Here is a 115,343-nt window from a genome sequence, read left to right as displayed (position 1 = left end):
AGGTGTCTTCAAATCGATCGAATGGATTGCCTACTTTGTGGTCGGTATACACAGTGCCATCTTCTTTGGTTACTTTCGGCATGTGGCAATCGACACAAACAACGCCATTCTTACCATGAATACCATCACGCCACGTTTCATAACCTGGGTGCTGAGCTTTTAGCATTGGTGCTTTTGACACGGCATGTTGCCAATCTTTAAACTCAATACCATCATAGTAGTCTTCCATTTCACCTACGGTTGTACCGAGATCCCAAGGGAATTTAACACTCTTATTTGGGCCAGTGAAATAGTATTCAACATGACATTGCGCACAAACTGAGGCTTGTTTGTCGAGGCGCGATTGCTCTTCAAACTTTTTACCAATAGCGTCAAATGCACGCTCTACGTATGGACGAGTCAGAGCAAGCTCAGGCTCGCCATTTTTGAATTTTTCACTACGAGTGTCGTGACAATCGGCGCAACCAATAGGGTTGGATATTTCACCACCTAAGCGTGCCCATTTTCCTTCGAAGTAGCCGTCTTCGCCTCGCTCTTCAATCACACGAGCGACGTCTGGGCTTTTACAACTCCAACATGCCATCGGCATTGGGCCAGATTTAGGGTCCGTTGGACCGCCTGTGCGCAGGGTTTGTCTGACGTCGTCCAACGCAAAGAAGTGACCGCGTGCCTTGTTATAGTCTTTCGCAAAGCCGTATCCAGCCCATAGAATAACCATATTAGGGTCTTGCTCAAGAGCATCCTCTATTTCGGCGCTTTCACTGGTTTCCTTCCACGTTTTATATTGATCAGGGTGATTGTCTTCATAGGTTTGGTTTCTAGGATCAGCCAACCCATCTTCTGTTGTCGCAAAAGCGGGCGCACTAGCAGCTGCTAGTATTGCCAGCGATGCAACGGAACTAATAATCCAATGCTTTTTCACAGTGTAATCTCCGTATTCTAATTTTTGAAATGCGTTGTGGGGCTTTTCCGTTAATAAGAATTGGAGATGTCCGTTGTGGGAGATAACGAATTATAAACCACAATGGACGGTGTAATAATACGCCACAAATTGACATAATTTATTACATGTCGTGGGCTTTCCTGTCCTAGATCAATTTAGGGGAGTGATCTCGGTCATATCAAATAAAATCTAACCCTAAAGGGTTAGTTGTGATAAATTTGTTGATATTAATTATCATTATAAAACAGCATCTTATGTATAATTACACACATAAATAATGGTGACTTTGCTCACTAATTAGCCCTAAAGAAGTAGGAAAAAAAAAGCGTGCGTCATAAGATCAAATGGTGAAGCGTTGTGGCTCTCCTAAATAAGAATTGATTGCATTTTCTCATCTTGAGTTGAGGAAAAGTATTAATTATTGACCGAACTCCCAGTCATTCTCTGGTAGAGAAGGTTTAAGGAAAGGATACGATGGGCAATGTTAAATTGACCATAACGATAATGCTTCAGGCCCTTCTAGCATTTTCTATTTATGGTTTTTCACTCAATGCCTTTGCCGATGACGCAGCGCTCCCAACGAAAGGGGCAGCAGAAGAACGGTATAAGGTAGAGTTAATTCGTGATAAAGACTACAAATGTATTCAATGTCACAAAGACTCAAAACAGACACTTTCTGGCTCCCATGGAGAGGACGCTATCTCTATCATAGGAAAAGAAGTGAACTGTACTCAATGTCACAGTGATATTGGACCTGATCACCGTGATGGCGCTTCTACCGTTGTTCAGTATCACGACGCTCAGTCACAACCAGGCACTGATAAAGTGTGGCTCTCGCCAGAGGCGATACTAAAGGCAAACCAATTATGCACGGATTGCCACCAACCTCAGTACTTAAGTGAAGACAGTTGGACACATGATGTTCATGCTAAAAACTTAACCTGCAGCAACTGCCACTCCGTTCATGCTGAAAAAGCCAAAGTCTTGTCTTTTGATCATAAAGCCAAAATCAAAATGTGTGTCGATTGCCATAAAGACTTCAACGAATTGCGTGAAGAGGAGGGCAGGTAATATGAGTTGTTCTAGACGAAATTTTCTCGCCGGATCAGGTGCGGTCATATTTACAACAGGCGTCGCGACTACATCAGTATTGACCAGTACGAATTCGGACGCGTCAGCAGATAATACGGAAGCTGCAAAGCGTTACGGCATGCTGCATGACGAAAATGCCTGTATTGGCTGTACTGCGTGTACAGAAGCCTGTCGCGAAGTCAATAAGGTTCCTGAAGGGGTGTCTCGATTAGAGATTAACCGTTCAGAACCAATGGGTGAGTACCCAGATGTTGAATACCGTTTTACCCGAACTTCTTGTCAGCATTGTGAAAACCCACCTTGTGTTTACGTTTGTCCTACCGGCGCGGCTTATAAAGATGAAGAAACTGGCATTGTAGATGTACACAAAGAAAAATGTGTCGGTTGTGGATATTGCTTAGCTGCTTGTCCGTACCAAGTCCGTTTCTTTCATCCAGAAGATCACTCTGCAGATAAGTGTAACTTCTGCCGCGATACGAACCTTGCGGCTGGAAAACAGCCTGCTTGTGTAGAGAGTTGCCCAACAAAAGCGTTGGTGTTTGGTGACTTGAATGACCCGCAGAGTACGATTAGCAAAGCAATCACGGTCAACGCGGTCTATCGAGATAAAGTGCATTTAGGCACCAAGCCTAAGCTTTATAAAGTACCGTTCCATAAGGGGGAGGTGTAGCATGAGTATTTGGGAAACTGCCTTTCATTTTGACTCTTTGGTATGGGACTGGATCATTGCTATTTATTTGTTTCTAGCAGGTATGTCGGCGGGTGCAGTTATGATTGCGCTGTATTTGAAGCGTAACGTGATTGAAGGTAATCCAGCTGATAACGGCATAATGAAAGCGATGGCATGGTTAGCGCCATTTGGCATTATTGTCGGGTTGCTGATTCTGGTATTCCATCTAACGAAACCGTTAGAGTTTTGGAAGATTATGATCTACTTCAATCCGACGTCAGTGATGTCGATGGGTGTGATTTTATTCCAAGTCTATATGGCGGTCTTGTTCGTGTGGATTGGACTCATATTCCGCAAGCCAATAATGGACGTTTTAGGTGGGAAATTTGATTTTGTTGAAACTATCCTAATTAAATTAGAAAAATTCGAAAATGGTATTGAGTTATTTTTGGGTGTGTTGGCGATTGCCCTTGCGGCTTATACGGGCTTCTTATTGTCCGCGTTGAAAACTTACCCAATGCTCAATAACCCCGTTTTACCGATTCTGTTCTTGTTTTCTAGTTTATCTTCTGGCGCAGCCGCGAGTTTGTTGTTTGGTATCTTAGTGTTTAAAGAAGATGCGCACAGCGCTAGTGTAAAGTGGGTGCATAGTTTTGAACGTCCAGTGGTATTGTTTGAACTGTTTGTGATCGTCACTTTCTTTACTGGTCTCATCTTTAGTGGTGGGCAGAACGAAGCGGCGGCTTGGAATGCGATTGGCGGTGGCTTTTGGTCGAGTTGGTTCTGGTATGGTGTGATTGGTTTAGGGATGTTATTGCCATTGGCGATGAATTTCTTTAGCTCTGATAGAGTGAAACATAATCATGGTTTTATTTTGGTTGTGACATCGCTCAGTTTACTCGGTGTATTGATGCTAAGAACATTCGTATTGTACGCAGGACAAATGACGGTTGTTTAGTCTTATGCGTGCTCGCTAGTCGATGAATGTCGTCGTTCTTGTTGGAATGACGACTTCTTTTTCTAAGCGGATATATTTTAGAGCATATAGGTTTAATTCCATGTGTTTTAAAATGTGTAGGCTTACGCTGTTATTATTGATTGAGGTTTTATGATTGGTCATATTGGATTATTCGCACTGATTTGTGCCGCTATGATCAGTACCTTTGGGGCGGTGGGCGGCTGCATCTGCACTGCTAGAGTGTCTCAATCAAGCTGGATGGCGGGTCTGGTGCGAATCGTTCGCTTAAGCAGTTTTTTTGCCTTATTTTTCTCAGTGTTGTCGATGATGATATTGGCGTATGGATTTGCTATTGACGATTTTTCGTTGAGTTATGTCTCGCAGAACTCAAACAGCCAGCTTCCGCTGCCATTTAAGCTTGCCGCAACCTGGGGTGGGCATCAGGGCTCAATGTTGTTCTGGGTAGTGACGTTGTCACTATGGTCTGTATGTTTGTCCAAAGCGCATGCCGAGACGGGATATCGCTTTCATGCCACTTGGATCATGCTTTCCTTTATTGCCATTTTTGCCTGGTTCACCCTATTCGCGTCCAATCCCTTTGAATTCAACCCGACGCTATTGATGGAAGGGCGAGATTTGAATCCAATGCTGCAAGATATTGGCCTAATCATTCATCCACCTTTGTTATACATCGGCTATGTCGGTTGTGCTTCCGTGCTTGCACTCGCTGTGGGTGCGCTTTTGGAAAATAAAAGTACGTCTACGTGGTTAAATGATGCGAAAACCTACACGCTAAATGCGTGGATCTTTTTATCGGTGGGTATTGCTGTGGGTTCGTGGTGGGCGTATTACGAGCTAGGTTGGGGAGGCTGGTGGTTTTGGGATCCAGTGGAAAATGCCTCATTGTTGCCTTGGCTTACGGCGACGGCTTTAATGCATACGTTACTAGCGTCTAGAGTACGGAGCCAACTATTAATTTGGAGTTACTCACTGGCTTTTGTGACATTTTGTCTGAGTATTTTAGGCACCTTTATTGTGCGTTCTGGCGTGCTAACCTCGGTTCATGCATTTGCGGTCGATCCTAGCAAGGGCTTTACCTTGCTAGGAATACTGTCGTTTGTTTTCATACTATCGTTCTTAATACTGATTAAGCGTATTGACTCTATTCAGTCACGAACATTACGAGGCGTCTTAAATAAAAATTTCTTACTGCTGGCGTGTGCGAATCTATTTACCTTAGCCACGATCATTGTCGTGTTTGGCACATTCTACCCAATGGTATACGAGCTGGCAGGGCTGGGGAATATTTCGGTTGGTGCACCCTATTTCAATCTTCTCATTGCGCCATTGGCAATTATGGCGTTGTTTGTTGTTGGATTTTCAGCGTTGCTAAAGTGGGATTCGGCAACGCCTTATCGATTGCGCTCAACATGTGTCGGGTTGGCCGTGATTACTTTTGGGCTTGCTGGCGGTATTCTTCGTTACTACGTCTATCACAATGAACCTGTTGGCGCAGAATGGTCAATGTGGGCACTGTTTAGCTGCTGGGGTGCACTTTGGGTTGTGGCAACTCATGGCTACGTTCTTTACCGCAGTCGAGCGACTGCTCGTGTTAAACGACTGGCTTATGTGTCGGTCGCGCATATTGGGCTTGCAGTCGTCGCGTTTGGTGCTGCAATGAACAGTGAATATTCGTATGAAATAACGCGGAAATTAGGGCCAACGAGCCAAGTTGAGTTCGGCGACTATCAACTTCACTATGTTGATACGCAACTTTATGTGGCACCGTCTTTCAGTGCAGAGCGAGCAGTGATTGAAATACGACGATTAGATGACAAGAAAAGTCCCTTAGAGCAAGTGTGGCTTGCTTATCCGGAAAAGCGCCATTATCCGATACGTGTTATGAATATGACTGAGCCATCTATGACGGCATTTTGGGATGGCGATATATACATCTCTCTAGGCGAAAAAATTGACAGCAGGCATTACGCGGTGCGGATTCAATTTAAGGCATTTATACGTTGGATTTGGTTGGGGGCACTACTTATGGTTACGGGCGTTGCTGGAGTGCTATTAAGCCAACGAGGTAAGGATAATATTCGGATATCGTGTGAGAATCGTCATTCAATAATAACTGGAGGGCAGGGTGCGAAGCAGTCAGGTTCACGCTATATATAGGTCGCATTTTTGGGTGTCTGCGTTTGCGGTATTACTGCTAGCGATGCTTTGTTTGAGCATCACATCAGCATCAGCCAGTTCGCAATCGGTTGAGTTATTCGAATTTGAGTCGATTAAACAACAGAAGGATGCCATAGCATTAGCCAAAACATTACGCTGTCCTATGTGTCAGAATCAGAACTTAATTGAATCTAATTCACCAGTCGCGAAAGATATTCGACTGAGAGTCTTCGAGCTGATAAAGCAAGGTAAAACAGAACAAGAAGTGAAGGATTATATGGTTGCTCGGTATGGGCAGCATGTTCTTTATCAACCGTCCCTGACCCAGCAGAATGCATTGTTGTGGGGAGTGCCGATTATCATTGCGCTGACACTTCTCGTGCTAATGTTTCGTCGAGGCATTCATTCTAACGGGCGTGAAAATAGCCGTGAGGAGGGTTCGCAGTAGACAGGAGTTCCCAGTAGACAAGAGTTCGCTGTAATTTAACGCGCTACAGTAGACGTAAATCACCAATTCCCACTAGTCAGCTTAGTTCAACTCATTGTAATATCTATGTAAAGGATGTTTATTTTGAGTAAGGTGTGTTTATTTTGAGTAAGGGACTATGACGCCAAAGCAAAGCGAATTTTTAGAACAGTACTTATCCACACTCTCTCAAGCTGAACGAGCGGCGGTCCCTGCGGTTATTGCAGAGCATTTTTGCGCCGATGAATACCATGCAAATGAATGCGCACGTTTAATTGATCAAGGCATCAAAACGGCAACTTGTAGTCTTAAAGAAGGGTATGTGGTTGATGATGAGCCGCTTCCACAGATCGGGCGACTATCCGTTGTGCTTAACTGGAATCAAGAGCCAGTGTGTATTGTTAAAGTGACTAGTGTTGCGATTTGTGCGTTTGATAAAGTGACGCCTGAGTTCGCTTTTATGGAGGGAGAGGGCGATCGCAGTTACCCATCTTGGCGTACGTCCCATATCAATTTCTTCCAGCGCTACGCCTCGCAGTTAGGTCTAACCTTTACCACTGACGATGATCTTGTTTTGGAAACGTTCGAAAAAGTCTATCCCGTCGGCGTATAGGGCCCTTTTCGATGAGACTGTCTCCCCGGCTATTACCGTGAATCTCTTACCATGAGGCTATCATCATGAAAATACGTATTGAAAGTCGTCGCCTTAGCATGCGTCAACTTAACAATAGTGATGCGAGTTTTTTTAAAGCACTTCACCGCAATAAGCGGGTGACTCACTTATGTTTTGATACGCCAACGGATGCGGAAATTCATCAGCGATTTTTGCACCGCTTACCTGCCTGGCATATTACGGCATCTCACTGGTTATGTTTAACCATAGTTGAAAAAGAAACGGGCAAGAAGGTTGGTATTACTGGCTTTATCATTGATGGTAATAAGGCTGAAGTCGGCTATTTGCTGACACCTGAATGTCATGGCTATGGCTTTGCAACAGAATCATTACAGGCGCTGTTAAATTGGGCGAAATTGCACCTTTCTTACGTCGCTTTTGAGGCGACCGTGACAGATGGGAATACCCAGTCTGAACGGGTGCTGAGTAAGTGTGGCTTTACTCAGGTAAAGCGAGTACCTGATGCCTACATGATAGATGGTCAAAGGTATGATGATGTAATCTATGCCCTGTAGATGTTCGTTACCATGGGATGACGTTACTATCGTTTGCAATCATTGTGAAGCATATAAAAGGATACCGTTGGTATCACGTTGAGGTAATTGAGTTTAAAAGGAGTGACTCAGTGAATGTGACTTATAGAGAAATGCAATCAACCGATTATGATTCGGTGATTGGGCTTTGGCATGATACGGAAAACATGCAGTTGCGCGAGGCCGATAGCCGAGAAAGTATTACGGAATACTTAGATCAGAACCCAAATTTGAGCTATGTCGCCATGGTCACAGATCGTATTGTTGGTGCCGTGTTAGTGGGGACGGATGGGCGTCGAGGTTATATTCAGCATCTTGCGGTAGCGGATAAGCACCGTGGAAAACGAATTGGTCGGGGCTTAATTGAAAAAGCGACACAAGCGTTAGGGCTGATTGGCATAAACAAAACGCATCTTTTTGTCACTACGGAAAATGAAAATGCGCAGCAGTTTTATCGTTCGTTAGGGTGGGAGGATCGTAAAGAAATCAAAATGTATTCGTTTAACGCCTCGGCGAATCTGAACATTTAGCGGCAGTCAGTGCGCTTTAGCGCTAACCTTTGCGATATTGGCTGGTCGACTCTAACTCAATGCCAAGAGCGAAAGGGAAGGGCGAGTTCAATAACTGAAACGCCCTCTTTGCTCATTCTCTAGGCTTAATTTTCAAGTTAGTTTTTAATAAAACGGTTGTAGACGAAAAGAAGGATGAAAGCACCGAGCGTAGCGGTAATAATACTGCCGATATTAATACCGTTAGCACCACCGAAGCCAAGCAATCCACCGATAAACCCACCGACAAATGCGCCAGCAATACCAAGCCCCATCGTCGCGAGCCAACCCCCACCATCATTACCCGGCATTAACCATTTTGCCAGTGCTCCCGCAATTAAACCTAAAATAATCCATGAAATGATGCCCATATTTCGCTCCTTACACTAATTAAGCGCTGTAGATGACGTTACCATCGGTAAGCATAGTTCAAATAGTAGGCCGTCAATTCCTTTAATTGCCATAAGCGAACAGAGTCCTAAATGATTTATGACTAACAATGTGAATTGAACCAGTAATCTTTTCGTTAGCGAGGTCATCCTCGAATAAAATTCATCTATTATTGATATAGCTATCTGAGTCGATGGCAAAGGTATTAATCGATAGCGAGGTACCTCGGCATACGTTCGAGGGGAGCACGCCCATCAAGGAGTCGGGAATGAAGATGTCACGGTTGGTAAAGATACAATCAATCTTATTATTATTTATCATTGGTTTGAACAGTGTTTTGTTCTCATATGCGCACGCACAAACAGAAAACGAATCGGTGCGCTCAACAAAAGAGCAACGGGAGTTTGACCGTGTTAATCGTGAGATAAAAGACCTAGCAGAGTCGTTAAAGCTATCAACAGGGGATCAAAAAGACGCGATTCAATTTAGGCTGTTTAATAAAAATAATGAATTAAGAGATATCATCGCAACCGGTATCGACAACGATGCACTACCAAAAGCGGTATTAAGTGCGCAAGTTGCATTGCAGCAAGAATATACCGAAGGTGCAAAAGCGTATCTTGAAGATAAAATCAAAAACATCACCGAAAAGTTCAACGCGGCAAAAGATGAAGAAAAGCTTTCTATTCTCAATACCTATCGAGAGTTGTTGGAGTATTTAGATTCAACTTATGAAAGCAGTTGGCAGAATCTGACATGGTTACAAAAACTTGGTGAACCTAATGTTGAATTGGAACAAGCCCTATCTCTGTTTATCACTAAACGAATGAGATTGGTTTCCGCTTCGATAGAATACTTTGATCAACAAGTTAAAACAGTGGCGACTCAAATTGCTGCAGCGCCCGAATCAGAAAAAGCAGCGCTTCAGATGACGCAGCTAATCACGACACAACGATTGTCGATTGAAACCGACAGTATGAAAAAGCTGATTGTGCTTGGTGATGATATGGATCTGGAAACCTCGGAATATAAGCGCCAAATCTTCCAAGTGACAGGAAACATCACGCAAGATATTTTAAATGTAAAAGTGATGCTCTCTCTCGCCAACGAATGGTGGAGTGCTGGTCTAACATGGTTAGCAGACAATGCACCTCAACAACTATTCCAAGTATTTATTTTTATATTGATCTTGATGGCGACTCGGATGATCGTCAAGTTGGTACGTAAGGTGGTGAGCAAAGCCGTAGTCACGAAAAACTTTAAATTGTCGCATTTGATGCAAAACTTCTTTGTTTCTATTTCAGGGAATATCGTTTGGATTATCGGTATTATGGTCGGTTTGTCTCAAATTGGCCTTAACCTTGCCCCTGTGTTAACGGGTTTTGGTATTGCTGGTGTCATCATTGGCTTTGCTCTTCAAGATACCTTGTCCAATTTTGCTGCAGGCATGATGTTACTTATTTATCGTCCATTCGATGTTGGGGACTTTGTATTTGCTGGGGGGGTTGATGGTAAAGTGAGCCACATGAGCTTAGTGAGCACCACGATTCGTACTTTTGACAATCAAATTATTATAGTGCCGAATGGAAAAATTTGGGGCGATGTGATTAAAAATGTCACCCATGAGCGGATTCGTCGTGTCGATATGATATTTGGGATTGGTTATAGCGATGATTTATTAAAAGCAGAATCCGTGCTGACAGACATCGTGACGAGCCACCCTTCAGTACTGAACTCGCCAGAGCCGATGATTAAAGTGCACACATTAAATACGTCTTCCGTCGACTTTATCGTTCGCCCTTGGGTGAAGACGGATGATTATTGGGATGTGTATTGGGATGTGACAAAAGAAGTGAAGCTACGTTTTGATAGGGAAGGCATTTCTATCCCATTCCCACAGCAAGACGTCCACTTGCACATGATAGATAAGAAAGAAGCGTAGCTAAGCGTCGCTGACTACGTGGTAGCATAGATTAACATCGAGTGTTAGGCATAATGGTGGCTTAAGTAACATAGCCTTTTTAGGTCACTCAAACACAAAACACGACCAGTTTATCTAGTCGTGTTTTTTTATTGGTACTCGGGTGCTTTATAAAATGTTTGTTACTAGTTGTAAATTTGTGCAATTTTCGCTTTTTATATAAGAATTATAATATCCTGGGTCGATACATTGTTGGGGCTCGCAAACTGCTCGTATCTGTTGTTCTAAAATGGGGGTGTTTATTAATTTACGCAATTAAAACAACACTTTTCTTCAAAGGAGAAACGATATGGAAAAAATAATTAATACTTTAGGCTTGTGTATTTTAGCCAGTAAGTATATGGCAGTTTTATTGGTAGCGGCAATAACGGTGAGTACCGGCGCTTTTGCAGCTGAGTTCCTTTATACTGGGCTAGAGAGTACCGATTAGATGACATCAGAATATTGAGCAATCGTACATTTTATCTTTCTTTTGTTGCTTAGTATTTAAAGGGGGTGGAATTGAGCGTTACCCCCCCCCCTTTTGTTTACATTGCTTTCTGCTAGAGTATGAACAGGCGACTTACGCCTACTAGGGTCGGCGACGCGTTGGGGAACGGCAAAGCCTTTTTTAGAAACAACTATGTACGAGTTCGAGACCACGTTGTCTATGTCAGATGACGTATAAGCGAAGCGACACTCTAGTCAAAAAACCTGCCTAAACTCATTAGTTTTGATCCTATTTCGAATTCATAATAAGCTTGAACAATCTTAAGCGTGTTTTGCCAGTTCCTGGCTATAAAATAGTAGGTTTGGTTGAGTTTTAACCATTATCACCATCTCTAACTTAGACTGACGCTTTTCTCTACAAAATTTAATCAGGACTCTTATTTATGAGCCACCAACAAAACAACCCATTGCACGGGCTTACATTAGAAAAAATTCTTACTCGCTTAGTTGAGCATTACGGTTGGGATGAATTGTACTATCACATTAATGTGAATTGCTTTAGTAATGATCCGTCTATCAAGTCGTCGCTCAAGTTCTTAAGAAAGACCCAGTGGGCGCGCGATAAAGTTGAAGCGCTCTATGTGTCTACGTTTAGTTAGCAAGAGCGTAAAACGACGACCATGCTTGCCAATGTTGATGCAACTCTCTTTACGAGGCAATAAATGGTCGTCAGAAGGTTCCACATGTCAATACTTTTACAGACTAGAGCGGCACTATGCTGAAAATTTCGAATAGCGTTGAATTAGCCGAGTGGGAAATAGAGCTTACAGCCATAAGATCTATGGGAGCCGGTGGGCAGAAAGTAAATAAGACAAGCTCAGCAATACACCTACGCTTTGATATAAAACGTTCCACTTTGCCTGATTTTTACAAGGAAAGGCTGCTAGCGTTATCTGACACGAGAATCACGAAAGAAGGTGTCATCATCATTAAGGCGCAGGCTTATCGAACTCAAGAGCAGAATAGAGAAGATGCCTTGATGCGGCTCAAGCAGCTTATTGTTTCAGCTGCTGTTGTCCAGAAAGCGAGGAGGGCGACGAGACCAACGCGCAACTCACAGACGCGCAGGATGGATGCGAAGAAGCGCAAAGGAAATACTAAGGCGCTTAGAGGCAGAGTCTCGGATTAAGTATTAATACGCGTCTATAAGTAGTGATATCACCTCGGCAACATGAACATGGAAATCAAAAATCAACGTATAAGGATATACGCATGGAAATAATTAGGGACGATTTACAAGGGCCTGAAATCCAAGGTCTATTACAAGAGCATCTCGATGACATGTATGCTACTTCTCCAGCGGATAGTGTTCATGCATTGGATTTAACCGGATTACAGAAACCAGACATCACTTTTTGGTCCGCTTGGATTGAAGGTGAGCTTGCAGGTTGTGTTGCTCTCAAAGTACTCGATGGCCAGCATGGTGAAATAAAGTCAATGCGCACAGCGATTTCCGCACGTGGTAAAGGTATCGCGAAGCAACTCGTTGTTCATTTATGCGAAGCCGCCAAACAAGAAGGCTTTAATCGGCTCAGCCTCGAAACAGGAACCGAAGCATTTTTTCATCCAGCACGGACGTTATATCAAGGCTTTGGTTTTGTTGAATGCCCACCCTTTGCAGATTACACGCTTGACCCCAACAGTGTTTTCATGACGAAACAGCTATAGTAGGTTTATTGAACCAGATCACCGCACAACAAATTAAATAGGGTGAAAGGATATGGATGCCATTCGATTTCATTATGTAGAGTGCCCGTACTGTGGCGAGCAATTTGAAACCTCCATTGATTGCACGAGTGGCGAACAGCAGTATATTGAAGACTGCTATGTCTGTTGTCGTCCTATTTTGTTCTCGATTACGTTTGTTGACGATGGTCTTGTTGTTTCTACGCGTCATGAAAACGACGCGTAATTGATGCTGACGACGGCATAATGCCCTTCTTTGAGGACTCCTTGTTGCGTGGAGGTTTATTGCTACGCGAAAGTTAATTGGTACGCGAAAGTTTATTGTTAAGCAGCGCGGATCAACGTGTTTAAAGGATTTAAATGCTCCCTATCAATCTTGATGTATTTGTCACTGGTTTTTCGTTAAGTATTTCGCTAATTCTTGCCATTGGCGCGCAAAATGCCTTTGTTCTGAAGCAAGGGCTTAAGAAGCACCACGTTTTTTTCGTATGCTTGGTGTGCGCGGTATCGGACGCTTTGCTAATTTCTGCCGGGGTAGGCGGCTTTGGTGTGCTTATTCACGCATACCCATCGGTGGAGGTTATCGCTCGGTATGCCGGTGCTTTATTTTTGTTTGTTTATAGTTTTCAGAGTTTTCGCTCTGCGTTTACCGTGCAGCATAAACTTGATCCCGAAGGCGAATCTAAAGGTTCGCTCTTGAAAACGATAGGGATTTGTTTGGCGTTAACTTGGCTAAATCCACATGTTTATTTGGACACAGTAGTACTACTCGGCTCTATATCAACCCAATACGCACCGCAGCAGTGGTCATTTGGTATTGGAGCGGTTTCGGCATCATTTGTATTCTTTTTTTCATTGGGATACGGAGCTCGTTTGCTCATACCACTCTTTAGTAAGCCAATGTCTTGGAAAGTTCTGGAAGGGTTAGTTGGTGCGCTTATGTTCTTTATCGCGGTGACATTAGTTATCGGTTAGGCGGTTAACAAGTCACTACCCATTTCGTTATGTCACGTTGAGCTGGGTCGATATCGATTCGCCTTAGCCTACGTATATCGATTTAGACGTAGGCGACAGCGGTAGGAAAAACTACGAAGACTGAATGGTCGAAATAAGTTTTTCGGCTTCGTCTAAGTGCTGGCCCCCAAATAAATTGCAGTGATTGAGCACATGGTAAAGGTTATAAATGTGTTTACGATATTCGTACATGGGTTCAATAGCGAGGATGCTTTCATAGCCTTGATAAAATTCTGGACGAAATCCGCCAAATAGCTCTGTCATGGCTAAATCACACTCTCTATCCCCCCAGTAGCTTGCGGGATCATAGCAAAGCGGGCCGAATGCCGAATTCGCGACGTTGCCATTCCATAAGTCGCCATGAAGTAGCGATGGTTTCGGGTTGTGTCCGGAGAGTTGGTGGTTAACCAAATCTACAAATTCACTGATTGGGGTAAAGGTAATGTGCTTTTCTTTGAGCAATTGTAGCTGCCAGCCGATGCGTTGTTCGGAGAAAAAGCGTGACCACTTTTTATGCCACTGGTTCGGCTGTAAGGTTTCACCTAGGTAATTATCTTGATCAAAACCGAACTCGGCTTGCTCACCCCATTTATGTAGCTTTGCCAGCTGCACACCGAAGCGATGACTGTTCTCCGCGACATCTAAGGGTTTAACTGGGATGTAGTTGAGGACCAAAAAAGCACACTCTTTTGTTTTGCCAATGAGCACGACTTCTGGCAGTTGAACCGTATTGGTTTCACGCAGTGCGTGGAGGTTTTCCGCTTCTATTTCAAACTTAGGCAGAAAGTCTTTGTGATTGGTTTTGATAAAATAGCGTTGTTCACCATCGCTGATCATGTAGCATTGATTGATGTCGCCACCATCCATTTTAACTCGTTCTTTTATATTGAACTTAAACATCAATGTGTCTGATAGTTGGTCTGAAATCGCTTGCCACATACGCTACTCCCATTAATCAATACTATTAGTATTCTAGAACAACCTCGCTAGGTATACAGTGATAATCGGCACAGCTTGGAAATTCAACGCTTGTCGTGCTTCAAAAGGGGGCAGTTTTGTTGATTCTTATGTAAAGAATAACCTTGAAGCGGGATGAAAGGAGGTCATTCGTTGCACGATCAGCGTTGCCACTTGGATGAATCGTGCAACGCTATTTGGGGTTTAAATGATGTAAAGAGCATCGGGTTGGCTAGCGGGGGCTCTTTCTCGTGGCTCAGTACATCATCAGCCTGGCAATTAAGCGTTAAGCGCTTGCTCTAAATCTGCAATGATGTCATCGATGTGCTCAATACCCACAGAAAGACGAATCATTTCAGGTGACACTCCGGCTTGCTTTTGCTCTTGCTCCGTTAGTTGTCTATGCGTGGTGGAGGCCGGATGGCAAGCCAGAGACTTAGCGTCGCCGATATTAACCAGTCGTTTGAAAATATTGAGGGCGTCATAGAAGCGTACGCCGGCATCATACCCTTCCTTTAGTCCAAACGAGAGGATTGCTGACGGTTTTCCTTTCATGTATTTCTCTGCCAATGCATGATGTGGCGAGTCAGATAGCCCTGCATATTTAACCCAAGCGACGCTGTCGTGGCCTGCTAGGTATTGGGCAACAGCCAATGCATTTTCGGTGTGCCTTTCCATTCTTAGAGATAAAGTTTCCAACCCCTGCATCAACATAAATGCATTCATTGGTGAAAGCGCTGCACCCGTGTTACGAAGTGGTACGGTGCGAGCTCGCCCAATGAATGCGGCTTCGCCAAAGGCGTCTGAATAAACAACATTATGATAAGAGGCCTCGGGTTGGCTAAATACAGGGAAGCGCTCTTTATGCTCGGTCCAGGGGAATTTGCCAGAGTCGATAATCATACCTCCAAGCGTTGTACCATGCCCGCCTACATACTTGGTGAGAGAGTGAACGACAATGTCGGCGCCAAATTCAATGGGTTTACATAGTGCTGGAGTGGCGACGGTATTATCCACAACGACGGGTACACCTTGTGCGTGTGCTAATTCGGCAACCCGTGCCAAATCAATAATATTTCCCGCCGGGTTACCGATACTTTCGCAAAAAACGGCTTTTGTTTTGTCATCGATGAGCTCCGCTAAACTTTCGGGTTTGTCATCTTTAGCAAAGCGTACTTCAATGCCTTGGCTCGGCAGCATATGCGCAAATAAGGTGTACGTGCCACCATAAAGCTGTGGCGTGGCCACGATGTTGTCGCCAATCTGCGCTAGAGTCAATATAGCGTAATTGATGGCCGCGCTGCCAGCACTCACGGCCAACCCCGCAATGCCGCCTTCCAGTGCCGCCATGCGCTTTTCTAGAACATCGTTGGTGGGGTTCATTATACGGGTGTAGATGTTGCCCGGAACCTCTAGGTTAAAAAGATCGGCACCATGTTGAGCGTTATCAAATTCGTAAGCGACAGTTTGATAGATGGGCGTCGCGACAGATTTGGTTGTAGGGTCAGTCTCGTAACCAAAATGAATAGAGAGGGTTTCGTCTTTCATTGTTCTTCCTTGTATCGTAGGTAATCCTGAAAAAGTATGAATGCGACGTATTCATCGTCATAAACAGCGCTAAGCGTATCGGCGTGGTAATAGTCGTGATGGAATTTTGTCCAGTGCTTATTATTAAATCGACTCGGTGAATGAGTCAATCGCAACGCATAGTAATTGTGCGTGAGCGTAGAAAGCAGGTCGTGGTGCTTAGTCAAACACTCTGCTACTCTGCAGGTTGATGGCAATAGTTAGTTAGATGTAGATAGTATGAAATCATTAACCATATTGGATGGTGGCATGGGGCGTGAGCTTCAAGACATTGGCGCACCATTTTCACAACCGTTGTGGAGTGCACAAGCGCTGATTGAATCACCAGAGCATGTCCGTCAGGCACATCAAAATTTTATCGATGCGGGTGCCGAAATTATTATTGCTAATAGCTATGCGTGTGTGCCGTTTCATCTTGGAGTAGAGCGTTATGAGCAAGAGGGGGCGCAGCTCGCACAAAAAGCGGCTCAAATTGCGGCGTCGGTAGTGCACGCTTCTCACGGCCTATTAGGATCCGCTGGCCGTATAAATTCAGGCAGTCCCGTACAATCGGATTGTCCCGTAACATCAGATAGTCCCTTAACATCAGATAGTAAGCAAGAAGGTGAACGACATACCGTGCGAGTGGCTGGTGCGATCCCGCCTCCCTTAGGTAGCTATCGACCGGATTTATTTCAAGCTGACCAAGCGGCGCCCGTTATTGAAACGCTCTATCAAGCACAAGATCCTTACGTAGACCTCTGGATTGTTGAAACTATCTCAAGTTTTGCTGAATTTGAAGTGACGCACCGTATTCTAAAGGCGTCCAGTAAGCCGATCTATTATGCCTTTAGCGTAAGCGATTCTGCTACCGGTAATGCGACGCTGCGTTCGGGAGAGTCGCTGAACCAGGCGATAGAACGAGCGTGTAGCTTGGGTGTTGATGGGGTGATGTTCAATTGTTCCGTTCCAGAAGCCATGGCACAGGCGATTAAAGAGACGAGGGAAGTGAGTGAGCAATGCGGCTATGACATAATTATCGGTGTTTACGCCAATAACTTTATGCCAATTAATACCGATCATGAAGCCAATGGTACATTGCAAGCGATGCGTTCATTGTCGCCAAACGAATATTTATGTTATGCCAAGCAATGGCATCAACTCGGCGCGTCTATAATCGGTGGGTGTTGTGGGATAGGCCCTGCTCATATTCGTTCACTGTCTACATGGAAACGAGAGCAACACTTGTGATGTGAGCGATGCCGACTCCACATGCAAAAAGGAGCAAAGACACACTGTGTCATTGCTCCTTGTTCAGTTCAAATGTTCGGTTTTACGTTTACATATCAGTCGTCGCTTAGCGACTAACTGATTGCGAGCATTTTCTTTTGGTGCGCAAGGTACTCGTTGTAGGTGCCTTGGAACTGTACTAATTGCTTGTCTTTAACATCGATGATTGATGTTGCAAGAGAAGAGACAAACTCACGGTCATGACTGACAAAAATCAATGTACCTTCGTATTTCTTCAGGGCATTGTTTAATGCTTCAATGGCTTCCATATCCATGTGGTTGGTCGGCTCATCCATGACTAATACGTTGATGTCTTGCATCATTAGCTTACCAAACAATAGGCGGTTCTTTTCACCACCTGAACAGTTCTTAGCCTTTTTATTAGCATCATCTGCAGTAAACAATAAACGACCCAAAATGCCACGGACCATTAAATCATCGTGTTTAACGGTGCGCCATTGAGAGATCCAATCAAAAATACTCAGGTCATTGTCGAAATCAGCAGTGCTGTCTTGTGGGCAATAACCGATTGATGCGTTCTCAGACCACTTTACTACGCCATGGTTTTGTTCTAATTCGTTCACAAGGCAACGTAATAGCGTCGTTTTGCCTACACCATTTTCGCCGATAACGGCTAAACGAGTGCCAGCTTCTAAGAGTAAGTTGCCTTTTTCAAACAGTACTTCACCGTCAAAACCATGCCCAAGATCTTGAAGCTCTAATGCTTGGCGGTGCAACTTTTTACCTTCGCCGAAATCAATCGATGGGCTAATGCGACTTGTTGATTTTACTTCATCAAGCTTGATTTTATCCATCTTTTTAGCGCGAGAGCTGGCTTGCTTTGCTTTAGAGGCATTGGCACCAAAACGGTTAACGAAATCTTGTAGTTCACTAATTTCAGCAGCTTTTTTCGCATTACTTGCCAGTAATTGATCGCGAATCAATCCCGATGCTTCAAGGAAGTATTCGTAGTTACCTGGGTAGATACGAAGCTCACCATAGTCGATATCTGCCATGTGTGTGCATACAGAGTTTAGGAAGTGACGGTCGTGCGAAATGATGATCATTGTACACTTACGTTGGTTAAGCTCTTCTGCTAGCCAGTTAATGGTGTGAATGTCCAAGTTGTTGGTCGGTTCGTCGAGCAACAAGATATCTGGGTTCGCGAACAGCGCTTGGGCAAGGAGAACACGTAGCTTCCAACCAGGTGCGACTTGCTGCATCAAACCAAAATGCAACTCTTCTTCAATACCGGCTTGGATTAAGATATCGCCAGCACGGCTTTCTGCGGTGTAGCCGTCCATCTCTGCGAATTCACTTTCGAGCTCGGCGACTTTCATGCCGTCTTCTTCACTCATTTCTGGTAATGAGTAAATGCGATCGCGCTCTTGCTTGATTTCCCATAGCTTACGGTCACCCATTATCACAACATCAATCACGTTGTATTGCTCAAATGCAAACTGATCTTGACTCAAAACACCCAGTTTTAATCCTGGTGTCATTGATACGTTGCCAGAGCTTGGGGTCAAGGCACCACTAAGAATCTTCATGAACGTTGACTTGCCACATCCATTGGCACCGATCAAGCCGTAACGGTTACCGTTACCGAACTTAGCTGAAATGTTTTCAAATAACGGCTCAGCGCCGAATTGCATGGTGATGTTAGCGGTAGATATCAAAGAAGTATTCCTAGGTATGAGAGTGACGATTGGCGTAAATCACAGCGCAAATCGACAGAAATGAAAGTACAGATTGTTACGCGGCGGATTATACAGACTTATTCGACAAATAATAGACATGAGAGGTAAGTCACAGAACAGTTTGTCTTTTCCATATTCTATGAAAATGGATGACACCACGATATTGACAGCAATACAGATGGGATTGGACGATAGTAAAAAGAAGCGATAACTCAATGGATGGAGTAGAGTGATAGTAATGAAACACCGAAATAGATGAATAAGAGTAACGGATATGGTGAAAAATATGGGTTTAAAGTGGTTATTAGTCGGTACAGCTTTAGCCATCTCAGGCTGCGCAAGTTACAGCATCACCGAACAAGATATGACGAATTATCTGCATGATAACGTTAACTTCGAGCAGTCGGTAGGCATTGAGAATGTGATGTATGCACAGGTGTCAGTTGACGATCTACAAGTAAAAATAGGTCGTACCGATGCCGAGAGAGTTTCTGTGTTTGCCAATACCAACGCGGAAGTACAGATGCTTAATGCAGATAAGATTGGTCTCGATCTAGCGTTAGAGTTCAGTGCGATACCGACTTATCAGGCAGAAAGCGGCGAAATATTCTTAAAATCTTTGCGTCTGGAACAGTTTGATGAGAGCAAGCAAAGGCTGACACCTGAAATTAAAGCGTTGATTAAACCTGCGGTGTCTATGATTGGCTACGCGTTATCGGAGTATCCGGTGTATAAACTCGACAGCTCTAAAGTACAGGAGGCGCTACTTAAATCCGCAGAGCCAAAGTTAGTTGTCAAAGATAATAAGCTGGTGATCGAGTTGTTTAATTAGAAGGCCGTCTTATATCGTTTAGGTGAAGGAGCTTGTTGGATGGTAGCAGAAATGGAGTCGGAGGAAGTAGACTTCAATCGCCAGAGAGAATGTTGGCGATTGAAGCAGCACAGGACTAAAATCGATAGCCTAGAGAAAGTAGAACTTGATTATTGTCTTGTGTGAGACCCAAGCTATCTGTTTTGAAATGGGTGTATTCAATACTTGAATAGGCGCCAGTCTTCAACGCATATCTCAGGCCTATTCCGTAGATAAAATCATTGCCGCTGTCTGAATCAGATAGCCCATCTACTTTGTATTTTGTGTTCCAAAAACCTAGCCCTGCTTTGGCATAAGCATCAAAATTGTTCATGAGGTTTAGTGCCACCTCGGGAGCAATGGTAAAGATTCGGTTGTCAGCGGTTCCTCCGGTGTGAGAGACGCTAGAAATATCTGCGGTAGTGTGGAGACCAAGTTTGACACTTCCAGAATCGTTAATCGTTTTTAATGCAACGTATTCAAAACCCCAAGCAACATCTTGCCCATCTGATTTACTTCCTAGCGCAGAAAGCTCTTGATTCCAGAGTCCAGCACGAACACCCACGTGATGAGAAAAGTCTTCTGCTCCACATGTTGCTGATAACCCAATCATAGAGAGAACGGAAGCGAGTTGTAACGATGTTTTCATAGTGATACCTATTTATAAGCTGGCGTTTTTTTATTCGTTTAAATGCGTATTATGCATAGCTGGGCGTATACTATGATGTTATGTGAGGTTTTTCTTTAACTTTATGATTTTAATAGTAAAAATGTCTGTTAGTTAATAAAAATCACCGTTTTCTATCGATTAAGGCGATACAACGTATAGAAATGATAGATGTGAGGTGAAGCATACCTCGAAAATATAGCGTAGGTTTTCTAAATCAAAAGCTTACATACATTAATTATCTTTGGTATGTTTACCTTATATTTTTACCGTTGCTAGGAGAGCAGTCGTGGTGGTAAATACTGACGGCTATCAAGCATTGATAGAACATTTAGCCATGAATTTGGATGTGTTTACTTCGAAAGCAGGAGACACAGGGGCGGAAACCATTGAAGATGTGGCGACTGACATGGTGGCGTCGAATATCATGGTTTTGTTTGAACAAAATCCAGAACTTCATTCCAGTGTACGATTTAAATTACTGAAAGAAGTTGATTTGGTGATTCAAGATCTTGAAGAGGTGTTGGCTGGTGTTTGGAATAGAAACGCAACGAATGAGCAAGTCTCATTTCTTGAAGAGTATATCGCATTAGTTAAAAATCTATTTGATACCGCAGTCGCAAAGTACGATTAGCGATTAAACGTAGGTTTATCCCGATTTAAGAATAAAAAAGAGGCGCTTAGCCTCTTTTTTTGTACCAAAATATTGAGTCGAATCATTAATTGACGGAACGAAAGTGCCAGAATTTAGCCGCCCAGTAAGGGTTGTCTAATCGCGATAAAATGACCCCTTTGGATGTGGAGGCGTGCATGAACGTATTTCCACCTAAATAAATACCCACATGCCTTGTTTTATAACCCGTCTTGAAGAAAACCAAATCGCCGCTTTGCGCATTGTTATAATTCACTTTATTGCCGATGTTAACTTGTTGAGCGGTGGTTCTTGGCAGTTTGACGGAATAGGCATCGTTATAAACCGCTTGCACAAAAGCAGAGCAGTCCACACCGCTGAAATTCGTGCCGCCAAGACGATAAGGGACACCCTGCCATTTTTTATATTCGTTTAAAAATGGGGCATTATCCGCTGTGTTGTAGGGTTGCTGAGTATGAGCGGCACGGTCAGGTGAAGACGAACACGCTGCCAAAACGGTCACCATACTGAAAACTATCAATAACTTACGAATCTTCATGTGTCATCTTCATTCAATAAAAGTGTAATAAATCTGTCATTGAGAATAACTACTATTCCTAGTAATTCTATACTAATTCAACTAGTTGTCTAATGTTCATCCAAGATGAAAAGACACTCGTTGTGTGACCTAATGTAACGGACTTAGCATGACATCCTCGACAGCAAGGAAAGGTTCTACCTCACTGATTCGCTCACTCAGCATTATATTCTTTCTTATAGTAATGCTCTTTGTCGGACTAAGTTGGTTGAGTGCGAATGGCCTTACCCAGGTTAACCGCCAATTTGACTCACTTTCCAACCGCGCGTTACCGTTAGCAATGAACAACGCAGGCTTAACACAAGATGTGTTGGAGCAAGTTAAGTTACTCAGTTACGGGACACAAACTAGTTCGGGTGAGGAGCTGGCTGCAATACAAGATCGTATTACGGAACTTGTTGATGCGAGCACAATCAAGTCTGAACAGCTGTTTGAAATCGCCGACCTATACAATCAAGCGGTGACAATTGAGCAACAGGAATTACTGAGTAGCAAGATTGTTGAGCTTCAGTCACTGACGCAGTCAATACTTGAATTGCAGGCTCGTATCGTCGCAATGAAAGCGCAGATCGACCAAGAGGTAGGAGGTTTTCGCTATGGTCTGAGTTCCATCGGACCTGAAATGAACCGTATTAGTCTCATTTTATCTGACGATAATCCAGCCGCTGCAGATGCCGCGAGTCGTTTTATTGCCAGTGCAAGTTCGATGGAAAGTACGTTCTTAGTCCTTATGATGCAAGACAGGCTCTCCGAAGCAAAGAAGCAATACCGTGAAATGCGAAACCGTATTGCAGGTATTGATTTAGCCTTTGACGATTTTGCCCAGTGGCACCCAGAAGTAAAAGAATTTGCCAGTTTGACTGCGCCGTTTGGCATGGTTCAAGAAGGGTTTCAATCCAATGGTGTCTTGCGTCAGATTTTAGCTCGACTGGAGCTGGTGGAGCAGCAGCAATTACAGTTATCACGAGCGACTGCTTTGGCAGATGAAACGACTCAATTGCTGTCGGAGGTATCCAATACCGCATCATCGCTGATTGATGCCAGCAAAGCGGTGGTAAGCAATACGATCCTATTTAACATCTACAGCCTATTTGTCGCGACTGGCATTTTGATTGTTGTCATTGTTTTAATATTTTTCATGCTGCGTCGTTGGGTTAACCGTTCTCTTAAAAACATTGCCAATCAGCTGAAGTTATTGACGGAACATGATCTTACCAACACGGTGGCACTGACGGGGCCGAGCGAGATTCAAAATATTGCGCTCAAACTCAATAACGTCACAGGGTCAACTCACGATTCGATTGAAATGGTGACAAGAAATTGTGAAACCTTGTATCAAACTGCGGAAATCAGTCATGGTGCAGCAGAAGAAACCCGCAATAGTATGCGTGAACAAAACACATCGCTAGATGGCATGGTGACAACCGTGACGCAACTAGAAGCCTCAATCAATGAAATTTCTTCTGTCACCAATGCTTCGTTAAGCGACTCGCAGCAGGCCGAGAGCTTTGCAACGTTGGGGCTGGAAGCCGTGGAATCAAATCGAGAGCGTTTACACTCATTGGAAACCACGTTAACCAGTAATGCAGAGTCAATGGATGAGCTCGATACGAAAGTGAAGCAAATTCAAGAAATGGTGGATCTTATTAGTGGCATTGCAGATAACACGAATTTATTGGCGTTAAACGCGGCGATTGAAGCGGCGCGCGCTGGGGATATGGGGCGTGGATTTGCGGTTGTGGCGGATGAAGTGAGAAAGCTAGCCAGTGATACATCCAGCCAAACGACAAACATCCGGCAAATGATGACAGAGCTGAAAGAAGCCGCCCAAGAATCGCGCCAGTCTGTCATTGAGTCGCGTGATGAAATGAATCAGGCGCTGGTATCAAGTGAGCGTGTTAAAACCTCGTTTGAGGACATTGAAAATGCCATTGCTCAGATCCGCCAACGTGTTGAACAAGTCTCTGTTGCCACAGAAGAGCAAGAGCGGGCCACGGCGGAAGTTGGGCGCTCTATTACTCACGTGAGTGCGCAAGCTGAAAACGCTAACTTGCAGTTAGAGTCGATGGTTGAGAGTGCAGAGCAAGTTGCCGATATTGCTGGGCATCAGCAGGCGATGCTACATAAATACCAACTGGCTCAGAATACGCATTAAGTGATAAAGGATGAGTTTTTATCAGCCAAGGTCTCTACGAGTCGGGCTCTCTAAAAGGCTGGGTGAGCATCTTGTCTAGCCTTTGTTCCCTAGGGTCGGAAAATTGCGGAATCCCGATGATAACATCGTGATGGCCTTTTTCGGGTTGCGCTCGGTAGGTACCAAAAAGCTGATCCCAAATAGACAGGAAGAAGCCAAAGTTGGAATGCGTTTCCTTGGTGATAATAGAGTGGTGTACACGGTGAAAATCGGGCGTCACTATCCATTTACGAAGGGGTCGGTCAACGGATAACGGCAGAAAGCCATTACTGTGATTAAACATTGCGCTAGCATTGAGAATGATTTCAAACAGCAACACGGCGAGTGGAGGGACACCCAGTAACAGGATCAGTGCGATTTTGATGATCATCGACAATATAATTTCGATGGGATGAAACCGAGCGCCAGTCGTGACGTCAATATCACGATCCGAGTGATGCATACGATGTAAGCGCCATAAAATAGGCACACGGTGAAAAATGAGATGCTGGAAATAGATTGCACCATCGAGCAGCACGACACAGAGTGGGATAAGCATCCACTGGGCAAATTCAGAATGGCTGATGGTGTCAAATTGGTTGAATAAACCGATGTTGTTTTGCTGAGCCAGATAAGCCGCGTCAATGGCTAGTAAGGGCATGATCGCCGCTAACAGAATAGAATTGAACCCAACCAAGCCAAGGTTATTGGTCCAACGAAGTTGACGGGTTCGAGTCCGGTCTTTTCTTGGTGATTGGTATTCCCAAACCGCACAAGCAACAAGCACTGTGATAAAAATGAGTAGACGGATCGCGTCGCTATTTTCCATCAATTTACGGTTTCCTTTGTCTAAATGGGATAAGCAGGGTTAGAATTCCGGCATCTGCCCTAAGATTACCATGAAAATGAGATTTCACGCTTTCCACCGTCTTTATAATGATCGATTGGCTATTGCCACCAAACCGTTTAATGCGCGCGGCGCGAAGGTTAAACGTTGTCCTCAGTGTCAAATTGCGCAGCAGTATTGTATTTGCCAATACCAACCAGATGTTGAGTCCAACATTGCAGTGTTACTGCTAGTCTCTGACGCGGAGATATTAAAACCCAGTAATACCGGGCGTCTAATTCTAGATACAGTAAAAGAAGGGTATGCCTATGCTTGGAGTCGTACAGAACCCGACTCCCGCTTACTTGCATTGCTTAGCGATGAAAGATATCAACCAATTGTCGTGTTTCCCGAAGATTACGTTGATGACAAGTCGCGCTTGTTGACGCTTGAGAAAAAGCATGGAGCAATCGATACAGCTAAAAAACCATTGTTTATCTTCTTAGATGGCAGCTGGCGCGAAGCCCGCCGTATTTTTCGAAAATCGCCTTATCTAGATGAGTTTCCAGTGTGCTCAATTAAGCCTGAAGCAATATCGAACTACGTAATGAGAAAATCAAGTATTGAGGAGCACTTAGCAACGGCAGAAGTGGCGAGTTTGGTCTTTGAACAGTTTGGTGAAGCAAAGGCATCTAAGGTCCTTGACCATTGGTTTGCGGCGTTTAGAGAAAGCTACATGATGAGCAAGACCCGTTATTCAATCGATCACACCAGACCAGATCTGCATAAGTATATTGCCATGATCGGAAACGAGACATCCCTCTAAAGTCCTGGAGATTGTGCTGACTTGTTGAGCAACTAGGTTAGACAAGAAGATAACTTAGCGCTGAGTCACGGTTTGAGGGGGTAGGGATATGGATAATGCCCGAAGATATTTATTTTTCACCCGAATTTTGGGTTAGCAAGGAGAGTTTTGTATGTATTACGGCTTTGATGTCGGTGGCACAAAAATTGAGTTTGGTGCATTCAACGAAAACCTAGAACGAGTGGCAACTGAACGTGTCCCAACACCAAGTGACAATTACCAAGTTTTACTTGATACGCTTGCAGGTCTAGTCGCGAAATATGACAGCGAGTTTGGTGTTGAAGGTAAAGTCGGGCTTGGTCTGCCTGGGATGGAAGATGCAGACGACGAAACGGTATTAACGGTGAATATTGCCTGTGCGAAAGGGCAGCCACTTCGACGTGATCTTGAAGCTCTGATCGGAAGAGAAGTGAAGCTTGAAAATGACGCGAACTGCTTTGCATTATCAGAAGCGTGGGATGACGAATTAAAAGACTCTCCCTCTGTTATGGGTCTTATCTTAGGGACGGGTTTTGGCGGCGGTCTTATCTATAAAGGTAAAGTGTTTTCTGGCCGTAATAACGTTGCCGGTGAGCTTGGTCACATGCGTCTTCCTATTGATGCGTGGTTCCATCTGGGTGAAAACGCCCCTTTATTGGAATGTGGCTGTGGAAACAAAGGCTGCCTAGACAACTACCTTTCTGGTCGTGGTTTTGAGCTTCTATACGCGCATTATTATGGTGAGCAGAAGAAAGCGATTGATATCATTAAAGCGCGTGAAACGGGTGATGCCTCAGCAACCGAATTTGTTGATATGTTCATGGAGCTACTCGCGATCTGTTTAGCAAATATCTTCACAGGTAATGATCCGCACGTAGTGACGCTAGGCGGTGGCTTATCGAACTATGATCTCATTTACGAAGAGATGCCTAAGCGTATTCCTAAGCATCTGATGTCGGTGGCGAAGTGCCCTAAGATCGTTAAAGCGAAACATGGCGATTCTGGTGGTGTTCGTGGCGCAGCGTTCTTGAATATTAAGTAAGGACTAGATTCACGTACTCTAGAGTACGTGGACAGATTGACTTAAGCCAATGGTTTACGCCGTTGGCTTTTTTATTGATTGAGTCATTGTTTAAGTCCATAGATTGCGCTGTAGGCGGAGAGACGTCTAGCGGAACGCCTCGTAGCGACGTTGCTTGTCGATGACTTTTTTGACGTAATGTCTGGTTTCACTTATGGGAAATTCCGAAGTAAGGTAGTTAAAAATGGCCGCCTCACTCATTTGATTAACGGTATGAGTGAACGTTTCTACTGAGTTATTCCGTTTAAAATATTTGTGTAAGTTGGCCGGTCCGCAGTTATATGCGGCAATGGAGAGCCACTCTCTAGAGCGAGGTGACGCAATACCGTTGAGATAATGGCTTTGAAGCACTCTTAAATAAGCGGTCCCTATATTAATATTGATGTCTGGACGGTAAAGATCCTCACTGGTAAATGCGGTATTGCCAAAGTAACGTTGAGAAATTTCGGCAACCGCTCCGGTTCTCATTATTTGCATTAAACCGAAAGCAGGTGCGTGAGAACGAGCTCGTGGCTCAAAGTAGCTTTCAACATGTATGACTGCGAGTATCAGGCTAACGTCAATTCCCCACTTGCGTGAAGCTTTTTGTATGATGGGTAGATAAGTCGTGATTTTGGAATGTTGTCTATTGGTTTTGATTGGTTCTAAAATAGTGGGCGATGAAGACACGCTACCTCGTAGCTCCGTGACAACATGATGTGAGTCGTACTTGGTATTTCTGTTACTCTGTATCTGTGTTGAATCGGTTTTTAACGTGAGTTGTTTAGTTGAGTTTTCTTTAATGCCTGGTAGCATTTTTTCGTAATGAACACGGCGATCATTACCTAGTACATTGCCGCTACAAATAAGGAATAAACAACAGAGTACGCTTACTACACTATGTTGACAGCGTGTATTGAATTCAATGCCCAATGCCTTCCTCCTCACTTACTCTCCAATACTGTAATAGTAGCTTGTATACGAGTAGTGATCTGTCTTGGTTTTGATAAGCGGTTATTGGGGCTAACTGATTATATGAATAAAACGACTTTGGTTTGTAGTCATTGCTACTGTGTTTGACGACCTTTACGAAGTTTGTTGTGGATCCATTGATGCTGCCGAGTAAAGTCGGAATGCGTGGGCCAAAATAACGACGCGTAGATCTGTTTACCAAATAGATTCATCTCATCGGAAAACGTCATTAGCTCAAAACGCCTACTGTGATTGTCGATAAGATGATGAGGTAAAAATGCGATGCCTTTTTTGGCTAAGCAAAGATCAAGAATGGTACTCGTATCATCGAGAATCCAAATGTTATGCTTTGCAATGCTAGAAAAATCAACAAAGCTTTCGCTACCATCGATTAGCAATAACCTCATGGAGGATAAGTCGTAATCTGTCGATACGTCTTTGTGAATGACCCAACTGCAATTAACCATAAACAGTTCATCGATATTAAAGGACAATTCCGTTTTATGATAAGGGTTACCAATGGCGATGTCGACTTTATGACAATTGACATATTGGCCAAGTATGTGGCTTGGTTTAGTGAAAACAGTCAGCTCCGTGTCAGGAAAGGTTTCGGAGAATTCTATTAGCACTTGTTTTACTTCTTCATTAAATATCAAAGGGTCAATGCCAATATTGATTTTCTTTGTATCGCTATTGTGAAGTGACTCTGCAATTTGTAATAATTCAAAATACTTGGAAATGATTGGTGCCGAGAGGTGGTAAATTTTCTTACCTTTATCTGTCAGTGTTAAGGTACTTTTACTGCGATCGATTAACGCGTAATCCAATTCATTTTCTAAATTCTTAATTGCGCCTGAAACGGTTGATTGTGATTTACCGAGTTTTCTCGCCCCGTTGCTAAATGAACCAAAACTAACAACAGCGTGAAACGATATTAAATTGTCAAATGGCAATTTCATGTTTCGTATACCCGTCTTGTTAATGACATACACACAAAGCGTAACAGTCTTATCTTAGATTAGAACGTTATTATGTAAAAATGTGATCCACATCACGCATTAGGGATTGGTTTGTAGATATTAATCTCCAATGGAAAATTAGTTTTTTTATCGTATGCCATTGATTATATTAACTTAATTGTTTTATCTAAATCATAAGGCTTAATTATAAATGTGCCTTTCCTGATGGTGATATCGGTCTAACCGATAGTGTCCACTTTTGAGACAGTGATCTGCCACCTACAGTTATCAATGCTAAGTGCAAACAGTTGATAGAGGGAATATTACCATGATGACTGAATTATACGTAAGAGCGACAAATTTTCTAAATGGGTTAAAGCAAGATACCCGTGGGGTAACGGCTATTGAGTATGGCTTAATTGCGGTTGCAATGGCTGTGTTGTTAGCAGTGGTTTTAGGTAGTACAGGGTTTGTAGGATCGCTAGAGACCGCTTTTGGTACCGTGAGCAGTAATATTGATACGGCGAACGGCAGTTAGACATTATTAGTGATAGTCAGTTGGATTACTTAATATTTGTAGTCATGCACATCACTTGCGCTGCAATTTGCGCAAGTGATGTGGCGTTAAGAACCATTAGTAACTCACTGACTTTATTAATATCTGCTTGCTCTGTCTATTTGTTAATGTTATCTGAATATACGGTGTGGCTTCATTTAGCTAATACTGCAACGGTTATAATCATTATGTTGTTAATCTATATAAGAGGATATGCTGGAGGGGGAGATATAAAGTTGATGATTGCTTTTTCTCTGGCGATTCCAATTGGTTTACTTGGAGATGCATTTTTTAATGTTGCGATTTGTGGTGGTGTACTATCTACCATTTATTTGATGAAGTATAGATTGCTAAAAATGGTACCCAATAATGAAGAAGAACCGGGACTACCTTATGGTGTCGCTATAAGCTTTGGCTTTTTAATTACCATTTACAAATTTTATATTAATAGGTGACAATATGAGATCACGAATAATTTTTTTCGTAGCTCTCATAGCTATATTGGTTGGTGGCTATGGAATCTATGATAGCGTATTAAAAAATAAAGACAAATCATCGGTTGTTGTTAATGAAATCGCCCCTCAGCCTAAAAAAGACTCAGTTGAATACATAACAGTATGGCGAACCCTCAATAATATAGACCGTGGTGAGTCGATAGCTAATGACGCTTTAAAGCGCGAGCAAATGCTGTTAACCGACGCTCTGGATGAAGGTTTACGTTCTGATGTTGAACTTGACTTTAGTCCATCGACTTTGTTTAACAGAGACCTACCCCAAGGTGCGCTCATCCTTCCGGAGTACATTACCCGTGAAAACGATCCCGGCTATATTGACCTTCTTGTGACTGAAGGGATGACATTGTATCCGCTTGTTGTCAGTAATAAAAATTTGATTAGTGACTTTATCCGTCCTGGTGAGCGTATTGATATTCTCACCGTAAGCTCACCAAGCTCTAACCTGTCTGGTGCCATTGAAAAACCGATTCGATTTAAAGGCGTAACCGCCACATTATTCTTACAAAATATCAAAGTATTGAATATGGGGGGAGAGGACAGCGAGCAAAAATTAAAGCCAGTGGCAGGCAAGAGCGAAGATGGCTTTACCACTATTATAATTGAAATCCCGCCGACTGAAGTGGCAAGACTAGCGCTAGCTCAACGGACAATGCACCTCGAAGTCTATCGCAGTCGTGAATATGAAGAACCGGTATACGCAGACGTTCGAAATGTAATGAGTAATTACATAGGCATTGAAGAAATGCGTGGTTCAAAAAATAAGAACGGACGTGAGGGTGAATTGTAATGGACGACAATTATCAAGTGCATTGGATGCACACACTGGCAGTAATGTTGTTATTGCTCTGTACTGTTAACGTTTATGCGGGTCAGCAATATATTACCGTTAACGACGCGAAGCATATCGAATTGGATGAGCGTATTACTAAGGTGTTTATCAGTGATCCTGATGTGGTTGATTACAACGTGATTAACGAAACGACCATTGTTGTGTTTGCCAAGGCAGTAGGACAGGCTCGTTTAATGGTTTACGGTGAATCTGAGAAGCTTCTTATGTCAGATAGAATCATAGCCGATATTGACTTAAGCCAAGTACGTCGTCAGATAAAGCTCCATTTCTCGGATGTTGATGTCAAAATTGAATCTGTCGGCAATCAAGTTGCCGTTAGTGGCATTGTTCACTCAGAACAGCAACGAGATGATATTTACAGAATGGTAGCGACTTTATTGGGCCGAGAAAAAACGGATCGTTGGGAGGAGACTCAAAAGCTCGAATTTAGAAAAGACTATGTCACATTAGAAGAACCGCAAAGCATGATTTTTGCGCGAAATATGACATGGGATGGCATTCTCGAACAGCTAGAAGTCGCAACGGTTCAACAAGTCAATGTAAAAATATCTGTCGCTCAGGTAACCGAGCGTTTCGCTGAAACCGTAGGGGTCGACTGGTCTTCCTTAGGGGCTAACGTTGGGCAGTTCTTATTTCAACAATTTGAGGCAGCCGACCTCACCACGCTCATTACTGCGTTAGGTAATGAAAATGTTGCCCAGGTTCTAGCTGAGCCTAATCTCACGGTTATATCGGGCGAGTCTGCCAGCTTTCTAGTGGGTGGTGAAATCCCCGTTATTGTCTCTACTAATAATAATGTCAACATTACGTTTAAAGAATTCGGCATTAAATTGGATTTGACCGCAAAAGTTCTGTCAGAAGAAAAAATTCGCATGCAATTATTTCCTGAAGTGAGCGAAGTCGAACGATATGTTCGTGCCGCGGGTATTGAAGTGCCACAACTTGCCACACGAAGAGCGATGACGACCATTGAGCTGGGAGACGGCGATAGTTTTGTTCTTGGAGGGCTAATGAGTAGTACCGATTTGGAAGAGATTCAAAAAACACCGCTACTCGGTGATATTCCAGTGCTTGGGGCGGCTTTTAGAAAGTCGTCAACAGATAGACGAAGAACTGAATTGCTTATTGTTGCCACGGTTAACCTGGTTAAACCAATGAAGAAAAGGGACATTCAACTCCCATACATCAGTAAAACCAATACATTACGACGTTGGTTGAATATCTCTGAACCTGAAGCGACAAATAGTGGAGATAACCCAACCATAGAACTGCTATCTAAAGGAGGGTTTATCCAATGAAGCTATGGCAAGGAATGCTAATCATACTAGCGCTTAGCGGTTGTAGTGAACGTTATTACAACGGCAAAGGTGCAGAGCTACTCGTATATCCAGAACAGCATGTCTATGAATTTACAGCAAAGACCCAGCTAGAAGCAACGAATAAGTTATCGAAGATTTTTGATTCAGTCGATGAAATTGATTCGGGGGCGGCTTATAGCATTGAGTACAAAAATGCGAAGTCTAAGAAACTACTCGACGCTTCATTAGCCGATAAGAAGCTATTACCTTATCAAGCAGAAGTGTTCACGATGACACGTAATGCAAGTTTGGCCAGTGACCTTAAAGTCACGATTACATTTCACGCTCTGCTCACGAAGCCATGTCAACCGTCAAGAATTGAATCTACTGAAATAAGCCGAAATTGTTTCTCCGAAGCAGCGCGTAGTCAACAAGTTGCACACAAAGAACGTTTAGTGGAGGGAATCTAATGTTCGATCTTACTAAGAAGCTTCCTGAAGTTGAAGCGTCAAAGCCAGTGCAACCAGCAAGTTCAGGACCTACTGGTTGTGCACTCATCTATCAGACGCAAGAGTGTCGCTCTTTGGTTGAAGAGTTGTTTGAATTTGAAGGTTGGGACGCACCGAATAGTATTGATAACAGCAACGTAGATAGCCAATTTTATGCGAAGCAAGATAGCAATTTAATCATTGTGGAATTAAACGAGTCTCAAAGTGTTGTTGAAGACGCACAAGCCATTGCTGCGACATTACCCACGCATAAAGGGGTTGTCATTATTGGTCAAGAAGATGCTATTTCGACATTACGCTCGCTTAAAGGTATGGGTTTTTACTACGTATTTTGGCCGATCAATAAATACGAATTTGCTGAATTCGTCATGCATGTAAATAATGACTTAAAGTCCTATTCGGGTGTGAGTAAAGAGCGTCGTGCCAAACGGGTCGCTGTGGTGGGCAGTAAAGGAGGTATTGGCACCTCCTATATTGCTACCGAGCTGAGTAGCAAGATGGCAGATGACGGTGTGGATACCATCTTAGTGGATCACCAATATCATGACAGCAATATAGATGTTCTTTTGGGGTTAACAAATCATGCCCCACGGGCGCTAGATGAGTTCTCTGTGCCGCTTCATGAGCTCGATCTTGAAGGGGCAATGAATTACCTACATCCGGTTTCTAGAGATTTACGATTGCTTTCTCTTCAAGGGGACGCCTTGGAGGCTGATCTGCTGGCCTACAACCAAGCACTGTGTGAGCTGTTGAGCAGGAATACGAATTTTATCGTAGAGGACTTTTCTGGCAGTGTTGATTTTCAGGTCGATTGTAAGATGCTCATCGACCATTACGACGTTGTTGCCATTGTTGTGGAGCCTTCTGTTGCCGCAGTTAGGAAGGCGAAAGCGTTGATTTCTAGTTTAGATGCTTTTCGAGAATCCACGCATAAACGTACACGCATTATTACCGTTGTTAACCACCATCGCCCTGACAAGAGTTTTGTTATAGAGCGTGATGAGATAGAAAAATATTTAGGCTCCAGTGTGGACCTTGACTTTGACTATTGCAAAAATTTACCTCATCTTCATGTCGATGGAAAGCGCGCCTATAAGCATGATAGACATGTTAGCCAAGCGATCAACAAGTTGGTTCACTTGGTCAATGGACGATCGGCTAATAAGTCCAAAGGACTGCTACAAAGGTTAGGTATACGATGAGCACGAATAAAGAAATATATGTTGCTTTTCGATCTCAAATCTTTGAGGCGTTAGATCCTGAAGCTATTCAGGCGCTCTCTCAAAAGGAAATTGAGACACAGATTCGTAGTGCAGTTGATGTATTGGCAAACAGTTTTGAACGCCCCATCACGGCGATGATGAAAAGCGGATTAGTCAAAAGTATGATGGATGAACTTTTTGGTCTTGGGCCGATTCAGCCGCTTGTTGAAGACCAAACAATCACCGATATTATGATTAACGGCCCGTCTGACGTGTTCTACGAAAGAGACGGAAAAATTCAGCGGTCTGAAATTTCATTTGTTAACGAAGAACAAGTTCTAGCGATTGCAAAACAAATTGCCGCAAGGGTAGGACGACGAGTTGATGAATTATCTCCAACCGTTGACGCTCGTCTTGAAGATGGTAGTCGGGTTAATATTGTCATTCCACCGATAGCTTTAGATGGCACATCTATTTCTATTCGTAAGTTTAGAGATCAAAACATTGGTGTCGAAGACCTCGTCGATTTTGGTTCTATGAATATCGACATGGCGCGTGTGCTATCGATAGCTTCTCGGTGTCGAATGAATGTACTGATATCGGGAGGAACTGGCTCGGGTAAGACGACGTTATTGAATGCACTGTCTCAGTATATTGAGGAAGATGAGCGAATCGTAACGATAGAAGATGCAGCTGAATTGCGTCTACAACAGCCGAACCTTGTGCGGTTAGAAACTCGAGCTGCGAGCATCGAACACACAGGAGTAGTCAGTCAGCGAGATCTTGTGATTAATGCCCTTCGAATGCGTCCCGACAGAATCATTCTCGGGGAGTGTCGGGGGCCAGAAGCTTTTGAAATGCTTCAGGCAATGAATACAGGTCATGATGGCTCTATGTCCACCCTGCATGCGAATACCCCACGAGATGCGATTAGTCGTGTCGAGTCGATGATTATGATGGCGAATTTGAATCAACCCCTGGACGCCATTCGTCGATCAATAGTAAGCGCCGTCCAAATTATCGTACAAATCTCGCGTTTAAGAGACGGTACGCGAAAAATCACCAGTATTTCTGAAATCGTCGGACTTGAGGGTGAAAGTGTCGTAATGGAAGAGTTGTATCGCTTTGAATACCAAGAGTCTGGATACGGAGAATCCGTGAAAGGGAAGTTTGTCACGCAAGGGATTATGCAGCGTTCAGAATTAGTGAAGAAGGCACAGTTTTTCGGCCTATACGAAGAATTAATGAGTTCATTCCAAGGAGCGAGTTTATGATGATTTGGTTTTCTCTTGTCCTGTTTGGTGTCGTCGCGTTAATGTTGATCACGGGGAAGAAACACAAAATCAGTCACTATTTCCCTGAAACAGAGGTGGGAGAGGAATCTGCTTCTGCAATTAATGTAGGCTCATTGGTGCCCAAAAAGGGTATAAAAAGAGCCCAAGAGTCATATCGATTTTCAGCCCAAAGTCTCGGACCAAGAGCGAATCTCCTTGTCATAACGTATTTAGTCATTTGTGGTTTTATTGCTTGGTATATTGGTTTTCAATTTTTAAAGAATAACGCTCTAATTGTTTCAATATCGGTAATGATAGGTTTAGTATTTATTGGTTATCAATGGCTTCAAGGACGTCGGTACAGACAATTCCAACAAAGCTTTCCGGACGCACTCAATATATTGATGAGTGCAATAACTGCGGGTGAAAGCCTGATGCAAGCGATAGGGTTCGTTGGCCAAAACTTGGACAATGAAATAGGGCGAGAATTCAAGAATATGGGTGATCGTTTAAAGCTTGGTGAAACGCCTGAAAAAGTACTGTTACGAGCCGCTAAACGCTTTCCTTATCCTGAGTTTATTTTCTTTACTATTACCCTTCGAGCCAATATTAGTCGCGGTGGTCAACTACGAGGTGTTCTAGCGCGTTTAATTCGAGTTTTGGTGGACTCAAGAACGATGGAAACTAAGAAAATGGCCATGACGTCTGAGGCCCGCATTTCGGCAAAAGTCGTAGCAGCCATACCGTTAATCTTTGCGATTATCCTATATCAAGTGAATCCAGATAATATTGATTTCATTTTGCATGACCCTGACGGCGTGTACGTATTTTATTATGTGGTGGGAAGTGAACTACTGGGTTTGTTCTTTGTGTGGCTGCTCGTTAAGGCGGTGAAGCTATGATATTGCCGCTCAGTATATTTTTTGTGATTGTTGCTATTGCCTTTATCATAAATGAAGGGTATCGCTCCCGTGCTCGAAGTAAGCGCTTATCTACATTAATGATAAAAAATCAGCCATTAATGCCGATTAAAACGAACCGGATTATTATCGGGTTTGCAAAAGAACAGAGAAAAGATCTAGAGCAAAAATTACTGGATGCGGGATACTATAATAAAAATCTCGCCAAATACTACCTTCCGAGTAAGGTGGTTGTCGCGATATTAGCTAGCGTGTTTGTTTTCTTTATTGATATTCCTCTACTGCACCAGTTGGCTGTGCTTATGATTGTGGCTGTCTCAATAATCATTGTCCCAGATATTTTGTTGGAAGCACGTCGACGTTATATGGTAAGGAAAATATCACGAAGCCTTCCATACTTGTTAGATATGATGTCCGTCTGTGTGCAAACCGGTATGACTATTGAAGCGGCATTAGATTATTTACATGCAGAACTCAAGGCGTTTGATAGAGATTTAAGTTATCAAATAAAGAAAACGTCTGACTCAAGTAAGATACATGGGATTGAAAAAGCGTTAAATGACTTAAATTATCGGTTACCGGCACCTGAAGTACAGAGCTTTGTGTTAACTATTGTGCAGAATTTGCATTATGGTACCTCGGTTGCAAATATATTGAGCGACTTGGCTGAAGATATGCGTCGTATTCAGTTGCTTAGGGTCGAAGAGAAGGTTGGTAAATTGGCGGCTAAAATGAGCGTGCCATTGATTCTACTGATTATGTTTCCCATCGTCATTTTGATTCTTGCACCAGGTGTGATGCAAGTGGACTTAAATTTAGGACAGTAATTATGAACATTACATGGATTGTTACTACGTTCATGGCGCTTTCAGTGGTTGGGTGTACATCAAGTAATGCTCCAACTCAGCAAGAAATGGTGTCCAGCATGGAAAGAGTGGAAAACCACGAAGGGTTGATTAAGCATTATAAAGGTCACTTACAGCAAAATCCGCAAGATCTTTTGGTGACTCAAGAGCTTGCAGAAGTGTATTTTGGGAAGGGAGATATCGAATCTGCTCGGTTTTACTCGGATCATTTACTTGATAAAGGCGTAAAAAATGCGCAGTTATACCAACTAAGCGGACAGATTTATGATAAACAAGGAGAGAGCGACGAAGCTGTAAAGCGTTATGTGCGTTCAACCGAACTAGGGAACAACACCAGTGAAATACATGTGTTACTCGGAATTTCATATAGTAAGTTGGATAGATTTGAACAAGCAGAAAAGGAATTTAACCAAGCAAGGCTGAAAGGGCACGATGATATTACGGTAAAAAATAATTTAGCTGTTGTTTATTTAGCTCAGGGCTATTATTCACGAGTGACTGAATTATTGGCACCGGTGTTCAAAGAAAATCCAAATAATGAGGTGGTCAAGGCGAATTTAGCAATTGCTTTTTTCAAACTTGGTCAATTTGGACAGGCAAGAGAGCTATTAAACGGAGATTATACCGATGCACAAGTATCCTTGATATCCAGTCAGCTCTACAAATTTGATGGTTAATTATTATGTATGCTAATAAGTTACGTCAAACAGGGGTTACGACTATTGAGTTTTCAATTGGCGCAATAGTATTAATTTTAACAACCTTGATGATATTTGAGGCGAGTTATCATATCTATGTCAATAATCTGGTTGATTATGCTTTAAGGGAAACCGTAAGAAATACACAGTTTTTTGCTGGTGAGAGTACCCATACTAATTATCAAAGTCGAATCAATAACCTCGTGACTAACGATGGGCATCTGTGGAGCTTTATGGCACCACACGAGAATTTCACGTTAACGGGAAGATACTTTAATTCATATTCTGAATTTGTCAATAACACTGGTTTGTCTGAAACCCATGACGACTTTACTGGGCAGTATACATTAGCAGAGTTAACACTGTCTTATGAATATACACCGATTATTAATTTGTTTGGCAATGAACCGCATACTATTTCAAGAACAACTGTGTTGAACTTGGAACATGAGGGTTGGGGAGAATAATGATGAAGTATTCAACTCAGACTCAACAAGGGGCGTTTGTCATTGAATTGGTGATTGTATTGATCATTTTTGTCGGTATCTACTTATTCATGACCGATATCAGCCATAAGTTGTTAGTGCGTGCTCAACTGGATCGTACCAGTTTTGCACTTGTGAATATATTAAAAGAACGCACGCGTTTTTATGGCGGTGTAACGTCATTATCGGCGTCTGATCAAAGTGATATGACTGCACTGGCTAACCGAATGCTGAATAAGAACGCATCGAACCTTGCGATTAAAATTGAAGCGTTACATAACAAAGAAACGGTAGAAACCTTTACAAGTGCGCCTTATGACAGTTTAGGGTGTCAAGCGGTAGCAATATCTGAAAAAAGCGCGTTAGCTCCCGTTGAAGACGGTACGATTTACTCCTTGTATCAAGTAAGTTTATGCGACCAAAAGGATTCATGGTTTGCGAATTTTTGGGGAAACTCTGGAACACCTACTTTCACGATCACGTCAAGTTCAGTAGTGGCGGGGAGGTAATATGAAGTACCTAAATGCACTAAAGACAAACAGAATGAAGAGGCAGCAAGGTATCGCTGCAGTATGGATGGCATTCACACTCGTGCCTATACTCGGTGTGACCTTTTGGGCCGTAGAAGGCACACGTTATATTCAGGAAACTAACCGATTAAGGGATGCGGCAAAGGCGGCGTCGATAGCAGAAACTATTGAAGATAAACGTGATAGCTATGGCGTTGATGAACAAAGGATATCAGATGCTTATATCCATGATTATGTAAGGAATATTCAAGTATCGAATGTTGCAGTGGAGTGGGTTCACCAGCCACAAACTGATACTCAAGATGAGTACATAGAGTACTCTGTGAATGCGACGACGACTCATAACTCTTGGTTTGCCAGTAATTTAATTCCTTCTTTTGATACAACCGAAGATTTAAACGGGATTGGCGTGGCAAAAAAATACCCCATTATCTTGGGAGACAAAAATATTGATATCGTTTTTGTCTCTGATTTTTCTGGGTCAATGAGCTGGCAATGGGGGAGTAATTCTTCTTGTACGAGTTCAAACTGCAAGATTGCTGATTTAAAGGTTGCGGTTAAAGCTATTGCTGACAAGTTACTCTGTTCTGATGTTAGCGTTGATGCGGTAACGGGGGAGGACGTTTGTAACGATGATGATCAAGGTGGGTTGTCGAGTAAGTTAGATAATCGTATAGCGATTGTCCCTTTTAATATTCGGACCCGTGAGACGAATAATTCAGGCACTGAGTTTGCTGTCAGTCAGTTACGATATAGAGATGACGTTAGTACCTCTGATTCAGAACGAAGCTATGAACAAGTGAACTGGAATAAATGGAGAAAATACAGTTCAGAGGATATTTATGATTGTGCAGACGATCAGAGTGATTGTCCGAATCAGAGATCTGGAGAAAGAAAACAAGCACAGCGACTAGTGAGTATTTTTGATATCGACGATGATGATGATCGCTCCTATCATGCTGATGTCTATGACTATGTGAATTTTTCGTTAACAGTGAATGAAATGTTTGACAGTACTTTCCCATCCTTAAAAACTAAGTATCGAGTCAGTGAAAACGAGCTTTATCGAGGCTACGGGAGCTCGAGTGACGGGCAGTTTTTTAATATCGATTTGACGAGCAATCGGGACGACATCGACCAAATTGACGATATGTTTGCTAGTGGTAGTACCGCCGCGTTTCAAGGAATGCTCAGAGGATTTCAACATTTAGCTGCAGGTAAACCGGATACGACAGATGAAAATGAACTCGCCACTTATGATGAAAAAATCAAAATGGTTATCGTCTTAAGTGATGGAGTGGAAAGCCCAAATAATGGAATATTGAGTGCGTTAGTAACCGAAGGAATGTGTGATAAGGCACGAGAAGAGATACCGGGTTTGTATATAGCCGTTATAGGCATTGATTTCCAAGCATCTGAGCAAAGTGGTTTCCAAGACTGCGTGATTGATGTGGATGAAGATATTATCGATGTAACGGATACAGATGATTTTATTGAAGTACTGGAAGAGTTAATTAAAAAAGGGTCTCGTGGTACAGGCGTAACGAGACTGTATGGGTGATTAGGAATGTCAAAATTACATGCATTGATTGCAACCAGCGTATTCGTGTCTTCTTTTGCAGTTGCAGAAGACCCTAGTTCTTTCATTAGTGAGTACTGTGGAACCAAACACTATGAGTACTCACATAAGATCACCATTGGTGAGGTGACCGGAATAGGTTCTCATCGAAATGGTTTTCTTCAGGTTACGGAAACGAGTAATGACGATGAATTGAAAATGCTCTTGTTAAAACGCTCGTCTCTATTAACGGATAAGAGCGATTGCTTAACGTATATTTCCAATCTAGGCATTGCCTCGTTTGGAGAGGCGACCGATAAGGGCTACTTGGTCGCTCGAGTTCACTTTGCATTTGATAAGTACAATCTTACCCCACTGGCTAAAGACGTGTTATCAGGCGTTGCACGACAACTCGCCGAGAATAACTATCAAGTCACGGTAGAAGGCCACACGGATTGGATCGGCAGCAAATCTTACAACCAAGCCTTAGGGTTGAATCGAGCGCAAAGCACCGCAAGTGAGTTGTACGGATATGGTATTGAAAAGCAAAATACGACGCTGAAATCTTTTGGTGAGTCCGAGCCTATCGCTTCGAATAAATCTAAAGATGGGCGTTCTCAAAATCGCCGTTCAGATGTGTATATACCTGTGGAAGAGTCTGTAAGTAGCGATTCTAATTAAGCGACATAGTTAAGACTCATATAAGAGCCAGCGATGCTGACTTTTATATGAGGTAGATAGGCGGATGTACTGATACGTCTGCTTACTCAAACCACTTCAATTTATTGTGCAATTGCGTCACGCTCCCAACCACAATTAGTGCCGGGCTTTGCGCTTCGTTCGCCATTTGTGGCAGCGTGTGCAGTTCGCCTTGAAAGACTCGTTGCTCTCTACGAGTTCCGTTTTCAATAATGGCGCAAGGCGTGTTGGCATCAAGTCCATGTTCGATCAGTTGCGTCGTGATGTGTCCGCTTTGTTTAAGGCCCATATAGAAGACAAGGGTGTTGTTCGATTGTGCTAACGCGCTCCACTCAATTTCGCGCCCGTCTTTTTGCACGTGACCAGTAATAAATTGCACACTTTGTGCATGATCTCGGTGGGTTAGGGGAATACCAGCGTAGGCGGTCGCACCAGCCGCCGCAGTTATACCTGGAACCACTTCAAAGTTAATGTTGTTTTCTGCAAGTGTTTCGAGTTCTTCACCGCCGCGACCAAAGATAAATGAGTCGCCGCCTTTTAGCCTGATAACTTTTTTACCCGCTAACGCCTTATCCACTAAGATTTGATTGATTTGATCTTGAGGAACGCAGTGAAAATCGAGTTTTTTCCCGACATAGATAAGCTCAGCATTGGGTTTCGCTAGCGCGAGAATTTCGGTTGAAACGAGTCGATCATAAACCACAACATCTGCGGCTTGAATGACGCGATAGCCTTTTACGGTTAATAAGTCAGGGTCACCGGGACCTGCACCAACCAATGAAACAAAGCCGCGCGTTAATGGGTTAGGAGTGGTGGTCATTATAATGCCTATCCGTCAAATTTGATTATAAAGAGTAACACTCACAATGTGGTATGAAGTCGTTACTTTTTATCGCCAAATCTATCTAAGTGCAGTCTCACATAAGCATGAAACTGCACTTAACCTGTTAATTACTAAGTATGTTAATTAGAACGTATCAATTACTTAGTGCTTAGCACAGGTTCAACGTTAGCAGCGGTGTTGGTCTCTGCGTTGATTGCTGGTGCTGTTTTAGCGTGCGTTAAGTATAGAGGAATACACGTCATCACCAAGCCACCAACAATGTTACCGAGAATAGTTGGGATTAAGTTGAAGTTCAACCAAGTTGCAATGCCAAAGTCCGCACCTAGAATCATGCCCAGTGGGAATAGGAACATGTTAACAACCGTGTGCTCAAATACTAATGCGAAGAAGATGAAGATAGGGAACCACATCATCGCGACGCGTCCTGATACAGAGCGTGCTGTCATGTTACCGATCACGCCTAAGCAAACCATAAGGTTACAAAAGATGCCACGTACAAAACAGGTAATCCAGCCATCCATACCCATGTTCTCAAAACCTAAGCTGCGAGCCGTAGACACGGCGATGAATTTTTTTGCTACCGCGTTAAGTTCAAGAGAGAAGTTACCCGTCAGTGATACCGCAACAAGGTAAGCTACGATTAAAGAACCGATTAGGTTACCTAAGCCCACAATACCCCAGCAACGGAAAATACGATTCCAAGTAATACCCGGGCGATTAGCAAATTTTGCGAGAGGTGCAAGACCAAACACACCGGTTACAAGGTCATAGCCCATTACACTTAAGATAACAAAGCCCACAGGGAAGACGAGTGCGCCAACAACGCCCATACCCGTTTGAACGATAGTGGTGATAGCGACCACAACCGCAAGAGAAAGGATGATACCTGCCATCGTACTGCGGATGAGTAGATCACGCGTGCTGGTGTTTGTTTTTGCTTCGCCAACATTGATCATGGTTTGCACGAACTGTGCAGGTTTAAAATCATCAGACATAAAATTGTCCCTATAAAAGTTTAAGTTAAAAGTTAAGATTGAATAGTGATAGGGGCTGAAACGTGTTCTTAGTTGCTAGAACGGACAACCCCTATAAGCTATTCAGTCTCGAAATTAGGCTGAGATTTCTACTTTGCCTTTCGTCACTCGTGTCTTGTACGCTTTTACGCTAAAACGTTCGTCTTCCAGACATAGACCTGTGCTTAGATTAAAGCGTTGCTTCTTTAGTGGGCTTGCTACCCAAAGTTCCCCTTGGTGTTCACAAGTCAAACCACGAGAAAGCACGTTTGAGCGAGCAAATGGATCCATATTGCTGATAGCAAAGACTTCTTCGTTATCTCTTGGACGGAAAATTGCTACTTGTTGTCCATCTATTAATGCACAAACGCCCGTTCCAGGAATGATGTCTTGGATATCGCATACTTTTTGAAATGCCATGATTATTTCTCCAGCTCTACGTGTAGGATGTCGCCCTTAGCATCAGGGTGCTTCTCTGTGTAAGTGGCTGGACGGTGTTGTTCACGCTCTTGTACGAAAACAACATTGTCATCACGTAAATCACTGTTAATGAAGTGAGCAAAACGATTATGTTGAGATTCGTCTTCAACCGCATTGGTCCATTCACAACTGAAGTTACCGATAAGCTTCGCGACGTCTGCTTCAAGCTGCTCATTAATGCCAAGCTTATTGTCGACAATCACTTCACGAAGGTAGTCAACGCCGCCTTCCATGTTATCCATCCATACAGAGGTGCGTTGTAGTGGTGCAGCGGTACGAATGTAAAACATCATGAAACGGTCGATGTATTGGATCAATGTTGCTTCGTCTAAGTCAGAAGCTAGTAGGTCGGCGTGACGAGGTTTCATACCGCCATTACCACACACGTACATGTTCCAACCTGCATCAGTTGCGATGATACCTAAATCTTTACCTTGCGCTTCCGCACACTCACGAGTACAGCCAGAGACACCAAACTTCATCTTATGAGGAGTACGAATGCCTTTGTAGCGATTCTCAATGCGAGAGCCTAAGCCTACAGAATCCTGCACACCATAACGACACCATGTTGAACCGACACAAGTTTTCGCCATGCGTAACGCTTTCGCGTACGCTTGTCCTGTTTCGTAACCCGCGGCAATTAATTTTTTCCAAATAGTTGGAAGGTCATCTTTTTGCGCACCAAATAGACCAATACGCTGTGCGCCAGTCACTTTGGTATAAAGGTTATATTCAGCAGCCACTTCCGCCAAAACTTTAAGCGCTTGTGGTGTCACTTCACCACCCGCCATACGAGGAATGACCGAGTAGGTACCATCTTTCTGGATGTTACCAAGGAAGTTATCGTTGGTATCATGAAGCTTAACCAGCTCAGGCTTGAGGATATGCTCACCCCAGCAAGATGCCAAAATGGAGCCTGCTAGCGGCTTACATACTTCACAGCCGTAGCCTTTACCGTGTTTTTCTAACAGTTCTTCGAACGTTTTGATTTCTTCGATACGGATCAGGTGGAACAGTTCTTGGCGAGAATAGGCAAAGTGTTCACATACGTCGTTTTTAACTTCAATACCAGATTTTGCAAGTTCTGCATTAAGCACTGAAGTTACAAGCGGAATACAACCGCCACAACCTGTACCGGCACCTGTTACGGCTTTGATATCACCAATGGTGTGGTGACCGTCAGCAACCGCTTGAGCAATTTTGCCTTTTGTTACGTCGAAACAAGAACAAATAACCGCTGTTTCAGGCAGTGAATCTGCACCCAATGATGGTTTTTCTGCACCGGCGTGAGCAGGAAGGATAAGGGTGTCTGGGTGCTCAGGTAGCTCAATGTTGTTCAGTTTCAGTTGTAACAAGTCACCGTAATCAGACGTATCACCGACCATGACCGCGCCAAGAAGTTGCTTACCGTCTTCAGATACAATGATGCGCTTGTACACTTCTTGTTCTTCGTTTTGGTAAACATAGCTTTTACAGCCTGGTGTGCGACCGTTTGCATCACCAATTGAACCAACTTTTACGCCAAGAAGTTTTAACTTCGCGCTCATGTCAGCACCTTCGAACTGACTGTCGTTGCCAACGAGGTGATCGACAGCCACGGTTGCCATCTTATAACCTGGAGCAACGAGGCCGTAGAATGTACGGTTCCAAGAAGCACACTCACCAATTGCGTAGACGTCGGCATCGGTGGTTTGGCAGTGGTTATTGATTTCAATACCACCACGCGGTGCGATACCTAAGCCCATCTGACGAGCAAGTTTGTCTTGTGGACGAATACCCGCCGAAAATACGATGAAATCAACTTCGAGATCGGTGCCGTCCGCAAATACCATGGTGTTACGTGCTGTCTCACCTTCAGGTTTGATTTCTAACGTATTCTTGCTGGTATGGACTTGAACGCCCATGCGTTCAATCTTGTTGCGAAGTTGCATGCCACCTTGAAGATCAAGTTGCTCGGCCATCAGTACTGGTGCAAATTCGATAACGTGAGTGGTAACACCCAGCGCTTTCAATGCGCCAGCCGCTTCTAAGCCCAGTAAACCGCCACCGATAACGACGCCGCTTTTACTTTTCTTAGCTGTTGCTTCTATCGACTTTAGATCTTCGATAGTGCGGTAGACAAAGCAGTCTTTACTTTCATTGCCTTTGATCGGCGGTACAAACGGGTAAGAACCGGTTGCTAGGATGAGCTTGTCGTACTTGATTTCACGACCAGTACTGGAGTAAACGATTTTATTCTCACGGTTAATGTTGATCGCACGTTCGCCGATTAACACATTGATGCCGTGTTTTTCATAAAAGCCTTCTTTAACTAAAGAAAGTTCGTCAGCCGTATGGTGAGAGAAATAAGAGGAGAGGTGGACACGGTCGTAAGCGACGCGCGGTTCTTCGCAAAAAACGGTAATGTCTAAGTTGGTCACATCGGTCTTGTCGACTAAGTCTTCAAGATACCGATGACCTACCATGCCGTTACCGATCACGACAAGCTTCATCTTGCTCATATTAATACCTAAGGGTTATTCTTCAAGTCTACGCGCATTGTTAATTGTGAAAGAAAATTAATATATGATGTAAATCAATTACAGAATTAAACTACTCTAAAGGGGTAGATGAATTGGGTAACTAATCACCATGATGGTGGTATGTGAGGCTATGTATAGTGGTTTCGAATGGCAGACGGTTTAATTCAATGGCTTGTTAATGATGTTGCCGCTATGAGCCGTCATTTTTAGTGATGTATTTACTCATATTGTAACTTACTTACATAAACCTTTCACTTTGTGTGGTTTATAAGGAAAAGCCATAACTATATGGAATTTTATTCTATAAACCTTGGCTCACAGTATCCTAGCTTATTGGTGACAACATTATAAACAAGGTCAGTTGGTCCGGCTCTTAATCGTGACATGAATTACAAGGAGGGAATATGAATATATTTCATATCCAAGCAGTAAATCATTACCTTTATCCTCTCTTTATTGGTTGGCTGTAATGGCAGTGGAGGAGACTCAAGTTCTGACACACAGAATCAAGCGATTCCCACGTCTCAGTTAACGCTGCCTGAACAGCTGGAGGTGGTGACCAATGAAAACGACTAATCTAATTCCTATTTTATTTATGGTTTCGCCACTTTGTCTTTATGGCGCTTATGACGATACGGAGACTGACTATACGTTAGCGGAACAACGAACTCATGTTTGGAATGAAGCGCTAGAGCCGATTGAACTCGTGAACAGCATTTTATGTTTCACTGCTCAGTTTAACAGTGTTGAGTTTGCTAATCAGGGGGCTTATCTCGTGTTGGCTGATGAAGCGCTTTGTTTTGAGGAGGAAAAATCGGCAGCGACGGGTCAGTCATCGGCAGGTGGTAATCAAACCCAATTAATGAAAGCCGTCAGTACTGTTGAGCGTTCTTCAGATGAAGACCCATTGCTTGTGAGTGTTTGGCTGCCTGATATGGGCAAGGGTGACGAAGGCGAACAAGCCATTAAGTTCAAAGCACAAATACGAGATGGAGCAACGGACGCCAACCCATTTGGTGACTTTACTTTCAATTTTGATTTTTATGATAACTTTACTCAGAACAATCAAGCTGGTGGCGGTGAAGTTAAAACGATATCAGATTTAGAAGGGAAGATTGGGTTTACGTTATTTGAGCAAGGCAATCATGGCGGTAGCGAAAGCTATAAACAATGTGCGAGCGTTGTCATGTCTGAAGATAGAACGAATGGCGTGGCGCTAACAGGAAGCTCCAATGGCAGTGGTGGACAAACTTTTGCCTTAGCTTTTAATGAAAATAGGGTGTTAGTACAAAGCACCAATGGTGGGTTTGATGATTTACCCTATAAATCGGGAGATCATGCGACGGCTACCCAATGCCTCAGTCGAACTGAGTTGACAGCGTATGTCCATCGTTATGATTTGTTTGACTCGACTACGGGTGAAATGGTGGAAATCAATAGTGGTTTTCCAATTCGTTATGATTCGACAGGTGGCAGCAACCCCGATAGTTATGGGTTTGTAGGGTATTGGGGGGTTTGGACTGAGAGTGGCCATCAGTTCAGTAACGGTGATGCTGTGATCAGAGAGAGTGATAACCAGCAAGAGTCACTCTCGATTATCACAGCGCCGGGGCGCCTTATCAAAAATAGTGTCAAGTCCTTGGCGCTAACTGAGCTTACGGGCATTGAATTCCAATATTGGGATGATGAGGTATATCAAAATGGTTCATTTGATCAATGGGTCGTGAATTATAGTAATCAACAATTTGTGAAAATAGGTAAGCTATCTTGGCAAGAGAATGGTCCAAGCATTGAGCAACTTGATACACCGATTACTATTTCGTTAAATGCATACGACAGTCTTCATATGTATTCGGAACAACTTGGTGGAGAAGTGAAGTATTTAAGTGGTGAAGACAACATTACTTTTTATGTGCAAACGTTTATCGACGGTTCCCAAAACGGTGATGCGCAAATACCAAACAACGGCACTATCACGCTCACTTGTTATGATAATTGCCCAACGGGTAACATAGATCCGCAACATATTGCCGAGTATTGGGGGGAAAGTAGCCCATTTGAAACAGGTAATGATGCGCCGTACAATTATACCTACTCAATTAGTGGCGATAATGCGTTAACACTGGTTAGTGTCGCAAGTGGCGAGCGAGTTGCGTTTGACTCTGCTGTTACCACAACCATGTTAGAATCGACGCCTCACCATTGGGGGGTAAGAACGGGCCCTATGGTACTTTCAAGTCAATCGGTAACGGACTCGTGGAAAATGTATGACCCCCAAATCGTTCAAGAGTTTTATGTCTGGGAAACCGGAGTCAACGAGTGGAATCATTTGACGACCGTACAAGACAGTAATGGCGATATTGTTAGTTTTGATCGACCCATTCAATTTAGTTATATCCACCGTTCACTCAATGACCGTAGCGGTGATGCTGGCGATTATGCTAGTCAAACTTTTATGATTAATTACGGTGGGAATGGAGACTTATGGGGGATTCCAAGTATCAAAAGTGGTGAGAGTAGCCATTATCGTGCGGCATTCTCTATCAATGATGGTGTGTTAATGGGAGGCGCTCAGCAATATGTGATTAAAGCACGAGAAATCGAAGAATTGATGACGCCACTATCCAGTTCTGAGTGCAGTACACTAACTCTGCAAGATCCAGCTGTTGATGTGCCGACGTCAGTTACGGGTGGCGCTGATATTGGCAGTATGCCTTTGGTAGAGGGGGAGCCAGCGGTGATTGCCGGGGTGACTCAATAAAAGGGTAAGGCTCCTAATATAGGAGCCTTTATTTTAACCTAAGAAGAGCCATATCCCGACGCCACACATTAATGTGCCAGCGATACGATTCATGGTCTGTACGTTGTTTGCGTTCCCAAGTGTACGTTTTAACCCTTTGCCGCCAGTGGCATAGATCGTCATACAGACGAACTCACTTAGAAGGATGATTCCAAGCATGATAGACACTTGTCCAGCCATAGGTTGGGATTGGTCGATAAACGGTGGTAATAGCGAGATCATGAAAGCCCAGCCTTTCGGGTTAGCAATGGCAGTGACAAAACCCTGCATGACTAAGTCCCAGTCGTTGTGTGCTTTTTCATTGGTTGAATCGGTTGAAATAGCAAGCTTGCCTTTTGAGCGCCACATTTGAATGCCAAGATAAAATAGATAACTCGCACCGACGGTTTTAAATACCACAAATATATCTGGGTACCTTAGCATAACAGCAGCGACACCCAGTATGGCTGCCAGTGCGACCAGCGCGACGCCAACAAGCTCGCCAATCATCATCCATAAAGTTCGTCGGTATCCAATACTCATTCCCATCGTCAGTGCAAGCGTCATACACATCCCGGGCGTTATAGAGACAAAGAAAAAAGTCGGAATAAAAATAGTTAGCGTAGACCAAGTCATAAAGCGATATCGTTAAGAAAATAGGAATGGTTCTTTTTAACAGACCTAACGTTTAAACACTATAGCAATAATGATAAAGCCGATAATTAGTATTATATGCAAGGCTTATTGGGGGATAAATAATCATTGGCTGTGCTTTAAATATGAGTGTAGTTCAATAATAAAAGTGTTGAGTATGAGGATTGTTTGCCGTGCTTGTTTAGAGCTTATATTTACGAATAAATCAACTGAGGGTGCCCAATCCCTATGGGCGGGTGCCTAGCCAAAGGTGTATTATGTTGTCTTTTTTAGGTCTATCGTCATCGGGGTCGATAAGTAACACCTAATGTGATCTATAAATGTTATTACTGCCAGCGATAGACATAGATGACTTGGTTAGCATAGAGGTATTTCTTTTTCGCAAATATTCGTTCGATGAAGCTTCTTCGTCGTCTTTCCACAGTTGTTTACCTTGTTTGATGAATTTATCTACCTAATTTAGCGACCTTGTTGAATGGAGCGTGATACAGGCGTCAATTTTTCATATGAAGGTTGCTTAGAAACCGCCATAGGTTCAGATGAGAAAGGTAACGATAAGTGGATTTCTAGTTAATTCCTTTGGAAGTCGATATGTCTATAGGTAAATCCTCCTTCAAGGTGCAACATTTTGGCGTTCCATAACACTTTGACATACATAGCGTTAACAAGCATTGTGGTGTAGCTATTCAATAATGATAAAGGAACATTAGAAATGGAATTCAAAAAAACCATTCGACGAATGAGTGCGCTAGTGGTTGCGGGGTGCGTATCGCTAGGTATCGCATCAGTGCAGGCCGACGACAAAGTGTACCGCTTAAAACTCGCTGAAACTTGGGGACCTAATACTCCTATCCTTGGCGACGCGAGTAAAAACATGGCGAAGCTTGCCAAAGAAATGTCAAATGGTCGCCTGATCATTCGTATTGACTCTGCGAACAAACATAAAGCGCCTCTTGGTGTCTTTGATATGGTCAAATCAGGTCAGTATGATTTAGGGCATTCCAGCTCTTATTATTGGAAAGGTAAGGTTCCCAATACACTGTACTTTTCGTCGATGCCGTTTGGTATGACAACCATGGAGCAATATTCGTGGTTCTATCATGGTGGTGGTATCGAGTTAATGCAGCAGGTGTATGCTCCTCACAATCTATTGTCTTTCCCTGGTGGTAACTCAGACATTCAAATGGGAGGCTGGTTTAAAAAGGAAATAAATTCTATTGAAGATCTGCAAGGTCTGAAAATGCGTATTCCCGGTTTTGCTGGCGAAGTGTTAGCCAAGGTTGGCGCAAAGCCTACCAATATCGCTCCCGGTGAATTATATACTTCTCTCGAGCGTGGCACTATTGATGCTCTTGAATGGGTGGGGCCTGCATTCGATCTAAGAATGGGTTTCCAAAAAATAGCCCCTTACTATTACACCGCATGGCATGAACCTGGGTCAGAAACACAGTTTTTAGTGAATAAAAAGGTGTGGGCTGAACTACCAGAAGATTTAAGAATAATCTTAGAAACGTCATTCCGTGTCGCGGCGTTTGATATGTACACTCAAGCGTTACACGAAAACGCACAAAGTTGGTCGAAGATGAGTACGGAGTATCCCAATATTAAAGTACGCAGCTTTCCACCTGAAGTCATTAATGAGCTTAAACAGGCAAATGGAACGTTGCTTAAAGAACAAGCTGATAATGATGAGCTAGCGAAAGAAATACTGGACTCGCAGGCGAATTATTTAGCCAAAATGCGTGAGTGGACCAATATGTCACTTCAAGCGTATCTAAACGATCAAAATTAGTACGTTTGTGGCGTGAAGTGCTGATTCCGTTTTGAGCCAAGCTGTGAATAGTGATGCTTCCATCGTTACGTATAAATGCGAGCAAACCTCAATAACCTAAGAACTCTGTGGCTATTGAGGTTCTTGGTGTGTTCTTGATGGACGTAGGTGGTGGTTGCGGTATCACCTTATCTTCTTTGGCATGATGTACAGCCTCGGCACGCGGAGCGGGTGTGTTTATCTAAGAGACTACGCTGGACTTTACAGTACGCATTTTTCAACGCTCGTCGTGCAGAGAACCAATCGTCAGGTTTGTCTAGTAATAAATAACCATTAAAGCGTTTGACCAGTTGGAGACGGTTTGCGTTTATAAAACGACTATCAAAGCCAATTTCAAAGTAGTCGAGAGCTTGTTCAATGGATGTGAAATTTTCGATTGTCCGCTGAATCTGTGATTTTTGCATGGTGATTGAAATACCCTCTTAACAAGCAAAAAATATAGCGTGTTTAAGTAAGCCGAGTATTGATGCAGGTGCTAATTTTCATAATTACCGTTGTTACTTTTAATTTGTGCTGAGTCAAGCCTAATGACGATACGCTGGGGTGAGTATAGTAAAAGCGCCGATTCGCTAATGTAGCCAACCGGCACGTCGTCTTCTATTGGATTAGAGGGATCTGATTGACAGCATTGGTCACGTTATCGAATTAATTTTGAGCTCGTGAGGTCGTAATCATTAATGGCTTGCTGGAGTTGAGATAACTCTGAACTACACAAATAGGATCTGAGAGCCGTAAATTTTTCTTCCGACCAGCTGTAGATATTTAGCGATAGCAATGTTGCAACGGTATCGCTATCAAAACGATACTTAACGTGTTTTGCAGGTGAGCCAGCAACAACGCTATACGGTTCAACATCTTTGGTGACCACGCTGTTGGCGGCGACTATGGCACCTTCACCAATAGTGACTCCGGGCATGATCATGCAGCGCATTCCCAACCAAACGGCATCGTGTATTGTTGTTGGCCCTTTACTTTGGTATGACTGCTCTATGTCTTCCATAAATGGGTAGAGGCAAAACCAGTCTGATCTGTGGTTATGATTCCCGCCCATAAGAATGATTGCTTCTGCTGCAATACAGACATAGTCACCGATGTAAAGCTTGTCTATCGCCCAACGCGGATCCCACTTCTTACTGACTGCATCACCGTGTAAGTATCGAATTACGGATTCTTCGAAGCCGTTATCCCAACAATCGCTGTAGTAGCTGTGTTTTCCTTTAATCTGAATGTTTTCGTTTTGCACGACATCATGCAAAAGCTGGAACTTCGACCAATGTTTATTCGTCATCATCTTTCCTATTTTTCTATCTAACTGCGTTAAACAACGAGTGAGTTGCCACGCCCCATTTGATGAGAAAGGACGTCAATGAATACGAGGTTGATTCAGTAATGGGTTAAACAACATAGTGATGGATACCGTTAGGAAATGCCGCGGACTTCATCTACACGAAGATGAGTTACGTATTTATTTAAATGCTTAACTGGCTTAACGCGATGTGTTCACGGTGACCGCACAAGTGGGAAGTATGCCATATTTTTAACCGATCGCAGTATCGTAAATTAAGCTTTTGAAAATGAAAAGGCATATGATGAAGTGACGCTGTCACTCTAGTGGTAATGCGCACCATGGCATTACAAGTGCGGAGAGGTATTCGCGTTATATTTGGAAGAGGCTGCTCGGGTTCGTCGATTACGCAGCATCGGCTCGTGTATTGCGATAAGTTCGTGTAGTTTCTGCTTATCTACCACTACACTCTGCTTGTTCGGGTCATTTTTAGCTTCGTACATCGCGAAATCGGTGTAGATGAGTAATTGTTTGATGCTTAGGCTACTGGTGTCGGGTAGAAATACACCTACAGATGTGGATAAGGGAAGTGTGGTATTCTTGCCACGCAATAAAAAGTCAAAGGACTCTAAGCTTGGTAAAATATCATCAAGTCGTTTACCAGACAGATTGCTGATGATAACAAACTCATCTCCACCAATTCGATAGATATCGCCCTTAATGATCTGATTAAGATGTTTGGTATAGCAACGTAGCACTTGATCGCCTACGTTATGCCCATAGGTGTCGTTAATGTGTTTAAACTTGTTTAGGTCAATATAAATGAGATAGTTCCCTTTGCCTAAAGCTTGCTTTCGAATGCGATTTAGCGCGTGACGGTTTTTAAGTTTGGTCAAGGCATCTCGATTTGCTCGATGATGGGTAACTAACCAGAAAAAGACACACACCAATACCAACAACACAAGTAATGCGATGATCACATCTAAACGCTGTCTTTCTTGTTCTTTTTCGTGAAGTTCTCGCCAGTTAGCAGGTGGTAGGTAGCGTTTGTTGATGCTGTCGGCATCAATGAAGTCAAGTGTACGATTAAATAAACGTGCGAGTGCTTCCCCTCGTTCAGTTTTAGGGAAGCCAAAGCTAAGCTTAGAGCTATAGAAAGGATAAAAATATCGGTCTTCAATGATATTGGATATGTGCTTATCAAATAACATTTTATTTAGCGTCACTCTATTTGTAATCGCATAATTGATTTCGTTATTCGCTAATCCAGCTAACATGGTAGGCGTATCAGGGTAATAAGTGAGGCGCTTATTTGGAAGTAGGCGCTGAGTGACGATTGCAAATATATCATTGTCGACGACGCCTATCTTTTCAGCAAACAGTTCTGAGATGTGCTTGTGGACCTTTTCTTTGTAGCCAATTCGTTTAGCGATGACGCCATCGATTGAGTCAAATGGTCGGCTAAAGTAAGCGAAAGACTGTCGTTCTCTTGACGAGGCAATAGGGGTCGTTACATCTCGCTCACCGAGCTTGAGTTTTTCTATACTCGCCGACCATGGCTCATCAGGAGTATAATCAAATGTGCAGGTAAGAGTATTAAGCGCGCATATTTCTTTTGCAAAGTCTACGGCGATACCTTTCGGTTGTCCTTCCGGCCCAGAAAATACGTAAGGTTGGCGTGGGTTTAGGTATATAGTAATAGGTCTGCTTAGATCTAGGTTAGCGGCTTTAATTTTTTGTTTAAGCTGGTTAATTGCGATGTCACTGATGTAATCTTCAACATATTGCCTTAATTGCTTTTGTACGTGCTCTTGTAAAATAATGTCGCTAAATAGGCTCAGCAACGAATTATTTTCAACTTTGTTGGTGATAATGGACACTGGCGGAATGCTAACTTGATCATTAATTAGCACGGGTTTAAAGCCCGCATTTAAAAAATTTTCTAATTGTAAGAACGTACCTATGTAGCCATCGATATATCCAGCATTCATTGCGTCAAACGCAACGTCGTTATCGTTGAAGTCTAAGACTCTTTTATCTGGGTAGTATTTTTGAATGATATCGGTGAATGCCGTGCCCATTGTAGTGCCAATGGTGTTAAGCGCATCAAAAGATTTGCCGTCAACGCTGAATACGTAAGTCGGCTCTATATTGGTTGGCGGAGAAAATGAAAACCGATTTACTCTACTTTGGGTATACGTAATGTTAGCGACAAAATCTAGTTCTCCGTTCTCTACAGCAGTAAGCCTTTCACTAAAGATGGGGTAGTCTAGGTATTTGAAGGTGGCGTCGCTATGTTGTTCGATTGTGGAAAAAATAAAGCGAGCTAAAAAATCGTGTTCATGGGCGGCGACCAAATAAACCTTCTTGGCTTCACTTGCCTTGACCAATGGGGTTTGAAGTATTATTCCCAAACTGAACATCAGCATCACAAGTACGGTTAATAAATGGCGACGCACCGTGTTCAATTTCAATACCCCCCTTATATGCCGTTAAATGTGATAGGTAAATGATTTTAACTTTAATAATAGATAATGCAATGTTAACTTGCTGAATTGTAATCTAATTCGATATTTTGCGGAGTATCGTTATTTAATCGGCGTATAAATAAAAATAAATGACAATTTTTGCATGGTAAGCACTGATGATGTCATTGGTTGGGCTATAGCGTTAGGCAAGCTAGTGGCTGATGTGGCCACTTTTTGAGAAAAATTAAGCCATTAACGTTATATATTCAATGGCTTAGACTATATTTGATGGCTCTAACTAGAGCCTTGTCCGTTTATTTATTCTGTATTGCCAGCATTTCCTCAAGGCCACCCGCGTTATGAAGCTGTGTAAATCCTTGTGATTGTAAATAACGATAGGCTTGCCCAGAGCGGTTACCACTACGGCAATATAAAACGATCGATGTTGACTTATCAACGTGACTAAAGTGCTTTTCAATCTCAGATAAAGGGTAGTTGACCGACTTGTCTAAATGGCTGTCGGCGAATTCTTGTGGGGTTCTGACGTCCACAAGCATCGCGCCTTGCTCTACGAGCTGCCAGCCTTGTTGGGCACGTTCAGTTGCCGCGCCATTATAACTGACGCTTGCCAAGCAAAGTGCGGTAAGCAGTATAGATAAGGTACGCTTCATAATCGGTTCCTATTGGTACTTTTCTCAATCATAGTCGATTGACTACTCGCTGTTTGTGAGATCATGATGATTGTTGATGATTTCACAAAACATAATCTAAGCCTTCGGCTGCGTGAGTGTCCGTTCGAGCTGCTTCACCGAGTGACTGTAAGTTAACCATGCGCTAAGCCCAGCTAAAATGTTACCAATAAACGCTCCGTAAAAGAGTCCTTGGATGCCGCCGAGTTGAGCGCCTACCCATAAACAAGGTAAGAAGAAGGCAAAAAGTCGCAGTGTCGAGATAGTGAGTGCGGTTTTTGCTTTACCTAGTGCGTTTGAAATTGACACCATTAGCATACAGACGCCAAGCGGACCTAGACTAAAAGGGACAAGCAGTAAGTGATAATGCAGAACTCGATATACATTATCTTCGCTTGTCATTAACTGAGCTAGAGGTTGCGCAAAAACAAAAGTCACGATAGCAACCAGAAATTGAAAGGCCAAAATATAGATAACGGCGATGTTGACAAGCTTTTTGATGTCTTGCAGGTTCTTACTGCCTAATAATTTACCAACCATTGGCGGCATCGACATGGTTAATGCAAGCACAGTGACAATAGCGAAGAACTCGTAACGCGATCCAACCGCCCATGCCGCAACGGCGGCGGTACCAAAGGTCGCCAATAATTTAGTGGCAAGCATGGATGACAGCGGTGGCAGTAGTTGGCTGACCATCGCTGGTGCCATGATGTCCCAAATAGACTTAAGACTGGTGACAATGTTGAGGTCACTCCAATCAAATGTAGCCCATTGCTTTGTCATGACTTTCGGTGCGACGACAAGAATCCCAATACCAAAAGAGACGATAGTTGCGATTGCGGCACCGTTGATGCCCATGTCAAAGGTAAAAATGAACAGTGGGTCAAGCGCCAAATTGATTAGGCTCGTGATCATCATCATCATGCCGGGTAAGACGGTATTACCGTTTGAGCGACAAACGCTGTAATAGAAATACAGTATTGCACCAACCCACGAGCTCAATAGCCAAAATGGCCAGTAGCTGTCTATTACAGGATACACAGATTCAGGGGCACTCAGCATGGCCAAAATAGGGTAGCGTAAAAGCCAGATTAGGACGCCAATAACACTGACGCCAAGGCTACCAAACAGCAAAATAAGCCCACCAAGCTGTTTAGCATAGCGTGGGTTGTTTGCTCCTAAGGCACGAGAAATAATGGCGGTGGTAGCGATGCCTAAACCGACCTGAATACCAATAATAACCATCTGCATGGGTAAGGTAAAACCTTGTGCAGCAAGCGGTAAAACACCGAGTTGACCGATAAAAGCACTATCCACAAGTTGAAAGCTCATTAAGGATAGCACGCCCAGAACCATTGGGAGCGTCATGTTGAAGAGTTGTCGAGCGAGGTTTTTGGTGTCTGTATTCACGTTATCTTCTTTTATTTATGTGAACAATTAAGCGGGCATTGCTGCCCGATTAGTTGTGGAATCAGGTGTCTTCTGAGTCCTTAAAATCATCGGCATAACCTTTTGGAGGGGGAGTCCATCCGCGTTCTCGTGAATGCTTGTCGTTCCGATCAACCTTCATCGCCTCTTTTATTAGGTCTTCTAGCTCCATGAAAAGCTGACGATAGTTGTTGTCATAGCGTTCGCCTTCGGTGACATTTTTCCAACCCGTATATAAGGTGTCTGACTGCTTGTTTTCTATCGTTTTATAGATGGTTTTTTGTTGCTCGACGAAAAACGGGTGAAAACCAAGGCAGCGCATCGCCTTTGAACCGAGTTCAAGCGCCGAGTGGTAGGTTTCTGATTCTATATAATCCGCACCCGCTTGTCTTAACTGATAAATATGACCTCTATCGTAAGCTCGCACGAGAACCTTGACGTGAGGGTACGTATGTTTCACGTACTTTACAAGCTCAACGCTGGCCTCATAGTTATCAATGGCAATCACAAATAGTTTTGCCTCTTCAAGCTTCGCAGTATGCAACATGTCAGGTTTAGTGGCATCGCCAAAGAATGACTTGGTCTCAATTTGGCGCATTAAATCGACTTGTTCGGCGCGAATATCTAACACAACGGTGTTAACATTATTCGCAACCAGTAATCGATTAATAATTTGCCCAAAGCGGCCAATGCCGGCGATAACGACGCTGCCTTTTTCATCTACTGTATCTTCTTCCCGATCATTGGTGTCCTTTTCAAATTTCGGCAAAATAACTTTGTCGAACAAAATAAACAGGGCAGGAGTGAGAAACATAGAAAGAGCGACGACCAGTGAGAGAATTTGAGAAATATCCGTTGGTAGGACATGATTTTGTACAGAGAAGCTTAATAATACAAATCCAAATTCCCCCGCTTGAGCAAGACTAAGAGTGAATAACCAACGGTCACTGCCTTTAATTTTAAAAATGAGTGCCAAACAGTAAAGAACGATTGCTTTGATGACCATGACACCGACGGTCAGCGCGAGTATCAGTGCGATGTCGTCAAACAAAATACCAAAGTTAATCCCAGCGCCAACGGTGATAAAAAATAGCCCTAATAGAAGCCCCTTGAATGGATCAATATTGGATTCAAGCTCGTGTCTGAACTCACTGTTTGCCAATACTACGCCGGCTAGAAAGGTGCCTAATGCTGGTGATAGACCCACTAAACTCATTAACGCGGCGATGCCAATAACTAGCATTAATGCGGTTGCAGTAAAGATTTCACGAAGCCCAGATGAGGCGACAAAGCGAAACAGTGGTCGGCTGAGGTAATGCCCACCAACGACAACAATGGCGATAGATACAGTAATGACCAACCCATACGCCCACCCGGGCAAACCCGATACGAGACTGAACTCTTCGTGGTGTTGAGCCGCGTCTGCGACCGCACTTTGCGCTTGCGCGACAAGCTCAGGTAAGGCGAGCAGCGGTATAAAGGCCAGCATAGGGATAACCGCGATATCTTGAAATAACAACACCGAAAACGCATTCTTGCCGCCTTCTGTTTTTGTCAGCCCTTTCTCGTTGAACGTTTGAAGTACGATGGCGGTGGATGAGAGGGAAAATATCAATCCGATAGTGAGTGAAATTGACCACGATAAACCGGTGAGCAGCGCAATTGCCATGACGATTGCTGTTGACCCACCAACTTGTAAGCCTCCTAACCCTATTAAACGGTGTCGCATTGCCCAAAGCATTTTGGGTTCAAGCTCTAAACCAACAAGAAACAACATCATGACTACGCCAAATTCAGCAAAGTGCTGAATAGTTGTTGTTTCTTCCCCAACCAAGCCAATAATTGGGCCGATAACTACCCCGGCGATTAGGTATCCTAGCACGGAGCCGAGCCCCAGACGTTTAGCAATTGGAACGGCAATGACGGCGGCAAACAGATAGATAAAGGCTTGTAAAAAATATCCGGTCATAAGGGCTGCTCCGAGTCGTTTAACCAATAATGGTTAAGTTTTTCCAACGGTCTTGCGGCTTGAACATCAAATTCGTCATTCACCAATGCACGTAGTAGCGATTGCCATTGTCGGCGATGCTCACCAATTCGGTCTTCTTCCTTTGCGGTTCTAGAGCCAAATAAAACCAGCGGGGGAAGGTAGATGAGACCCGTTAGATTTGCCATTTGTTCAAGGGGCTGCAATAGTTCGCGAATAGTAAAGTGGTTATAACCGTCCGTTTGATAGGCTTCTGCTTTCCCTCCAGCAGAGATGGCGCATAAAAACGGTTTTCCGACTAGTGCTGTGCCTTCCTGGCCATAAGCAAAGCCATATTCTAATACCAAGTCTTGCCATTCTTTTAAAATAGACGGGGTAGAATACCAATACAGTGGAAATTGAAAAATAATGACATCGTGTTCAAGTAGACGTTGTTGTTCAATGTCTATATTAATATGGTAGGTTGGGTATTCAGCATATAGGTCAATGATCGTTACGCCTTCAATATCACACGCATCTTGATACATTGGTGTATTGACTTCTGAACGTCGCGGTGACGGATGAGCATAGAGGACTAAGACTTTATTTTTATGATTAACCATGAATTATCGACTCATTTAGGGTGAAAGGTTAATTGTTAGTGATTTAATATTTAGTACACAATCTACGATATTTCAATTAGTTAAGCTTCCCGCTTGCTTATGATAGAGTAGCGAGATCAATCGAATAATGATTTAAGGGTGCTTGACGATGACCACGGGTATTCAGCACCAATATATGTTGCGGTTTGCATGGTTAGCTGAGACAGAGAAATAGGTGAGAGAATCCATGGGTAAAATGTATACAGAATTTGCGACTCAGTATGACGAAGCCATTCAGAATAATGCGTATAATGCTTTGTACGAGCGTCCAACCACCTTAACACTGGTTGGGGATGTGAATGGTAAAACAGTGCTAGACCTTGGCTGTGGCCCCGGAATTTATGCAAAGATATTTATTGAGCAAGGTGCAAACGTAACCGCAGTTGATGCCTCCGAAGATATGGTTAGCATTACTAAAAATAAACTGCAGGATACCGTTGATGCATATAGGCAAGATTTGTCTCACGGTTTGCCCAAAGAACGTGATGGAACGTTCGATGTCGTTGTTTGTCCGTTGATGATTCATTATCTAGAAGACCTGACGCTTTTATTTTCTGATATCTCACGCGTCTTGAAAAGCAATGGTATTTTTGTATTTTCAACGCATCACCCGATTATCGATTTTGATCCGTCAGATCTAAATAGTAATTACTTTGCTGTTGAGAATATCACTGAAGACTGGGATACAACGGGAGAACCCGTTGAAGTGAGTTTTTTTCGTCGTTCACTGACTTCTATTTTTTCGACGCTGAGTGAATGTGGTTTTACCATGGAGCGTTTTTCTGAAGGTGTTCCAGATATCAAAATGAAATCTGTTGCTCCAGAGACGTATGAAAGGCTATCACGTCGCCCTAATTTTGTGTTTATTCGCGCGAGAAAAGCACAGTAAGTGACATTGGCGATGAAGAAAGTTAACGAAATAAATCGTGATTTGCTATTGAATTAGTAAAAAACGGTCTTTTTTCGCGCAGTAACCCGTTCAAATTACAAATCAATTTGGCTTTGCTGGCGTGTTTGATTACTATGTACAGCTATCAAAAAACACCGTTATGAACACTACCAGTAGGTAGATGAGGATACGATGCAACATCTAGAAGAGATTATTGCTAACGCAACGGCTGCGATTGAAGCTGCCGAGTCGCTAGTCGCACTAGACGAAGTGCGCGTTCAGTATTTAGGTAAGAAGGGTGAACTCACTCTTCAACTACAAAGCCTAGGTAAACTTCCACCTGAAGAGCGTCGCACTGCTGGTCAAGAGATCAACAAAGCGAAAGGTGCGGTTCAGCAAGCGATCGTCGCGCGTAAAGACGAATTACAACGCGCAGAGCTTGAAGCGAAACTTGCTGAAGAAACTATTGATGTGAGCCTACCAGGTCGTCGCATTGAGAACGGTGGTCTTCACCCAGTGACTCGCACTGTTGAGCGTATCGAACAGTTCTTTGGTGAGCTTGGTTTTAATACTGAGTCTGGCCCTGAGATTGAAGATGCATTCCACAACTTTGATGCACTAAACATCGCAGACGATCACCCAGCTCGTACTGATCACGATACTTTCTTCTTCAACCCTGATCTAATGCTACGTACTCACACTTCTGGTGTTCAAATTCGTACGATGGAAAACGGCAAGCCGCCATTCCGCTTCATTGCTCCGGGTCGTGTTTACCGTAACGACTACGATCAAACTCACACGCCAATGTTCCACCAAGTGGAAGGTATGTTAGTGGACGAGAACGTAAACTTCGCACAACTTAAAGGCATTCTTAACGATTTCCTTTGTAACTTCTTTGAAGAAGAAGTTGAAGTGCGTTTCCGTCCTTCATTCTTCCCGTTCACAGAGCCTTCAGCTGAAGTTGACGTGAAACGTAAAGATGGCAAATGGCTAGAAGTTCTAGGTTGTGGCATGGTTCACCCTAACGTACTTCGCTCTGTTGGCATCGACCCTGAGAAATACTCTGGTTTTGCATTCGGTATGGGTGTAGAGCGTCTAACGATGCTTCGTTACGGCGTAAATGACCTTCGTGCGTTCTTTGAGAACGACCTTCGTTTCCTTAAACAATTCAAGTAATCCGGGGCAGTCAAAACTATGAAATTCAGTGAATCTTGGCTACGCGAGTGGGTTAAACCTGCAATTAACAGCGAAGAGCTAGCTCACCAAATCACTATGGCTGGTTTGGAAGTTGACGATGTAGAACCTGTTGCGGGTGTTTTCACCGGCGTTAAAGTAGGTAAAGTGGTTGAGTGCGGTCAGCACCCAGACGCAGACAAACTACAAGTGACAAAAATTGATATCGGCGAAGCCAATCTTGATGGAAATAAACAGCTTTTAGACATCGTTTGTGGTGCCTCTAACTGTCGTCTTGGCCTAACGGTAGCAGTAGCAACCGTTGGCGCAGTACTTCCTGGTGACTTCAAAATCAAGAAAGCAAAACTGCGTGGCGTTCCATCGCACGGCATGCTTTGTTCTTTCTCTGAGCTAGGTATCGACGTAGAGTCTGACGGCATCCTTGAGCTGCCAGAAGGCACAACGCTAGGGTTGGACGTACGTGAGCTTCTAGAGCTTAACGATGTCACTATCGACGTAGACCTAACAGCAAACCGCGCAGACTGCTTCAGTATCCGTGGTCTTGCTCGTGAAGTTGGCGTACTAAACCGCGCAGACGTGACAGAGCCAACAGTTGAAGCTGTTGCAACAAGCATTGAAGACACAGTATCTGTTGAAATCAAAGCAACAGACGCGTGTCCACGTTACCTTGGCCGTGTGGTTAAGAACGTAAACGTGAAAGCGGAATCTCCAATCTGGATGCAAGAAAAACTGCGTCGTTGTGGCATCCGTTCAATCGACCCAGTGGTAGACATCACAAACTACGTGATGCTAGAGCAAGGCCAACCAATGCACGCATTTGATCTTGCTAAGATCGAAGGCGGCATCGTAGTTCGCCGTGCAGAGCAGGGCGAAAAGCTAACACTTCTAGATGGTAACGAAGCTGAACTAAACAGCAACACACTTGTTATCGCTGACCACAACAAAGCACTAGCCATCGCTGGTATCTTTGGCGGTCAAGATTCAGGTGTTACTACTGAAACGACAGACGTACTTCTTGAAGCTGCATTCTTCGCACCGGATCACATCCGTGGTCGCGCACGTGCTTACGGTCTTCACACAGATTCTTCTCTACGTTTCGAACGTGGTGTTGATTCAACGCTACAGCTAGCGGCAATGGAGCGTGCAACACAGCTGCTAGTTGAAATCTGTGGTGGTGAAGTTGCGCCAGTAAACGGCAGCGAATCTGAAGCTGATCTTCCTAAAGCAAACGTAGTCGCTCTACGTCGCGCTAAGCTAGACAGCCTACTAGGTCACGAAATCCCATCTACAGACGTAGTGGAAATTCTGACTCGTCTAGGTTGTAACGTTTCTGTTGTAGAAGATACGGAAACGACAGAAGCTGGTTGGACGGCAACGTCTCCATCTTGGCGTTTTGATATCGCAATCGAGCAAGACCTAATTGAAGAAGTAGGTCGTATCTACGGTTACGATAACATTCCAAACCAAGCGCCTAAAGCGGCACTTAAAATGAATGACCACAAAGAAGCTAACCAACCGCTTAAGCGCGTTCGTGACCTTCTTGTCGACCGTGGCTACCACGAAGCAATCACATACAGCTTCGTAGAACCTGAACAGCAAAAATTGGTTGTACCTGGTGTTGAGCCGCTAATCCTGCCATTCCCAATCTCTGCGGACATGTCAGCAATGCGTCTTGGCCTAATCCAAGGTCTTCTAAATACCGTTGTTCACAACCAGAAGCGTCAACAGTCTCGCGTTCGTCTATTCGAATCAGGCCTACGTTTCATCCCTGAAGCAACGGCTGAAAACGGCATGCGCCAAGAAATGATGCTTGCGGGCGTTATCTCTGGTACGCGTGGCGAAGAGCACTGGGACATGGCAACGAGCACTGTAGATTTCTTCGATCTTAAAGGTGACTTAGAAGCAATTCTTGAGCTTTCAGCAAACGAAAAAGCATACAGCTTTAAAGCCGCTAAGCACCCAGCACTTCACCCAGGTCAAACTGCAGCGATCGTAGTAGACGCCGGCCTCGAAACTGAGAGAGAAGTGGGTATCATTGGTACTGTTCACCCAGAACTAGAGCGTAAGTTTGGTCTTAACGGCCGTACTATCGTATTCGAAATCGAATGGGCAGCTATCAACACTCGCATGCTTCCAGAAGCCGTAGCTGTATCTAAGTTCCCAGCGAACCGTCGTGATATCGCCGTTGTTGTTGATGAAGCTGTGGCTTCTGGCGACATCGTTGATGCGTGTATCGCAGCTGGTGGCGAATTCCTAACAGACGCTAAACTGTTTGACGTTTATGTAGGTAAAGGCGTAGAAGAAGGCAAGAAGAGCCTGGCTATTGCACTTAGCCTACAGTCTGTAGAGCGCACACTTGAAGATGCGGACATAGCTGGTTCAGTAGATGCGATTGTCGCTTCAATCTCAGATAAATTTGGTGCTTCTTTAAGAGATTAATGAGCACTAACTGAAAATAAATCTGAAAAGACGAACCCTTTTGGGTTCGTCTTTTTTATATCAATACAAAAATCAATTTAAAATTCTAGTTGGGTTTAAGACATTTTGCGTAAAATTTAACAGGGGATTAAACGTGTTTCATATTGTGCATTTAGGCGCAACTGACTGTTTTTACTTGTAATTTATCGTAAAAGTGTGCCCTGTCTTAAGGTTTTTATAATTTGTATTGCCAAGTGTTTATTCTGCCGTACTACTTCTTTTTGGTGGTTTATTTTGCGTTAGTATGGGTTTCGTTTTGTTTTTAGTGATATATCCTGAAATCATGCTAACTCATTGGTTGGTGGCAATAAAGTCCTGACATTTCCATGAAATAAAAAAGTTGGCGAAAATCATAAGGTTGGCTTACACTTTTCAAAGTAAGACCGTTATGTTGTTGATTGGTCGAACTAAATATGTGGTGTTGCTATTGTAGCAGCTAAGTATGAAATAGCTTTGAGGGGAGTTTTATGGCGCTCACAAAAGCCGATTTGGCTGAGAACCTTTTTGAGAAACTCGGGTTTAGTAAACGGGATGCCAAGGAAACGGTAGAAGTATTTTTTGAAGAAGTCAGAAAATCACTCGAAAATGGCGAGCAGGTAAAGCTGTCTGGTTTCGGTAATTTTGACCTTCGAGACAAAAATGAACGTCCGGGTCGTAACCCTAAGACCGGAGAGGATATTCCAATCTCTGCGCGACGTGTTGTGACGTTTCGTCCAGGCCAAAAACTGAAGGCTCGTGTTGAAAACATCAAACTAGATTAGTATTTGATTGTTACAAAAAGACCACGCAATGCGTGGTCTTTTTGTTTTAGGGAAGGTGGTAACTTAATAAGATTAAGCAGCTTGAATATGCGTGGTGATATAGGGTTGCCATGCGTTTTGATAGAGTTCCATTGATTGTCGTCGTAGGCTTGTGATTTGAGCGGTTTCAATATCGTTAAGTGAGCGTCCATGTGACGCAGCATTACGCTCAATACCTTGTATAATTTGATATAAATCGTGTTCGGGGCCGCTTTTTACTTCAGCAATCGCTTTTAGGTGTAGCTGAACTTCAGCGATGATACGAGTTTTTGGAAGCTCGACAAGGATATTCAAATCACGATAGCCAGATGGGTTAGGTGATTTAAATCGGTTCTTAACTCGCACTACTTTCGCTTCTCTGCTTAATGTTTCGAATGCACTAACTAATGACGATACATCATTTGCTATGATTGTTGCCCGAGCGAGATCGGTGATTTGATCAACTTGACCGTTTAATTCCGTGTTTATTTTTTTCAAGGCACGGTCAGAGGATTTCACACCGGCGAAGTGTGACTCTGTTTGAGTTAACAGAGCGGTCGTTTTACACAGAGACTCTAGTTCGTGTTGAGCTTGATGAGATTTACTGTATAAGACGTCAAAGTCGTCGTGTGGTTGCGCAACGCGACTGTCAATGGGGTCAATACCATAAAGACCACTGAGACTATGTTTAAAGTTCGACGGGCTTATCTGGTTCTGTTCTTGGTTCCCTTTCGTTTGGTTAGAATTGGATTGATCAAGCGGTGCCGCAAATGCTGGTGCGCGGCTGAGTACCAGCAGCGTTAGTGCTGCGGCACGGAAAAACATGCTCATGCTCTCTCCTGATTACGTTACAAAAACGGTGTAAAAAAGGGTGCTATAACGTGTGGAGCAGTACTACCTATGATATGGGGTTTTAAATGGCATTACCAAGTCCATATTTTGTAGCGTTGAGTAAACTGTGAAGCCTGTCTCATAGAAATATTACCCTAAGGAGACATGACTTTTTGTCCTCAATCTGTAAACTCTACGTTAATCATTATGCAGATCTAAAATGAATATAAAATGAACGATTATGAACTTTGGCACGATAAATGGGCGGCGAACAAAATTGGTTTTCATCTTGATGATGTTAATCCCTTACTTATCGAGCACTGGAACAAGCTAACGCCAACTCGAGAGCAAAGTGTATTTGTCCCTTTGTGTGGTAAATCAGAGGACCTAGTGTGGCTTGCTGCGCGACATGACAATGTGCAGGGTGTAGAGCTAAGCCAAATTGCGGTTCGTTCATTTTTTGCGGAACACTTTTATACCCCTCTAGTGACTACCTTAAATAGCCAGTTTGAGCTGTATCAGTTTGATGAACTAAGCATTTATACCGGAGATTATTTTTCAGCTCCAGTTGAAAGTGTCGATTTGATTTATGACAGAGCAGCGCTAATAGCCATCCCCCATGATCTACGAGCGATGTATGTGGAAAAGCTCAAGCAGGTGCTTAAGCCAGGAGGAAAAATATTGCTGGTAACCTTGGACTATATCCAAGATCAGCTAGCAGGACCTCCTTATAGTGTTCCAGAAGCTGAAGTTGCCGCGTATTTTGATGAAGGCTATCGAATTACTCGTTTAGCGCGAGACGAAGCAGGCAGTGAACATCGTCGTATTAAGCAAGGGCTGACCCGTTTTGCTGAGGAAGTTTGGCTAATTGAGGCTCTGGTTTAGTAAGCTATTAGCCTAGTTATCTTTAGGTATAATGACCTTCAGTTTAACTACCTTTAGTAAAGATAGTCTGAGCCGAAATCATCGTAATTGACGCATAGCCAGTCAGAACTGTACCAGCTGAAGCAGTCAGCAAATCAGCATTCCAATTTAAACGGCGAGAGGGGATTATTCTTCTTTCGCCGCCATTTTGAAGCCGATAAAACACAACGCCAGCATTGTCATCGGTATCAAGGCGAGAGTGATTTCAGTCAAAGGTAAATCAATGAACATTTTGGTGCAGAGCAGGTGTGCACCAATATTGAGTAGCACTAAGGCAGCAGCAATGGTGCACAAAAGTAGTTCTTTCTTAACGCTATTATTAGTCATGCTATTTTCCATCGCAGGCACTTCCTATTGGTGATTGAGAACGGTGATTAAGATCGGTGATTGAGTTGCGGCTAACACCATTGGATTATACGCTCGCGAGCGGCAGCTATAATAGATACAGATTTCTAGTAAATATGTATAACAGTTAGCGTTTAAGGTAGTATGATCGTTACGTTTATCGAAAAAGAGTGTACCTATTGGCCAAGTACGTTGAGCTGGCAAATCAGATTAAAGAGCAAATTCAGAACAATGTCTGGCAAGTAGGGACTAAATTACCATCGTTACGGAAGCAAACAGAGCTGTCTGGGCTGAGTTTAATGACGGCGATGAACGCTTATCAGTTGTTAGAGAGTCAAGGTTGGGTCGTTTCTCACTCTCGATCCGGCTATGTTGTTGCTCCTCCGGTTCAAGATGTTGCTGCGCTGTTTCCTAAACAGCACTTACATGAAACGGAATCAGTTGATATCAACGATTTCGTCTTCGATATTCTGCAAGCGAGTCGTAAAAACACGGTGACAAATTTTGGTTTTGCTTATCCTGAAGCCAATTTATATCCGCAGAATCAAGTGAATAAATCTTTGGTACGGGCAGCGCGTAAAATAACCACGTCTCATGATCTCGACAATTTCCCACCAGGGAATGAAACCTTACGACATATCATAGCCAAGCGATATGCTGCTCAAGGTGTGAATATTCACCCTGATGAAATTGTTATTACAGCGGGTGCGTTGGAAGCGCTTAATTTAAGCCTGCAGTCGGTGACGAAAGCTGGTGATTGGGTGATTGTAGAGTCGCCCTGTTTTTATGGGGCATTACAATCGCTTGAACGTCTAAATTTACGTGCTCTGTCAGTTAACACGCACCCAACGGAGGGGATCGATCTTAAAGATCTAGAGACAGCTCTTCAAACGCATCAAGTAAAAGCGTGCTGGTTAATGACCAATTTCCAAAATCCCCTCGGTTTTAGCCTTTCAGATGACAAGAAGCGTCGCCTTGTTAAGCTACTTCAGCAATATAACGTCTATTTGATCGAAGATGACGTTTATAATGAATTGTATTATGGTGCGACGAAGCCTTTACCTGCGAAAGCGTTTGATGATAGTGGCATCGTGTTGCATTGTGCTTCTTTTTCAAAATCTTTGGTTGCTGGGTTTCGAATTGGTTGGGTCGCCGCTGGTAGTCGAGCTTTACAGATTCAAAAGATCCAATTGATGAGCACACTGTCAACCAGTGCGCCGGTTCAATTAACGCTCGCCGACTATTTGTCGACTCGGCATTATGAACGTCATTTACGGCTATTAAGAAGAAAGCTAGAACAGCGAAAATTTCAGATTTGGCAATTGTTACGCTCACATCTACCTAAAGACGTGCAAGTAAACTACTCATCGGGGGGGTATTTTATTTGGGTCGCTTTGCCTGCTCATGTCAACGCAACAGAGCTCTATAAAATGGCGATTAGCGATGATATTAGTATCGCTCCAGGGGAAATGTTTGCGACGACACAACAGTTTCAGCATTGTTTTAGAATGAATGCTTCTTTGCAAGCAACAGATTCTGTTGTCAGGGCTATTGAGCGTTTGGGGATGCTGATTAGGCAATTATTGTAACGAGCCTTACTCGGATATCTTCCTGATAATGCTTAATAATTAAAGGCTGTCGAGAAACTCGACAGCCTTTATGCTTAGTAAATGACTTTTACTTGCTTTGCGCTATCGATAGCATCGTCAATGGCAGATTCGATAGACTTGCGACGCGTAAGGCTCACACCTAAGCGGCGACGGCCATCGATATCTGGTTTACCAAACAAGCGAACTTGTGTTTGCGGTGCAGATACGGCTTCACTCACGCCTGTGAAACGAAGGTTCTCTGACGTACCTTGCCCCAAGATAACTGCGGATGCAGACGGTCCGTACTGTGCGATAGCATTAATTGGCATGCCGGTAAATGCACGGACGTGAAGAGCAAACTCAGACATTTCTTGGGAAATTAGCGTAACAAGACCCGTATCATGTGGGCGAGGGGAGACTTCGTTAAAGATGACCTTGTCGCCCTTAACGAACAATTCGACACCAAATAGACCATAACCACCGAGTGCGTTGACTACTTGCTCAGCACTATACTCAGCGGCTTTCTTCGCATTTTCTGACATCACTTGAGGCTGCCAAGATTCTCTATAGTCTCCATCTTCCTGACGGTGTCCGATTGGTGCGCAGAAGTGAACGCCATCGACAGCGCGAACAGTCAGTAGTGTTATTTCGTAATCAAAATCTATAAAGCCTTCAACAATGACACGTCCAGCACCTGTGCGACCGCCTTCTTGAGCATACTTCCACGCGTTATCAATATCTTCTTTAGTTTTGATAACACTTTGTCCTTTACCCGATGAACTCATTACAGGTTTTACGACACATGGTATGCCAACAAATTCAACGGCACTGACGAAATCGTCGTAGTTATCTGCAAAGCGATAAGGCGAAGTGTTTAAACCTAGCTCTTCCGCGGCAAGGCGACGGATCCCCTCACGATTCATTGTCAGCTTAGTCGCGTTAGCGGTTGGAACGACGTTTAGGCCTTGTTTTTCTAACTCAACGAGCTTATCTGTCGCAATCGCTTCAATCTCGGGTACGACGTAGTCTGGTTGTTCTTTCTGAATCAGAGCCTCTAGTGCATCACCGTCAAGCATGTCTAGTACGTAGCTACGGTGAGCAACCTGCATGGCTGGCGCATCTGGGTATCGATCGCAAGCGATGACTTCTAAGCCTAAACGTTGGCATTCGATGGCGACTTCTTTACCAAGTTCACCGGAGCCTAGCAATAACACACGGGTAGCACTTTCACGAGTTGCGGTACCAAACATATAAAATCCTTGCACATTCTTCAGGAAAATTTGGGTGAATCATACTGGATTTCACAAGAAAAGCAAACGTTTGCGCTGGTGTTTTTATTGGTGGAAGTAAGGAGGGTTTATTCGTAGAGAAGAAGGGGTGTCCGCGGCTGAAACCATGGACACCTATAGAGGAGCAAATACTAGGTTACTGAATATTTATTGATAAACACAAACTTAAATCGTCGCGTACTCAATTTGAATATCAGGGTTAATAGCCTCTAATGTGGCTTGAGTATCAGCAAGGTGGCTAATTTTACCGTTGGTGAGCTCTACTAACGCAGCGGTTTTAATGTCATTGATTGATTTACCTGCCAACAACAGTTGTCCAAGTGCAACTTGTAGCGGCGGTAGACTAGGGTTGAAAGCTGCATTTTCAGCATAGGCACCTTGAAAAGTGCTGCCATCGTTCAGCTCAACTGAGACACCGCTAAGGTTACTCGTATAAGGGGCGTGGCTACGATTCAGTGCAACCAGCGCTTTTTCCATTAGGGTGCTGACGTTATCAATAGAATTATTGTGTTTAACTGGTGTCATCAATCCTTCGGTGATCCCGAGATCTTTAGGGCCAAACGATTCAGGTAGGTATTCTTGTAATGTCTTTGCGTTACGTTCAGGCAATTGGATAACAAGATCTTGAGCGGTGGTAAGCTCGTTCATAAACTGACGACAGTGACCGCAAGGGCTGAAGTTAATGGTAATGTCTTTTACGCCTGTTTCGCCTTTCATCCATGCGTGGCTGATTGCAGACTGTTCGGCATGAACAGTCTGACCAAGTTGCGCGCCAAGAAACTCCATATTTGCACCAAAATAGAGTTTGCCTGATAATCCTCTCACGATGGCTCCAACATAAAAGTCGGAAATAGGTGCGTATGAGTACGCAGCTGCGAAAGGCAGCAATGCAACGCGTAATTCGTTATCGGCGAGCCCAGACACAGATAATAACGCCTCGAACTGTGCTGGAGTTAATGTAGCGTCGAAATTTTCGTGAGTGACGATAGGCTTTAGGTATCGACTAATAGCTTCTGGTGCTTCGGCTAACACTGAATCGAAACGATCCGTCATGCTTGTTCCTCTAATTTGGCTAATGTGTTTTTATTCATTCTATGTAACTTAGTGAAAAAATAGAGTGATGAAGATCACTCTATTTGATGTAACGATGGTTAACATTTCACAATTAGAGTGATATCACACCATTATTGGACTGAGGTTTACGATTTGAGCAACGGACATCTCGTCGATGAGCTGGCTTCACATTAATTGCCCTAGCCAAAGCGAAAATGCAAAAAATGAAGGTGCGAGCACTGAGGTTATGACACCGCAAATAACCAAAGCGAGAGAGCTGAATGCAGCATCTTTTGAATCTTTCTCTGCGCAAGTTGCGGTTCCTAATGCGTGAGAGACGGTTCCCATTGTTAACCCTTTGGCAATAGGGTGAGTGACACCGAGTAATTGATAGAGTGGGTAAGCTAAGATGGCACCAAATAGTCCAACGAGTAAGACGAGGATAGCAGCAATAGCCGGTTCTCCACCTAAATGGCTGGACACTTCCATCGCGATTGGGGTGGTGACAGATTTACCCAACAAGCTTGCGACTAATGTCATGTCGGCACCTAGCCACACTGCGATTAGCGAGGCGGTGAACATTGACCCAATACTACCCACGCTGCAGGCTAGAAGAATAATGCGCCAATTGGCTCGAATCTGAGGTATTTGTTCATACAGCGGATAGGCAAGGGCGACAACCGCGGGTTGCAGAAGAAAGCTTATCCATTCGTTGTCTTGATAATAAGTGTCAAATGGTACGTTAAAAGCAAGCAGTACCGGAATCAATATGACGATGCTGATAAGTAGCGGGTTGAACAATGGGTTCTTTACTTTCTGAGCGATAAAGCGAGCGAAAAAGAACACAATAATGGTCGCAAAAATCCACATTATTTATTCCCCTTCTTTAGAAAACGGTCAAGGAAGACAGAGAGCCCAATGAGGACGATCATCGTGCCACCAATTGCGCTGGCTAATATAGGCAATGCGTTGTTAATTAAGGTGTCGAAGTGGTTCATCAATCCGACACTGACGGGCACAAAAAGCAAAATCATATAGCGTATAAATGCATGGGCACCAGGCTGTACGACTTTGACTGGAATAACCCCGGCAGCCATCAGTATAAATAGTAACAACATGCCAAAGACGCTACCTGGGATAGACACATTGAGCAGGGTTTGAATGGTGTTTCCCGCGAACAGTGCAGCAAAAATCACAGTGAATGACAAAATATAATGAAGCGCAGTTTTGATCATGGCACCCTCATTTCGGTTTGGAACTAGTGACAGGTCAGTACTAGTTATCAGTAAAGTTAGTGATTGAATGACGTGCAGTCATAGATAATTCACGTATGGATGAGCTATGAAAGCCTCCATACGTGACGGTTGGGCAAGTTCTACGAGACTAGCTTTTCAACATAGCGGTAGACGGATTTCAATACCGTCATTTTTTGCTCGTCAGATTCGTTGTCTAGTACCAGGTTTTCAAGACCAAGCATGTAGTCTTCAATTCTGTTTTCAAATCGCTCTCTACAATGGTTTGCCCACTTCAATTGTTCATGTTCGTCGAGTGTCCAAGGATAGTGGCGAGCACGATATCTGAAAAGTAACGGCTCAATTCTTGAATCACTAAATGAGATGTCTAGCGCCGCCAGATTATTCGGTTCGGTTTCTAGAATAATATCCATTGCCGCGCGATCGGACGGTGAGAAGAACGCACTATAGAGTTGAGTATCTACATCGTTGTCGTTATCAAACTCACGTTCGATGTTGTATAGCCCGATAAGTTTTTCACGAATTTCAGGGTTCTGCTTAAGACGTGAGAGATTGGTAAGACATTGCTGGCGGTCTATTCCAATGATTTCAGCGTTTTCAGCGGTGAGTGTTTTGGCTGGAGCCAAAATTGGGCATTTATTTAAGTGAATCAGCTTCAGTGGCACGGGTAGCTCATTCGGCGCTAAGTCTTCGCGTTTGGTGTAGAGTCGAGCATGTAATTCTTCAACCGATAAATCCAAAATAGGTTGAGGGTCTTTCGCAAGGTCAGCAACAATGACCGCATTTTGGTTGGTAGGATGCCAAGCAATAGGCACTACCCAACTGGTATATTGACATTCTCTTCCAAGCATACCCGATACATGCATAAGGGGCGTCATGTTTACGATGTCGACGAGCTCATTGAGTTTGCGCTTATTCCGCATGGAGTAAAAGTAATCAAACAGCTTGGGTTGCGCGTTCTTAACTTTTTTTGCCAGTTCTATCGTGGCGATGACGTCAGCCATTGCGTCATGAGCGTTACTATGTTCAATGCCATTTGCTACCGATAAATGCTCCAGTTTGAAACTGGTAAAGCCATCTTCATTTTCAGGCCATTCAATGCCTTCTGGGCGCAACGCGTGGCAGGTTCGCATTAAGTCCAATAAATCCCAACGAGAGTTGCCATTCTTCCAACTCCAAGCGTATGGGTCGATAAAGTTACGATAGCAAGTATAACGCGTTACTTCGTCATCAAATCTTATGCTGTTATAGCCCAAGTTAGTGGTGTTTGGCGTCGCCAATTCATGGTGTATTTTTGCAATAAATTCTGGCTCTGGCAGCCCTTTTTCTATACACAACTGTGGGGTGATGCCCGTAATTAGAGCCGCTTCCGGAGAGGGTAAGTAGTCAGAGGGCGGCTGGCAGTAGATGACGAGGGGTTCGCCAATAATATTGAAATCCATATCTGTTCTAACACCAGCAAATTGACAGGGACGATCGTTTGCTGGGCTGATTCCCCAAGTTTCATAATCAAAAAAGAAATAACTGGGTTCTTGTTGCTGGGACATGGTCTTTCCTTAGTTCCTATCAGAGAGTGGCTGATGGAGGTCATAACTGAAGTTCACGCATCCAATCTGAGTGGTGGTTGGGTATTCTCCAATCTGTTGACGATGAGTGTCAGTGCGATGGAGTCTTACTCACGGTTTGCGCTCTCTAGCAGTTTGGTACAGAGATAATATCTATTAGACCACTGAGCTATGTTCATGGCAAACGAGATCACCGTTTATATCTAAGGCAAAAACGAAGATTCGATGGTGACGAATGTTTATTTGCTCGAATGTTGAGCAGTTTCTATTGCGTTGCCAGTTCATGTGGTTTTGCAATACAGCATATAACTCGAGGCGATGTTTATGCTAACGCACATTTATGGTCACTAAAGGTAGGAAAGGTCATAGGGTATGCCTATGACCTTTCGTTAACCATGCCGCTATTCAACAAAGGAAAAACAAAAAATTGTCTTTAGGTGTGCGCTAAGATGTTAACTTGCTTGTCGAGTTTTTCAATTAGTACGTCACGCTTGAATGGTTTGGGCAGGTAGTCATCCATGCCACAGTCAAAGCACTTTTGTATATCATCATCAAGAACCGAAGCGGTGAGCGCGATAATATGTTTTTTGGCAAGATTATGTGATCGCTCATAGGCTCGAATAGCTTCTGTGGCGTCAAAGCCATCCATTACCGGCATCATACAGTCCATGAGAATCAGTCCTATGTGCTGGTGCTGTTGTTGATAAATAGTCAGTGCTTCTTGTCCATCATTAGCAAGCAGGTAACTGATACCCAGTTTGTTTAAATTGATCGTCACAATTTGTTGGTTTACCTTATTGTCTTCAACAATCAGAATCTTAGAACCAGAACTAATGTTAGTTGTAGTTTTGCTTGTTATAGGCTCGGAAGTAGCTTCTTGCTCTAATACAGATTTAATTGTATTACTTAGCCTTGCCCCTAAAAGCGGATAAGTAATAAACGCCGATACCGCGAAGTCATGGTAGTGGTCGTGCGTTTGGTTGTCTTTTAAGAAGATGACACGATGCTGAGCAATTATCTTTTCGTACTGGTGGTAGGTGTCAGCATCGTCAATAATGATCACTGTCTGCTTAGAAATGGCTATGGATGACAGAGAATCAGGCGTTATTTGTTGTGATGGGAAGCCGTAACGATTCAACTCTTCAATTAAAAGTGGCTTTTCTTTCATTGATACATAGACAACCGTTGTTTCCGTTTGTTGGGTTAATTGTTGGTCATCTGTGTCAAACGATAAGATAAATGAGAATTCACTGCCTCGTCCTTTAAGTGAGTTGAGCGCAATTTCGCCACCCATCATAGTGATCATTTTAGATGAGATGGCCAAACCAAGTCCGGTTCCTCCGTATTGTTGAGATGTGGAAGTATCCTCTTGTTGAAATTCTTCAAAAATGTGCGCTTGTTTATTCGTGTCAATGCCAATCCCAGTATCTTTTACCGCTAGAAACACCGTGACGGAGTTTGCCTGTTGTTTAACAAGTGAGGCGATAAATGTGATTGTGCCAGCTTCAGTAAATTTGATGGCATTGGAGGCAAGGTTCATTAATACTTGTCTGACTTTTTGTTCATCGGCTTTAACATAATTGGGCAGAGTAGAATCAATCTCCATCGCCAACTCAATCCCTTTCTGCTGAGCTTTAGGGGCGATGAGTGCCGCTGTATCAAAGAATACTTCTTTAATAGCACAGGTATGTGGGCAAATCTCTAGATGGCCAGACTCTATTTTGGAGAGATCTAATATATCATTGATGAGCATAAGCAAGGTTTGGGAAGAGGAGCTAATGGTCGACAAATAGTCTTTTTGAAGCGCACTCAGCTTTGAGTCAGACAAAATTTCGGTCATGCCCAATATTCCATTGAGTGGGGTTCTTATCTCATGGGACATGTTGGCCAAAAATGCGCTTTTTGCTCTATTCGCTTGCCTTTCATGCTCTCTGGCGGTGATGAGTTCAGTTTCCAATATTGAAGTTTGTCGAATGACATACAGCAAGGTCAGGATAATCGCGACGATTAGCGCGATAGTGGCGAACATTCTGTAATTGTCGTAAATCGAAATCTTATTGGCAATTTGATTGGGGAGTACGTCGAACAAAGCATTGAGCTTAGTTTCTAATTGATGAACTGTTGCCCTAAGAGCGCCGTGGCGGCCTTCATTGTGTGTATAACCAAATTCTTCATACGCAGACTGCAGGCCATAGAAGGCAAACTTGAACTCTAAAAAGGCCCTAAATAGTGCAAAGGATTGAGGCTGTTTAGAAATGTCGCTTTCCATTTGTTTGAGAATGCGTTCAAGCCGAGGTAGGGTCTCAATGTCAAAATCAGAGAAAAACTGATACATCAGGTCCTGCATTGTCAACGCTGTGTAGTCTAATGTTGTGTTATTGGCCTTGATTAATTCATGGCCAAACTTTAACGACTGCTCTCTTAAATTATCAATGAGCCCGTTCTGGTGTTCATTCCCATGAATCATGACAACTAAGTCAGCCAGCGAGAAAAAGGACTGCACATAGTCGTCAATATACGCCAACGCATATTGATTTGAATAATCCGTCTCAATGCCAGATTGAATGATTTTGACATTGACGTCACCGAGTTGCCCAATCATCGCGTTATAGCTCGTTTGCATTTTTTCAATATATTCAGGATCAACTCGCGCGATAAAATCCTTTTCATGACGTCTCATCAATAACATGCCATTTGAAGCAGTAAGGATGTCGGACTTTAGCGTTGTTAACTGACTTTTTGCCTGCTCAACTTTGTATTCTGTATAAAAAAACAGGGTAAGGAAGAATAAAACGATGGCAGACCCTGCAATCAATGTTTTACGAATGTTATGAGCGTGATAATGGTTAGCCATCCACATGAGATCCAGGTCCTTTTGGTCGTACCGAAACGGTGAGTTCATGTACCGTCTGTTAAGAGTAACAAAAATGTCACAATCATGGAAAAGAGTCTGGCGTTACGCGAACATTTTGTGAGTATTTTATAGAATATTGGGATTTGCGTAGGAAAAAGTACCAATAAAACAAGGATATTGAGAACTATGTCGATAAAGATACATTTGGCGTTAAGCAAAGCCGTAGCATGTCGATACAGTACGGATGTTAGTTTATATATTGGAGATATACACAATGTGGTTTAATAATTTAAGCCTCAGAATCAAGGTAATGATACCGGTTATGTTGATGGCAATAATATTTGGTGGTTTGGTGATCTACAACGCGCTGCTTTTTAGCAAGCAGGCGGCGATTAATGACCGTCTCAACGATGAAATACAACCAGTGATGAATTCTCTGGAAGATGCGTACCGAGATTTCTACCAAGTATCGACAGCAGGTTATGCGTTTATTATTGCAACAGCTGATCCCCAAGAGGTAGAAAAGCAGCGTTTTGAATTTGAAGATAACGCTTATAATGCCGTACCACGTGTAAGTAAGGTGCAAGAGTTGATTGACTCTGGTGTATTAGATCGCCGTTTTTACCCGTATTTAAAACAGTTGATCTCTGATACTAAAGTGTTTGTTAATGAGTATGAAAAGCTGTTTGCTTCTCCGAGTAATGCGTATCAGACGTTTACTCAGAACGAAAAAATGATCACTGGTCTCTTTGTGGATATACGCAGTAACTTAAAGGTGATTCTTGACGAGATTGAGCGATTGCAAGAGCAAGCACGATTAGATAGTGATCAGGCAGTCAAAGAAGCTGAAATCGCCATTGAAGTGGGTACGGTTATTGCGATATTACTTGCACTGACAGTTGCAGCCTTTGTATCGAAACTGATTGTTGCTCCGGTGATCGTACTTGAAAAGTCGATGGCAGAAATCGCTTCTGGCGATGGTGATTTGACTCAGAGAGTGCAGGTTGAATCAACGGATGAAATCGGTCATTTAGCCGAATCATTCAACCAGTTTGTTGAACGGATTCAGGGCACCGTTTCTGAAGTCGTTGACTCAACGTCGGAAGTGAGAGAGCACACGTCGGTGTTGATCCAGTTAGCGGGACAAATTACTCATGCTTCCTTGTCCCAACAGCAAGAAAGCGAAATGGTTGCTACGGCCATTAATGAAATGAGAGCGACGAGCGACAACGTTAGTCAAAATGCACATGAAGCGGCTCAGGCGACGGACCGAAGTGCCGATGAAGCTCGTCACGCTAATGAGGGGATTGGTCTTACGGTATCTTCAATAGAAGGCTTGGCGCAAGAGCTGATTACCTCTGAGGAAAGTGTCCATAGATTAACCAGTGACGTGACGAATATCGCTTCTGTACTGGATGTGATACGCGGAATAGCAGAGCAAACCAACTTACTTGCCCTGAATGCCGCTATTGAGGCAGCTAGAGCCGGTGAGCAAGGACGGGGCTTTGCTGTCGTTGCGGATGAAGTTCGCTCTCTAGCGAGTAAGACTCAAGAAAGTACGGGTGATATTCAAACCATGATCGAGCGCTTACAGCAAGGGGCATCGGTTATGGTACAAGCGATGGAATCCAGTCGTGCTACCAGTAACGAAACCATCAGCTTAGTGCAAACAGCTTCAACCTCGCTGGCTGAAATTACTCATTCAATTACCATTATTAATGAAATGAATGCGCACATTGCTACTGCGGCAACGGAACAAACCGCGGTCAGTGAAGAGTTAAATGGCAGTATTCAAAAAATAGCGTCGGACAGCCATAAAATGTCCGATATTATCAAACAGGCAGAGCACGCATGCATCACTCTTGAGGCAAGATGTGAAAATCTTGATAGAGCTGTGGGTCAGTTTAAGGTCTGATCAATTCGTCCAAATTAGCGCTTACAAGACGCATTTAAAAATACGAGGTTAGAATAGAGTCGCATACCCCTTATGGGTTATGTGACTTTGATCGTATTTACGAATGCTCTATTGCACGGCAAAACATCTCCCTAAAACAGTGCAGAAAAATTAAAGAATGTAACAGAGTGCATCCTTTCGTAAACCAAATAAAATGCTTAGTCGTAATTCTCATATTATTCACATACTTACATTGTTAGATCTAATAGATGTAATAATTGAAACCGTTACTGTCAGATGTGCTATTTCTGACATGAAAATAACACTTTCAGTGCGACGTAATAACACATGGGTAAATGTTTATTCTTATCAATGGCTTAGTAGGTGTGTGATTTTGTGATTTAAATTGAAAATATGAGACTTGTCAATTTCATTCTGATGTGTGATGGCTAGCCACTAATTGTCTATCGACCACAATTAATTGCTGTATATATATTAAGTTTTTATTAACATTAAGTTGATTAGAAAAACTGTAATGTTTGCAATGTAAATTAAACGATAAATATAAATGGCATCCTGAATTATAGAGGAACTTAAGTTTAGGTAGCTATTAGGTTAGGTAAATTATTAGTTGGTTGTTAGGAATGGAGTCAGGAATGAAAAAGCTTGCGTTAATTACTGGGTCAAAGGGTGGTATAGGTTCAGCAATATCCTCCCGTCTGGTAGAAAACGATTATCGGTTGATCGCTACATATTATACAGGGAATTATGAGTGTGCTAAGGAATGGTTCGAATCTAAGGGATTTACCGATGACCAAGTACGTTTATTTGAACTGGATGTAACCAATACAAATGAATGTCAAAAAAAGCTTGAAGAAATTCAAGAAGAGGAAGGCACATTTGATTTAGTGGTTAATAATGCTGGCATTACTCGAGACGGACAATTCAAAAAAATGTCTGCTGAGGCGTGGTTTGACGTGATTAACACCAATTTAAATAGCGTCTTCAATGTGACCCAGCCTCTATTTGCTGCAATGTGCGAAAAGGGTGGCGGACGTGTCATCAATATATCCTCAGTAAACGGTCAAAAAGGTCAGTTCGGTCAAGCTAACTATTCTGCCGCAAAAGCAGGCATGATTGGTTTTACCAAAGCGTTAGCAGCAGAAGGTGCTCGCTCAGGTGTGACCGTCAATGTCATTGCTCCGGGTTACACTGGAACGCCAATGGTAGAGGCGATGCGTGAAGACGTACTTGATTCCATTAAAAGTACTATCCCACTTAAACGACTCGCTAAGCCTGAAGAAATAGCGGCAGCTGTTGCGTATTTAGCAAGTGATGAAGCTGCATACATTACTGGTGAAACACTGTCAGTCAATGGCGGCTTGTACATGGCATAAGGGAGAACACCGATAATGAAAAAAGTATACATCGTCGCAGCGAAACGCACACCAATTGGCAGTTTTGGTGGTAGTTTGAAAAATTGCTCGGCAGGTGACTTAGCCGCGCAAGCCATAAAAGGGGCGCTTGCATCTTGCGCTGTTAATGAAACAGACATTGATGAAGTCATTGTTGGAAATGTGATTAGCGCCAACCAAGGAATGGGTGTAGGACGACAGGCTGCAATTTTTGCGAATATCCCTGACTATGTTCCCGCATATTCTATCAATATGGTGTGTGGCAGCGGGATGAAATCAATTATGGACTCCGTCTCGCATATTAGAGCGGGGGAAGCTGATGTCGTCGTTGCTGCGGGCGTTGAAGTCATGTCGCAGATTCCTTTTGCTTTGCCAGCCAACGTTCGTTCCGGCAATAAAATGGGAGACATGTCAGCGAAAGATCTCCTTGTTTCTGATGGTTTAACGGACGTGTTTAATGGCTATCACATGGGAGTGACGGCTGAAAATGTCGCTCGTGAAGTCAACATTTCTCGTGAAGACCAAGATGCCTATGCACTGGAAAGTCAAATGAAGGCGGTTGCCGCGATTGAAGCAGGAAGATTCAGTGATGAAATCGTACCAGTTGATATTAAGATTAAGCGTCAACCTGCTCAGTTTACTACTGATGAGTATCCTAAATCTGATGCAACGCTAGTAGGGTTGGGTAAATTAAGACCTGCGTTTGACAAAGAAGGCACGGTGACGGCCGGCAATGCTTCAGGCATTAATGATGGAGCAAGCGCAGTCGTCATCGCTTCTGAAGATGCCGTTGAGCGCTTAGGATTAACCCCTCTTTGTGAAATAGTTTCAACGGCGCAAACAGGTCTAGATCCTAAAGTTATGGGGTTAGGACCAGTAAAGGCGGTACAAAAAGCGTTAGAGAAAGCGGAGCTTTCTGTAACAGATGTTGATACGTTTGAGTTTAATGAAGCATTTGCAGCCCAAGCGTTAGGCGTGATTAGACGTTTGGCTGATGAGTGTTCAGTATCGTCTGAATCCATTATTGAAAAATCCAACCCAAACGGTGGCGCGATTGCCCTTGGGCATCCGCTAGGTGCTTCAGGAAATCGTATTGTAGTCACATTAATTCATGAAATGATACGCGAACTTCACACTTATGGGGCAGCGACATTATGTGTGGGTGGTGGCATGGGTACAGCAGTTATTCTAAAACGCTGTTAACCTAGTTTATATATTACCAACATATAGTTTTATGACGTTATTAATTAAATGCTTAACTTATATTTTTTAGGAGAACGACTATGTACACGGATATTTTTAAAGTAATCAATGAACAGTCAGAAAAAACATTGGAACCATATGCGAAATTTAGCAAGTTAATGACAAAGAATGTGGAAACACTGACTGAGTTGCAACTTAATGCCATGAAAACTTATAGTGAATTAGGTTTGTCTCAAATGAAAGCGGTCGCGGAAGTAAAAGATATTTCTTCTTTGACGGTATTTAATACTCAGCAAGTGACGTCACTTACTCGCTTGTCTCAACAAATGATGGATGACAGCAACAAACTTCAACAGGTTGCTAAAGAATTTAAAGACGATATTGAAACATTGACTACCGAGACAATGAAAACTAATACGCCAGCTTAATCTGGCAGTAAGTATATGTTAGGGGTTTCGGGGTACATCGTATCTCGTGCCCCTTTTTTAATTTTTAGAAAAGGGTTTGAATTATGTTTCAAAACTTCTTTTCGGACTACCTTGTGACATTGCAGGAAAGTAACCAGCGATGGTGGAAAGATTTCGAGCAGGGCAAGGCAGCCGTTAATAATCCGCTTTCAAAAGCGATGCAAGAACTCAATATAGAGGATTCAGCAGAATTCATGGATAAAGCATCTAAGCAGCCTGCAGCGATGCTAGATGTTCAAATGAAATGGTGGATGCAACAGTTAGAAATTTGGCAGCGTGCTGCCCTTCATAATGATAAAACAGATGTAGTATCGGTGGAGAAAGGTGACCGTCGTTTTGAAGACGCAGCATGGAAAGATGAAGCCTTCTATAGCGTAATTAAGCAGTCTTACGTACTGTTTAGCCAAACTTACCTTGAGACCATAAATGCTGTTGAAGGTGTCGATGAGAAAGCGAAAGAAAGGTTGGCTTTCTTTTCTAGACAAACCTTGAACGCGTTGTCTCCAAGTAACTTCATCGCGACTAACCCTGAGTTACTTCAGTTGACCTTGGAGCAAAAGGGAGAGAATTTACTCGCGGGCATGCAGCAACTTCAAGAAGATATGGAAGCCAGTGCTGACGTGCTTAAGATTAGAATGACCAATACGAAGTCGTTTGATATTGGTAAGCACGTAGCCAATACAAAGGGTGATGTCGTTTTTAAGAACGAGCTCTTTGAGTTGATTCAGTATCGCCCGTTAACTGAAGCGGTTAATTCGACGCCGCTACTCATTGTTCCGCCTTTTATTAACAAATACTACATCCTCGATCTTCGAGAAAAAAATTCGATGGTGAAGTGGCTCTTAGAACAAGGTCATCCTGTTTTTATGATGTCGTGGCGTAACCCTAGCGCAGAGCAAGCAACAACAGAATTTGGTGACTATGTTACTGAAGGCGTTGTAAAAGCCGTGTCAGCCATTGAGGCGATCACAGGGCAAGAGCAAGTGAATGCTGCGGGTTATTGCATTGGCGGCACTGTGCTAGCGTCAACTGTTGCGTATTATGCGGCAAAACGAATGAAAAAACGCATAGCGTCGGCGTCATTTTTCACGACGCTTTTGGATTTTGAACAACCTGGTGAGGTGGGCGCGTACATCAATGACACTATTGTTAGTGCTATCGAGGCACAGAATAATGAACAGGGTTATATGGATGGTCGTTCTTTAAGTGTGACCTTTAGCTTGTTACGCGAGAACAGTTTGTATTGGAACTACTATATAGACAACTATCTAAAGGGAAACAGCCCGGTTGATTTTGATTTACTGTATTGGAACAGTGACAGCACCAACGTAGCGACAGCAACACATAATTTCTTGCTACGGAAATTATATTTAGAAAACCAATTAGTCCAGAATAAAGGCGTCAAGGTGGGAGGCGTGTGGATTGATTTGAATAAAATCCGTATTCCAAGTTATTTCGTCTCTACTAAAGAAGATCATATTGCTTTGTGGCAGGGGACCTATCGAGGTGCATTACAGGTAGGTGGAAACAAGACCTTTGTTCTGGGCGAATCTGGTCATATTGCTGGCATCGTTAATCACCCAGCAAAGGAGAAGTACGGTTTTTGGACTAACTCTACGCTAGAAGAATCTGCCGATGATTGGATGAACAACGCAGAGCATCAAAAAGGGTCTTGGTGGATTCATTGGGATCAATGGTTAAGCCAATTTAATGCGGATGAAAAGGTAGCCCCTTATCCTGTAGGTAATGACGCGTTTCCAGTGCTGTGTGATGCGCCGGGTCAATATGTGCTGCAAACGCTACCCGTTGAAAGCTCAAAACCAAACCCGGATGACAATCATTCAAGAGTTGAAGTTTCAGAAAGCACATGAAGCGGAACTCAAGCGTTGGTACCTATTGCCTCAAAAAATGAAATGAAGAGTTTTCAAAACAAGCAAGGCAAATGAAGTGAGTGTAGAAGTCCAAATATGGCTTCTACACTGCTACTACTGCTTACAGCCAAACTTCTCTAAGCCCAAATTCATGGCTTAGGGCTTCTTACGTCTTCTATTTTTGCCTTCCTAGATTCATCTGCAATGAGTAATGTTCAATACGTAACGCCTTAGCATGTATCCGTAAAATACTTTAAATGTTTTGATAATGGCATAAAATACGGACTGTATTTTCAAGTATTGAGGTTGTCATGGATATTGAAACGTTAGAACAAAAAGTCAGCTATATTTTGGGGCGAGAAGTGGCCGCAGAGTTAGCGAAAAAATCGTTTCCTAAAATGAACATCAAAATTATCCAAGAAGCTATTATGGACACGTTTTTGCAAAAAGAATGGCCTTTTGATCCTAACGATGCGGAATCGTTGAAAGTAGAACTTGAAGAACAAAGAAAGCAGGCGGAAACGACACTAGAACAACAAAAAGCCAATTATGAGCGTGAGTTTTTCACTAAAAATGGCCAGCGTGACACGGTATTGAGCCATAGCTCTGGGATTCAATATGAAATCCTAAATGAAGGAAGTCACCCCGCAGAAGTAACACCAAAGAGTCGTTTATCTGTGCGTCATAAAACTTGGTTATTGAATGGGCAGTTAGTGGATGGCTCTGCACATTTACCTGAACCAATGACCGTACAGCTACAGCAAGTACCATTAGCATGGATGGTGGCGTTGAAAGAAATGAATGTTGGTGCAACGTGGCGTTTGTATGTACCTAGTCATCTAGCTTACAAAGAGAATACTCATCAAACAGTTCCTGCTGATACTGCGGTCATCTTTGATTTGCACATAGAGCAAGTAACCTAATAGAGAGCAAGTTACTTAATAGAATGCGAATGGTTAAATCAAAATACCCAGTGTTTAGCACTGGGTATTTTTGTTTTTAGTAGCATGATTTTAAAAAACAGAATGATATTAATTTTTCTAATGTCATTATCAAAAGATAGTAATATATCAAATGTGATGATATGTGAAATTTTACGCTGAATTTTTATTATTGTTCGGGTGATTGTGTTAATGGCTTGTTGGTTGCGGGTCGTTTTTGTGTGAGCACGGTCACGATGCGGATTAGCGAAACAAATTTGTCATTCTAATTTGACGGGTCTTGCTGCTAATCTGCAGGCGCTTTTGATGACGCCATCAGTAAGCACTATAAAAATAAGGAGTAATTATGACTAATGCAAAGAAACCAATGTCACTCACGACACGAGTGATTATCGGTATGGTTGCTGGTATTTTAACGGGCTTCGCAATTCGAGGCTTATTTGCTGAAAATGGATTTGTCGACGCATACATTGTAAATGGTCTTTTTGAAGTTGGCGGTCAAATCTTTATTGCCAGCCTGAAAATGCTTGTTGTGCCACTGGTCTTTGTTTCTCTTGTTTGTGGTACTAGTTCACTAAAAGATGTGACAACACTCGGTCGATTGGGCGGAAAAACAGTTTTGTTTTATGTAGCGACAACCGCGGTTGCTATCACATTAGCCTTGACCATGGGAACATTATTCCAGCCAGGACAAGGCGCTGATTTAACCGCAGCCAGTACTTTTGCTTCCGCAGAGGCTCCGTCGCTAGGTCAAGTGATCATCGACATGTTCCCAACTAACCCGATCAGCGCAATGGCTGAAGGGAAAACACTTCAAGTTATCGTGTTTGCAGTACTGTTTGGTATTGCTATCAGTGCGGCTGGTGAGCCAGGTGAACGCATTGCAGCTATGTTTAGAGATTTGAACGATGTCATAATGAAGCTTGTTGCTTTACTGATGAACATCGCACCTTTTGGTGTCTTCTTCCTAATGGCTAAGTTATTTACCGGTTTGGGGCTGAGTGCCATCTTTAACTTGGCTGAATATTTCCTAGTATTGACTGCTACATTATTGCTACACGGCCTTGTTACTTATAGCGTGTTGTTAAAGTCATTCACGGGCCTGAGTCCACTGACATTTTTGAAAAAAATGGAAGATGCGATTATGTTTGCATTTTCAACGGCATCATCCAACGCAACCATTCCGGTTACAATGGAAACGGCGCAAAACCGTCTAGGGGTAGACAATAGAGTGTCGTCATTTACCATTCCGTTAGGGGCAACCATCAATATGGATGGTACTGCAATCATGCAAGGTGTCGCGACAGCATTTATTGCTCAAGCGTTTAACATCGACCTGACGATGGGAGACTACTTGACAGTGATTCTAACGGCGACCATTGCCTCAATCGGTACGGCTGGCGTTCCTGGTGTAGGTTTGATTATGCTAGCGATGGTTCTTAACCAAGTTGGCTTACCTCTTGAAGGCATTGCTTTAATTATGGGTGTCGATCGTCTGCTTGATATGATCCGTACGGCGGTCAATATTACCGGTGATAGTGCAGTAACATGTATTGTAGCCAAATCTGAGGGTTCGTTAGATATCGAGAAATTTAATGACCCGGCAGCAGGACAAAAAGAAGAAACCGTCGAACTAGTTCGAACGTAAAGTAGCATAATAACAGCGTTATTTTTCATAACGTTCGAATAGAGATAAAAACCAGTGAATAGACATTCACTGGTTTTTTTGTTTACATTAAACGGTTTTTAAATAAAAGTGGGCAACTCGTTGGAAGTACCAACGTTATGGCCAGTGGCAAGACGCGAAAGGTGATTGTAGTGTCTGCCAGTGGTTCACCATCTAAATTCGTTGGCATGATACTGTCTGACTCCCACTCAATGGTTTTAACTTGGTTACGTTTTACAAACTGACCAGAAAAGTGGTCTTCTTGCATCAACTCATCGAGAACGGTTGGAATATCAGAAGGCGCAAACTCTTCTAAAGAAACAACATCTAAATATCCATCATCAATATACGCCGTAGGGGCAAGAGCTTGTCCGCCCCCGGCCATACGACCATTGCACACAGCCCCAATAACAATATGACTCTCAACAGTGTGACCGTCATATTTCACGGTGCCCTGAAAGGGTTGAAAGTTGATCGCTTGCACGAGTCCGGCTAGTGTGTAGGCGCCACCACCTAAAAAATTCTTTAAAGGAATAGGGGTGTTTGCGGTCACTTGTGCACCAAAACCCGCCGTCGCGATATTAATAAAGTGTCGCTGATTCGCTTGAGCGGCGTCCACAGTGAACGCTTTTCCGGTGAGTGCGAGTTTTAACGCGTCATAGGGGTTGTCGGTTGGAATAGTGCAGGCGCTTGCAAAGTCATTAGCGGTTCCCAGCGGCAAAATCGCTAATTCTATGTTAGCAGCCTTGTTTCTCAGTAAAGCGTCGACCACTTCGTTGACGGTGCCGTCACCACCGCCCGCAATAATACGCTGAACCCCTTGTTCGTAAGCTTCTGTGACTAATCGGTTAATGTCACCAGCTTCCCAAGTCACGCGCACTTCAATACCATAACCTTCAGCACGAAGTTGGGTCACCGCTTGTCTAATATCATCTTGTGCGGCTTTTTTACCGTTCAGAAGTAGGCGTATCGTCATGATGGCTCCATCGTATTGTGTGATTGTGAAGTAGATGACAGTGCTGTATTGATGATAGCGTTATCCATTACAGCACTATTCTTGTTACGACAATTTAACTACCAGAATCTTTGTTACTAGAGTACAAAAGTTTCAATGGCTTTGGCGACACCGTCGTTGTCGTTACTATCGGTAATATAATCGGCTAAGGCTTTGGTTGCCTCCATAGCATTTGCCATTGCCACGCCTTTTCCAGCAAACTTAATCATATGGTGGTCGTTTTCAGCATCACCGAAACACATCACTTGATCGGCGGAAATACCCAGTTGTTTTGCGACAACACTAACGCCTTCTCCTTTATTGCTTAAAGGATTAAGAAACTCTAAGAAGAATGGTGCGCTTTGCACAATAGTATAGGTGTCTTTAAACGAACTCGGAATATGAGCAATGCCTTCAGTTAGTTGACTAGGTTCGCCTACAATCATTGCTTTGATGATGTGGTGGTCATCTTCTAATTGGTCAAAATCGTACACTGTGATATCGAGCTTGTTGATCTCGGCTTCATGATCGGTATAGGGATTTGACTCAGTTGTGATAAGGCCTAGCTTTTGGCTAAATGCATGGCAATATAAACCAAGTTGTTTGGCAAGAGAGGCGATCTCTTTTGCGCTGCGTCCATCGATGATTTGTTGGTGAAGAACCTCACCACTATGCGTTCTTTGCACAAATGCACCATTGAAGTGAATGATGTAGTCATCGGGTGAATTTAGCCCTAACTCATTGACTGAATCAAGCATCCCATTGATTGGACGACCGGATGCCAGTACGACAGTAACGCCTTTTTCTTTCGCAGATTGAATAGCGCGCTTAGTGCGCTCGGAGATTTTTTTATCAGACGTGAGGAGGGTGCCATCCATGTCAATGGCGATGAGTTTATACACAATAACTTACCTTAAAATAAAACAATGCCGCTAGAATAAAAAAACTCTAGGAGAACTACCAGACATTTAGCTGATGACTTTGTATTGAATTTCTAATACGCATACTTTAAGGTCTGCACATCGGTTATCAATAGTCATGATTAGCAGCGTTTAATGAATAATATGCAATACAAAATCAACGAAATGTTTGAAACCATTCAAGGTGAGGGTGTTTATACTGGTGTCCCCGCGGTGTTTGTTCGTTTACAGGGATGCAGTGTCGGTTGTGCTTGGTGCGATACTAAGCAGACCTGGCTGGCGGAGAAGGGTGATGAGCGAACATTTGGAGAAGTCATTGTAAAGCAAGGCGATGATCCTACTTGGTACTCTGCTTCCGCGAGCGATGTGATTGCTCAGTACAAAGCATTGGGTTACAACGCTAAACATATTGTTATCACCGGTGGCGAGCCATGTGAATTTGATCTTCTTCCATTAACTCAGGCCTTTGAGTCGATCGGCTGTCATTGTCAGATTGAAACCAGTGGTACATCCCCAGTTAGCGTCACCGAAAATACATGGGTGACAGTGTCACCAAAGATAGCGATGAAAGGCAAGTTACCAGTCCTACCATCAGCGCTAGAAAGAGCAAATGAAATCAAGCACCCAGTGGCAACGCAGAAAAATATAGACCAGCTTGATGAACTACTCGTAGGTGTGGCATTAAAGCCCAACGTTGAGATTGCCTTACAACCCATCAGCCAAAAATTACGGGCGACTGAGCTGTGTATTGAAACGTGTATTAAGCGTAATTGGCGTCTCTCAGTTCAAACACATAAATATCTCAGTATCGCGTAATAGGATTAGGAATAACTAGAATGAAAAAAGCCGTCGTCGTATTTAGTGGGGGGCAAGACTCCACTACGTGTTTAGTGAAAGCGTTGCAGGAGTACGATGAAGTACATGCCATTACGTTTGACTATGGGCAGCGTCATAAGTTAGAAATTGAAGTCGCACAAGCATTAGCCAAAAAGCTGGGTGTCGCCGCGCATAAGGTTATGGATGTAGGTTTGCTAAATGAACTCGCGATAAGCTCACTTACCCGCGATGATATTCCTGTGTCACATGAACTTGGTGAAAATGGCTTACCAAATTCATTTGTGCCAGGCCGTAACATTTTGTTTTTAACGCTTGCTGGAATATATGCATACCAAATTGGCGCACAGAGTGTGATTACAGGGGTCTGTGAAACGGATTTTTCTGGCTACCCTGACTGTCGTGATGAGTTTGTAAAGTCGATGAATACGGCTTTAATTCAAGGGATGGATAGAGCGTTTACTATTGAAACACCACTTATGTGGTTGGACAAAGCCGAAACGTGGGCGCTTGCTGACCAGTATCAAGCGTTAGCGTTAGTACGTGAAGAAACGCTCACTTGCTATAATGGCGTGATTGGAGATGGGTGTGGGGATTGTCCTGCGTGTGATCTTCGGAAAAATGGGCTACAGCACTACTTGGATAACAAACAAGCTGTGTCAGACTCTCTAACGAAAAAGCAAGCGGGATAAACGGTATTGTTTACAAAAGGTATTGTTTATAAACGGTATTGTTTAATAGGTATGTAATTTAGTATTGACATAAAAATAGAGGCAAAAGCCTCTATTTTTATATGTGTTATGAGTTACGCGTTCTATTTCAGGTACAGCTTAGCGAGATCAGATGGTTCTAATTCTTTACCATCTAACTGTGTGTTCCAGTTTGCACCAATTAAAACCCCATCTTCAGCAAGAGTTAGTAACCAATCTTCCACAAAGATATCTAACGGAATGTGTAACACTTCAAAATCGGCCCACTCTTCGACATTATGTAATTTTGCTTCTTCTTCTGAAGACCAAAATGGCATTACTTCAGAATTTTCGAATTCCGTTGAGTCACATGCCAGCCAACCTTCTTCGTTTCGTAAACCCCAAACTAGCTCAGTAGCTTTGGTTTCACGAATGAAAAGTTCTAGGTTTTGCGCGACATCTGAAGTCAATTTGCTCATGATTTTTATACTCTTAGTAATAACTGCGTTAAGAGTAGCACGAGTTGTAAAAGAACTAAATGAACGGCATTAAAAAGGGCAGTCGATTTGACTGCCTTTAAAGAAAATAGCGCCAAAATGGACGGCTACTTGTCAATTTTGGTGAATATGGTCCATTGTTTTTCTACTTCACCCTTGTAGCCGACGACAGATGCGACAACTTTTCGGTTCATTGCATGAGAGAACTCATTCGAACCAAGCTCTTCTGGCTTGGTGTCACCGAATCCGACAATAGTGAGCCTGTTAGGCGAGATACCATTATTGATGATCGCTTGCCTCACCGCATCGGCGCGGTTTTGAGATAACACTAAATTCTTTTCTGGATTACCAACAATGCTGGCATAGCCTTGAATTTCAATGGTGGTATCTGGGTAAGCTTTGAGGAAATCGGCCATTTGGCGAATTTGATTTTGAAAAACAGATTTGATTGTTGTCGAGTTATTGTCGAATAACACTCTAATCGCCATCGATTGGGTTGTATCTATGTGTTTCTCGCAGCCGTCGTTATCGATTACTGAACCATTAGGGGTAACGACACATAAGTCTCTGGCGTTAATCACACCATCACTATCATCGTCAATTAAATCTGCTTTTTGATCTGCTAAAGGGGTGGGGATGTAGTCGTACTCATCCTGAGCATGAGTGGTCGCGGTTGAGGTGGCAGAAAATGCCACTAGGCTACAAAGTAACAGTAAGTTTTGTAGTTTCATGATTTAGTACTCCACCTTTTCATTCCACTCTTGCGGGGTATCAATACGTAGCCCTTGTAATAAGTTACCAGTCGCATTCATGACGCGATATTTAGCCAATTGTTCGGCATACTTCGCGTCCAGATACCCTTTTCTCGCTTCGAATAGTTCATTTTCGGTATTGAGAACATCAAGAAGGGTTCGTTTACCTATTTTGTATTGTTTTTGATAGGCCACAACGGTATCGGATGCAGAATCGACGTGATCAGCTAAAAATTCCTTTTGTTGCACCGTGAATTCTAGTTCGGTCCATGACAGATTTAACCCTTCTTCAACCATACGAAACGTACGGTCACGGAAATCTTTGGCCTTGTTTAATTGATAAGCTGCGGCTTCTGTACGGTCGGAATCAGATCCTCCGTTATACAGATTGTAACGCATTCGAACCATGGCTCTGGTTTCGTTATCAGTGCCGATGTTACCGCCAGCGTCATCACGCCAGTTGTGACCCGCATCAATGTAGAAAGTCGGGTAGTTGACACCTTTGGTTTGTTGATATTGAAAGCGAGCTGAGTCGACATCGACCTGCGAAATTCGAATGACAGGGTGTTGCTCTATGGCGATTTTAAGGGCTTGATCGACGGTTGGTGGAATAGCGTTAAGGTCCGCTTGTGGATATTTCAGGCCAAGTGGGATTTGTCCAACGATGCGCTTAAATTGTGTATGGGTGTCAAATAAGTTATTTTGCGCGGCAAGCAAATTCCCGTGAGCTTTTGCAATACGTGCTTCAACTTGCGATAAATCGGCAGTAGACCCTATTCCGGAATCCACGCGTTTTTTAATGTCGGCAAAGATCTTTTTGTGTACTTCTAAGTTAGCTTCAGACAGCGAGAGTATTTCATAAGCTTTGGTTGCCTCTAGATAAATTTTAGAGACCTCTAGCGCGATATCAGACGCGTCAGCTAAAAGTTGATAGCGCACAGACTCGGCTTCCGCAGCCGTTCTGTCCATATCGTTTAACGTTTCGTTACCATCCCATAGTAACTGAGTAAGGCTAATGCCTACTTCCTTTCTGGTCAGGCTCTCATTTCTATTATTGAGCGAATCCGCACGATCAAAGTCAGTTCGCTCATAACCAATACCACCATCCAAGTCTACTTTGGGCCTGTAGGCGCCTACGGAGGCTTCGGCGTCATATCGCTTACTTACATACTCATTGTATGCGGCTTTGATCTCAGGGTTGGTCGCTAACGTGGTGGCAACGGCTTGCTCCAGCGTTTGGCTAGCCGCAGGTAAACTCGTCGCGATAAAACAAGCGATAGTCGAAATGGTTAACTTGTTCAATGTAATTCTCCTTAGCCCTTAAACAAAGTGTTTGCTTTGATAGGGTTCTTATAATGAACATGCATTAGTTAATCCCACAGTTTGATAATGTAAGTTAAGTCATTAGGTTACGGTATCTATAGATAAACTATAGTGACCAATGACATAATTTCAAATAGGAACTGCAATGTTAGTGTATCCAAATTAAGACTTTGAGTGTCTTTTTTGAATGCAGCATGAAAATACAAACATATTATTGAAAATAGTAGAGAAATTCGGTTGTTCAATGGTAAGTCTGCAAAAAAGTCTCAAAAATGAGACGGATAGGGCATAAAAAAACCACTCATGTGACAATGAGTGGTTTAATGGTTGTTCCAGAGTGTCGCGGTAGCAAGTTTTTCACTACAGTACTTTGCAGGCAAATCCTTTTAGGTAGAAGCCTTCTGGGTAAGCTGTGTCTGTAGGGTGATCCGCAGCTTGCTCAAATCGTTCAACGAATTTCACTGAACGGCCGGCGTCTAGTGCTGCGTCGGCGATGATTTTTTGGAATAGATTTTGATCCATTAAACCGGAGCAGGAATAAGTTAATAGCGTACCACCGGGTTTTAGAATTTGCATGGCGAGCATGTTGATATCTTTATAGCCTCGACAAGCTCCATTAAGTTGTGCTTTGGACTCTGCAAATTTAGGTGGGTCCATGATAACGACATCAAATTTGGTGCCTTGGTCACGGTACTCTCTTAGCAGTTTAAAGACATCGGCATTTAAGAATACGGCCTTTTTCTTTTCCGTGAAACCGTTGAGTTCCGCGTTGTGTTTGGCCGTGTCTAATGCGAGCTGTGACACATCCGCATTAATGACGCGAGTCGCACCACTTTTCAGCGCGTAAAGACCAAAGCCACCCGTATAGCTAAAGCAGTTTAGTACTTCTTTACCTTTAGTGTACTTCTGTGCTTGATAGCGGCTATCGCGTTGATCAAGATAAAACCCAGTTTTATGCCCTTTAATGATATCGACACTAATCTTTACCCCGTTTTCTTCGATTACGACAGGCTCCAGAGGCTCGTCTCCAAGCAAAACGCCAGTGCGCTCTTTAAGGCCTTCTTTTTTACGTACAGATACGTCTGAACGTTCGTAAATCGAACACTCTGGAAAGCAGATATGCAAAGCTTCAACAAGGGCGTCTTTTTGATATTCTGCGCCTGCACTGAGTAATTGACAGACGAGGTACTGGTTGTACTTATCAATGGTAATGCCTGGTAAACCATCTGACTCAGCCGCGATGAGGCGATAGCCAGTTAAGCCATCACGCTCAATAATGTCTTCTCTGAGTAGCTGAGCAGTTCGGATGCGAGATACGAAAAAGTCTACATCGATCGCTTGTTTTTCAAAGCTCCAAACGCGCGCGCGAATTTGTGAGTTTGGTGAAAATGCCGCTTTAGCGAGCCATTCTCCGTTGTCCGCAAAGACATCAACCGTTTCACCAAGAGAAGGTTGCCCATCGACGCGGGAGATACCGCGTGAAAAAATCCAAGGGTGTTTACGTCTTAGTGATTTGTCGCGACCTTTTACGAGATGTATTGCAGGAGCCATGAGATGCCTTACGTGTTAGTACAATAGAAAGGGTGGGCTATTTTGTGTGATGTCGCAGACAAATGCAATGATGTGGCCATAATGACTGTGTTTAAATACGGTTTAAGTTCAGATTAGGCCAATATATTCGCTATATTCTAAGAGTGGTAACATTAGGGATAATCTTATGCCGGATATTTGTAAGAAGTTTATTGTTGAGGGACACGTGCAAGGTGTGGGTTTTCGGTATCACACTTGCCATGAAGGATTGAAATTAAATACAACGGGATATGCAAAGAACCAACCTGATGGCACTGTGGAAGTGATGGTATGCGGTCGACCGACAGATGTTGATGCATTGGAGCGATGGTTGATGACAGGCCCAAGAACCGCACATGTTCAACGTGTGGTGCGAGAGCCATGCGAATATCAGCTATATCGAAGTTTCAAGATCCTCTAGCCGCATCTGAGGCTAGAGTGTAAACTCAGGAGCTGAATTTCTACCGCCTGAACGAACGTTAGTTGGGCATTATTGGTGAGTTAGATACATAGCTTAGCTAAACACATAGTCTAGCTAAATGCATAGTCTAGCTAGACATTCTCAGGTTAGTTGAAAATTATAGGCACTTCGCTGGCTTTGGTAGTCCGGCCAATTTCGTTGCTTGTTTTGCCGGTCCCTTTTTAAAGAGTTTAAATAGGTACTTGCTGTTACCTTTTTCCGGACCGTGCGCTTTTTCCATTGCTTTTACCAACATTCGAACCGCAGGGGAAGTATTGAACTCTTGGTAAAATTGACGAACAAACATCACGACTTCAATATGCGCGTCGGTGAGTTCAATGTTTTCTTCTTCAGCAAGAATAGCAATCATGCCTTCTTCCCACTCTTCAAAGTTCAGTAGGTAGCCTTCCGCATCTGTTTCAATGCTTTTATCTTGGTATTGGATCATAGTATTAATCAGTATGTTGGACTCGCTAGGATGTTAGCTCAAATTAAAACACAATTTCAAGCCAGTAATGAGTGTTGCCTAACGATTGAATGAGTGTTGCCGCTAGGCGGTAGGAAAAGTGAAGAGGTAAATAAAATGATAAGTAATAAAAAACCCGAGATAAACTCGGGCTTTACAATCAACGCATCGTCAACAAACTAGTCGTCGTTCATGATGCCAAGAATACTTAGCAGGCTGATGAAGATGTTGTAAATAGAGACAAAAAGCGTAACGGTTGCAGAGATGTAGTTAGTCTCGCCGCCACGGATAATGCCTTGTGTTGTCATCAAAATCGCCATCGTTGAGAACACGATAAACAAGCTACTAAGTGCTAAATGCATGATAGTGGATTGAATAAAGATGCTGGCAATCATACCTACAATTAGTACAACAAATAGTGACAACATTAAGCCGCCAAGCATTGACAGGTCGCGTTTAGTTGTCAGCGCATACGCAGATGCCGCTAAGAACGACAAGGCTGTACCACCGAGAGCGGTGACAATCACATCGCCCATGCCCGCGCCTATATACATATTTAGCAATGGACCAATGGTGTAGCCCATAAAGCCTGTAAATAGGAATGTGAACACCAACCCCATTGAGTTATCACGGTTTTTCTCAGTCAAGAAAAGTAGTCCGTAAAAGCCAACCAGAGTGATAATAATACCAGGGCGAGGTAATCCCATCGCCATAGAAACACCAGCGACTACCGCAGACCAAAGTAAAGTCATAGATAGTAGGGCATAGGTGTTGCGTAATACTTTGTTCGTTTGCAGAACGCTCGCTTCTGACGAAGTGCGAGATACCATAGGACCGTTCATAATCTTCCTCGTAGATGATTAACTTTCTTATATGACTAGTTATGGGGCCGATTGTTCAAAAAATCAAGCTTTACCATTATAAGTCACTTTACAAAATCATAATAAAAATAGTTGCTTAAGTATGTAGTAAGATGTAACACAATATGTCTGCATTGCAAATGCTTGAATCCACAAAAAAAGGCGACGTTTCCGTCGCCTTTTCGTTAATGAGGCTTTAATGGTGCAAAATTTGGCTCAAGAAGTTTTGCGTTCGGTCTGATTGCGGGTTTTCAAAGAAATCGATAGGGTTGTTCTCTTCGATAATTTCACCCGCGTCCATGAAGATAACTCTGTCGGCGACTTCTTTTGCAAACCCCATTTCGTGAGTAACACACAGCATGGTCATGCCCTCATCTGCAAGCTCCACCATGACGTCGAGTACTTCTCGAACCATTTCAGGATCGAGTGCTGAAGTGGGTTCGTCGAACAGCATAACCTGAGGACTCATGCATAGTGAGCGTGCAATGGCAACGCGCTGTTGTTGTCCGCCGGAGAGTTGACCAGGGTATTTGTCTGCTTGATCAGGGATCTTTACACGCTCTAAATACTTCATTGCTATTGACTCAGCTTCTTCTTTAGGCATTTTTTTAACCCAAATTGGCGCGAGTGTGCAGTTTTCTAACACAGTTAAGTGCGGGAAGAGGTTAAAGTGTTGGAAACACATGCCGACTTCTCGTCTTACTGCTTCGATATTTTTTAGATCTTCCGTCAATTCAGTGCCAGATACAAAAATGTTACCGGCTTGATGCTCTTCTAGGCGGTTAATGCAGCGAATCATGGTCGACTTACCAGAGCCAGAAGGGCCACAAATAACGATTTTCTCGCCTTTTTTTACTTCTAGGTTAATATTTTTCAGTACGTGAAACTCACCGTACCATTTGTTCATGTCCTTCAGTTGGATCATGTAATCTTCTTGTTGCGTCATAATACGTCCTTGAATTTCCGTTTTATCGTTTGTGACCGGTATGCAGTTTATTCTCTAGCCATATCGAATATCTCGACATGCCAAAGCAGAATACCCAGAACACTAACGCGACAAATACATAACTTTCGGTAGAAAAACCTAACCACTCAGGGTCGGTGTTTGCTGCCTGACCAATACCCAATACATCAAACATACCGATGATGAGTACCAAACTGGTGTCTTTGAAAAGACCGATAAACGTGTTCACAATTGAAGGGATAGTGATCTTCAATGCTTGGGGTAGTACGATTAACCCCATTTTTTTCCAATAGCTAAGACCTAGTGCGTCAGCGGCCTCGTATTGCCCTTTGGAAATCGCTTGTAACCCTCCTCGGACAACTTCGGCCATGTAGGCTGCACTAAATAGAACTACACCTATTAATGCACGAATCAGCTTATCTGTTTCGGTTCCTTCTGCTAAAAACAGCGGAAGCATAACGGAAGCCATAAATAGGACGGTGATGAGCGGTACACCACGCCAAACTTCGATATACACTGTACAGATACTGCGGATAATCGGCATTTCTGAGCGTCGCCCGAGAGCCAAAGCCACACCAATAGGTAGGGAGACGATAATCCCGACCAGTGCGATGATTAGCGTGACAAGTAAGCCTCCCCATTTATGGGTATCAACGACCTCTAGGCCAAATACGCCGCCATACAGTAGGGCGCCTGCGATAAACGGATAAATGTTTACAAAAAACAACCAAATCCACAAGCGCTTAGGCGTACCTTCGTAGGCAAGCAATGCGACGAAAATCGCGAGTGTTGCGTAAAAAAGCTGTGGTCTCCATAGCTCAGCTTCTGGGTAGAAACCGTACATGAACTGGTCCCAGCGTACACTGATGAATACCCAACAAGCCCCTTCTCGTGAGCATGCATCTCGAGTAGTGCCTACCCAATCGGCATTAATAAATGCCCAGTTAGCAACCTGCCAAAGCAATGTAATGCAGATGTAACTCACAATGATGGTCAGTATGGAATTGACTGGCCCATCAAACAAGTTTTTCCGGAGCCATCCGACAAGACCTACCGTATTGGCTGGTGGCGGGAGGTCGGGCTGAAATTGATGCTGCGACATATTATCTCTCCACCAAAGCGACTTTACGGTTATACAAATTCATCAACGCAGAAGTGACTAAACTTAAGGTCAGATAGACTGCCATCGTCATCGCGATAACTTCAATCGCTTGCCCCACTTGGTTCAGTGTCGTGCCAGCGAAAACAGACACCAGGTCTGGATAACCGATAGCCATCGCTAAAGATGAGTTTTTGGTTAAGTTAAGGTATTGACTCGTTAAAGGCGGAATGATGATTCTCATTGCTTGCGGGATCACGACGAGCTTCAATGTGCGAGTGCGAGGTAAACCAAGAGACATCGCAGCCTCAGTTTGACCATGATTGACAGCATTGATACCGGAACGAACGATCTCAGCGATGAAAGACGCAGTGTAGATACTAAGCGCAATGGTTAATGCCGCTAACTCTGGGATGATGCTAATTCCGCCACGGAAGTTAAACCCTTTTAATACGGGATATTCTGCAGAAATTGGCATGCCCATAATAAAGTAGGCGATGAGTGGTAATCCAACGAGTAACCCTAAGGCGATACGTAACATTGGAGTTTGTTGCCCAGTTAATCTTTGTTTGTTTTTGGCCCATATACTTACGCCAATTGTAGCGATTAGACCAATGATGAAAACACCAATGACAATACTACTTCCAGCTTCCATAACAGGGGCAGGGAAGTACAACCCACGAACGTTAAGGAAAATAGCTTCCCCTAGGCTCATACTTTGTCTTGGCGAAGGAAGCGCCTGAAGAACGGCAAAATACCAAAAGAAGATCTGCAGCAGTAGTGGGATATTTCGGAATATCTCAATGTAGACGGCGGCGAATCGGCTCACAAGCCAGTTAGAAGAAAGACGAGCAATACCAATAACAAAGCCCAATACTGTCGCGAAGAGTATACCAAGGACAGAGACAAGAGCCGTGTTCAGTAGCCCAACAAAAAAGGTGCGACCATAAGAAAACGTTTCATCGTATTCAATGAGTGTTAACCCAATACCAAAACCCGCTTCTTCAGAAAGAAAATCAAAACCAGTGGCGATGCCTCGAGCCGCAAGGTTGTCGAGAGCATTAGTGACAATAGTATAGAAAAAGGCTCCAAGCGCTACAATTGCAATAGCTTGGAAAACGACGGAACGAAAGGTAGGGTTGTACAGGAGATTTGCGCTTTTCGCAGGTTTTGCCTGCGTTGCGACTTGAGTATTAGTAGGTTTCATACAGCTATAACCTCAAATCCTTTGAGAAAGGGCGGATAAACCGCCCTTGTTTTGGAGCATTATGTATTTCAAAGCACTAATTGTAGTGCAAACAACTGACGGCGACGTTCGCTTTCAGCTATTTGATACGTTTAGCGGATTGGTGGCGCATACATGAAGCCACCAGCATTCCAAAGTGCGTTGACACCACGGTCAATTGCCAGTGGAGAGCCTGTACCGACAGTTCGCTCGAAGCTTTCACCGTAGTTACCTACTTGTTTGATAACTTGGTAACCCCAATCATCATTAATGCCTAGACCTTTACCTTTCGGTCCATCAACACCAAGAGAATACGCTTGATGTTTGGATCGGTCGATTTCAGCATTTCATCCGCATTTTTCGAGGTAATACCATATTCTTCAGCATTGATCATGGCGTTTAGTGTCCATTTAGCAATGTTGAACCATTGGTCATCGCCTTGGCGAACAACAGGACCTAGAGGCTCTTTAGAAATGATTTCTGGAAGTACGACGGCTGCGCTAGGATCTTTTAGGTTAAGTCTTAGAGCATATAGACCGGATTGGTCAGTCGTCAGTACGTCACAACGTCCGGCGTCAAAGCCTTTTGATGTTTGTGCCGCAGTATCAAATACCACTGGCTTGTATGACATACCGCTGTTACGGAAGTAATCGGCTAGGTTGAGTTCAGTCGTTGTACCTGATTGAACACAAACAGAAGCGCCATCGAGATCTTTAGCACTGGTCACACCCAGATCTTTCATGACCATGAAGCCTTGACCATCATAATAGTTAACGCCGACAAAGTTTAGACCCAGAGCAGTATCACGGTGTAGAGTCCACGTAGTATTACGTGACAGTACATCAATTTCCCCAGACTGAAGGGCAGTAAAACGCTCTTTTGCGGTTAGTGGGACATATTTTACTTTAGATTTATCACCAAGTACTGCCGCTGCAACAGCTTGACAGTATTCAACATCAATACCTTCCCATTCACCTTTTGAGTTAGGGTTGGAGAAGCCGGGAAGACCCGTACTCACACCACAAGTTAAAACGCCTGCTTTCGTGACCTTTTCTAGCGTGCTGTCAGCCGCGGAAGCTGACGTGCTTACCATAGCAGCTGAAGCAGCTACCAAAGATGCAATTAGAGTGAGGTTCTTTGCCATTGTGTATCCTTCCTGTAAGTTCCGTGTAAATCAGGTCCATCCTGAATACAATGTGCTAATCATTGTTTTGTGCTGGTCATGATTTTGGTGCATCCTAAGTTCTTAATATTCGAACTAATTTTCTACCAGTTGTAACAACCGTTTAAAGCGTAGATAATGTTTTATGATTTCTCAAATTATTAATTTAAAAGATGTTTTGAGTTGTCACACGACCTTAAACCATTGTTAGAATGACGAAGTGTAATAGTTTTGTAAATAGTGCAACTAAACACCAATCTAGTGCGATAGAAGTAGATTTGTTAAAAAAACGTTAATTTAAAATACTAACTTGTTTTTTAGGTCAAACGCTGGATATTGCGCTAATTATTGCTGAAAATTCAGTGAAAAATTGTTTTGTGACGAATGTCTCGGTGACAAAGCTGCACCATTCTGGTGAGTTTGAATGAATAGTTATTTCGTTTTGAAAGGGAAATTTATGCGTTACTTTCCACTGTTTATGGATCTACTTGAAAAGCCTGTACTCGTGATAGGCGGAGGGGAGGTTGCTTGTCGTAAAATTGATATGTTGTTACGTGCGGGTGCGCAGGTAACGGTTGTGTCGCCTAAGATAGAGCCTTATCTGGCTCAATTAGTAGGTAATGATAAGTGTCATTGGATACAGCGGTTTTATGAGCCAGAATTGATGACAAGCGATTACGTACAAGTTTGGGCGACAACCGATAATCCTAGCTTGAATCATCAAGTGCATAAAGATGCAAAAAAGTTACGTATTCTTGTTAATGTTGTTGATGATACGCCTTATTGTGACTTTATTACGCCCTCGATAATAAACCGAGGACGCATTCAAATAGCGATTTCGAGTGGTGGATCTTCTCCTGTTCTCATTCGAGGAATACGTGAAAAAATAGAAACCGTTTTGCCCATGAATACTGCGCAACTCGCAGATTTTGCCGCCAGTAAGCGAGCTGACATTAAGCAGCGTTTTCCTTCAGTTGATGAGCGCCGCAAGTTCTGGGAGCTGTTTTTTAGAAAACCAGACGTGATGTGCTGTGTTAATAATCAAGATATTGAACAGGTTTATCAGCGAATGGTTGAGCAACCGGTGACATTTTCCGAGTCATGTACGTGGATTGAGTTTGGTGATGACCCTGAACTTCTGCCGCTAAGAGCATTACGCTTGATGCAAGAGGCAGAAATCGTATTTTATGATAGAGCCTGCCCATTTGGTTTTGTTGATTTGGTAAGACGTGATGCAGAAAGGGTGTCTTTTCACGATATTACTGAGGCGGCAGAGCATATTCGCCAATGTAAAGTCGATGGACAGAGGGTGGTGGTATTTATCGACCCGGCTTCGTCAGCTTATCGTTTGCTTAAAGAAAGTGATAATGTGATTGAGTTGGGGCGCATAAAATAAAAAAGGGCACCTGCCCTTTTTATTTTGCCTGTTTGTCGCTCTAGAAAGGAGCAATAAACGGTGGTGGTCTACAGATTAGTCTCTGAAGTTATCGAACTGGAAAGGCTGTCCGAGCTCACCCGTTTTAACGAGTTGCATTGTCGCTTGTAAGTCATCACGTTTTTTACCCGTTACGCGAACTTTCTCGCCCTGGATCGAAACTTGTACTTTGATTTTTGCGTCTTTCACCGCTTTTACGATCTTTTTAGCAACGGCAGTTTCAATACCTTGTTTAAATTCAATGTTTTGGTGCCAAAGCTTACCAGACTGCTCTGCTGTTTTAGACTCCATTGAACCCACATCGACACCACGTTTGGTAAGATTGCCACGTAAAATGTCACGCATTTGTTTTAGTTGAAAGTCACTTTCGCAAGACAGTTTAACTACTTCACCGTTTAGTGTGAATGATGCTTCAACATTACGGAAGTCAAAGCGGGTAGTGATCTCTCTATTTGCGTTATCGACAGCATTACGCAATTCAACCGTCTCTATCTCAGAGATAATATCAAATGATGGCATGTTAAATTTCCTTACTATTACGTTGTTTTACCGCATCGGCGAGAATGTTAAGCATATCAACAGTGTCGCTCCAACTTAGACATGGGTCAGTGATTGACTTCCCATATTCGAGGTTATTGATGTCGCTCATGCTCTGATTACCTTCTTCAATGAAGCTTTCGGCCATGATACCCGCAACTTTATGAGAGCCTGCGATGATTTGACGACCGATTTCTTCTGCAACATCAAGTTGCTTGCGGTGCTGCTTTTCACAGTTCGCGTGGCTGAAGTCAACAACTAGGCGCTGAGGTAGGTCAAATGAAGCAAGCTGTTCACAAGCTAATGCGATAGCGCCCTCATCAAAGTTTGGACCTGTATCTCCACCACGTAAAATGATATGCCCATGCGGGTTACCGCTCGTGCGGTAGACCGTCATTCGACCATTTTTATCGGGTGAATAGAAATAATGTGAAGCACGTGCCGCTCGGATCGCGTCCATAGCTATTTTGACGCTGCCATTGGTGCCATTCTTAAACCCGACTGGGCAAGATAGAGCAGAGGCCATCTCTCTATGGATTTGAGATTCTGTTGTACGAGCACCGATCGCTCCCCAAGTGATAAGGTCAGCAATGTATTGCCCTGTTATCATGTCGAGAAATTCAGTTGCCGTCGCTAAACCCAATTTGTTGATGTCAAGTAACAGGCCACGGGCTTTGTTTAAGCCAGCTTCAAGGGCGTAAGAGCCATCTAGGTTTGGATCGGTAATCAAGCCTTTCCAACCAACAACCGTACGTGGTTTTTCAAAGTAGGTACGCATCACAATGAAAAGCTCATCGCGGTATTGGTCTTGAATCGCACTTAGGCGTTTAGCGTAATCAAGCGCAGCCTCTGTATCGTGGACAGAGCATGGACCAACAATGCAAAGAAGACGGCTATCTTCTCCGGATAGAATGTTTTCAATCTGACGGCGAGAATCGGCAATTCTTGTCGCGACATCATCTGTAATGGGATGAGTCGTACTCAATTCCAACGGAGTGGGCATTGGGCCTAGTGCCTGAGTTCTTAGTTCGTCTGTTTTTAATGGCATGGGGCAGCCTACGTATTAATTTCGAAGCGGTAAAGATAGCGGAAATGCCGAGTCAAATAAACTATTAATGGTAATCTCCTTAGCTGACGAGGGATTAGCGCTAAATATGGCCACATAATTGATTAAAAATAACACAATTGTCGGAATGTATGGACTGAGGCATAAATAGTTCATGATTATTGTTAATCATGCCTTGTATTCATATGGTTGAGTCGGTATTTTGCTTTTAGTTAGAGTTAAGAAAGCACGGAGCAGTCATGAGTTACGAAAGCGAGAAAGAAAGTCAAAACATTCCCTTAGCATCACTGAGTCTTGGTCATGTTTTTCCAAGTTATTCAGACACCGCTGAGGCAGATCATTTGTATGTATCAATTGCTGAACTTATTATGGAAAAAATATTTTTCCATCCTGACTATGCTCAACTTGGTAGTGAGCTCGATAACGTCGAATTGGATGCTATCAATGCATTGCTGGGCGGACGTGAAGCACCGGACTTTTTTGTTGAAACTCTTGTCGCCGAAATTGTCTCGGCAGTTCAACCTTCCCATAAAGTCGTTCGTATAGAGTTGAATGACGCGGATAGCTATGGCATGAGCGCCTTGCTTGGTGGCAAAGTTGAGTCTGAAGAAGTTAACCCCGCGCTTGGCGTGCGTGGTGTCTCTCGTTTCGCCTCAGCAGCCTATAGCGCAACGTTCGCGTTAGAGTGCCGAGTTCTAAAAGTGTTGCGAGAGCAGGGAATTAATGTCGAGATTATCGTGCCTTGCGTCAGAGCGTTGAGTGATGCAGCCAAAATCATTGATCAACTTGCCGAGCAAGGTTTACCACGTGGGCTTAACGGCTTAAAGATTTTGTTTGCTTGTGATACGCCATCTGCCGTTCTATTATCGGAGCGTCTATTGCAGTATTTTGACGGATTAGTGTTAAAAATTGACAATTTGACTCAGTTAACACTTGGCGTAGATCGCCACCAAGACGAGCTTGCTCACTTGTATGACCCACAGAGTGAGGCCGTATTAAAGCTGGTTAGAGATGCGGTGGTTACGGCAAAAGACGTAAAAAAACCTGCTATTGTGGTTATCGGTTCACTTAATGATTACCCCAATCTCGCCCTACAATTAGAAGAGTTAGGCCATATAGACGTCTATGTGACCGCGTAACCAATGACCGGTCTGCTTCCCTAATATTCTTATTTCTTAGTATTAATTTGGGACTCTTGAATATAACAAGGCTAATGGCTCGTATGCCTTAGCCTTTAACTTTCTAGGCGTTTCACCTTAACTTTCTAGACGTTTCACTTTAGCGTTCTGCTTTCACATCAGTGTTTATAAAAGCGGTCATGTCACTTCTGTTATCTTCTGTTATATAGTGATATCGTATTTTAACTCCCTTCATTTTCTTAACATTTCTTTGACATCCTTGGTGGTTTTTAGTTTACTGGTCGGATGAGCTTTCTCGTAAAGGACTAGGACATGTTATCACCGCTTCGTAAAGCTAACTTATATCTCACTACTTTCGGTTTATTAAAAGTGCCTTTTATTTGGTTATGCCGCCCTAAAATTATTCATTTAGACCAAAGTAAGGTAGAGATTAAAATTCCTTTAAAGCGACGGACAAAAAATCACTTGAATAGCATGTACTTTGGCGTGCTCGCCGTTGGCGCAGATGTTGCTGGTGGGTACATGGCAATGAACAAAGCACAGCAGAGAGGTGAAAGGGTGTCTCTTGCCTTTAAAGAGGTGGAAGGTAAGTTTTTTAAACGCCCAGAAGCAGACGTTCATTTCATTTGTGATGATGGGGTGTTGATTGATAGCATGCTAGACGAGACATTAGCAACTGGGGAGCGGGTGAATCAGCCAGTAAAAATTACCGCCATTTGTCCATCACTACACGGTGATGAACCTATGGCTGAATTTTCACTGGTGTTATCGTTGAAAAAAATCGTTAAGAAAACCGTCCATTAAAAAGGGTAGATGAACGCTAGTTGCCTCGTGGCTAGAGTGGTATCTGTTCAATATCGACAATCTTTGAACGATTGAGAATAATCTTCCACCGATAATACAGGGGTTCCGTATCGTAATTATTCTCCTTAATGATTAAATTAAGGAGATGGCGCTTTTCTAACGACTCTTTGACCACTTGGCCTTCTTGTAAGCGGAAGAAACGGTTATTACTTTTGTCCATAAGGCGAGTTAGCGTCCGAAAATTAATGTTAATCACTTCACGGGTTTGATCATAACCACTAGTAAACTTCGACGTTGCCATGGTGGTATGAGTACGATAGTGAAGAATCTTTTCCTCTCTCTGGACCACTCGTTTTTTTCGTATTGTTTTGATGCGATCAGGCAATCGGTCAAACGACACAAAATCCAACCATTCAATTTTTCGGCCCACTTCTTTTTTGGTTGTCGGGTCTATATAGCGTCTACGCCACTTTGGCTTACCTCGCTGGATCCAACGCCACAAAATGTCTCTTAAATCGTCCTTAAACACTTCACGAAGTGCGTAGATGACCGATAGGACTAAGATAAAGGAGGCGGTAATTTCACCAAGGTAATCCCTTGCCAAAATAACAGCAGTGGTGACGAATAGCATCACGAGCCCTGTTGCTGAGCCCTTGATGAAACGCTTAGTGTTGTTACCCATTGAGGTCAGCTTTTCTTGCAATACGATAGGGTGTTCAATCAAACGCCGTAGTAGTCGCATTTTATTACTTAGGCGAGTCGAGTCTTTACGAACTTGCTCGGAGTTATAATTATTGAGGTTTCGGTGTGCTTGTTCTTTCTCAACAATGGTGATGAGGCGCTCTTTGAGTGGTGTATAAGACTTACTGTTGGGTAAGGCAACGACAAGCGACAAAAATTTTTGACCAGTATACCAAGAAAGATAGTTGTCGATATTGGCATAATAGCGCTTAAGACTCTCTTCATAAGGGACTGCCCGACGCATTTTTCGTAAAATATCGATGGCTAATTCGATGACTTCATCAATTTCGTCTGCGGTGACTTCTTCTTTTGAAGAGTTGATAAGTGTAGATACCGCATTATCTAACGCGAACACATACTGATAGGCGAACAGGCTCAAACTCACTCGGTATTGAGTGTTGGATAAACGGCCACGCTTAGCGAGTCGAGAGTGAATAAGCGGTAGCAAGGTTTCTGTACTGAAATATGTGCGCTTTTGCGTGAACGAGTTGTGATAAAAGTCTGACTCGGAAACTTGGTGAGACTCTAAATCGAGCTCTCCAGGAATAAATAGAAAAACATCTAAGTCTAGGGTTTTAGTATTCGCCATCGCATGAGCGATTTTTAGCGTGATGGCATCTTGTTTATCGACAGAAATCAAACAACTTCTCCGTTTGTATTGATACGGTTAAGCATATCAGAACACGCAGAAACTAGCATCTTAAAGCGAGTCAGGTATAATCGCCCGAATAATCCCAATAGAGATAAAATAATGATAAATGTAGGTCAAATGAACCAGCTTGAAGTGATGAAAGAAGCAGACTTCGGGTGGTTTTTAGACGGCAAAGATTATGGATCAATTTTGCTAACAAAAAAATACGCTCCTGAAGGAGTTAAAGTTGGCGATAGCATTGATGTTTTTCTCTATTTTGATTCAGATAACCAGATCGCAGCAACCACGAGTAAGCCAGTAGCACAAGTTGGTGAGTGGGGAATGATGACAATCGAAGGCGTTAACAGCATTGGTGCGTTCGCAAGTTGGGGCATCAAAGAAAAAGATCTTCTGATTCCATTCAGTGAACAGCGTGGGCGCTTAGTCGTTGGTCAAAATATTTTGGTTTATGTTTATACCGACAAAGCGTCTGGTCGTATTGTTGGTACGACTAAATTTAACAAATGGTTAGATAACGTACCTGCTGTTTACACTACGAACCAGCAAGTCGATTTAATCATCGCTGAGCGCAGTGAACTTGGCTATAAAGCCATTGTTAACGGTGAGCATTGGGGAATGATCTTCCAATCGGATGTATTTGGTAAGCTATTTGTCGGTAAACGTCTTAAAGGCTTTGTTAAACAAGTTCGTGAAGATGGAAAAATCGATCTTAGATTACAGAAGATTGGTACGGCTAAGATGGACGATTTAAGCGAAAGCATTCTGAGTTTGCTTGAGAAGAAGGGCGGATTCTTACCTTTAAGTGATAAATCGACGCCAGAAGCGATCTTTACGGCGTTTAAAACCAGTAAAGGTACGTTCAAAAAAACCATTGGTGGTTTATTCAAACAAGGTAAAATCACGATTGATAAAGATGGCATTCGCTTGGTAAGCGAAGACGCATAAGTCATTCTCGGAGACAAAAAAGAGGCCCAAAACTGATCCTGATTTGGGCCTAGGGGAATGGCTCATGGAGAGCCTACGCTAACTGTTTCAGTCGAACTAATTAACTCGTTGTTAGTTCTTCTCGTTGCTAGTTACTGGTAGTTGGTTAGTCAGCACGTGTTACATACCATGAGTAACGCGCTACTTTACCTTTTCAGCCTATAACGTAATGTATAGTTTGAACGTTGTTCGCTTTACGGATGCCAAGTGTCCTAAGCAAGCGGTGAGTATGGTAACGATGTTGTTACGGAAAGCTAGCATACCGTTGCCAAAATATCATTGCTTAGGTCTATGTTGATAACCCCTAAAGTGTAGTACAAAACGGTAAAAAAGCGATATGCACAGCGGCTTTAACAGCATAAAATCGCTATGCCTCTGGCTTAGAACAGATTTTTATCTCTTACTAACTCTCGAGGTAAGCCATTTTTAATCCGATTCCCTACCCATTTCCCCAATCCAATGACGATATCGTTATAGCTAACAAAGACCTCGCCAGTTCCAGATAACCCTTCAGGGCGAATATCTCTGCCCATATACCATTCTCTGGCATCAGATTGACTCACCGCAACCGTATCGGCTTGGCTATTCGCGAGTGATGTCGCAACTTGATGTTGCCAGCGATACCCTTTTTTGTGCTGTTCCGCCACTTTAATACCCATGCGAGAAAAGCGAAATTCCCCAAGTAATGGCTCGAGCGCGGTCGGAAATAGCCATATGTCGTTATCACGTTTCCAGAGTTGACTCTGTCCCGGGAAGTCGATGGAGAATGCGGACTTAAGTGACAACGTAGCGTCTTGAGTTTCTTTAGTCGATAGCTTCTGGAATGGAAATTTGCCCAGTCGTTTCTTCACTACAGGCGGCGTTGTAGATGCTAGTTTTTTGACTTTGGCGATAAAAAAACCTTCACTATCAAATAATTGAGGGTAGACATGTAAGAAGCCTTCCGTCGTTGTCGCAAGTTTAGCATCTGGAAATAAGTGCTCAAGTGACTCAAACTCAACCGCGTGATCAAACGTATCTCGAAGGTGTTGCATGACTTGTTGGTTTTCTTCGCAGCTCAAAGCGCAGGTAGAGTAGACCAGTGTACCGCCCACTTTTAACGCGTGAAATGCACTTTCGATGAGATCTTTTTGTGTTTCTGCGATGTCATTGGTGGACTCTAGACTCCAGTTTTTCATTGCATCGGCATCTTTGCGAATCGTGCCTTCGCCGGAACATGGCGCGTCCAACAAAATGGCATCGAAACGCTCTGGGAGCCAACCACCAAACACTCGAGCATCATAATTACTTAACGCAACATTTCTAACGCCACAGCGTTCAATATTGGCGTGTAGCACTTTGACTCGACTAGAGGCAAACTCGTTCGCCACTAAAATGCCGTTATTATCCATGAGTGCGGCAATTTGCGTTGTCTTTGACCCGGGTGCCGCCGCCATGTCGAGTACTGCATCAAAGTTGGTTTTATTATTGAAGAGGGCGCTTGGAGGCAGCATAGAGCTCGCTTCTTGAATATAAAACAAGCCTGCCATGTGTTCTGCGGTATTCCCTAGCGGTACTTGGCTTTCATCGGCATCAATCCAAAAACCTTCATCACACCAAGGGATGGCGGAAAGCGACCAGTTATTTTCCTGCGCTCTCGCTAAGAAGTCATCGACGGTCAGCTTGAGGGTATTGACACGAATACTCTTTCGTAACGGTCTTTGGCATGCGGCCACAAAGTCATCCATGTTTAGATGCTCTGGCAGTTGAGATGCGATGTGTGTGAGAAAGTCGTCAGGGATATAGACGTTAGAGTGCAAAATAGAGCCTGCTAGTTGGAAAGTATTTTTTGAATTATAACCTGAACTCTGCTCAACAGAAAATGAAAGCCCGCGTTAGCGGGCTTATCTGTGTAATTTAACAGCGTTGGGCTTTGAATGTTATTTAAGGGGCAGGGATTGCAGTTCGCCATTCCTTCCACTTAGGATCGCCGGATTGATTTAGGTAAAAGCTTTGACCCTCACTTGCTCTGGGCTGAAGTTCAGTACCTTCTGGCGTTGAAAATGTCACACCACCGCGAATTAGACTATCCATCGTACCGGCTTTAATACTGGCACCAGAAAGACCGATTTGTACATCGACCCCAGATACATTCCAAAACACGCTGTTGGCACGAACTAAGTAGGCGAACTCTGGCTTAATTTGAAAGGTTGATATCACTCTATCAGCAAATGGACCGAGTTCGACGTCAGTGACGCGCCCAATTTCGATATCACGATATAAAATTGGGGTACCTTCTTTGACGGAACCTCGGTTTTCACTTTGCAGCGTAAACTCAATGCCATTCTCTACTTTAGGGAAATCAAATAGCTTAAATTGCTTTTGCGTTTTCCCATTACCAGGTTCGACGGCGATATATTGCGAAACGAGTGCATTCAAATTTTTCACACCACTCAAACCAAATTCAGGTTTAACAAGCCAAAAATAGGCGTCTGAATTGGCGATTTGCTCTACGTATTCGGGCAGAATTCGAGCCGTAATCTCAACTCGTTCATGGGTAAAGTCGGGGAGTGTTAACATGACTTCCCCCACTTTTACACCTTGATCCTTGATGGGCATGCCTTTTGTTACTTGTTGGTCTGTCGTTGTGGTGACTAATTGAACCGAAGCACCAAACTTTCTTGCGTCGTTAAAGTCTTGATACAACTTCCATTTTTTACCCGTTTTATTTTCTATTCCTGGCATGGAGTCAAAAGCAATACCACCGTCTATCAGTGTTTTTAGTGGTGCGGCTTTCACGCTAACACCAGATAACGACGCTTCAACTTCCACTCCAGAGCGATTCCAAAAAACAGTTTGTGGCGTAATTAAATGTTTGTAGCGATTGTCAATGGAGGTATTGATGTAGACGCCGCCATCGACTAATGAAAAATCCGTTACACTGCCGACCTGCATGTTGCGATAAAGAATGGGGCTGCCTTCTTGAATCGGAGGTAACTCGTTAGCAAACAGAACAAGCTTCATGGACCCTGACTGGTTGTGCTTGGCGAGTTCCGCCAGTGATTTAGTTTGGAATAGCGGGAACTCAACACGCTCGGTGGTTTTTCCCTCACTCACAAAGCTAATCGAACCGGTAAGCAATTGCTTAGCGGGTGGAACGGTTACATTAAGCCCTGCTTTAGTTAGCTCTGCAGTGGCACTCCCTGTCACATAGAATCGATTTTGGGTTCTAATTAGGTTTCGGTACTCAATATCAATGGCAATGTCCATCGCTACGTTATCATCAACGAGCTCAACAGACGTGAGGGAGCCCACCGGAATGCCGCGATATAATACGCTACTCCCTGGCTCTAAACCGAAAGAGTTCTCAGACAGCAAGCGAATAGAAATGGATTTGGCTTTTACTCGATCAAATTCGTCTTGTTTAATCGCATCGAATTGACGGGCTTTGCCACCAGTCCCCGGGACTAATGTTAAAAAATTACCCGTGATTAAATTCGATAGATTCTCAACACCAGACAAAGACACTTTCGCTTCTTCAAGCAAGAATAGCGTGCCTTCGTTTAACATATCACTAAAGGCGGGTTCAATAGACGCAGAAGCGATGATGGAATCCCGGTCATCATTGAGTGCGAGATTGTTTATTTGCCCAATTTCTAATCCTCGGTAAACGATAGGAGAACCGTTGGCTTTCAAATTGCTATTGTCTGGCAGTGTTATGGATATAGGGATACCACGACCAGCCGTTTTTAAATCGCGGTAGAGCTTAAAGGAAGTGCCTTTCTCGACAGGAGCACCACTATCTGGTGAGTCAACGGCAATGGCGCCTGCCAGTATTGCGCTTAAGCTTTCTAAACGAATATCGACGCCTTGAAACCCTACATTGGCACCGATGCCACTGACGTTCCAGAATCGGCTCTTGTCAGTAATAATATGACTAAATTGTTGTTCAATCGAGGCTTTAATGAGTACGCTTTCTGCGTCTTCATTTAGCTTAAAGCTATACACTTCACCTATAGGTATCTTCTTATAGACGATTTTTGAACCGACGGATATGCCACCGAGATCACGAGCTTTGAGTGTGACGGTTAGGCCGTCATTGGCTGCCAGCTCAGCCGGTGCAGTATCCAATGCTTGGAACTTTGTTTTGCTATTGCTGGTCTCTGTTGCCGGATAAATGGAAACATAGTTACCCGACACGAGCGCATCTAGACCAGAAATCCCTGATAACGAGGCTGAGGGTTTCACTAACCAAAACTTAGTGTCTTCGCCGAGTAACTTGGTCGCCTCAGGATAGATGTCCGCATCAACATAGATATTACTCAGGTCTTTAGACAGGTTGATGTCACGAATCATCCCAACTTCTAAACCTTGATACCTGATGGTCGTGCGTCCTGCGATAAGACCTTGGGCGTCGGAGAAATAAATTTGAACACGCTGACCTGCATCATGCACGGCTTTTGCCAATAACCAGCCAGCCAGTATGAGTGTCAAAATTGGCAGAATCCAAAGCGGTGAAATCCGACGATCTTTCTTCACTTCAGGGTTGAACGACATAGGTTGCTTAGTCTCGTTACTCATTACCGCTAATACTCGTCTTAGTGTCTAATACAGAAGAGGATGCTGTCTTTTTATCCCACAGTAACCGAGGGTCGAGGCTCTCGGCTGCAAACATGGTGAATATAACAACAATACCAAACGCTACCGCGCCGAAGCCCGGTGTAAAATTAAGAATTTGCCCTCGGTCTACCAAGGTCAACATAATGGATATCACAAAGAGATCGGTCATTGACCATTTACCGATCCATTTTATGATCCGAAAGATGGTCATCTCAAAACGGTGATTGTTCACTTTATCAAACTGTATACAAAAAAGCAGATACCCCAGCCCTAATATCTTCGCGACAGGAACCACGATACTGGCAACAAAAATAATGATGGCAATACCGATCATGTCATTATTGATTAACGAGGCTACGCCGGAGAAGATGGTGTCTTCTAATCGTTGACCATTGGTGATGAGGATTGATATCGGAATTAAGTTTGCCGGCAGAATCGCCACCGATGCGGCAATGAGGTAAGCCCAAGTTTTCTGCAATGAATAGGGTTTTCTATGATGAAGCTTCGCCTCACAACGTACGCAACGGTCTGCCTCTTTCTGAGAAAGGTGGCAACTGTGGCAATGAATCTCTTTCACTGAAGAACGATAAGCATTTTCCGGTTTCCATGCCTCCCAGTAGCGCCTAACACTGATGCGGCACACGAGTAACACGCTCAGCCCTTGCAGCAGCACTAAGCTATAGAGCGCATGGCCAATGTAGATGTCGGAATAGTCTTGCAGTTTGAAACATGAGATTGCAATACTAATAAGAAAGACATCTAACATCATCCAATGCTTACTGTGTGTCAGTATGCTTAAAGACCACTTGAGTGTTTTAAACCAGTGGTACCGAAGTGCGAGGTGGGTGGTAAGTACCGCAGTGCACATAGCGACCGGCGCTATGGTGTGACAAAAAAGAGTCAGCAACGCGAGACCCGGGTAGCCTTCTTGACTTAACGCTAACACGCCTTCAAATAGTGTGCCTTGAATCATCACGCCCACCAACCTGATGGTGATGAAATCAAAATAGTGAGAAGGAATAAAAAGCAAGAGGCAAGTAATGGCGATTGCCAAATTACCATTGATCGAGTGATGCTCACTGCGATAGAGCTGAGTCCCACAACGAGGGCAGTCGGCACTATACCCTTTATCCAATCCTACCACGGCTACCGGCAACTCACAGCACTGGCATAGCCGCACATTTTGGTTCTGGGGCAGGTCATTTGTTTGTGGAACTTGTGAATTAGAAACAACGCGCATCGTAAACTCCAAAATACGTGTACGATGCGTTCATTTCGTCACGATTAACTTGCGGATTGCACCGAACCATACAGGGTTTGATAAAGCCCCTGTTGTTCAACCAGTTCGATGTGAGTACCGGTTTGGGTAACTTGTCCATCTTCCAACACATAAATTAAATCCGCCTGTTTGACCGCAGACAACCTATGCGCAACGATTAGGGTTGTCCGGTTTTCCAAAAAAGCACTTAAAGCAATGTGCAAAGCTGCCTCTGTCGAGGTGTCGAGTGCCGATGTTGCTTCATCTAGGATGACAAACTGTGGATTGCTTAATATCATTCTAGCAATCGCGAGCCGTTGCCGCTGTCCTCCGGAAAGACGAATCCCATTTCGACCGATTTCGGTATCAAGGCCATCGACTAATTTGCTCGTGACATCTTGCAGTTGGGCAACGTCTAAAGCATTCCATATTTCACGGTCATCATAGTGACGTCCGAGCGTCAGATTATGCCTTATGCTGTCATTGAATAGTATAGGTTGCTGTAAAACAACAGCAATTTTATCTCGAATTATGTCAAAACCAATGTCACGGCTATCAGAACCATTATAATTGATGATGCCTCGTTGTTGTGTATAAACGCCAATCAGTAACTGTATGAGTGTGGACTTGCCACCACCACTCGCTCCAACCAGTGCCACTTTCTTTCCTGCGGGTATGTTGAGGGTTAAATTACGAAGCACGTCTTTGTCATCGTCATAACAAAAACTCACGTTTTGGATCGAGACATCCACCTGTTTTCCATCCTGGAATGGATTAATCTTACTGACGGTCTTTGCTTCTTCTTCCAGACCCAACAATGAGTTAATTCTTACCAAGGCAGCCTTGGCGCTGTACCAAGAAAATTGAATGCCTAACAGTTCTTGCACAGGGCCTAGCATGAACCATAGGTAGCCAAATACCGCAAAAATCTGCCCAATGGTTAAGTCACTAAATAAGACCATTACCATAGCAACCGCGCGAAACAATTCAAATCCGATGAGAAAGAGAAGAAACGAGACACGGCTGGCCGCTTCTGATTGCCAAGCGTATTTATCGGCATTGACACGGATTTGGTCGGCTTGAATTTTTAGTTGTTGTAAAAACTCTCGCTCGCGATTCGCCGCCCTTAGCTGATAGATACCATCAAGTGTTTCAACCAAGCGATTTTGAAAACCTTCAAAGGCTTGGTTTTCTTTCTTCTTAAGGTGCTTAACCATGCCGCCTAATTTACGAGAGAAATAGATAACGACTGGGTTGACCAATAAAATGAAGAGCCCAAGTCTCCAGTCAAGCCATAGTAGGACAATCGCGGTGCCGAAGACGGTAAGAAAGCTGACGATGAATTTACTAAGCGTTGAACCGATAAACTGGTCAATGGTTTCAATGTCAGTAATTAAATGCGCATTAATGCCACCACTGCCGCGTGTTTCGTACTGACGGATACTAATTCGACCTAGTTTATCAATCATTTTGCAACGGATTTGATAAGTGATGGTTTTCGACACCAGCGTGAACTGACGACTTTGCAAAATATTGAATGCTTGGCTGATCGCACGCATTAGAACAACAAGAATGAGCGTAAGACCGATGTAACCAATTGGTGTTTCGAAAGACTGAGGGAGAAGTGCATTCATGTAACTCAGCCCCAACCCCGGTTGATTCAACAATACCTCATCTACCATAAGCGGCATCAATAGTGGAATAGGGACGCTAATTAATGTGGCAATAATGGCGATTAAATTTGCGCCAATAAGTCGAGACTTGTGAGTTTTTACTTGTGTTATCAACCAAGAGCGGCTAATAGTGTCATTCGTACTGGTCATATTTATGATAATGAGTCCTATTTAGATTGTGGCATTGTACGTGGATTAGAACAAAATCAAAGCACTATATTAATGGAAATATCATGAATTTAGACAATTACGATCGCCTAGCTAAACAAGCAGTTGCACTGACTGAATCAGAAACGGATTTTATCGCTAACCTTTCTAATATTAGTGCACTTCTTAATATGGAGTTAGACGATCTTAACTGGGTCGGCTTTTACCTTATGAAAGAGGGTGAATTAGTATTAGGTCCTTTTCAGGGCAAACCTGCTTGTGTTCGAATTCCGATAGGCAGAGGTGTGTGCGGTACAGCGATTGCTTCGAATACGGTTCAGAGAATTTCAGACGTTCACGAATTTGAAGGGCACATTGCTTGCGATGCTGCGAGTAATTCTGAGATTGTGATTCCGTTTTCTGTGAATGGCGAAGTGGTCGGGGTATTGGACATAGATAGCCCAAGTATTAATCGATTTTCCGAAATTGACGAAATTGGACTGACAAACTTCATGAGATCTGTAGAAAAGGTGCTCAATTCCCATGCAAACGTGGTCTAAAATCACATTTGCTGGTGGTTTTTCTATAGCAGGTCACTATAATACCAAGAATATTTTTCTTAATGCTTCGCGGAAAACCGCATTAACCAGGAACCCACATGGAAAACACTGAGAAGTTGAAGAACAGCAAAGAAATTAT

General features: G+C 43.3%; 107 protein-coding genes and 1 pseudogene (2 of these 108 cut by a window edge). 59 read left to right on the top strand and 49 right to left on the bottom strand.

What is annotated here, in order from left to right:
• Positions 1-922: the 5' portion of an ammonia-forming nitrite reductase cytochrome c552 subunit gene (gene nrfA, locus MD535_RS00725; RefSeq protein ID WP_265672971.1), read on the bottom strand. Its footprint begins 494 nt before the window's first position; the window shows 922 of its 1,416 coding nt (coding positions 1-922); the start codon lies at positions 920-922; the stop codon falls past the left edge of the window.
• A 495-nt stretch (positions 923-1,417) separates the two neighbouring features.
• Here nrfA and nrfB point away from each other — a divergent pair, with 495 nt between their 5' ends.
• The 8 genes from nrfB to MD535_RS00685 all read left to right on the top strand — a co-directional run bounded on the left by nrfB (position 1,418) and on the right by MD535_RS00685 (position 8,043).
• Positions 1,418-2,014: a cytochrome c nitrite reductase pentaheme subunit gene (nrfB, locus tag MD535_RS00720; RefSeq protein WP_265672970.1), complete on the top strand. Its 597-nt coding sequence runs from the start codon at positions 1,418-1,420 to the stop codon at positions 2,012-2,014.
• A 1-nt stretch (position 2,015) separates the two neighbouring features.
• Complete coding sequence (nrfC, locus tag MD535_RS00715; RefSeq protein WP_265672969.1) at positions 2,016-2,705, top strand: cytochrome c nitrite reductase Fe-S protein; 690 nt, start codon at positions 2,016-2,018, stop codon at positions 2,703-2,705.
• A gap of 1 nt (position 2,706) precedes the next feature.
• A complete protein-coding gene (nrfD, locus tag MD535_RS00710) occupies positions 2,707-3,663 on the top strand; it encodes a cytochrome c nitrite reductase subunit NrfD (protein ID WP_265672968.1) in 957 nt (318 codons plus the stop codon).
• Positions 3,664-3,813: 150 nt separating this feature from the next.
• Complete coding sequence (locus MD535_RS00705; RefSeq protein WP_265672967.1) at positions 3,814-5,841, top strand: heme lyase CcmF/NrfE family subunit; 2,028 nt, start codon at positions 3,814-3,816, stop codon at positions 5,839-5,841.
• 43 nt (positions 5,842-5,884) lie between these two features.
• Positions 5,885-6,289, top strand: coding sequence for a cytochrome c-type biogenesis protein (locus MD535_RS00700; protein ID WP_265673245.1), 405 nt, complete (start codon positions 5,885-5,887; stop codon positions 6,287-6,289).
• Positions 6,290-6,446: 157 nt separating this feature from the next.
• On the top strand, positions 6,447-6,920 hold the full coding sequence (locus MD535_RS00695) for an ASCH domain-containing protein (RefSeq protein ID WP_265672966.1): 474 nt from the start codon (positions 6,447-6,449) through the stop codon (positions 6,918-6,920).
• Between the two features lie 65 nt (positions 6,921-6,985).
• Positions 6,986-7,495 carry a GNAT family N-acetyltransferase gene (locus MD535_RS00690; RefSeq protein ID WP_265672965.1) on the top strand — a complete coding sequence of 170 codons (510 nt, stop codon included), beginning with the start codon at positions 6,986-6,988 and terminating at the stop codon, positions 7,493-7,495.
• A gap of 131 nt (positions 7,496-7,626) precedes the next feature.
• Positions 7,627-8,043, top strand: a complete 417-nt coding sequence (locus MD535_RS00685; RefSeq protein WP_265673243.1) for a GNAT family N-acetyltransferase — start codon at positions 7,627-7,629, stop codon at positions 8,041-8,043.
• A gap of 137 nt (positions 8,044-8,180) precedes the next feature.
• Here MD535_RS00685 and MD535_RS00680 read toward each other — a convergent pair whose 3' ends face one another.
• Positions 8,181-8,432: a GlsB/YeaQ/YmgE family stress response membrane protein gene (locus tag MD535_RS00680; RefSeq protein ID WP_265672964.1), complete on the bottom strand. Its 252-nt coding sequence runs from the start codon at positions 8,430-8,432 to the stop codon at positions 8,181-8,183.
• Positions 8,433-8,719: 287 nt separating this feature from the next.
• Here MD535_RS00680 and MD535_RS00675 point away from each other — a divergent pair, with 287 nt between their 5' ends.
• The 7 genes from MD535_RS00675 to MD535_RS00645 all read left to right on the top strand — a co-directional run bounded on the left by MD535_RS00675 (position 8,720) and on the right by MD535_RS00645 (position 13,582).
• Positions 8,720-10,393 carry a mechanosensitive ion channel family protein gene (locus tag MD535_RS00675; RefSeq protein ID WP_265672963.1) on the top strand — a complete coding sequence of 558 codons (1,674 nt, stop codon included), beginning with the start codon at positions 8,720-8,722 and terminating at the stop codon, positions 10,391-10,393.
• A gap of 328 nt (positions 10,394-10,721) precedes the next feature.
• Complete coding sequence (locus tag MD535_RS00670; RefSeq protein WP_265672962.1) at positions 10,722-10,862, top strand: hypothetical protein; 141 nt, start codon at positions 10,722-10,724, stop codon at positions 10,860-10,862.
• A 442-nt stretch (positions 10,863-11,304) separates the two neighbouring features.
• Positions 11,305-11,520 carry a VF530 family protein gene (locus MD535_RS00665; protein ID WP_265672961.1) on the top strand — a complete coding sequence of 72 codons (216 nt, stop codon included), beginning with the start codon at positions 11,305-11,307 and terminating at the stop codon, positions 11,518-11,520.
• Positions 11,521-11,636: 116 nt separating this feature from the next.
• Positions 11,637-12,050 (top strand): alternative ribosome rescue aminoacyl-tRNA hydrolase ArfB, encoded by a 414-nt coding sequence (gene arfB / locus MD535_RS00660; RefSeq protein WP_265672960.1) that lies wholly within the window; start codon positions 11,637-11,639, stop codon positions 12,048-12,050.
• Between the two features lie 83 nt (positions 12,051-12,133).
• Positions 12,134-12,589 carry a GNAT family N-acetyltransferase gene (locus MD535_RS00655; protein WP_265672959.1) on the top strand — a complete coding sequence of 152 codons (456 nt, stop codon included), beginning with the start codon at positions 12,134-12,136 and terminating at the stop codon, positions 12,587-12,589.
• Positions 12,590-12,641: 52 nt separating this feature from the next.
• Entirely contained in the window at positions 12,642-12,833 is a 192-nt protein-coding gene (locus MD535_RS00650; protein ID WP_265672958.1) for a CPXCG motif-containing cysteine-rich protein, read from the top strand.
• Positions 12,834-12,967: 134 nt separating this feature from the next.
• Positions 12,968-13,582 (top strand): LysE/ArgO family amino acid transporter, encoded by a 615-nt coding sequence (locus MD535_RS00645; RefSeq protein WP_265672957.1) that lies wholly within the window; start codon positions 12,968-12,970, stop codon positions 13,580-13,582.
• 111 nt (positions 13,583-13,693) lie between these two features.
• Here the strand turns inward: MD535_RS00645 and MD535_RS00640 are convergent, their stop codons facing one another.
• Together MD535_RS00640 and MD535_RS00635 are read right to left on the bottom strand one after the other, a co-directional pair.
• On the bottom strand, positions 13,694-14,560 hold the full coding sequence (locus MD535_RS00640) for a fructosamine kinase family protein (RefSeq protein WP_265672956.1): 867 nt from the start codon (positions 14,558-14,560) through the stop codon (positions 13,694-13,696).
• A gap of 297 nt (positions 14,561-14,857) precedes the next feature.
• Positions 14,858-16,126: an O-acetylhomoserine aminocarboxypropyltransferase/cysteine synthase family protein gene (locus MD535_RS00635; RefSeq protein WP_265672955.1), complete on the bottom strand. Its 1,269-nt coding sequence runs from the start codon at positions 16,124-16,126 to the stop codon at positions 14,858-14,860.
• 258 nt (positions 16,127-16,384) lie between these two features.
• On the opposite strand from MD535_RS00635, the gene MD535_RS00630 reads away from it, so the two are divergent.
• Complete coding sequence (locus tag MD535_RS00630) at positions 16,385-17,395, top strand: homocysteine S-methyltransferase family protein (RefSeq protein ID WP_265672954.1); 1,011 nt, start codon at positions 16,385-16,387, stop codon at positions 17,393-17,395.
• Between the two features lie 113 nt (positions 17,396-17,508).
• Here the strand turns inward: MD535_RS00630 and MD535_RS00625 are convergent, their stop codons facing one another.
• Positions 17,509-19,113: an ABC-F family ATPase gene (locus tag MD535_RS00625; protein ID WP_265672953.1), complete on the bottom strand. Its 1,605-nt coding sequence runs from the start codon at positions 19,111-19,113 to the stop codon at positions 17,509-17,511.
• A 295-nt stretch (positions 19,114-19,408) separates the two neighbouring features.
• On the opposite strand from MD535_RS00625, the gene MD535_RS00620 reads away from it, so the two are divergent.
• Positions 19,409-19,966, top strand: coding sequence for a DUF1439 domain-containing protein (locus tag MD535_RS00620; RefSeq protein WP_265672952.1), 558 nt, complete (start codon positions 19,409-19,411; stop codon positions 19,964-19,966).
• 115 nt (positions 19,967-20,081) lie between these two features.
• Here MD535_RS00620 and MD535_RS00615 read toward each other — a convergent pair whose 3' ends face one another.
• Positions 20,082-20,633 carry a porin family protein gene (locus MD535_RS00615; RefSeq protein ID WP_265672951.1) on the bottom strand — a complete coding sequence of 184 codons (552 nt, stop codon included), beginning with the start codon at positions 20,631-20,633 and terminating at the stop codon, positions 20,082-20,084.
• A 307-nt stretch (positions 20,634-20,940) separates the two neighbouring features.
• Here MD535_RS00615 and MD535_RS00610 point away from each other — a divergent pair, with 307 nt between their 5' ends.
• Positions 20,941-21,285, top strand: a complete 345-nt coding sequence (locus tag MD535_RS00610) for a DUF3802 family protein (RefSeq protein WP_265672950.1) — start codon at positions 20,941-20,943, stop codon at positions 21,283-21,285.
• 85 nt (positions 21,286-21,370) lie between these two features.
• On the opposite strand, the gene MD535_RS00605 is transcribed toward MD535_RS00610, so the two are convergent.
• Complete coding sequence (locus MD535_RS00605) at positions 21,371-21,841, bottom strand: NlpC/P60 family protein (protein ID WP_265672949.1); 471 nt, start codon at positions 21,839-21,841, stop codon at positions 21,371-21,373.
• A gap of 148 nt (positions 21,842-21,989) precedes the next feature.
• Here MD535_RS00605 and MD535_RS00600 point away from each other — a divergent pair, with 148 nt between their 5' ends.
• Positions 21,990-24,035 (top strand): methyl-accepting chemotaxis protein, encoded by a 2,046-nt coding sequence (locus MD535_RS00600; RefSeq protein ID WP_265672948.1) that lies wholly within the window; start codon positions 21,990-21,992, stop codon positions 24,033-24,035.
• A gap of 34 nt (positions 24,036-24,069) precedes the next feature.
• Here the strand turns inward: MD535_RS00600 and MD535_RS00595 are convergent, their stop codons facing one another.
• The gene (locus MD535_RS00595; protein ID WP_265672947.1) at positions 24,070-24,882 is read right to left on the bottom strand and encodes a sterol desaturase family protein; all 813 of its coding nucleotides are present in this window, start codon (positions 24,880-24,882) and stop codon (positions 24,070-24,072) included.
• Between the two features lie 70 nt (positions 24,883-24,952).
• Here MD535_RS00595 and MD535_RS00590 point away from each other — a divergent pair, with 70 nt between their 5' ends.
• On the top strand, positions 24,953-25,705 hold the full coding sequence (locus tag MD535_RS00590; RefSeq protein WP_265672946.1) for a tRNA-uridine aminocarboxypropyltransferase: 753 nt from the start codon (positions 24,953-24,955) through the stop codon (positions 25,703-25,705).
• A gap of 151 nt (positions 25,706-25,856) precedes the next feature.
• Positions 25,857-26,765 carry an N-acetylglucosamine kinase gene (gene nagK / locus MD535_RS00585; RefSeq protein ID WP_265672945.1) on the top strand — a complete coding sequence of 303 codons (909 nt, stop codon included), beginning with the start codon at positions 25,857-25,859 and terminating at the stop codon, positions 26,763-26,765.
• A gap of 126 nt (positions 26,766-26,891) precedes the next feature.
• On the opposite strand, the gene MD535_RS00580 is transcribed toward nagK, so the two are convergent.
• Both MD535_RS00580 and MD535_RS00575 read right to left on the bottom strand, forming a co-directional pair.
• The gene (locus tag MD535_RS00580) at positions 26,892-27,716 is read right to left on the bottom strand and encodes a transglycosylase SLT domain-containing protein (RefSeq protein WP_265672944.1); all 825 of its coding nucleotides are present in this window, start codon (positions 27,714-27,716) and stop codon (positions 26,892-26,894) included.
• A 134-nt stretch (positions 27,717-27,850) separates the two neighbouring features.
• Positions 27,851-28,714, bottom strand: coding sequence for a LysR family transcriptional regulator (locus tag MD535_RS00575; RefSeq protein WP_265672943.1), 864 nt, complete (start codon positions 28,712-28,714; stop codon positions 27,851-27,853).
• A 328-nt stretch (positions 28,715-29,042) separates the two neighbouring features.
• Between MD535_RS00575 and MD535_RS00570 the strand changes: the two genes are divergently transcribed.
• The 14 genes from MD535_RS00570 to MD535_RS00505 are packed head-to-tail and all read left to right on the top strand — an operon-like array spanning position 29,043 to position 40,656.
• Positions 29,043-29,252 (top strand): Flp family type IVb pilin, encoded by a 210-nt coding sequence (locus MD535_RS00570; RefSeq protein ID WP_265672942.1) that lies wholly within the window; start codon positions 29,043-29,045, stop codon positions 29,250-29,252.
• Between the two features lie 20 nt (positions 29,253-29,272).
• A complete protein-coding gene (locus tag MD535_RS00565) occupies positions 29,273-29,725 on the top strand; it encodes an A24 family peptidase (protein ID WP_265672941.1) in 453 nt (150 codons plus the stop codon).
• A gap of 4 nt (positions 29,726-29,729) precedes the next feature.
• The gene (gene cpaB / locus MD535_RS00560; RefSeq protein ID WP_265672940.1) at positions 29,730-30,572 is read left to right on the top strand and encodes a Flp pilus assembly protein CpaB; all 843 of its coding nucleotides are present in this window, start codon (positions 29,730-29,732) and stop codon (positions 30,570-30,572) included.
• Positions 30,572-31,933: a type II and III secretion system protein family protein gene (locus tag MD535_RS00555; RefSeq protein ID WP_265672939.1), complete on the top strand. Its 1,362-nt coding sequence runs from the start codon at positions 30,572-30,574 to the stop codon at positions 31,931-31,933. Before cpaB ends, MD535_RS00555 begins: the two co-directional genes overlap by 1 nt.
• A complete protein-coding gene (locus MD535_RS00550) occupies positions 31,930-32,403 on the top strand; it encodes a hypothetical protein (RefSeq protein ID WP_265672938.1) in 474 nt (157 codons plus the stop codon). Before MD535_RS00555 ends, MD535_RS00550 begins: the two co-directional genes overlap by 4 nt.
• Complete coding sequence (locus tag MD535_RS00545) at positions 32,403-33,644, top strand: AAA family ATPase (RefSeq protein ID WP_265672937.1); 1,242 nt, start codon at positions 32,403-32,405, stop codon at positions 33,642-33,644. Before MD535_RS00550 ends, MD535_RS00545 begins: the two co-directional genes overlap by 1 nt.
• A complete protein-coding gene (locus tag MD535_RS00540; protein ID WP_265672936.1) occupies positions 33,641-34,918 on the top strand; it encodes a CpaF family protein in 1,278 nt (425 codons plus the stop codon). The genes MD535_RS00545 and MD535_RS00540 overlap by 4 nt, the downstream gene beginning before the upstream one ends.
• Complete coding sequence (locus tag MD535_RS00535; protein ID WP_265673241.1) at positions 34,918-35,820, top strand: type II secretion system F family protein; 903 nt, start codon at positions 34,918-34,920, stop codon at positions 35,818-35,820. The genes MD535_RS00540 and MD535_RS00535 overlap by 1 nt, the downstream gene beginning before the upstream one ends.
• Positions 35,817-36,665: a type II secretion system F family protein gene (locus MD535_RS00530; protein WP_265672935.1), complete on the top strand. Its 849-nt coding sequence runs from the start codon at positions 35,817-35,819 to the stop codon at positions 36,663-36,665. The genes MD535_RS00535 and MD535_RS00530 overlap by 4 nt, the downstream gene beginning before the upstream one ends.
• A 2-nt stretch (positions 36,666-36,667) precedes the next feature.
• On the top strand, positions 36,668-37,381 hold the full coding sequence (locus MD535_RS00525) for a tetratricopeptide repeat protein (RefSeq protein ID WP_265672934.1): 714 nt from the start codon (positions 36,668-36,670) through the stop codon (positions 37,379-37,381).
• Between the two features lie 5 nt (positions 37,382-37,386).
• Entirely contained in the window at positions 37,387-37,869 is a 483-nt protein-coding gene (locus MD535_RS00520) for a TadE family protein (protein WP_265672933.1), read from the top strand.
• A complete protein-coding gene (tadF, locus tag MD535_RS00515; protein WP_265672932.1) occupies positions 37,869-38,396 on the top strand; it encodes a tight adherence pilus pseudopilin TadF in 528 nt (175 codons plus the stop codon). Before MD535_RS00520 ends, tadF begins: the two co-directional genes overlap by 1 nt.
• 1 nt (position 38,397) lies before the next feature.
• Positions 38,398-39,978: a TadE/TadG family type IV pilus assembly protein gene (locus MD535_RS00510; RefSeq protein WP_265672931.1), complete on the top strand. Its 1,581-nt coding sequence runs from the start codon at positions 38,398-38,400 to the stop codon at positions 39,976-39,978.
• 6 nt (positions 39,979-39,984) lie between these two features.
• The gene (locus MD535_RS00505) at positions 39,985-40,656 is read left to right on the top strand and encodes an OmpA family protein (RefSeq protein WP_265672930.1); all 672 of its coding nucleotides are present in this window, start codon (positions 39,985-39,987) and stop codon (positions 40,654-40,656) included.
• A gap of 82 nt (positions 40,657-40,738) precedes the next feature.
• Here the strand turns inward: MD535_RS00505 and cobA are convergent, their stop codons facing one another.
• The 4 genes from cobA to nirB all read right to left on the bottom strand — a co-directional run bounded on the left by cobA (position 40,739) and on the right by nirB (position 45,512).
• On the bottom strand, positions 40,739-41,494 hold the full coding sequence (gene cobA / locus MD535_RS00500; RefSeq protein ID WP_265672929.1) for a uroporphyrinogen-III C-methyltransferase: 756 nt from the start codon (positions 41,492-41,494) through the stop codon (positions 40,739-40,741).
• 161 nt (positions 41,495-41,655) lie between these two features.
• Entirely contained in the window at positions 41,656-42,513 is an 858-nt protein-coding gene (locus tag MD535_RS00495; protein ID WP_265672928.1) for a formate/nitrite transporter family protein, read from the bottom strand.
• A gap of 114 nt (positions 42,514-42,627) precedes the next feature.
• On the bottom strand, positions 42,628-42,951 hold the full coding sequence (nirD, locus tag MD535_RS00490) for a nitrite reductase small subunit NirD (RefSeq protein ID WP_265672927.1): 324 nt from the start codon (positions 42,949-42,951) through the stop codon (positions 42,628-42,630).
• Positions 42,952-42,953: 2 nt separating this feature from the next.
• Positions 42,954-45,512, bottom strand: coding sequence for a nitrite reductase large subunit NirB (gene nirB / locus MD535_RS00485; RefSeq protein WP_265672926.1), 2,559 nt, complete (start codon positions 45,510-45,512; stop codon positions 42,954-42,956).
• A gap of 583 nt (positions 45,513-46,095) precedes the next feature.
• Here nirB and MD535_RS00480 point away from each other — a divergent pair.
• Entirely contained in the window at positions 46,096-48,294 is a 2,199-nt protein-coding gene (locus MD535_RS00480; protein ID WP_265672925.1) for a hypothetical protein, read from the top strand.
• Between the two features lie 33 nt (positions 48,295-48,327).
• Here the strand turns inward: MD535_RS00480 and MD535_RS00475 are convergent, their stop codons facing one another.
• A complete protein-coding gene (locus tag MD535_RS00475) occupies positions 48,328-48,948 on the bottom strand; it encodes a LysE family translocator (protein ID WP_265672924.1) in 621 nt (206 codons plus the stop codon).
• Positions 48,949-49,705: 757 nt separating this feature from the next.
• Between MD535_RS00475 and MD535_RS00470 the strand changes: the two genes are divergently transcribed.
• Entirely contained in the window at positions 49,706-50,758 is a 1,053-nt protein-coding gene (locus MD535_RS00470; protein WP_265673239.1) for a TRAP transporter substrate-binding protein, read from the top strand.
• A gap of 167 nt (positions 50,759-50,925) precedes the next feature.
• Here MD535_RS00470 and MD535_RS00465 read toward each other — a convergent pair whose 3' ends face one another.
• From MD535_RS00465 to MD535_RS00435, 7 genes are all read right to left on the bottom strand, one after another.
• Entirely contained in the window at positions 50,926-51,201 is a 276-nt protein-coding gene (locus tag MD535_RS00465) for a nitrogenase-stabilizing/protective protein NifW (protein WP_265672923.1), read from the bottom strand.
• 233 nt (positions 51,202-51,434) lie between these two features.
• Positions 51,435-52,085, bottom strand: a complete 651-nt coding sequence (locus MD535_RS00460) for a CatB-related O-acetyltransferase (RefSeq protein WP_265673238.1) — start codon at positions 52,083-52,085, stop codon at positions 51,435-51,437.
• 344 nt (positions 52,086-52,429) lie between these two features.
• Complete coding sequence (locus MD535_RS00455; protein ID WP_265672922.1) at positions 52,430-54,556, bottom strand: GGDEF domain-containing protein; 2,127 nt, start codon at positions 54,554-54,556, stop codon at positions 52,430-52,432.
• A 308-nt stretch (positions 54,557-54,864) separates the two neighbouring features.
• Positions 54,865-55,221 (bottom strand): rhodanese-like domain-containing protein, encoded by a 357-nt coding sequence (locus tag MD535_RS00450; RefSeq protein ID WP_265672921.1) that lies wholly within the window; start codon positions 55,219-55,221, stop codon positions 54,865-54,867.
• Between the two features lie 96 nt (positions 55,222-55,317).
• The gene (locus tag MD535_RS00445; RefSeq protein WP_265673236.1) at positions 55,318-56,607 is read right to left on the bottom strand and encodes an MATE family efflux transporter; all 1,290 of its coding nucleotides are present in this window, start codon (positions 56,605-56,607) and stop codon (positions 55,318-55,320) included.
• A 103-nt stretch (positions 56,608-56,710) separates the two neighbouring features.
• On the bottom strand, positions 56,711-58,636 hold the full coding sequence (locus MD535_RS00440; protein WP_265672920.1) for a monovalent cation:proton antiporter-2 (CPA2) family protein: 1,926 nt from the start codon (positions 58,634-58,636) through the stop codon (positions 56,711-56,713).
• Positions 58,633-59,256 (bottom strand): NAD(P)H-dependent oxidoreductase, encoded by a 624-nt coding sequence (locus tag MD535_RS00435; RefSeq protein WP_265672919.1) that lies wholly within the window; start codon positions 59,254-59,256, stop codon positions 58,633-58,635. Before MD535_RS00435 ends, MD535_RS00440 begins: the two co-directional genes overlap by 4 nt.
• Before the next feature lie 226 nt (positions 59,257-59,482).
• Between MD535_RS00435 and MD535_RS00430 the strand changes: the two genes are divergently transcribed.
• The 4 genes from MD535_RS00430 (at position 59,483) to ihfA (ending at position 64,617) form a co-directional block, all read left to right on the top strand.
• Positions 59,483-60,184 carry a class I SAM-dependent DNA methyltransferase gene (locus MD535_RS00430; protein ID WP_265672918.1) on the top strand — a complete coding sequence of 234 codons (702 nt, stop codon included), beginning with the start codon at positions 59,483-59,485 and terminating at the stop codon, positions 60,182-60,184.
• 192 nt (positions 60,185-60,376) lie between these two features.
• Complete coding sequence (gene pheS / locus MD535_RS00425) at positions 60,377-61,360, top strand: phenylalanine--tRNA ligase subunit alpha (RefSeq protein WP_265672917.1); 984 nt, start codon at positions 60,377-60,379, stop codon at positions 61,358-61,360.
• 18 nt (positions 61,361-61,378) lie between these two features.
• Entirely contained in the window at positions 61,379-63,817 is a 2,439-nt protein-coding gene (gene pheT, locus MD535_RS00420) for a phenylalanine--tRNA ligase subunit beta (RefSeq protein WP_265672916.1), read from the top strand.
• 506 nt (positions 63,818-64,323) lie between these two features.
• On the top strand, positions 64,324-64,617 hold the full coding sequence (gene ihfA / locus MD535_RS00415) for an integration host factor subunit alpha (protein ID WP_102467832.1): 294 nt from the start codon (positions 64,324-64,326) through the stop codon (positions 64,615-64,617).
• Positions 64,618-64,689: 72 nt separating this feature from the next.
• Here ihfA and MD535_RS00410 read toward each other — a convergent pair whose 3' ends face one another.
• The gene (locus tag MD535_RS00410; protein WP_265672915.1) at positions 64,690-65,466 is read right to left on the bottom strand and encodes a RelA/SpoT domain-containing protein; all 777 of its coding nucleotides are present in this window, start codon (positions 65,464-65,466) and stop codon (positions 64,690-64,692) included.
• Between the two features lie 231 nt (positions 65,467-65,697).
• Here MD535_RS00410 and MD535_RS00405 point away from each other — a divergent pair, with 231 nt between their 5' ends.
• Positions 65,698-66,351, top strand: coding sequence for a thiopurine S-methyltransferase (locus MD535_RS00405; protein ID WP_265672914.1), 654 nt, complete (start codon positions 65,698-65,700; stop codon positions 66,349-66,351).
• 165 nt (positions 66,352-66,516) lie between these two features.
• On the opposite strand, the gene MD535_RS00400 is transcribed toward MD535_RS00405, so the two are convergent.
• Positions 66,517-66,717 carry a hypothetical protein gene (locus tag MD535_RS00400; protein ID WP_265672913.1) on the bottom strand — a complete coding sequence of 67 codons (201 nt, stop codon included), beginning with the start codon at positions 66,715-66,717 and terminating at the stop codon, positions 66,517-66,519.
• Between the two features lie 188 nt (positions 66,718-66,905).
• On the opposite strand from MD535_RS00400, the gene MD535_RS00395 reads away from it, so the two are divergent.
• A complete protein-coding gene (locus MD535_RS00395; protein ID WP_455433328.1) occupies positions 66,906-68,324 on the top strand; it encodes an aminotransferase-like domain-containing protein in 1,419 nt (472 codons plus the stop codon).
• 74 nt (positions 68,325-68,398) lie between these two features.
• Here MD535_RS00395 and purT read toward each other — a convergent pair whose 3' ends face one another.
• From purT to MD535_RS00365, 6 genes are all read right to left on the bottom strand, one after another.
• The gene (purT, locus tag MD535_RS00390; RefSeq protein WP_265672911.1) at positions 68,399-69,574 is read right to left on the bottom strand and encodes a formate-dependent phosphoribosylglycinamide formyltransferase; all 1,176 of its coding nucleotides are present in this window, start codon (positions 69,572-69,574) and stop codon (positions 68,399-68,401) included.
• A gap of 204 nt (positions 69,575-69,778) precedes the next feature.
• Positions 69,779-70,666 carry a cytidine deaminase gene (cdd, locus tag MD535_RS00385; RefSeq protein WP_265672910.1) on the bottom strand — a complete coding sequence of 296 codons (888 nt, stop codon included), beginning with the start codon at positions 70,664-70,666 and terminating at the stop codon, positions 69,779-69,781.
• Positions 70,667-70,852: 186 nt separating this feature from the next.
• Positions 70,853-71,536 carry a CidB/LrgB family autolysis modulator gene (locus MD535_RS00380; protein WP_265672909.1) on the bottom strand — a complete coding sequence of 228 codons (684 nt, stop codon included), beginning with the start codon at positions 71,534-71,536 and terminating at the stop codon, positions 70,853-70,855.
• Entirely contained in the window at positions 71,536-71,901 is a 366-nt protein-coding gene (locus MD535_RS00375) for a CidA/LrgA family protein (RefSeq protein WP_265672908.1), read from the bottom strand. Before MD535_RS00375 ends, MD535_RS00380 begins: the two co-directional genes overlap by 1 nt.
• 140 nt (positions 71,902-72,041) lie before the next feature.
• Positions 72,042-73,466, bottom strand: coding sequence for an exodeoxyribonuclease I (sbcB, locus tag MD535_RS00370; protein ID WP_265672907.1), 1,425 nt, complete (start codon positions 73,464-73,466; stop codon positions 72,042-72,044).
• A gap of 451 nt (positions 73,467-73,917) precedes the next feature.
• Entirely contained in the window at positions 73,918-76,344 is a 2,427-nt protein-coding gene (locus MD535_RS00365) for a hybrid sensor histidine kinase/response regulator (protein WP_265672906.1), read from the bottom strand.
• Between the two features lie 316 nt (positions 76,345-76,660).
• Here MD535_RS00365 and MD535_RS00360 point away from each other — a divergent pair, with 316 nt between their 5' ends.
• The 7 genes from MD535_RS00360 (at position 76,661) to MD535_RS00330 (ending at position 85,777) form a co-directional block, all read left to right on the top strand.
• Positions 76,661-78,253, top strand: a complete 1,593-nt coding sequence (locus MD535_RS00360) for a methyl-accepting chemotaxis protein (RefSeq protein ID WP_265672905.1) — start codon at positions 76,661-76,663, stop codon at positions 78,251-78,253.
• Between the two features lie 635 nt (positions 78,254-78,888).
• Entirely contained in the window at positions 78,889-79,629 is a 741-nt protein-coding gene (locus tag MD535_RS00355; protein ID WP_265672904.1) for an SDR family oxidoreductase, read from the top strand.
• A gap of 15 nt (positions 79,630-79,644) precedes the next feature.
• On the top strand, positions 79,645-80,850 hold the full coding sequence (locus MD535_RS00350; protein ID WP_265672903.1) for an acetyl-CoA C-acetyltransferase: 1,206 nt from the start codon (positions 79,645-79,647) through the stop codon (positions 80,848-80,850).
• An 80-nt stretch (positions 80,851-80,930) separates the two neighbouring features.
• On the top strand, positions 80,931-81,278 hold the full coding sequence (locus MD535_RS00345) for a phasin family protein (protein ID WP_265672902.1): 348 nt from the start codon (positions 80,931-80,933) through the stop codon (positions 81,276-81,278).
• 83 nt (positions 81,279-81,361) lie between these two features.
• Positions 81,362-83,188 carry a class I poly(R)-hydroxyalkanoic acid synthase gene (gene phaC, locus MD535_RS00340; RefSeq protein ID WP_265672901.1) on the top strand — a complete coding sequence of 609 codons (1,827 nt, stop codon included), beginning with the start codon at positions 81,362-81,364 and terminating at the stop codon, positions 83,186-83,188.
• Between the two features lie 311 nt (positions 83,189-83,499).
• A complete protein-coding gene (locus MD535_RS00335) occupies positions 83,500-84,111 on the top strand; it encodes an FKBP-type peptidyl-prolyl cis-trans isomerase (RefSeq protein ID WP_265672900.1) in 612 nt (203 codons plus the stop codon).
• Positions 84,112-84,475: 364 nt separating this feature from the next.
• Positions 84,476-85,777: a dicarboxylate/amino acid:cation symporter gene (locus tag MD535_RS00330; RefSeq protein ID WP_265672899.1), complete on the top strand. Its 1,302-nt coding sequence runs from the start codon at positions 84,476-84,478 to the stop codon at positions 85,775-85,777.
• Positions 85,778-85,859: 82 nt separating this feature from the next.
• Here MD535_RS00330 and yegS read toward each other — a convergent pair whose 3' ends face one another.
• Both yegS and MD535_RS00320 read right to left on the bottom strand, forming a co-directional pair.
• A complete protein-coding gene (gene yegS, locus MD535_RS00325; RefSeq protein WP_265672898.1) occupies positions 85,860-86,771 on the bottom strand; it encodes a lipid kinase YegS in 912 nt (303 codons plus the stop codon).
• A gap of 116 nt (positions 86,772-86,887) precedes the next feature.
• Positions 86,888-87,691 carry a Cof-type HAD-IIB family hydrolase gene (locus tag MD535_RS00320; protein ID WP_265672897.1) on the bottom strand — a complete coding sequence of 268 codons (804 nt, stop codon included), beginning with the start codon at positions 87,689-87,691 and terminating at the stop codon, positions 86,888-86,890.
• A gap of 153 nt (positions 87,692-87,844) precedes the next feature.
• Between MD535_RS00320 and queE the strand changes: the two genes are divergently transcribed.
• On the top strand, positions 87,845-88,525 hold the full coding sequence (gene queE / locus MD535_RS00315) for a 7-carboxy-7-deazaguanine synthase QueE (protein ID WP_265672896.1): 681 nt from the start codon (positions 87,845-87,847) through the stop codon (positions 88,523-88,525).
• A 20-nt stretch (positions 88,526-88,545) separates the two neighbouring features.
• Positions 88,546-89,235, top strand: coding sequence for a 7-cyano-7-deazaguanine synthase QueC (gene queC / locus MD535_RS00310; RefSeq protein ID WP_265672895.1), 690 nt, complete (start codon positions 88,546-88,548; stop codon positions 89,233-89,235).
• Positions 89,236-89,357: 122 nt separating this feature from the next.
• On the opposite strand, the gene MD535_RS00305 is transcribed toward queC, so the two are convergent.
• The 4 genes from MD535_RS00305 to MD535_RS00290 all read right to left on the bottom strand — a co-directional run bounded on the left by MD535_RS00305 (position 89,358) and on the right by MD535_RS00290 (position 93,355).
• The gene (locus MD535_RS00305) at positions 89,358-89,711 is read right to left on the bottom strand and encodes a DUF2750 domain-containing protein (protein ID WP_265672894.1); all 354 of its coding nucleotides are present in this window, start codon (positions 89,709-89,711) and stop codon (positions 89,358-89,360) included.
• Between the two features lie 125 nt (positions 89,712-89,836).
• Positions 89,837-90,460, bottom strand: coding sequence for an OmpA family protein (locus MD535_RS00300; RefSeq protein WP_265672893.1), 624 nt, complete (start codon positions 90,458-90,460; stop codon positions 89,837-89,839).
• Positions 90,461-90,463: 3 nt separating this feature from the next.
• Entirely contained in the window at positions 90,464-91,783 is a 1,320-nt protein-coding gene (locus MD535_RS00295) for a TolC family outer membrane protein (RefSeq protein ID WP_265672892.1), read from the bottom strand.
• Positions 91,784-92,164: 381 nt separating this feature from the next.
• Entirely contained in the window at positions 92,165-93,355 is a 1,191-nt protein-coding gene (locus MD535_RS00290) for a class I SAM-dependent methyltransferase (protein ID WP_265672891.1), read from the bottom strand.
• Between the two features lie 166 nt (positions 93,356-93,521).
• Between MD535_RS00290 and yccX the strand changes: the two genes are divergently transcribed.
• Positions 93,522-93,794 carry an acylphosphatase gene (yccX, locus tag MD535_RS00285; protein ID WP_265672890.1) on the top strand — a complete coding sequence of 91 codons (273 nt, stop codon included), beginning with the start codon at positions 93,522-93,524 and terminating at the stop codon, positions 93,792-93,794.
• A 157-nt stretch (positions 93,795-93,951) separates the two neighbouring features.
• Here the strand turns inward: yccX and MD535_RS00280 are convergent, their stop codons facing one another.
• From MD535_RS00280 to MD535_RS00255, 6 genes and pseudogenes are all read right to left on the bottom strand, one after another.
• A complete protein-coding gene (locus tag MD535_RS00280) occupies positions 93,952-94,281 on the bottom strand; it encodes a TusE/DsrC/DsvC family sulfur relay protein (protein ID WP_265672889.1) in 330 nt (109 codons plus the stop codon).
• A 197-nt stretch (positions 94,282-94,478) separates the two neighbouring features.
• Entirely contained in the window at positions 94,479-95,141 is a 663-nt protein-coding gene (locus tag MD535_RS00275; RefSeq protein WP_265672888.1) for a Bax inhibitor-1/YccA family protein, read from the bottom strand.
• Positions 95,142-95,355: 214 nt separating this feature from the next.
• Positions 95,356-96,105, bottom strand: coding sequence for an amino acid ABC transporter ATP-binding protein (locus MD535_RS00270; protein WP_265672887.1), 750 nt, complete (start codon positions 96,103-96,105; stop codon positions 95,356-95,358).
• Between the two features lie 22 nt (positions 96,106-96,127).
• The gene (locus tag MD535_RS00265; protein ID WP_265672886.1) at positions 96,128-97,225 is read right to left on the bottom strand and encodes an amino acid ABC transporter permease; all 1,098 of its coding nucleotides are present in this window, start codon (positions 97,223-97,225) and stop codon (positions 96,128-96,130) included.
• 1 nt (position 97,226) lies between these two features.
• A complete protein-coding gene (locus MD535_RS00260) occupies positions 97,227-98,429 on the bottom strand; it encodes an amino acid ABC transporter permease (protein ID WP_265672885.1) in 1,203 nt (400 codons plus the stop codon).
• Positions 98,430-98,560: 131 nt separating this feature from the next.
• Positions 98,561-99,591: pseudogene (locus tag MD535_RS00255) on the bottom strand (amino acid ABC transporter substrate-binding protein).
• Between the two features lie 475 nt (positions 99,592-100,066).
• On the opposite strand from MD535_RS00255, the gene MD535_RS00250 reads away from it, so the two are divergent.
• Positions 100,067-101,005, top strand: a complete 939-nt coding sequence (locus MD535_RS00250; protein ID WP_265672884.1) for a precorrin-2 dehydrogenase/sirohydrochlorin ferrochelatase family protein — start codon at positions 100,067-100,069, stop codon at positions 101,003-101,005.
• 75 nt (positions 101,006-101,080) lie between these two features.
• Here the strand turns inward: MD535_RS00250 and MD535_RS00245 are convergent, their stop codons facing one another.
• The gene (locus MD535_RS00245; protein WP_250619013.1) at positions 101,081-101,563 is read right to left on the bottom strand and encodes a YajQ family cyclic di-GMP-binding protein; all 483 of its coding nucleotides are present in this window, start codon (positions 101,561-101,563) and stop codon (positions 101,081-101,083) included.
• Between the two features lies 1 nt (position 101,564).
• On the bottom strand, positions 101,565-102,629 hold the full coding sequence (locus MD535_RS00240) for a 3-deoxy-7-phosphoheptulonate synthase (RefSeq protein ID WP_265672883.1): 1,065 nt from the start codon (positions 102,627-102,629) through the stop codon (positions 101,565-101,567).
• Between the two features lie 257 nt (positions 102,630-102,886).
• Here MD535_RS00240 and MD535_RS00235 point away from each other — a divergent pair, with 257 nt between their 5' ends.
• Together MD535_RS00235 and MD535_RS00230 are read left to right on the top strand one after the other, a co-directional pair.
• Positions 102,887-103,786 carry a putative PEP-binding protein gene (locus MD535_RS00235; protein ID WP_265672882.1) on the top strand — a complete coding sequence of 300 codons (900 nt, stop codon included), beginning with the start codon at positions 102,887-102,889 and terminating at the stop codon, positions 103,784-103,786.
• A 312-nt stretch (positions 103,787-104,098) separates the two neighbouring features.
• Positions 104,099-104,590 (top strand): PaaI family thioesterase, encoded by a 492-nt coding sequence (locus tag MD535_RS00230; RefSeq protein WP_265672881.1) that lies wholly within the window; start codon positions 104,099-104,101, stop codon positions 104,588-104,590.
• Between the two features lie 31 nt (positions 104,591-104,621).
• On the opposite strand, the gene MD535_RS00225 is transcribed toward MD535_RS00230, so the two are convergent.
• The gene (locus MD535_RS00225; RefSeq protein ID WP_265672880.1) at positions 104,622-105,971 is read right to left on the bottom strand and encodes a hypothetical protein; all 1,350 of its coding nucleotides are present in this window, start codon (positions 105,969-105,971) and stop codon (positions 104,622-104,624) included.
• Positions 105,972-106,082: 111 nt separating this feature from the next.
• Here MD535_RS00225 and MD535_RS00220 point away from each other — a divergent pair, with 111 nt between their 5' ends.
• Positions 106,083-106,928 (top strand): CvfB family protein, encoded by an 846-nt coding sequence (locus MD535_RS00220; RefSeq protein ID WP_265672879.1) that lies wholly within the window; start codon positions 106,083-106,085, stop codon positions 106,926-106,928.
• 419 nt (positions 106,929-107,347) lie between these two features.
• Here the strand turns inward: MD535_RS00220 and rsmF are convergent, their stop codons facing one another.
• From rsmF to MD535_RS00200, 4 genes are all read right to left on the bottom strand, one after another.
• Complete coding sequence (gene rsmF, locus MD535_RS00215) at positions 107,348-108,766, bottom strand: 16S rRNA (cytosine(1407)-C(5))-methyltransferase RsmF (RefSeq protein ID WP_265672878.1); 1,419 nt, start codon at positions 108,764-108,766, stop codon at positions 107,348-107,350.
• A 124-nt stretch (positions 108,767-108,890) separates the two neighbouring features.
• Positions 108,891-111,527, bottom strand: coding sequence for a PqiB family protein (locus MD535_RS00210; RefSeq protein WP_265672877.1), 2,637 nt, complete (start codon positions 111,525-111,527; stop codon positions 108,891-108,893).
• On the bottom strand, positions 111,520-112,806 hold the full coding sequence (locus tag MD535_RS00205; protein WP_265672876.1) for a paraquat-inducible protein A: 1,287 nt from the start codon (positions 112,804-112,806) through the stop codon (positions 111,520-111,522). The genes MD535_RS00210 and MD535_RS00205 overlap by 8 nt, the downstream gene beginning before the upstream one ends.
• A gap of 44 nt (positions 112,807-112,850) precedes the next feature.
• Positions 112,851-114,647 (bottom strand): ABC transporter ATP-binding protein, encoded by a 1,797-nt coding sequence (locus MD535_RS00200; protein WP_265672875.1) that lies wholly within the window; start codon positions 114,645-114,647, stop codon positions 112,851-112,853.
• 83 nt (positions 114,648-114,730) lie between these two features.
• On the opposite strand from MD535_RS00200, the gene MD535_RS00195 reads away from it, so the two are divergent.
• A complete protein-coding gene (locus tag MD535_RS00195; protein ID WP_265672874.1) occupies positions 114,731-115,204 on the top strand; it encodes a GAF domain-containing protein in 474 nt (157 codons plus the stop codon).
• Positions 115,205-115,302: 98 nt separating this feature from the next.
• Positions 115,303-115,343: the beginning of an RNA chaperone ProQ gene (proQ, locus tag MD535_RS00190; RefSeq protein WP_250619024.1), read on the top strand. The gene runs 592 nt beyond the window's last position; the window shows 41 of its 633 coding nt (coding positions 1-41); its start codon is at positions 115,303-115,305; its stop codon lies off the right edge, out of view.

This window comes from Vibrio qingdaonensis, assembly GCF_026191675.1.
Taxonomy (GTDB): domain Bacteria; phylum Pseudomonadota; class Gammaproteobacteria; order Enterobacterales; family Vibrionaceae; genus Vibrio; species Vibrio qingdaonensis.
The sequence above is the reverse complement of the archived record's forward strand: the minus strand, read 5'-3'. Positions and strand labels throughout refer to the sequence as shown.

Excerpts from the sequence above, each read along its gene's own strand:
- MD535_RS00700 (WP_265673245.1), top strand. The coding sequence starts at position 5,885 with ATGCTTTGTTTGAGCATCACATCAGCATCAGCCAGTTCGCAATCGGTT.
- MD535_RS00265 (WP_265672886.1), bottom strand. The coding sequence starts at position 97,225 with ATGTCGCAGCATCAATTTCAGCCCGACCTCCCGCCACCAGCCAATACG.
- MD535_RS00205 (WP_265672876.1), bottom strand. The coding sequence starts at position 112,806 with ATGCGCGTTGTTTCTAATTCACAAGTTCCACAAACAAATGACCTGCCC.
- MD535_RS00705 (WP_265672967.1), top strand. The coding sequence starts at position 3,814 with ATGATTGGTCATATTGGATTATTCGCACTGATTTGTGCCGCTATGATC.
- MD535_RS00680 (WP_265672964.1), bottom strand. The coding sequence starts at position 8,432 with ATGGGCATCATTTCATGGATTATTTTAGGTTTAATTGCGGGAGCACTG.
- MD535_RS00450 (WP_265672921.1), bottom strand. The coding sequence starts at position 55,221 with ATGAAGCGTACCTTATCTATACTGCTTACCGCACTTTGCTTGGCAAGC.
- MD535_RS00195 (WP_265672874.1), top strand. The coding sequence starts at position 114,731 with ATGAATTTAGACAATTACGATCGCCTAGCTAAACAAGCAGTTGCACTG.
- MD535_RS00245 (WP_250619013.1), bottom strand. The coding sequence starts at position 101,563 with ATGCCATCATTTGATATTATCTCTGAGATAGAGACGGTTGAATTGCGT.
- MD535_RS00270 (WP_265672887.1), bottom strand. The coding sequence starts at position 96,105 with ATGACGCAACAAGAAGATTACATGATCCAACTGAAGGACATGAACAAA.
- cdd (WP_265672910.1), bottom strand. The coding sequence starts at position 70,666 with ATGACGGATCGTTTCGATTCAGTGTTAGCCGAAGCACCAGAAGCTATT.
- nrfC (WP_265672969.1), top strand. The coding sequence starts at position 2,016 with ATGAGTTGTTCTAGACGAAATTTTCTCGCCGGATCAGGTGCGGTCATA.
- MD535_RS00480 (WP_265672925.1), top strand. The coding sequence starts at position 46,096 with ATGAAAACGACTAATCTAATTCCTATTTTATTTATGGTTTCGCCACTT.
- sbcB (WP_265672907.1), bottom strand. The coding sequence starts at position 73,466 with ATGTCCCAGCAACAAGAACCCAGTTATTTCTTTTTTGATTATGAAACT.
- queC (WP_265672895.1), top strand. The coding sequence starts at position 88,546 with ATGAAAAAAGCCGTCGTCGTATTTAGTGGGGGGCAAGACTCCACTACG.
- yccX (WP_265672890.1), top strand. The coding sequence starts at position 93,522 with ATGCCGGATATTTGTAAGAAGTTTATTGTTGAGGGACACGTGCAAGGT.
- MD535_RS00250 (WP_265672884.1), top strand. The coding sequence starts at position 100,067 with ATGCGTTACTTTCCACTGTTTATGGATCTACTTGAAAAGCCTGTACTC.
- MD535_RS00465 (WP_265672923.1), bottom strand. The coding sequence starts at position 51,201 with ATGCAAAAATCACAGATTCAGCGGACAATCGAAAATTTCACATCCATT.
- MD535_RS00275 (WP_265672888.1), bottom strand. The coding sequence starts at position 95,141 with ATGAACGGTCCTATGGTATCTCGCACTTCGTCAGAAGCGAGCGTTCTG.
- nagK (WP_265672945.1), top strand. The coding sequence starts at position 25,857 with ATGTATTACGGCTTTGATGTCGGTGGCACAAAAATTGAGTTTGGTGCA.
- MD535_RS00440 (WP_265672920.1), bottom strand. The coding sequence starts at position 58,636 with ATGACCGGATATTTTTTACAAGCCTTTATCTATCTGTTTGCCGCCGTC.
- MD535_RS00695 (WP_265672966.1), top strand. The coding sequence starts at position 6,447 with ATGACGCCAAAGCAAAGCGAATTTTTAGAACAGTACTTATCCACACTC.
- MD535_RS00535 (WP_265673241.1), top strand. The coding sequence starts at position 34,918 with ATGATTTGGTTTTCTCTTGTCCTGTTTGGTGTCGTCGCGTTAATGTTG.
- MD535_RS00210 (WP_265672877.1), bottom strand. The coding sequence starts at position 111,527 with ATGAGTAACGAGACTAAGCAACCTATGTCGTTCAACCCTGAAGTGAAG.
- MD535_RS00670 (WP_265672962.1), top strand. The coding sequence starts at position 10,722 with ATGGAAAAAATAATTAATACTTTAGGCTTGTGTATTTTAGCCAGTAAG.
- MD535_RS00550 (WP_265672938.1), top strand. The coding sequence starts at position 31,930 with ATGAAGCTATGGCAAGGAATGCTAATCATACTAGCGCTTAGCGGTTGT.
- MD535_RS00690 (WP_265672965.1), top strand. The coding sequence starts at position 6,986 with ATGAAAATACGTATTGAAAGTCGTCGCCTTAGCATGCGTCAACTTAAC.
- MD535_RS00430 (WP_265672918.1), top strand. The coding sequence starts at position 59,483 with ATGGGTAAAATGTATACAGAATTTGCGACTCAGTATGACGAAGCCATT.
- purT (WP_265672911.1), bottom strand. The coding sequence starts at position 69,574 with ATGTTTGGTACCGCAACTCGTGAAAGTGCTACCCGTGTGTTATTGCTA.
- MD535_RS00590 (WP_265672946.1), top strand. The coding sequence starts at position 24,953 with ATGAAAATGAGATTTCACGCTTTCCACCGTCTTTATAATGATCGATTG.
- cpaB (WP_265672940.1), top strand. The coding sequence starts at position 29,730 with ATGAGATCACGAATAATTTTTTTCGTAGCTCTCATAGCTATATTGGTT.
- MD535_RS00280 (WP_265672889.1), bottom strand. The coding sequence starts at position 94,281 with ATGATCCAATACCAAGATAAAAGCATTGAAACAGATGCGGAAGGCTAC.
- MD535_RS00615 (WP_265672951.1), bottom strand. The coding sequence starts at position 20,633 with ATGAAAACATCGTTACAACTCGCTTCCGTTCTCTCTATGATTGGGTTA.
- nrfB (WP_265672970.1), top strand. The coding sequence starts at position 1,418 with ATGGGCAATGTTAAATTGACCATAACGATAATGCTTCAGGCCCTTCTA.
- MD535_RS00375 (WP_265672908.1), bottom strand. The coding sequence starts at position 71,901 with ATGATCAAAACTGCGCTTCATTATATTTTGTCATTCACTGTGATTTTT.
- MD535_RS00630 (WP_265672954.1), top strand. The coding sequence starts at position 16,385 with ATGAAATCATTAACCATATTGGATGGTGGCATGGGGCGTGAGCTTCAA.
- MD535_RS00675 (WP_265672963.1), top strand. The coding sequence starts at position 8,720 with ATGAAGATGTCACGGTTGGTAAAGATACAATCAATCTTATTATTATTT.
- MD535_RS00540 (WP_265672936.1), top strand. The coding sequence starts at position 33,641 with ATGAGCACGAATAAAGAAATATATGTTGCTTTTCGATCTCAAATCTTT.
- MD535_RS00435 (WP_265672919.1), bottom strand. The coding sequence starts at position 59,256 with ATGGTTAATCATAAAAATAAAGTCTTAGTCCTCTATGCTCATCCGTCA.
- MD535_RS00235 (WP_265672882.1), top strand. The coding sequence starts at position 102,887 with ATGAGTTACGAAAGCGAGAAAGAAAGTCAAAACATTCCCTTAGCATCA.
- MD535_RS00200 (WP_265672875.1), bottom strand. The coding sequence starts at position 114,647 with ATGACCAGTACGAATGACACTATTAGCCGCTCTTGGTTGATAACACAA.
- MD535_RS00410 (WP_265672915.1), bottom strand. The coding sequence starts at position 65,466 with ATGAGCATGTTTTTCCGTGCCGCAGCACTAACGCTGCTGGTACTCAGC.
- phaC (WP_265672901.1), top strand. The coding sequence starts at position 81,362 with ATGTTTCAAAACTTCTTTTCGGACTACCTTGTGACATTGCAGGAAAGT.
- MD535_RS00545 (WP_265672937.1), top strand. The coding sequence starts at position 32,403 with ATGTTCGATCTTACTAAGAAGCTTCCTGAAGTTGAAGCGTCAAAGCCA.
- MD535_RS00650 (WP_265672958.1), top strand. The coding sequence starts at position 12,642 with ATGGATGCCATTCGATTTCATTATGTAGAGTGCCCGTACTGTGGCGAG.
- MD535_RS00555 (WP_265672939.1), top strand. The coding sequence starts at position 30,572 with ATGGACGACAATTATCAAGTGCATTGGATGCACACACTGGCAGTAATG.
- cobA (WP_265672929.1), bottom strand. The coding sequence starts at position 41,494 with ATGACCACCACTCCTAACCCATTAACGCGCGGCTTTGTTTCATTGGTT.
- MD535_RS00645 (WP_265672957.1), top strand. The coding sequence starts at position 12,968 with ATGCTCCCTATCAATCTTGATGTATTTGTCACTGGTTTTTCGTTAAGT.
- MD535_RS00355 (WP_265672904.1), top strand. The coding sequence starts at position 78,889 with ATGAAAAAGCTTGCGTTAATTACTGGGTCAAAGGGTGGTATAGGTTCA.
- MD535_RS00510 (WP_265672931.1), top strand. The coding sequence starts at position 38,398 with ATGAAGTACCTAAATGCACTAAAGACAAACAGAATGAAGAGGCAGCAA.
- MD535_RS00575 (WP_265672943.1), bottom strand. The coding sequence starts at position 28,714 with ATGAAATTGCCATTTGACAATTTAATATCGTTTCACGCTGTTGTTAGT.
- MD535_RS00400 (WP_265672913.1), bottom strand. The coding sequence starts at position 66,717 with ATGACTAATAATAGCGTTAAGAAAGAACTACTTTTGTGCACCATTGCT.
- MD535_RS00240 (WP_265672883.1), bottom strand. The coding sequence starts at position 102,629 with ATGCCATTAAAAACAGACGAACTAAGAACTCAGGCACTAGGCCCAATG.
- pheT (WP_265672916.1), top strand. The coding sequence starts at position 61,379 with ATGAAATTCAGTGAATCTTGGCTACGCGAGTGGGTTAAACCTGCAATT.
- pheS (WP_265672917.1), top strand. The coding sequence starts at position 60,377 with ATGCAACATCTAGAAGAGATTATTGCTAACGCAACGGCTGCGATTGAA.
- MD535_RS00665 (WP_265672961.1), top strand. The coding sequence starts at position 11,305 with ATGAGCCACCAACAAAACAACCCATTGCACGGGCTTACATTAGAAAAA.
- MD535_RS00520 (WP_265672933.1), top strand. The coding sequence starts at position 37,387 with ATGTATGCTAATAAGTTACGTCAAACAGGGGTTACGACTATTGAGTTT.
- MD535_RS00460 (WP_265673238.1), bottom strand. The coding sequence starts at position 52,085 with ATGACGAATAAACATTGGTCGAAGTTCCAGCTTTTGCATGATGTCGTG.
- queE (WP_265672896.1), top strand. The coding sequence starts at position 87,845 with ATGAATAATATGCAATACAAAATCAACGAAATGTTTGAAACCATTCAA.
- MD535_RS00495 (WP_265672928.1), bottom strand. The coding sequence starts at position 42,513 with ATGTCTGATGATTTTAAACCTGCACAGTTCGTGCAAACCATGATCAAT.
- MD535_RS00470 (WP_265673239.1), top strand. The coding sequence starts at position 49,706 with ATGAGTGCGCTAGTGGTTGCGGGGTGCGTATCGCTAGGTATCGCATCA.
- MD535_RS00655 (WP_265672959.1), top strand. The coding sequence starts at position 12,134 with ATGGAAATAATTAGGGACGATTTACAAGGGCCTGAAATCCAAGGTCTA.
- MD535_RS00685 (WP_265673243.1), top strand. The coding sequence starts at position 7,627 with ATGCAATCAACCGATTATGATTCGGTGATTGGGCTTTGGCATGATACG.
- arfB (WP_265672960.1), top strand. The coding sequence starts at position 11,637 with ATGCTGAAAATTTCGAATAGCGTTGAATTAGCCGAGTGGGAAATAGAG.
- MD535_RS00595 (WP_265672947.1), bottom strand. The coding sequence starts at position 24,882 with ATGGAAAATAGCGACGCGATCCGTCTACTCATTTTTATCACAGTGCTT.
- MD535_RS00620 (WP_265672952.1), top strand. The coding sequence starts at position 19,409 with ATGGTGAAAAATATGGGTTTAAAGTGGTTATTAGTCGGTACAGCTTTA.
- MD535_RS00600 (WP_265672948.1), top strand. The coding sequence starts at position 21,990 with ATGACATCCTCGACAGCAAGGAAAGGTTCTACCTCACTGATTCGCTCA.
- MD535_RS00530 (WP_265672935.1), top strand. The coding sequence starts at position 35,817 with ATGATATTGCCGCTCAGTATATTTTTTGTGATTGTTGCTATTGCCTTT.
- MD535_RS00365 (WP_265672906.1), bottom strand. The coding sequence starts at position 76,344 with ATGTGGATGGCTAACCATTATCACGCTCATAACATTCGTAAAACATTG.
- yegS (WP_265672898.1), bottom strand. The coding sequence starts at position 86,771 with ATGACGATACGCCTACTTCTGAACGGTAAAAAAGCCGCACAAGATGAT.
- ihfA (WP_102467832.1), top strand. The coding sequence starts at position 64,324 with ATGGCGCTCACAAAAGCCGATTTGGCTGAGAACCTTTTTGAGAAACTC.
- MD535_RS00330 (WP_265672899.1), top strand. The coding sequence starts at position 84,476 with ATGACTAATGCAAAGAAACCAATGTCACTCACGACACGAGTGATTATC.
- MD535_RS00445 (WP_265673236.1), bottom strand. The coding sequence starts at position 56,607 with ATGACGCTCCCAATGGTTCTGGGCGTGCTATCCTTAATGAGCTTTCAA.
- MD535_RS00475 (WP_265672924.1), bottom strand. The coding sequence starts at position 48,948 with ATGACTTGGTCTACGCTAACTATTTTTATTCCGACTTTTTTCTTTGTC.
- MD535_RS00335 (WP_265672900.1), top strand. The coding sequence starts at position 83,500 with ATGGATATTGAAACGTTAGAACAAAAAGTCAGCTATATTTTGGGGCGA.
- MD535_RS00380 (WP_265672909.1), bottom strand. The coding sequence starts at position 71,536 with ATGTGGATTTTTGCGACCATTATTGTGTTCTTTTTCGCTCGCTTTATC.
- MD535_RS00570 (WP_265672942.1), top strand. The coding sequence starts at position 29,043 with ATGATGACTGAATTATACGTAAGAGCGACAAATTTTCTAAATGGGTTA.
- MD535_RS00305 (WP_265672894.1), bottom strand. The coding sequence starts at position 89,711 with ATGAGCAAATTGACTTCAGATGTCGCGCAAAACCTAGAACTTTTCATT.
- MD535_RS00640 (WP_265672956.1), bottom strand. The coding sequence starts at position 14,560 with ATGTGGCAAGCGATTTCAGACCAACTATCAGACACATTGATGTTTAAG.
- MD535_RS00635 (WP_265672955.1), bottom strand. The coding sequence starts at position 16,126 with ATGAAAGACGAAACCCTCTCTATTCATTTTGGTTACGAGACTGACCCT.
- MD535_RS00290 (WP_265672891.1), bottom strand. The coding sequence starts at position 93,355 with ATGGCTCCTGCAATACATCTCGTAAAAGGTCGCGACAAATCACTAAGA.
- nirD (WP_265672927.1), bottom strand. The coding sequence starts at position 42,951 with ATGGCATTTCAAAAAGTATGCGATATCCAAGACATCATTCCTGGAACG.
- MD535_RS00300 (WP_265672893.1), bottom strand. The coding sequence starts at position 90,460 with ATGAAACTACAAAACTTACTGTTACTTTGTAGCCTAGTGGCATTTTCT.
- MD535_RS00350 (WP_265672903.1), top strand. The coding sequence starts at position 79,645 with ATGAAAAAAGTATACATCGTCGCAGCGAAACGCACACCAATTGGCAGT.
- MD535_RS00605 (WP_265672949.1), bottom strand. The coding sequence starts at position 21,841 with ATGAAGATTCGTAAGTTATTGATAGTTTTCAGTATGGTGACCGTTTTG.
- MD535_RS00260 (WP_265672885.1), bottom strand. The coding sequence starts at position 98,429 with ATGAAACCTACTAATACTCAAGTCGCAACGCAGGCAAAACCTGCGAAA.
- MD535_RS00220 (WP_265672879.1), top strand. The coding sequence starts at position 106,083 with ATGATAAATGTAGGTCAAATGAACCAGCTTGAAGTGATGAAAGAAGCA.
- nirB (WP_265672926.1), bottom strand. The coding sequence starts at position 45,512 with ATGAGCAAGATGAAGCTTGTCGTGATCGGTAACGGCATGGTAGGTCAT.
- MD535_RS00345 (WP_265672902.1), top strand. The coding sequence starts at position 80,931 with ATGTACACGGATATTTTTAAAGTAATCAATGAACAGTCAGAAAAAACA.
- MD535_RS00230 (WP_265672881.1), top strand. The coding sequence starts at position 104,099 with ATGTTATCACCGCTTCGTAAAGCTAACTTATATCTCACTACTTTCGGT.
- MD535_RS00405 (WP_265672914.1), top strand. The coding sequence starts at position 65,698 with ATGAACGATTATGAACTTTGGCACGATAAATGGGCGGCGAACAAAATT.
- nrfD (WP_265672968.1), top strand. The coding sequence starts at position 2,707 with ATGAGTATTTGGGAAACTGCCTTTCATTTTGACTCTTTGGTATGGGAC.
- MD535_RS00505 (WP_265672930.1), top strand. The coding sequence starts at position 39,985 with ATGTCAAAATTACATGCATTGATTGCAACCAGCGTATTCGTGTCTTCT.
- MD535_RS00360 (WP_265672905.1), top strand. The coding sequence starts at position 76,661 with ATGTTGATGGCAATAATATTTGGTGGTTTGGTGATCTACAACGCGCTG.
- tadF (WP_265672932.1), top strand. The coding sequence starts at position 37,869 with ATGATGAAGTATTCAACTCAGACTCAACAAGGGGCGTTTGTCATTGAA.
- MD535_RS00525 (WP_265672934.1), top strand. The coding sequence starts at position 36,668 with ATGAACATTACATGGATTGTTACTACGTTCATGGCGCTTTCAGTGGTT.